The sequence below is a fragment of the Streptomyces chattanoogensis genome, assembly GCF_001294335.1.
GTDB lineage: Bacteria > Actinomycetota > Actinomycetes > Streptomycetales > Streptomycetaceae > Streptomyces > Streptomyces chattanoogensis.
Genome location: NZ_LGKG01000112.1, coordinates 1 through 115034, shown reverse-complemented (window position 1 = coordinate 115034; position 115034 = coordinate 1). Strand labels below are relative to the sequence as shown.

The following is a 115034-nucleotide window of genomic DNA, read 5'->3' as shown; positions in this document are numbered from 1 at the left end:
GTGCTCCGCCCCGACCCGGGCACCGCCGAACTCGTCCTGACCGAGCTGCACCCCGGAGTGACGGTCAGTCAAGTACGGGACGCCACCGGCTGGGACCTCAGGACGGCCGACCGGATCGGCGTCACCGCCCCGCCCACCGCCGCCGAACTCACCGCCCTGCGCGCTCTGAAGGAGGCCTTGTGACCCCGTCCATGACCCCACCCGCGGTCCAGCCCACCCAGGCCGACATCAGCCGCGAGATCGCCGCCCGCGAGGCCGCCGCCCACGCCCGCCCCGAGGGCGGCCCCGCCTCCGCGCACCCCGCGCGGAACTACCCGCCGTACCGCAGCAGCATCCACCGCCACCCCCGGCAGCCGCTGGTCGCCGTCGATGCGCTCGCCGACCCGGAGGCCGTCGAACTGACCGGCCCCGCCTTCGGCGTCACCGACCTCACCGACCTCGACGCCGACCTCACCCGGCAGCACCCGGGCGAGCCGCTCGGCGAACGCATCACCGTCAGCGGCCGCATCCTGGACCGCACCGGCCGCCCCGTACGCGGCCAGCTCGTCGAGATCTGGCAGGCCAACGCCGCGGGCCGCTACGCCCACCGGCGCGACCGGCACCCCGCCCCGCTCGACCCGAACTTCACCGGCGCCGGCCGGGCGCTGACCGACGACGACGGCCGCTACGCCTTCACCACCGTCAAGCCCGGCGCCTATCCCTGGCGCAACCACGGCAACGCCTGGCGCCCGGCCCATATCCACTTCTCGCTCTTCGGCTCCGCCTTCACCCAGCGTCTGATCACCCAGATGTACTTCCCCGGCGACCCGCTCCTCCCGTACGACCCGGTCCTGGCCTCGGTCACCGACCCCGCCGCCCGCGCCCGCCTGGTGGCCGCGTACGACCACGAACTGTCCCGCCCGGAACGGTCCCTGGGCTACCGCTGGGACATCGTCCTGGACGGCCCGTCCGCCACCTGGACCGAGGAAGGCCGCTGATGCCCCCCACCACCCCTCCCTCTGGGGCGCTCCCCGTGACCCCCTCCCAGACCATCGGCCCGTTCTTCGGGCACGCCCTGCCGTTCCCCGGTGGCGAGCGGATCGCGCCCGCCGGCCATCCGGACACCGTCACCGTGCACGGCCACGTACGGGACGGAGCCGGCGCACCGGTTCCGGACGCGCTGCTGGAGTTCTGGCAGGCGGACCCCGACGGCGGCCTGACGGGCGCGCCCGGTTCGCTGCGCCGGGACCCGGTCACCGGCGCGGTCATCGGCCGCAACGGCGTGGACTTCACCGGCTTCGGCCGCGTCCCCACCGACGCCGACGGCCGCTACGCCCTGCACACCCTGCCCGCCACCGCCCCTGCCGGGTGCCCCGGCGCCGCCCCTTACCTCGCCGTCTGCGTCTTCGCCCGCGGACTGCTCCACCACCTCTTCACCCGCGTTTACTTCCCCGAGCACGAGGCGGCCCACGCCGCCGATGCCCTGCTCTCCCGGCTCCCCGAGGACCGCGCGCGCACCCTCCTCGCCCGCCCCGACGGCCCCGCCCGCCACTACCGCTTCGACATCCATCTGCAGGGCGCCGAGGACGGCAGCCACGAGGAGACGGTCTTCCTTGCCTTCCGATGACCTGCCAGGGGCCGCAGCCACGCCCGTAACCGGGACCGCAACCGGGACCGCATCCGCAGCTCCGTACGGGGACGCCGACCTGGGCCTGCTGGCCCCCTCCTGGTCCGGCTCCGCGGTGGCCGCCCTCACCGGCGACGCCGCCTATCTGCGCGCCATGCTCGACGCCGAGGCCGCGCTCACCCGCGCCCAGGCCGCCCTCGGGCTCGCCCCCGGGACGGCGGCCGCGGCCGTCACCGCCGCGGCACACGGCCAGGACCCCCGCGACCTCGCGCTGCGGGCCCGCGCCGCCGGCAACCCCGTCGTCCCGCTCGTCACCGGCCTGACCGCCGCCGTCGCCGACCGGGACCCGGACGCCGCCCCCTACGTCCACCGGGGCGCCACCAGCCAGGACATCCTCGACACCGCCACCATGCTGGTCGCCGCCCGCGCCCTGGACACCGTCCGCGCCGACCTGGCCCGCACCGCCGACGCGCTGCGCCGTACCGCCGCCGGCCACCGCGACACCCCCATGGCCGGCCGCACCCTCACCCAGCACGCGGTGCCCACCACCTTCGGCCTCAAGGCCGCGGGCTGGCGCGCCCTCGTCCTCGACGCCCACGACCGGCTCACCGCCGTACGGACGGCGCTGCCCGTCCAGCTGGGCGGCGCGGCGGGCACCCTCGCGGCGTTCCACGCCCACGCCGAGGCCGACGGTCACCGGCCCGCGCCCGACCTCGGCACCCGGCTCCTCGCCGCCTACGCCGCCGAAACCGGCCTCGCCGAACCCGCCCTGCCCTGGCACACCCTGCGCACCCCCGTCGCCGACCTCGCGGGCGCCCTCGCCTTCACCGCGGGCGCGCTCGGCAAGATGGCGGCGGATGTGCTGACCCTCTCCCGCACCGAGACCGGCGAGCTCGCCGAGGGCAGCGGGGGAGGCTCCTCCGCGATGCCGCACAAGGCCAACCCGGTGCGCGCCACGCTGATCGCGGCCGCCGCCCGCCAGGTCCCGGCGCACGCCGCGGTGCTGTACGGGTCCCTGGCCGCCGAGGACGAGCGCCCGGCCGGCGCCTGGCACGCCGAATGGCAGCCGCTGCGCGCGGCCCTGCGTCTGGTGGGCGGCGCCGCGCGGGACGCCGCCGACCTGGCCGCCGGGCTGCGGATCCGCCCGCACCGTATGCGCCGGAACCTCGCCGCGACCCGCGGCCTGGTCGTCACCGAACGCCTCGCCGCGGCCCTCGCCCCCCTGATGGGCCGCGCCGCGGCCCGCCGCACCCTGGACGCGGCGGCCCGGCGCACCGCGGAAGAGGGCATCGAGCTGTCCGAAGCCCTCGGCCCCGTCCCCCTCCCCGAGGCCAGACTGCGCCAACTCCTCGACCCCGAAGGCTACTCGGGGTCAGCGGGCGCCCTCGTGGACCGCGCCCTGGCCCGCCGCCCCGAGCGCCACCCGCAGGAGCCCACCCCATGACCCGCCCACCCGCCGCCGTGCCCCTGCACCACACAGTCGACGGCCCCCAGGGCGCCGAGCCGCTGCTCCTGGGCCCCTCCCTCGGCACCCCCCTCGCCCTCTGGGAACCCCAACTCCCCACCCTCTCCCGGCAGTTCCGCGTCATCCGCTGGAACCTCCCCGGCCACGGCGGCGCCCCGGAACCGGGCCCCGCCCCCACCACCGTCCCCGGCCTGGCCCGCCGCGTCCTGCACCTCGCCGACACCCTCGGCATCGACCGCTTCGCCTACGCCGGAGTCTCCCTCGGCGGCGCCGTCGGCGCCTGGCTCGCCGCGTACCACCCCGATCGCCTCGTCTCCCTCGCCCTGATCTGCTCCTCGGCCTGCTTCGGGGCGCCGGGCGCCTGGCGCGAGCGGGCCGCACTCGTACGGGCGAAAGGCACCGGCCCGGTCGCCGACACCGCCGCCGCCCGCTGGTTCACCCCCGCCTTCGCCGGCTCCCCGCAGGCCACGGCCCTGGTCGACGCCCTGCGTCGCACGGTGACGCCTGCGGGCTATGCGGCCTGCTGCGCCGCCCTCGCCGCCTATGACCTGCGCGCCGAGCTGCCGCGCATCGCCGCCCCCACCCTCGTCATCGCGGGCCGCGAGGACCCCGCCACCCCGCCCGCGCACGCCCGCGAACTCGCCGACGGCATCCCCGGTGCGACCCTCCTCGAACTCCCCGGGGCCGCCCATCTCGCCGGCGCCGAACGCCCCGCCCCGGTCCTCGCGGCCCTCCTCGCCCACGCCACAGGCATCCCGGCCTTCGGGCACCTCGCGGAAGGAGCAGATCAGTGACGGGTTCCCGCCACGCCACGGTCGGCATCATCGGCGCCGGCCCCGCGGGCCTGCTGCTCGCCCGGCTCCTGCACCGGTCCGGCATCGACTGCGTCGTCCTGGAGCACCGCGACCGCGCCTATGCCGAGCGGCGGCAGCGCGCCGGCATCCTCGAACAGGGCACCGTCGATGTGCTGCGCGCCTGCGGGGCGGGGGAGCGGATGGACCGGGAAGGCCTGGTCCACGACGGCATCGAGCTCCGCTTCGACCGGCGCGCCCACCGCCTGGACCTGGCCGCGCTGACCGGCGGCCGCCGGGTGACGGTCTACGCCCAGACGGAGATCGTGAAGGACCTCATCGCCCTCCAGCTCCGCTCCGGCCCGCCGCTGCTGTTCGGCGCCCAGGCGCTCGCCGTCACGGACGCGGACACCGACAGACCCCGCATCCGCTACCTCCACAAAGGCCGTCACCACACCCTCACCTGCGATTACGTCATCGGCTGCGACGGCTTCCACGGCATCACCCGCAGCGCCGTCCCGGAACACGCACGCCGCACCTACGAACGCCGCTACCCCTACTCCTGGCTCGGCGTCCTCGCCCACGTCCCCCCGTCCTCCGACGAACTGGTCTACGCCCACTCCGCGCGCGGCTTCGCCCTCTTCAGCATGCGGACGCCCGCCGTCAGCCGCCTCTACCTCCAGGTCCCCAACGGCACCGACCCGGCGGACTGGCCCGACGACCGCATCTGGGACGAACTCGAGGCCCGCGCCGCCCTCGACGGCGCCCCGGACCGGAAACCGGCGCGCGGCCCGCTCACCGCGAAGGCCGTTCTCCCCATGCGGAGTTCGGTCACCGAGCCCATGCGTTACGGACGCATCCTGCTGGCCGGCGACGCCGCACATATCGTCCCGCCCACCGGCGCCAAGGGCCTCAACCTCGCCGTCGCCGATGTCACCGTCCTCGCCCGCGCCCTCGCCCACCTCCACCACACCGGCTCGACGGCCCTCCTCGACGCCTACTCCGCCACCTGCCTCCGCCGCGTCTGGCGCGCCGAACACTTCTCGTACGTCATGACCACCACCCTGCACACCGCCCCGGACCAGAGCCCGTTCGAGACCCGGCTCCAGATCTCCCAGCTCGACCGGATCGCCGCGTCCCGGCATGCCGCGGCCGAACTGGCGGAGAACTATGCGGGGTTGCCGTTGGAGTGAGGCGGGGGGGCGGTTGGTGTCCGCGGATGCCGTGGAAGGATGACGGCATGATCGATCACATTGCGCTACAGGTACGGGACTTAGCAGCCAGCGCGCTGTTCTACGACGCCGTCCTCGCCCCGCTGGGCGGCCGGCGGACCAAGACCTTCGGCAAGAACATCGGCTACGGGACAACAGGGCACAATCTCTGGCTGGTTCCCGCCACCGAGGACACCCCGGCGCGTGAACTGCACCTCGCCTTCACCGCCGCCGACCGCGCGGCCGTCGAGGCGTTCCACGCCGCCGCTGTCGCCGCGGGTGCCGAGTCCCTGCACGCCCCGCGGGTGTGGCCCGAGTACCACGCGTCCTACTACGGGGCCTTCGTCCGCGACCCCGACGGCAACAACATCGAGGCCGTCTGCCACACGCCGTAGGCCGGGCCCCGTCAGTCCCCGTGCCCCTCCCGGTACCGCACCAGCAGCATCGCCGCATCATCGTGCAGCGGCCCCTCGGCATGCTCGACCAGGTCCTCGCGCACCGCACGCAGCGCCGCCTCGGGGTCGGGGTCCTTCAGGAGGCCGGCGCGTGACTTCAGGGGATAGAAGCGGCCCGCCGCATCGCGGGCCTCGGAGACGCCGTCGGTGTAGAACAGCAGCTGGTCGCCGGGGGCGAACGGCACCGTGTGGGGCAGCGGCGCGTCGGAGCTGTGGCCGGTGAGGCCGAGGGGGAGGGCGCGGTCGGGCGGGGCGGCGTAGGTGACCGGGCCGGTGGGGCGGACGACGAGAGGGGCCGGGTGGCCGAAGTTGAGGAGGGTGGCGTACGGGCCGTCACCGACCTCGGCGAGCACGGCGGTGACGAAGCGTTCGCCGGCGAGGTGCCGGTTCAGCGCCCGTTCCAGCCGTACGCCCACCGCGGTCAGATCGGGCTCGTCGTGCGCCGCCTCGCGGAACGCGCCGAGCACCACCGCCGCGGTCTCCACCGCCTCCAGGCCCTTGCCCTGGACATCGCCGACGATCATCCGTACGCCACCGGGTGAGGTCACCACCTCGTACAGATCCCCGCCGATCCGGGCCTCGGCCACCGCCGAGGTGTAGGAGACCGCGATCCTCAGCGGGCCCGCGCCGCGCGGGACCGGCCGCAGCAGGACGCGCTGGGCGACCTCGGCGATCGACCGGACGCTGGCCAGTTCCGCCTCGCGGCGCTGGCGCATGACGGCCGCCACCACACCGGCCGCGGTGACCCCGGCGACCGTCAGCAGCGCGGTCAGCCCGCGCCGCCCCCCGATCAGATCGCTGTACAGGCCCAGCCCGGCGCAGAGGACGGCCGCCACCACCCCCACGAGGACGGTACGGCGCCAGCCGCCGACCAGCCCGGCGAACGCGGGCCCCAGGGAGACCAGCGGCAGCAGCCCGAGCGCGGGGCCCGCGGCGAGGTCCCCCGCGCAGACCGCGGCCATCACGGCGTACGGGAGCGCGAACAGCACCCGGGAGCCGGTGCGCTGCACAGGGTTGGACACGGCCAAGGGGTACTCCGGCGGGTCATCGCGAGTCATCACGACTCGTCACGAGGTCATCGGGGCGGGCCGCTACGGGGAGACCCGGGCGGGACCGCAGGGCGAACTGCTGGGGAAACCGCACCTGACCTGAGGATATGTGACATATACCGGACCGAAATACCTCGCATGCCGGTCTGTTACCAAATCGCCGTTGAGGGCCGTTCGCGCGGAGCCGATCGTGCGGCGGGGATCTTACGGACCCGTGACGCGCACCCCGCCGCGCCGGCCGCAACGCCCCGCCGCGCCTAGCGTGACCGGCATGCGTGTACTGGTCACCGGCGGCGCCGGATTCATCGGATCGCAGGTTGTCGCGGCACTGACGGCGCGCGGGCACGATCCCGTCGTCCTCGATGCGCTGCTCCCGTCGGCCCACCGCGAACCGCCCCCGCCGCGGCCGGGGGAACGGCGCATCGTCGCGGACGTCCGGGACCGCGCGGCCGTCGCCGCCGCGCTGCGGGGCGTGGACGCCGTCTGCCACCAGGCGGCCATGGTGGGCCTGGGCAAGGACTTCGCGGACGCGCCCGACTACGTCGGCTGCAACGACCTGGGGACGGCCGTGCTGCTGGCCGAGATGGCGGCGGCCGGGGTGGGCGCGCTGGTGCTCGCCGGGTCCATGGTGGTCTACGGGGAGGGGCACTACACCTGCCCCGCGCACGGGGTGGTGCGGCCGGGGCCGCGCGCGGTGGCGGACCTGGACGCCGGACGGTTCGCACCGCGCTGCCCCGCCTGCGGTGCGCCGCTGCGGCCGGGCCTGGTCGGCGAGGACGCGCCCGCCGATCCCCGCACCGTGTACGCGGCGACCAAGCTCGCCCAGGAACATCTGGCCGCCGCCTGGGCGCGCGCGACCGGCGGCCGGGCCATCTCGCTGCGCTACCACAACGTCTACGGGCCGGGGATGCCGCGCGACACCCCGTACGCCGGCGTCGCCTCGTTCTTCCGCTCGGCGCTGGCCCGCGGTCAGGCGCCCACCGTGTACGAGGACGGCGGCCAGCGGCGGGACTTCGTGCACGTACGGGATGTCGCGGCCGCCAACGTGGTGGCGCTGGAAGCCCTGTCCGGACGGGAGCCCGGCGTGCTGACCGCGTACAACACCGGCAGCGGGGAGCCGCACACCGTCGGGGAGATGGCGCGGGCGCTGGCCGCGGCGTGCGGCGGGCCGGAGCCGGTGGTGACGGGGGAGTACCGGCTGGGCGACGTCCGGCACATCACGGCGTCGTCGCGGCGGATCGCCGAGGAGCTCGGCTGGCGCGCGGAGACCGGATTCGCGGCGGGGATGGCGGAGTTCGCGCGGGAGGGAATGCGGGCGGGTGTGCGTGCGGCCCCGCCGGGCGCGGCCGCCTCCCCGCGCCCGGCCCCGGTGGACGTGGTGCTGCCCTGCCTCGACGAGGCCGCCGCACTGCCCTGGGTGCTGGCGCGCATCCCGGACGGCTGGCGCGCGATCGTGGTCGACAACGGCTCCACGGACGGCTCCGCCGCGCTCGCCCGGGACCTCGGGGCCACCGTCGTCCAGGAACCCCGCCGCGGTTTCGGCGCCGCCTGCCACGCCGGACTGCTCGCCGCCGACGCCGACATCGTCTGCTTCTGCGACTGCGACGCCTCCCTCGACCCTTCCCTGCTCGTCCCCTTCGTACAGGCCGTGCGGGACGGCGAACACGACCTGGTGCTGGGCCGCCGCCGCCCGCAACGTCGCGGCGCCTGGCCCCCGCACGCCCGGCTCGGCAACCTCGCGCTGACCCGGATGCTGCGCCGCCGCACCGGCCTGCACCTGCACGACCTGGGCCCGCTGCGCGCCGCCCGCCGCACGGACCTGCTCGGACTGCGCCTGGCCGACCGGCGCAGCGGCTATCCGCTCGAGATGGTCGTACGGGCCGCCGACGCGGGCTGGCGCATCGGGGAGCGCGAGGTGCCCTACCGTCCGCGCACCGGCCGCTCCAAGGTCACCGGCACCTGGCGCGGCACCTGGCACGCGGTGCGCGATATGCGCGCTGTGCTGCGGCAACCGCCGCCGACGGGCCGTACGGAGGCGGCCGGCGGGGGCCCAGGGGAGGCGGCGCGATGAACGGGCCCGCAGCCGGTCCGGGGCCCAGCGGTCCGACGGCCGTTCTGGTCATCGCCAAGGAGCCGGTGCCGGGCCGGGTCAAGACCCGGCTCACCCCGCCCTACACCCCCGCCGAGGCCGCCCAGTTGGCGTGGGCCGCGCTGTACGACACCCTTCAGGCCGTCCGCGCCATGCCGGCCCGGCGGCGGGTGGTGGTGCTCGACGGCCGTCCCGGGACCTGGCTCCCGGCGGGCTTCGAGGTCCGGTCCCAGTGCGCGGGCGGCCTCGACGAACGGCTGGCCGCCGCCTTCGCCGAGAGCGCGGGCCCGACCCTGCTCATCGGCATGGACACCCCTCAAGTCAGCCCCCAACTCCTCGCACCCGCCCTGGAGTTGCACGCCTGGCGGGACTGCGACGCCTGGTTCGGCCCGGCCGAGGACGGCGGCTTCTGGGCGCTGGGCCTGGCCGTCCCCGACCCCCGACTGCTCCGCGGCGTCCCGATGTCGACCCCGCACACCGGTGCCTCCCAGCGCGCCCGGCTGACCGCGGCCGGACTGCGGGTGCGGGACCTGCCGCCGCTGCGCGATGTCGACACGGCCGCCGACGCCGGCCGGGTCGCGGCCGCCGCGCCCGGTGGACGGTTCGCCGCCACCCTCGCCCGGCTGACACCGGCCGCCGGACGATGACCCGCGCCGCGAACCACCCCCTGACCTGGGGCGCCGACCCGTACGCCGATGCGCTGCGCAGCGGCCGCGGCCCGTTGTTCCTGCGCCGCCCGGACGGCTGGCTGCTGCCGCTGGAGGTCGAGCGCTGGTGCGCCGGAGCCGATGCCGCGGACAGGTCGGCGCTGCGCCGCTGCGAGGGCGCGGTCCTCGACATCGGCTGCGGCCCCGGCCGGCTCGTCGCCGCGCTCGCCGACCGGGGCCGCCGGGCGCTCGGCATCGATGTGAGCGAGGCCGCGGTGGCCCGTACGGCCGCGGCCGGCGGCACCGCCCTGTGCCGCTCGGTCTTCGATTCCCTGCCGGAAGAGGGGAGTTGGGACACGGCCCTGCTCCTCGACGGCAATATCGGCATCGGCGGCGACCCCCGCGCCCTGCTGCTCCGGACCGCCGAACTCGTCACCCCGAGCGGGCTGCTCATCGTCGAGACCATCGCTGCGGATGTCGACGAGCGGGTGCAGGTACGGGTCGAGGGGCGGGCCGCCGCGGGGTACGGCGGCAGCCGCGCGCGGAACGGGTCCGGCGCGCTGTTCCCCTGGGCCCGGGTGGGCACCCCCGCGCTGCTGCGCCATGCGGCGGCCACGGGCTGGGTGTCCGTCGAGCAGTGGTCCGTGCCCGGACCCCGGGACTACCGGCCGGAGGATGCCGAGCGCCGCTTCGTGGCCCTGCGCCGCCGCGCCCGTGCCGCCGTACCGCGCAGCCGGGGCGCCGCCGTACGGGCGAGCAGCAACACGGCCGACACCGCGAACAGGGCGGCCGTGAGCAGCAGCCAGCGGGAGAGGAAGACATCGCCCGGCAGCCCGGTGGCGGACGTGTAGTGCGCCGCCGAGGCGCCGCCCGGCGCGTCCGTCGAGCCCGCGATCAGCGGAAACCACACCAGCAGCAACAGCGCTGACAGGGCGGCGGGCACCCGGACGTACCCGGTCCACGCCCGGTGCCGCCCGGTGCCCGCGGTCGCCGCGCACACCGCCCGGTCCGCGAGCGAGTACAGCGGCAGCAGCACCAGATCGTGCAGCAGCGCCGCCCCGACGAACCACACCACGACCAGCGGCCACCGGTCCCCGGCCAGCAGCCGCAGCCCCGCGTAGCCGGTGAGCGCGAACGAGGCGAGCATCAGCACCAGATGCAGCGGCCCCTCGCCGTACCAGTGGCGCCGCCGGAGCCGCCCCGGCAGTGCCCTGAGCCGCCCCTTCATGACGGCCCCCCGAACGTCAGCCGGGACACCCACTTGGTGTTCAGCACCCCGGGCGCCGCCGGGACGATGATCCGCGCCGGATAGCCGTGGTCCGCGGACAGCTCCGCGCCGCCCACCCGCAGCGCGAGCAGCGAACGGCCGTCCCGCACCTGGTTGGCGCGCAGCGCCGCCCGGCGGAACGCGCCGTGCAGCTGGAGCGACTCGACCAGGACATCCGGCGGCCGCTCGCCCAGCCCCACCAGCGCCGCCAGATCCCGCAGCCGCACCCCGCTCCACGGCTGGTCGTCCGTCGACCAGCCCTCGACACAGGCGATCGGCAGCGCCGACTCGTGCTGCGGCAGCCGCAGCAGGTCGGCGCGGCTCAGCCGCACCGTGCGCCCGCCGCCCTCCACCGTCAGCCGCCAGTCGTCCCCGGTGTCCTGCGGCCGGATCCCCACGAATGCGGCGGTCTTGTTGATCTGAAAGCCGTTCGGGCCGCTCCCCGGGTCGGCCCCGCCGTGCGGCGCCAGCAGGGCCGTACGGCGCCACCACCCCCCGATGCTCTGCCCCGCCGTCGTCGCGAGCAGCAGCAGCGCACCGCCGCCCACCAGCCACAGCGCACCGCGCCGCGAGACCGTTGGCGGGGCGGGCTCCGGGGCGACCAGCCCGGTCCCGTCGGCGTCCGCCGCCGGCTCCGTACGCGCGCGCAGCGCCCGCACCGTGCGCGGAATGCGCAGCACCACATGCGCCACGAACGCGCCGATGAACACCCACGCCCCGTAGAAGTGCAGCGGATAGAACGACCCGGGGAAGAGATAGTCCAGCTGGATGTTGAGGATCCCGGTGAGGAACTCGAACAGCGCCCCGCCGACCAGCAGAAGCAGCGACAGCCGCTCCAGCGCATGGCCCACCGACCGGGCGGGCGGCAGCGCGAAGAGCTTCGGGATCACCGACCACAGCTTCGCCAGCAGGACGGGCACCAGCGTGATGCCCAGGGTCACATGCACCCCCTGCGTGACCCGGTAGAGCCAGTGCGGACCGGTCGGCCAGGCGAAGAGATAGAAGCCCAGCAGGCCCTTGCCGGGCGTCTGGTCGTTGACACCGCCGGCCAGATCCGGGTTGTACGCGGCGTACGACAGCATGCCGGTCACGAACAGCAGCGTGATACCGGCCAGCAGGACGACGCCGAGCAGCGCGGTCAGCCGGGGACCGCGCAGCGGACTGCGCCAGAACGACGGGGAGGCGGGGGCGGGGGGACGGTGAGCACGCATGAGGGGTCCTCGGCGGTTCGCGCGACGGGGGTCCGCCGCCGCGCTCCGACCGTAAGCCGCCGCACGGGTCTTTGAGCCGCTGCGACGCATGACGAAACCCTGACGGCGCTGCCGTCGCAGGGCCGCGGCGGTCCGCCCGCGCCCTAGCGTTCCGGTGTGACCACCCGAGTGACCACCCGTGTGCCGTCCGGCCGACGCGCCGCGCGCCGCGCCGATCTGCTGGCCGCCGCCCTCGGTGCCCTGCTCGTCGTGCTCGCCGCCGTCGTCGGCACCGTCATCCAGCACGCCAACGGCAGTCTGCGCGTCAACTGGCCCCCGCTGTACGCCTCATGGTCGCCCCACCTCGGCCCCGGCACCCCCGCCGCGCTCGCCGTCGCCGTCCTCGTCATCGCCTACGGACCCCCGCTGGCCGCCCGGCTGCCCTGGCGCGTCCTCGTCCTCGCCGGGTGGCTCGGGTCGATGGCCTGGACGTGGTCCCTGGCCCTGATCGACGGCTGGGGCACCGGCGTCGCCCGCCGGCTCACCACGGAATACGAGTATCTGACGGTGATCCGCCGCTTCGACCACCTCGGCCCGGCGCTGCGCGACTTCACCCATCACCTGCTTCTCCACCGCGGGCCGGACTCCTGGCCCGCCCATGTCGCCGGCCATCCGCCGGCCGCCGTCCTCACCTTCGTCGGCCTCGACCGCATCGGCCTGGGCGGCGGCGCCTGGGCCGGCACCTGGTGCATCACCCTGGGCACCTCCGCCACGGCCGCCGTCCTCGTCGCCCTGCGTGCCCTCGCCGACGAGACGACCGCCCGCCGGGCCGCGCCCTTCCTCGTGCTGGCCCCGGCCGCCGTCTGGGTCGGCACCTCCGCGGACGGCTACTTCGCCGCCGTCGCCGCCTGGGCCCTCGCCCTCCTGACGCTCGCCGCGACCCGCTCCGTGCGGGCCCCGTCGGCCGCCGCCCTGGCCGCGGGCCTCCTCTTCGGCCTCACCTGCTACCTCTCGTACGGCCTCACCCTCATGGCCCTCATCGCCGCCGCGGTCCTGCTGGTCAGCAGGACCGCCCGCCCGCTGCCCCTCGCCCTGGCCGGGGCGGCGGCCGTCGCGCTCGTCTTCACCCTCGCGGGATTCGACTGGTGGGAGGGCTACCGCCTGCTGGTGGAGCGCTACTACCAGGGCGCCGCGGCGGTTCGCCCGTACGCGTACTGGATCTGGGGCAACCTCGCCTGCACCGTACTGATCACCGGCCTCGCGTCCGTGGCCGGATTGCGGCGCGTCCTGGCCGCGGCGCCCCCGGCGCTGCGCCGGCTGCGCCACGGGCAGGCGGCGGCCGACGACCGCCTGGCCGCCGTCGTCCTGGCCGCCCTCGCCGCGCTCCTCGCCGCCGACCTCTCCGGTATGAGCAAGGCGGAGACCGAACGCATCTGGCTGCCGTTCGCCGTCTGGCTGCTGCCCGCCGCCGCCCTGCTGCCCGCCGCCCGGCATCGCCACTGGCTGGCCGCCCAGGCCGTCCTAGCCCTGCTCGTCAACCACCTTCTGTACACCGGATGGTGACGACCAGTCGGGGTAGCTGGACCAGGCGAACATCGAGCGGGCGGCCTTCACCCGGCCGGAGTGCAGGATCCGCAGCGGGCCGCGGTTGCAGGCGGGACAGTCGGCGCGGGCCAGCGGCGAGGCCACCCGGCGGCTGCCCACGAAGTAGTCGATCCGCCGCTGTCCGGCGAGATCGGTGGCGTGGCGGATTTCGTACTCCTGTTCCCACCCGTATCCGCAGTGCAGGCAGACGAACGCATACGCCTCGTGAACGGTCTCGGTGTCCCTGTCGTCCATGGTCACCACTGCCTTTCCCCGGCCCCGCGCAGCCTCACGCCGGGCGCGGATCCGTGCCGCATCTCTCCATTATTGCGCCGGGCGACGGCAAGCGCGGAATGCCTGTGGATACGGCTGTGACCAGCGGAAACGCCGTCACGGCGGGGCGGTGGGGTCAGCCGCGCACCCGGCCCAGGGCCTCGTACGCCGCCGCGACCAGCCCCGCGTTGCGGGGGTCGGCGTCGCCGGTCGCCCCGCTGCCGTATCTGTTCATGGCATACGCATAGGACAGGCCGTTCTCCGGATCCGCGAAGGCATGCGAACCGCCCGCGCCGCCGTGCCCGAACGCCCGGGGGTTGGGGCCCGCCCGGCCATGGTGATTGAGTATGAAACCCAGCCCCCAGCGCCGCTCCGTACCGGGCGGCGCCAGCGCATCGATCGCCAGATCCGGCTCATGGGGCAGGCTCTGGGGCTCGCGCATCGCCTCCAGCGTGGCGGGCCGCACCAGCCTCCCGGCCACGAGCGCCCCATAGACGGTGGCCAGGCCGTGCGCCGAGGCGTGCGCGTTGCCCGCCGGAATCTCGGCCGAGCGATAGGCGGCGCTGTTGACATCGCCGATGGGCACGTAGGTCAGCGCCAGCATGACCACGGCCAGCGGATGGTCGGACAGCGCCCGGAACGGCGGCCGGGGAAGGCCCGGGAACTGCTCGGCGAGCCGCGACTCGTCCAGCTGCCCGACCATCTCCGCACACCGCTCGTGCTCCTCCGCCGGCGTACCGATGAACACCCGCGCCCCCAGCGGCTCCGCGATCTCGCTGCGCAGGAACGCCCCGAGCGACTGCCCGCTGACCCGCCGGACCACCTCGCCCACCAGGTAGCCGAACGTCACCGCGTGATAGCCCTGCGCGGTGCCCGGCTCCCACCAGGGCGGCGCGGCGGCCAGCGCGGCACACACATGATCCCAGTCATAGGCATACCGGGCGGCCACCGGCTCCCGGGGCGCGATCACCCCCGCCCGGTGGCTCAGCAGCCAGCGCACGGGTATGTCCTGCTTTCCGGCCTGCGCAAATTCCGGCCAGTACCGCGCAACCGGCGCATCCAGCTCCAACTCGCCCCGGTCCACGAGGAGATGGGCGCACAGCGCCGTCATCCCCTTGGACGTCGAGTAGACGTTCACCAGCGTGTCGTGCTCCCAGGCCCGCGTCCGCCCCGCGTCCGCATGCCCGCCCCACAGGTCGACCACCGCCTCCCCGTCCACGGTCACCGTCACCGCCGCGCCCACGTCCCCGTACACCCGGAAATTCCGCGCGAAGGCCTCCCGCACCCCCTCGAAACCGGCCGCACAGTGCCCGTGCACCGCGACTTCCCCCACCGCTGTCATCGGGCCTCTCCCTCGCGTCGTACGGCCGCGCCGTCCGGTCCGTCCCGTACGGGATGATCCGTCCGGCCGATGCCCGTGGCAACTATGCGGCCCGTACGGCTCAGCTCGGCGTGTCCGGACCGCACCGGTGACAAGGTGCGGCCGTTTATCCCATTCGTTCGAGTCTCCGGTCGCACGGAGCGGGCCCTCGGGCGAGCCTGGAACCGTTCGGCACCCACAGGACGGCCCCGACAGCGAAAGCACAGCGAAAGGCCCCGACAGTGAACAGCGCGGCACAGGCGTCACAGACGGAACACCCGGAACACCCGGACGAGGTCCTGGTGGAGGTCGTCGGATGCGCGACGCATGACGCGCATGCGGTCTTCAGCGCGTTGCGTGAGTCCTTTGTCTCCGACCGGTCCGCGAACGATGTGCCGAAGGAGGTGAACGGCGCGACCGCCACCGTGTGGACCGTCACCGTCGATGTCAGCGAACTGCGCGCCGAGGCCGCGCCACGGCCGCTGAGCGCACCCGTGACGGTCGATCTCCAGGGCGGGTACTGGGCGGTCGACCGCCTCCGCAAGGCGCTGGCGCACGCGTTCTCGGTGCGGGTCGTGGGGACGGCCGCCGGTGACCAGGAGAAGGAGGTCCAGCTGCGGCTGGAGACCCTCTGACGGACCGCCGGCACGGCACACGCAGGACAGCTGGCCGGCAGGTCAGCGCGGACCGGAAAGGCGCGAACGAGTGGAGACCAGCAATCCGCCGGCGGGCAGCGGCGACGTACCGCGGTCGGCGGTGACCGGCGCGCGTTCCGAGGTGATCCTCCGCGTCAACGGGACGACGTACACGCTGGCCGTGGACCACCGGAGCACCCTCCTGGACGTGCTGCGCGAGCGCCTCGACCTCATCGGCGCCAAGAAGGGCTGCGACCACGGGCAGTGCGGTGCCTGCACGGTGCTCGTCGACGGGTGGCGTGCCAACAGCTGTCTGCTGCTGGCGGTGGCGCAGGACGGACGGCATGTGACCACCGTCGAGGGCCTCTCCGACGGACAGCGGCTGCATCCGCTGCAGGAAGCGTTCGTCGAGCGGGACGCTTTGCAGTGCGGCTACTGCACCCCCGGGCAGATCTGTTCGGCCCTCGGGGTGCTCCGGGAGGCCGCGGACGGCCACCCGTCCCACGTCACGCCGTACGACGCGGACCCCGGCGGCACGGTGGACCTCACCGCCGACGAGATCCGCGAGCGGATGAGCGGCAACCTGTGCCGGTGCGGCGCCTATCCCCGCATCGTCGAGGCGGTCGCCGACGCCGGGGACCGGATCAGGGACGGCCGGCCCGGCGACACGGGGGCGGGCTCGTGAAACAGTTCGGGTATGTGCGGGCCGGGAGCGTGGCCGAGGCCGTACGGATCGCGGGCGAGGAGCCCGATGCGCGGTTCCTCGGCGGCGGCACCAACCTCGTCGATCTGATGAAACTCGGCGTGGCGACGCCGCGGCTGCTCGTCGACGTCAGCCGGCTGCCGCTCGACCGGATCGAGGAGCTGCCGGACGGCGGGCTGCGGATCGGGGCGACGGTCCGCAACAGCGTTCTCGCCGCGGACCCGGCGGTACGCGACCGCTATCCGGTGCTCTCGCAGGCGCTGCTGTCCGGTGCCTCCGGGCAGCTGAGGAACACCGCGACCACCGGCGGAAACCTTCTCCAGCGGACCCGCTGCGCCTACTTCCAGGACGCCGCCAAGCCCTGCAACAAGCGCGCACCGGGCACCGGCTGCCCGGCCCGGGAGGGGGCGCACCGCGATCTCGCCGTACTGGGACACTCCGAGCACTGCGTCGCCACCCAGCCGTCGGACATGGCGGTCGCCCTCGCCGCGCTGGACGCCACCGTTCACCTGCACGGCCCCGACGGCGAACGCAGCGTGCCGGCGACCGACTTCCACCGGCTGCCCGGGGACCGGCCGGAGCAGGACACGGAGATCCGGCGCGGCGAACTGATCACCGCCGTCGAGCTCCCGCCGGCCCGCCCCGGCGGGAACTCGCGCTACCGCAAGGCCCGCGACCGCGCCTCGTTCGCCTTCGCGCTGGTCTCGGTGGCCGCCGTGCTCGACGTACACGAGGGAGCCGTCCGGCATGCCGCGCTGGCCTACGGCGGGCTCGCGCACCGGCCGTGGCGGGCCCGCGCGGCCGAAGCGGTGCTGCACGGCGCGTCCGCCACCGAGGACACCTTCGCCCGCGCCGCCGACGCCGAACTCGCCGCCGCCCGCCCCCTGCGCGAGAACGGCTTCAAGGTCGCCCTGGCCCGGAATCTGACGGTCGGTGTGCTGGCCGGGCTCGCCGGTTCCGCGGCCCGTGCGTGACGAAAGGACCCCACCCCCATGCCCCCCGCCCCGCACCCCCTCAGCGCACCGCTCCTCCGGCGGGAAGGCCGGGAGAAGGTCACCGGCGCCGCCCGCTACGCCGCCGAGCACACCCCGCCCGGCTGCGCCTACGCCTGGCCGGTCCCCGCGATCGTCGCGCGCGGCCGGATCACCGCCGTGGACACCGCCGACGCGCTGGCGCTGCCCGGCGTGCTCGCGGTGCTGACGCATGAGAACGCGCCCCGCCTCGCCGCCCTCGAGGACCCGACCCTGGCCGTGCTCCAGAACGACCGGGTGCCGCACCGCGGCTGGTATGTCGCGCTCGCCGTCGCCGACAGCCTCGAGACCGCCCGCGCGGCGGCGGAAGCGGTCCGGGTCGCGTACGACACCGCCGGATACGACGTACGGCTGACCGCCGGCCACCCGGGCCTGTACACCCCCGAGGAGGTCAACGGCGGCTACCCGGCCGTCCGCGAACGCGGCGACTTCGACGCGGCGTTCGCCGCCGCACCCGTCACCGTCGACGCCACGTACACCGTGCCCCCGCTGCACAACCACCCCATGGAACCGCACGCCTCCACCGCCCGCTGGTACGACGGTCACCTCACCGTCCATGACACCAGCCAGGGCTCCACCCGGGTGCGCGACGACCTCGCGGCCCTGTTCACGCTCGGCAAGGACGAGGTCACGGTCGTCTCCGAGCACGTGGGCGGCGGCTTCGGCTGCAAGGGGACACCCCGCCCGCAGGTCGTCCTCGCCGCGATGGCCGCCCGGTTCACCGGCCGCCCGGTCAAGCTGGTCCTGCCGCGCCGTCAGATGGCCGCGGTCGTCGGCCACCGCGCGCCGACGCTCCAGCGCGTACGGCTGGGAGCGGGCACCGACGGCCTCATCACCGCACTGGCCCACGAAGTCGCCACCCACACCTCCACGATCACCGAATTCACCGAACAGGCCGCCGTCCCGGCCCGCATCATGTACCGCTCACCCCACAGCCGCACCACACACCGCGTCGTCCCGCTCGACATCCCCACCCCGTCCTGGATGCGCGCCCCGGGCGAGGCACCCGGCATGTACGCCCTGGAGTCCGCCGTCGACGAACTCGCCGTGGCGCTCGGCAGGGACCCCGTGGAACTGCGGATCCGCAATGAACCGGAGACCGAACCGGACAGCGGCCGCAGCTTCAGCAGCCGGCATCTGACCGCCTGCCTGCAGGCAGGCGCGGAGCGGTTCGGCTGGCTGCCCAGGGATCCGCGGCCCGCCCTCCGCCGTGAGGGAGACCTGCTGCTCGGTACGGGCGTCGCCGCTTCCACCTACCCCGTCTACCTCGCGCCCGCCACCGCCGAGGCGCACGCCGCCGCCGACGGCAGCTACCGCATCCGCATCAACGCCACCGACATCGGCACCGGCGCCCGCACCGTCCTCGCCCAGGTGGCCGCCGCCGCGCTCGGCGCCCCCGAAGACCGGGTCCGCATCGAGATCGGCGACAGCGATCTGCCGCCCGCAGTCCTGGCCGGCGGCTCCATGGGCACCGGCTCCTGGGGCTGGGCCGTCCACAAGGCCGCCACCGCACTGGTGGCGCGGCTGCGCGCACACCAGGGGCCGCTCCCGGCCCAGGGCATCGGCACCACCGCCGACACCGGGCAGGAGACGGCCGCGCCGAGCCCCTACTCCCGGCACGCCTTCGGCGCCCAGTTCGCCGAGGTGCAGGTCGACACCGTCACCGGAGAGGTACGGGTGCGCCGGCTGCTGGGTGTGTTCGCGGCCGGCCGGATCCTCAATTCCCGCACCGCACGCTCCCAGTTCATCGGCGGCATGACCATGGGCCTGGGCATGGCCCTGACGGAGGGCAGCGGACTGGACCCCGCCTTCGGCGACTTCACCGAATGCGACCTGGCCTCCTACCACGTACCGGCCTCGGCCGACGTCCCCGCCGTCGAGGCCCACTGGCTCGACGAGGACGATCCGCACCTCAACCCGATGGGCAGCAAGGGCATCGGCGAGATCGGCATCGTCGGCACCGCGGCCGCCGTCGCCAACGCGGTGTGGCATGCCACCGGCGTCCGGCTGCGCGACCTTCCCCTCACCCCGGACAAGGTCCTGCCGCGCTTGCCGGTACGCCCCCACTGACCAGCCACTGCCGGCCCGCCACGGCCGGTCCGTCACAGCCGACCCGTCAGTTTCCGCCATCCGGCGTCCCGCTCCCGTCAGCGGGTGACCGCGCCGGTTACGATCGCGGCATGGCAACGGCTCGGTCGTTCCCCCGCACGGTGCGGGACCGCGGTGCAGCGGTTCCGTTCCCGCTGCTGTGGCTGACGCTGTTGCTGCTGTTCAGCGTGGCTCTTGCGCATGGCGCGAGTTCGGAGAACGCGGAGAGCGCGCACGGGCTTCCGGTGGGGATCACGGCGGTCGACGAGTCCGGTCACCACGCCGGTCACGAGGCCGTTCACCCGGCAGGTCACGAGGCCGCCCACCACGCCGACGGCAACCATCGTGCACACCCTGCACACCCCGCACATCCCGCGCACCCGGCCCCCTCGCACTCCCATGAGCTCTGCCTCTCGGGGCAGCCGCAGCCGGGCCCCGTGCTGACTCTGCCCGGTCCCACACCGCCGGCCGCGGTTCCGGTGCCTGCACCGGTGCAGGCACCGTCCGGGGCGGTCGCGGGTACGCCGGCCCTGCCGCCGTTGCGCAGCACCATGGGCTCCGTCGTTCAACAGGTGTAGATCTCTGCCCTTTTCCGGGGGAGGGCGTCCGGCTTTCCCGCCTGGTTCCCGCCCGCTCCCGGCCTGCTCCCCGCCTGGTTCCCGCCTGTTCCGGCCTCTGCCTGCCGCCGTGCGCCGTACCCGAGCGGTCCGGCCCACGAGATCAGCGACCTTTTCCGCGCACACCGAATGAGAGCGACCCATGCACTCTCTCCCCACTCGGAGCACCCCTGTGTCCGCACCTCCGACCCCGACCCCGGCCCCGCCCGCCCCCCTGCCCACCCCGGCCGTGACCGGAGGCCGGTCCGACCGCCGGGGCTCCGGTATGCCCGGCCTCGTCGGCAACACCCCCGTCCTGCACATCTCCGAGCCGCTCACCCCGCCCGGCCGCGGCTTCTGGGCGAAACTGGAGGGCCGTAACCCGGGCGGCATCAAGGACCGGCCGGGCCTGCACATGGTCGAGCGCGCCCGCGCCCGGGGCGACCTGCCGTCCGGCGGGCGGATCATCGAATCCACCAGCGGAACCCTCGGACTGGGCCTCGCGCTCGCCGGCATGGTGCACGGGCATCCCGTCACCCTGGTCACCGACCCCGGCCTGGAACCCTCGATGACCCGGCTGCTGACCGCGTACGGGGCAGGCATCGACGTCGTACCGGAAGCGCACCCCAGTGGCGGCTGGCAGCAGGCGCGCCGCGACCGGGTGGACCGGCTGCTGGCGGAGCACCCCGGCTCCTGGTGCCCGGACCAGTACAACAACCCCGACAACACCGCCGCCTACCTGCCCCTGGCCCTCGAACTCGCCGGCCAGCTCCGCCATATCGACATCCTGGTGTGCAGCGTCGGCACCGGCGGGCACTCCGCCGGGGTGTCCCGGGTGCTGCGCCAGCTCTACCCGGAGCTGCGGCTCGTCGGCGTCGACACCATCGGCTCGACAATCTTCGGACAGCCCGCCCGGCCCCGGCTGATGCGCGGCCTCGGCTCCAGCATCTATCCGCGCAATGTCGCCTACGACCAGTTCAGCGAGGTGCACTGGGTCGCGCCGGGCGAAGCGGTGTGGACCTGCCGCCGGCTGGCGGCCTCGCACTACGCCACCGGCGGCTGGAGCGTGGGCGCGGTCGCGCTGGTGGCGGGCTGGCTCGCCCGTACGGAACCGGCCGGTACCCGTATCGCGGCGGTCTTCCCGGACGGTCCGCAGCGCTACCTGGAGACCGTGTACGACGACGAGTACTGCGCGGCCCACGGGCTCCTCGACGCCCCGCCCGCGGACGCGCCGGAGACCGTACGGCGCCTCGACGAGAAGGAGGTCACCGCCTGGAGCCGGTGCGCCCGCGTCGTCGACCCGCTCACCCTGCGGGGCGCCACCGCACAGGAGGCGGTCCGATGAAGGGCACCCTCGCACAGCTGCGCTCCTACGAACGCAGCGTCCAGCTCCTGATGGTGAATCAGTTCACCATCAACCTCGGCTTCTACATGCTGATGCCGTATCTGGCCGCGCATCTGTCCGGGACGCTCGGCCTGGCCGGATGGCTGGTCGGACTCGTGCTCGGCGTACGGAACTTCAGCCAGCAGGGCATGTTCCTGGTCGGCGGGACCCTGGCCGACCGGTTCGGCTACAAGCCGCTGATCGTCACCGGCTGCGTGCTGCGGACGGCTGGATTCGCCACGCTCGGCCTGGTGGACTCGCTGCCCGCCCTGCTGGCCGCGTCGGCCGCGACCGGGCTGGCCGGTGCACTGTTCAATCCGGCGGTCCGCGCCTATCTGGCCGCCGACGCGGGGGAGCGCAGACTGGAGGCGTTCGCCCTCTTCAACGTCTTCTACCAGGCGGGCATTCTGCTCGGCCCGCTGGTGGGCATGGTGCTGACCGGCGTCGACTTCCGCATCACCTGCCTTGTGGCGGCCGGCATCTTCGCCGTCCTGAGCATCGTGCAGATCCGGGCCCTGCCCGCCCGTCGGGGCGACGGCGCCCGGGGCGGAACGGACGGGGTCGGGGTCGGCCGCCGCGAAGGCGTTCTCTCCCAATGGCGCCAGATCCTCACCAACCGACCCTTCCTCCTCTTCTCCACCGCCATGATCGGCTCCTACGTCCTGTCCTTCCAGGTCTACCTGGCCCTGCCGCTCGAGGTGAAGCGGCTGGGCGGCGAGGGGCGGCCCGGCACGGCGGCGGTGGCGATGCTCTTCGCCGTATCGGGCCTGAGCACCATCCTCTGGCAGACCAAGGTGACCGCCTGGTGCAAGGCCCGCCTGACGGCCGGCCGGGCCCTGGCCCGGGGGTTGCTGACGATGGGGCTGGCGTTCGTCCCGGTCCTGGCGGCCGGGGCGCTGCCGGTCCCGCAGGACGGGCCGGGCCGCTGGGCACTGGCGGCACTGCCACCGGCGCTCGCCGCACTGCTGCTCGCGCTGGGCACGATGATCGCCTACCCCTTCGAGATGGACACCATCGTCCGCCTCTCGGGCAACCGCCTCGTCGCCACCCACTACGGCCTCTACAACACCATCTGCGGAATCGGCATCACCCTGGGCAACCTCCTCACCGGCGCCGCCCTGGACACCTCCCGCACCGCCGGCCTCCCCGCCCTGCCCTGGCTCGTCCTGGCACTCCTCGGCCTGGCCTGCAGCACCGCCCTGTACGGGCTGCACCGCACGGGGCGCCTCAGCGCGACCGCGAGCCCGGCCCCGGTGCCCGGCTGAGCGCGGCGGTGGCCGCTCCCGCGGGGGCGGCCACCGCCGGTCTGCTGCTGCGTCCGGCCTTCAGGAGCGTTCTGCAAGCTCTTAGGCGCTCAGATGCGCTTCAGTTCCTTGGCCATGACGGCATATAGCGGCGAGTCGTCTGATGGCTTTGCTTCGCCCACCTTGTTGTAATGCCAACGCTCGTACAAGGATTGGACTTTTTGGTGGGCGGACTCCACCTGGAGAGTTACGACATCAGCTTCGGCCGATTCGAGCAGTGCGTCATGAATCTGCTTTGCCCGACCGGTCCCGCGCCACTGAGGAACCACCATCAACTGTGACAACGCGAAGACTGATCCCCTGGTATTGGCTGGCCGTTGGTGCCCCTTCCACCATCCACCCGGCTTGAGCATGGAACCGTATGCGCACCCGACAGGGCCGCCCTCTTCCCAACCCGATACACACTGCCAGTTCTCACGTGAGGACCACAGGTCGACGAAATACGAGAAGCGTTCGCGCGAATGAAAAGGGTTCGGATCATTCGCGTATGCCTCGTCGTGGATGTCGAGGAGCAGCGACCTGACGTTTCGTGCATCGGCATGGGTGTAGCGCTTCAGATCCAATGGCTGGATTCCTCGATCCACTCGACGACTTCGGGACTCTTTGAGCCTGAGGCTACGATCACCTTCCGTGTCGCGGCCTGAGTGTTAGCGATTCTCCTTGAACCTGAAGAGGGCGGCAGTAATGCATGAGCCTGCCTGCCTGTCGCACAGGCCAGCTCCAGGTCCCCTTGTCTGGCCTGGGCCAGCGACAGGTGTGCTGTGTACAGAGCCCTGTTGCGGGCCATGCCATCAGGGATGGCGGCGAGTGTGCGATGCAGGCAGTACTCTGCCCGTCCGTGATCACCCAGTGCCGACCATGCGAACGAGGACAGGGCGTCCATCTCGCTGGCGTCGAAGAACTTGATCCACTCTGGCCCTGGCGCGTCGGCGCTACGGGCGAAGGAGCGCTCCGCGTCATTGAGTGCTCGCAGAGCTTCTGAGCGATGCCGGAGGCGCGCAAGTCCAATGGCGTTCCGAATGTGCCCGAAAGACGCATACAACGGGTCTCTCCGGGCGGCGGAGGAGCGCTTCATCACCTCTGCTCCGGCGACGGCTTCGGCGTAGTTCTCACGCTGGCCGGACGTGAGGATCAGGTGGTTCCAGATGAGGAACATCGTCTCGCTGTCGCGGGACAAGCTGGCGAAGGTCAGGGCTTTGTCGAGATGAGTGCGTGCCCGCTGCGGAGAGCGTGCGTCGATGGCTGCGAAAGCCGCAGAGCTGATGACTTCGGCGGCGAGTTGATGAAGCATGTTTCGCACGCGAGTTGAGCACGACGACACGGCAAGGGTGGACTGAATTCGGGAAGCCAGTTCCGCCGCGACGTTTTCCACCTTCCGCGATCCTCCTACGGCTTGTTCCTTTCGGAGGATTGCCACGTAGTCCTGATGGAATCGCCGGACATCGTTGGTGCCAAGGCGCCCATGGGTGGGTGTGTACGGAGCGGCTATGGCCAGCGCTGTACCGCTTGCGGCGGTGAGGAGCGCACGTCGATGCACGGGATCTTCCTCCGGTGGTGCGATGCGCTTCTTGCGAGGCACAAACCCTAGGTCTTCGGCGCCGGCATCGAGAACCTTCTCCAGGCACAGCCTGATGCGGTCCTGCGGCCACTTCGTCTTGCCCCGCAGCCATCGCCGGATGTCAGCGTCGGTGACGTTGCCCGGCTTGCCTGTCAGGAGCTCGATCTCTGCATTGATCTGACGTGCTAACTCGGCTTGAGAGAAGCCCAATTCGGCGATCCGTGCTGCGAGCTTGCGATTCCCCTGCGTCATGCTCTCACGGTAACGACGTGCGATCGCCCAGTCACAGAACAAGGTAAAAATCACCGGGGTCGTGCGAGGGGAGATGGGGACCTTTCACCTGTCGGCTGTGCCGTGCCGGCCGTTGACTAGGCATCACCACATCAATGGCCGACGGTGCAGAAGCTCGTCAGGCAGCGCGTGTTCGTGCCTGACGGCAAGCACCCCCGCGACGGGCGAACGTCCGGGGGCATGGCCACCAACCCCACGGAGGTTGACGACAGTGCCCAAAACTACAGCGAGACTTCTCTTGCCGCTGCTGCGGCTGCTGTTTCCCACGCGGGGCCGCCACCGATCGGCCGGCGCGCTGCCTGCTGCGTGGTGTGAGGGGGCGCTGACGCTCACGCCTCCCCGCGGGCCCGTCCGGCATTCAGGGCTGCTGTGTGGTGAGGACTCGGCCTTGATCCGCCCGTACGTGCTCACGTCTGAGGAGTGGCGGGAGCGTCGCTTGCAGCGGGGGCGACGGCGGGCGCTGTGGCTGGCGGTGCATGGCATCGACGCCGGGCCGCGCTGGATTCACGGTGTGGAGGTGATGGGCTGATGCCCCGCAACTGTCGTCCCGTTCACCTGCCGGATCCCGTTCCGGTGCCTGAACCTGAGCCGGTACCCGGGTGCGACGTGTGCGCGGCACTGGCCCGCCAGCGTGACGCGGCGCGTTCGGTCGGAGACAAGGCGAGGGTGATCGACTGCAACATCGAGATCCGTCGCCACCCCCACGCGAAGGCGGCGCGCCGATGACCGCGGGCGCATGGTTGCGGTGGTGCGACCGGGTTGGGGAAGCGTGGAACCGGCATGTCAGGCATCGGGAGTTGTACCGCCAGCTTGATCTCGTGCGGGCGGAACTCACGGCCCGTGCCGCGTGGGTGGACCAGCTGTCCGATGAGGAGATCGCGGAGATGCTGCGTGGTCTGACCGTGTGCATCGATGCCGTGCTGGAGAGGGGCAGTGATGCCCCGGAGCGCACGGAGGGTAGGTCATGAGGGCGCGGGACGGGTTCCTGGAGTGGACGCTTCGGGCCGATCCGAAGGTGGGGCTCAGACACGTGGGGAAGTGCATGATCTGCTGGGAGTCCTGTGTCGATACCCGCTCCGCCGACAAGGCCCGGGACTGGTGCCTCAAGCACGTGGGCGCCACCGGTCACACCGGCTTCCAGGTGTCGGCGTTCGAGTTCTTCGACGCCATCCTCACCGATCACCCGTCGGTGAACGGCACTCCGCCGACGTAGGGAGCCAGGGCGGGGCCACTCGGCTCTGGGGTGGGGTAGGCCCGTGCGCGTTGTGGCTCGCAGGGGGCGAGCCGCGACTGAAGCGTTGCATCGCGATGACAGCGGCCCCTGCCGGCGTTCGGCCGGTGGGGGCCGTTGCGGTGCCCGGGCCGCTCACACCGTCAGCGGCACCGGGTGGATCTCGTCCGCCTTGTGGCCGGCACGCTCGTGCACACGCTGTACGGCCTCGGCCGACGGGGCCTCGGACAGGCAGAAGACCTCACCGGACTCGGGGTCCGCCCAGGCCCGGGTGAAGTGGACGTTTTCCTGGCTCTCGATCGCGAGGTCAGCCTTGTGTGCCTCCTTGAGCTGATCGGCCGTGATCCCTTTCATGCCGTGATGGACGTCCATGAATTGCGGCATCTGACTCACCTCTCCAGCTCGCGGACCTCCGGCTGCCGGATCTCCGGCCGCCGGATCTCTGGATTCCGGATGAATACGCCTCTTCCCTCATGGTCCATCCATTTGCCTCGCATCGCTGCACCAGCGCGCCTGGACAAGCGTGGCATCCGCACGCAACCGCCGATTCTCGATAAACGTGCAGGTCATCATCGGTGTCGGTGTCGGTGTCGGTGTCGATTCCTGGGCCGGCGGGACTCGGGCCGTGCCCGGCGCTGCGGAGGTGTCGCTGTGTTCGGCGACGGCGTCCCGGCCGGCCGCTTCTGAAGATCCTCCATGGTTGACGACGGTCCGGCGACAGCCTCCGTCACGGCCACAGTCGACATCTGACCTGCACCGTGCCGTCCTCCGTGCCGTTCCCCGCCGTATGGTGCCCGTTCATCCGCCCTTCCGGTACCGCGCCAGGCGGCCGTCCCCGCGGGAGGGGCCGCCATGTCCCCGCCCCGACCAGCGAGTTCGTTGTGCGTACGGTGATATGTCACACGTGGGACACCCCCCCTTCCCCACCACTCGATCCTCTTGGAACACTCTGCTGAGTCCCGTGACCGCACAACCCCTCACACGCTGACCCCAGCGTTGCCCCACGTCCGCGAACTCCCCCACAGACCAAGAGGGTCCTGAACTCATGCCTGAACTCAACCGACGGCGTTTCCTCCAGATAGCCGGAGCCACGGCGGGTGCCTCCGCCCTGGCCGGCAGCATTGCCCGGGCCGCGGCCATTCCCGCCCGGCGTCGTACCGGCTCCATCAAGGACATCGAGCACATCGTCGTCCTGATGCAGGAAAACCGTTCCTTCGACCACTACTTCGGCACGATGAAGGGTGTCCGCGGCTTCGGTGACCCGCGTCCCGTCACCCTGCCGAACGGCAAGCCGGTGTGGAACCAGCCCGACGGCGGCAAGGAAGTGCTGCCGTTCCACCCGGACGCCGAGGACCTCGGCATGCAGTTCATCGCGGGCCTCGACCACGACTGGGCCGGGGGCCACAAGGCGTTCAACAACGGCAAGTACGACCAGTGGGTGCCGGCCAAGTCCGAGCGGACGATGGCCTATCTGACCAGGCAGGACATTCCGTTCCACTACGCGCTCGCCGACGCGTTCACTGTCTGTGACGACTACCACTGTTCGTTCATGGGCGCCACCGACCCCAACCGCTACTACATGCTGTCGGGCCATGTCGGCAACGACGGCAAGGGCGGCGGCCCGGTCCTCGGCAACGCCGAGCTCGGGTACGACTGGACGACCTACGCCGAGCGCCTGGAGCAGGGCGGGGTGTCCTGGAAGGTGTACCAGGACATCGGCGACGGGCTGGACGCGAACGGCAAGTGGGGCTGGATCGAGGACGCCTACCGCGGCAACTACGGCGACAACTCCCTGCTGTTTTTCAATAAATACCGCAACGCCAAGCCCGGTGACCCGCTGTACGACAAGGCGCGTACGGGAACCAACGCCAAGGCGGGCGACGGCTACTTCGACGTGCTCAAGGCCGATGTGAAGGCGGGCAAGCTCCCGCAGATCTCCTGGATCGCCGCGCCGGAGGCCTTCTCCGAGCACCCGAACTGGCCGGTCAACTACGGTGCCTGGTACATCTCCCAGGTGCTGGACGCGCTCACGTCCAACCCCGACGTGTGGAGCAAGACGGCCCTGTTCATCACGTACGACGAGAACGACGGCTACTTCGACCACATCGTCCCGCCGTACGTCCCGGCCGACGCGAACCAGGGCAAGTCCACCGTCGACACCAGCCTCGACTACTTCCCCGGTGACGCCAGCTACTCCGCCGGCCACTACGGCATGGGTCAGCGCGTCCCGATGATCGTGGTCTCGCCGTGGAGCACCGGCGGCTACGTCTGCTCCGAGGTGCTCGACCACACCTCGATCCTCCAGTTCATGGAGAAGCGGTTCGGGGTCAAGGAGTCGAACATCTCGCCCTGGCGGCGGGCCGTCGCGGGCGACCTGACCTCCGCCTTCGACTTCAGCGGCAAGGACACCGACCCGGCGAAGCTCCCGGACACCGCCGGCTACCAGCCGCCGGACCACGAGCGCCACCCCGACTACGTCCCGCACGCCCCCGCCAACCCGGCCCTGCCCAAGCAGGAGTCCGGCTCCCGGCCCACCCGCCCCCTGCCGTACGCGCCCCTGGTGGACGGCTCCGCCGACCCGGCGGCCGGGAAGTTCACGCTCACCTTCAGCGGTGGCGACGCGGCCGGTGCGTGCTTCCACGTCCGGTCCGCCAACCGCACCGACGGCCCCTGGACGTACACCACGGAGGCCGGCAAGACGATCTCCGACACCTGGAACTCCGCGTACTCCAAGGACGTTTACGACCTTTCGGTGTTCGGTCCGAACGGCTTCCTGCGGGTCTTCAAGGGCCCTGGCAAGACCGTCGGCCCCGAGGTGACCGCCCGCCATGACGGGACCACCGGAAACCTCACCCTGACCATGAAGAACCCGGGCAAGACCGACTGCCACCTGAAGGTCGTCAGCGCCTACGGCGGCGCGAGCGAGACCTTCACGGTGCGCGCCGGTGCCACCGTCAAGCACACGGTGGACCTGCGGGCGAGCAAGCGCTGGTACGACCTGTCGGTGACCTCCGACGGGGACGCTTCCTTCCTGCGCCGGTTCGCCGGGCACGTCGAGAACGGCCAGGTGGGTGTGAGCGACCCGGCGATCATCACCGGCTGAGCCAACCGTCACTGGCAGGCAGGGGGCCTGCGTCCCGGACCGGACGTAGGCCCCCTGCCCGTACTGCCTCAGGACCCGGCGCCCGGCAGCCCGTCCCGCGCCGTCCGCGCCGCCGCGACCAGGTTCTCCAGCGCCGCCCGCACCTCCGGCCAGCCGCGGGTCTTCAGACCGCAGTCCGGGTTGACCCACAGCCGCTCGGCAGGAATCGCCTCAAGTCCCTTGTGGAGCAGGGCAGTTGCCTCGTCGACGGACGGGACGCGCGGGGAGTGGATGTCGTAGACGCCCGGCCCCACCTCGCGCGGATAGCCGGCCGTGGCGAGCTCCCCGGCGACCTGCATATGGGAGCGGGCGGCCTCCAGGCTGATGACATCGGCGTCGAGGTCGTCGATGGCCTGGAGGATGTCGCCGAACTCCGCGTAGCACATATGCGTATGGATCTGGGTGTCCGGGCGGACCCCGCCGGTGGTGAGGCGGAAGGCCTCAGTGGCCCAGGCCAGGTACGCGGCGTGACCGTCGGCGCGCAGCGGGAGCGTCTCGCGCAGCGCCGGCTCGTCGACCTGGATGACCGAGGTGCCCGCCGACTCCAGGTCGGCCACCTCGTCCCGCAGCGCGAGCGCCACCTGGCGGGCGGTCTCGGCGAGCGGCTGGTCGTCGCGGACGAAGGACCAGGCGAGCATGGTGACCGGGCCGGTGAGCATGCCCTTGACCGGGCGGTCGGTGAGCGACTGGGCGTAGGCCGTCCAGCGCACCGTCATCGGCTCGGGGCGGGAGATGTCCCCGGCCAGGACCGGCGGACGGACATACCGGGTGCCGTACGACTGGACCCAGCCGTGCTGAGTGGCCAGATAGCCGGTCAGCCGCTCGGCGAAGTACTGGACCATGTCGTTGCGTTCCGGCTCGCCGTGCACCAGGACGTCGATCCCGGCCTTCTCCTGGAAGGCGAGCACCTCGCGGATCTCGGCCGCGATCCGCTCCTCGTACGCCGCGGCGCCGATCCGCCCGGCGCGCAGATCGGCGCGGGCCGTGCGCAGTTCGGCGGTCTGCGGGAAGGAGCCGATGGTCGTCGTCGGCAGCAGCGGCAGCCCGAGGTGGGCGCGCTGGGCGGCGGCCCGTTCGGCGTACGGCTGAGCGCGGCGGCCGTCGGCGTCGGTGACGGCCGCCGCGCGGGCGCGTACCGCAGGGTCGTGGGTGAGCGCCGAACCGGACCGGGACGCCAGGTCGGCGCGGTTCGCGGCGAGCCGGCCGGCGATGACGGCCGTGCCCTGGGACAGACCGCGCGCCAGGGTGACGATTTCGTCGGTCTTCTGGCGGGCGAAGGCCAGCCAGCGGACGATCCCGGGATCGAGGTCGCGCTCGGCGGCGGCGTCCAGCGGGACATGGAGCAGGGAGCAGGACGACGCGACATCGACGTGGTCCGCCAGGCCGAGGAGCGTTCCCAGGGTGGCCAGCGACTTCTCCAGGTCGTTGAGCCAGACGTTGCGGCCGTTGACGACGCCGGCGACCAGACGTTTGCCGGGCAGTCCGCCGGCCGCCGCGAGATCGCCGAGGTTGGCGGCCGCGGCGCCGGTGAAGTCCAGCGCCAGCCCGTCGACGGGCGCCTTGGCCAGCACCGGCAGCGCCTCGCCCAGCCGGTCGAAGTACGAGGCGACCAGCAGCTTCGGGCGGTCGGTGAGGGTCCCCAGATCGCGGTAGGCGCGGGCGGCGGCGTTCAGTTCGGCGGGGGAGCGGTCCTGGACGAGGGCGGGCTCGTCCAGCTGCACCCACGCGGCCCCGGCCGCCCGGAGATCGGCCAGCACCTCGGCGTACACCGGCAGCAGCCGGTCGAGCAGCGTCAGCGGGTCGAAGTCCGCGGCCGCACCGGGGGCGGGCTTCGACAGCAGCAGATAGGTCACCGGCCCGACCAGGACCGGGCGGGCGCGGAGCCCGAGCTCCAGCGCTTCGGTCAGCTCCGCGACCTGCTTGCTCGAATCCGCGGCGAAGACGGTGTCCGGCCCCAGCTCCGGCACCAGATAGTGGTAGTTGGTGTCGAACCACTTGGTCATCTCCAGCGGCGCCACGTCCTGGGTGCCGCGCGCCATCGCGAAGTAGCCGTCCAGCCCGTCGGTGGCCACCGAGGCCCGGTGCCGGGGCGGGATCGCGCCGACCATCACGCTGGTGTCCAGCACATGGTCGTAGTACGAGAAATCGCCGGTCGGCACCTCGTCGATGCCGGCCGCGGCGAGCTGCTGCCAGTTGCCGCGGCGCAGCTCGGCGGCGGTGCGGCGGAGGGCATTCGCGCCGACCCGGCCCTTCCAGTAGCCCTCGATGGCTTTCTTCAGTTCACGGTGCGGTCCCTGCCGGGGGTAGCCGTGCACGGTGGCCCGTACCGCGGTGGCGGCGGAATTGCTGGTCACGGAGCCGGGATTGCTGTTCACGGAGCCGGAATTGCTGGTCACGGAGCTCTCCTTCGCGAGCGTGTCTCCTACGACCCCGGCGACGGGGGAGGACGCGAAGGGATGACCGACCGGGCGGACCGCCGGGCGTGATCGCGCCGCCGTGCCGCCTGCCGTGTCCGCCGACCCGCCCTCGAGGTCACCGAGATCACCCCGTACACCGGTCGCACGGGGGCAGTGGCAGGTCTTCGGACTCGCGGGCACGTCTGCCGGACTCTTCCGGCGGACACCTACTGGCCGTCGCTTCCCGGACCCGTCGGGTCCAGTGCGTATGACGGCGGTCGTTCCCGCTCACCGCTGCGGGGCAGTCCCGGATTTCCACCGGGTTCCCTCTTACGACGCCGTGTCTGCTCAACGGGGAGGTGCCGGGCTGTAGCGGCGGAGCCGTGTAAGCCCGGTGCCGCTGCCGGACAGCCCCGCGCAGCGGCACCGCCCGCCGCAGGCGCAACCGTGGGAAAGCCGGACGCGTCGGCCCAGGCAAAGCGCAGCGGACGGGCTAACTCAGAGGGCGGACCGGTTACGCCACTGCGACCAGGACTCCTGCCAGACCTCGAGCCCGTTGCCGACGTCGGTCTTGTTCGGGTTGCTGGTGCCCTTGACCTCGACGGTGGAGCCGATGGTGAGGAAGTCGTAGACCTTCTTGGCGTCGCTGGTGGTCATCCCGAAGCAGCCGTGGCTGGTGTTGGCGACGCCGAGCTGCTTGTTCCACGGTGCGGAGTGCAGGAAGGTGCCCGACGCGGTGAGGTGGGTGACCCACTGGGAGTCCAGCATCCACTCCTTGCCGTGGCCGATGGTGGAGGAGTCCATCGTCTCCGCCGCGTTCTTGCTGCGTACGGTGTGGACGCCGCCACGGGTCGGGTCCTGGGGGGACCCGGCGGAGCCGGTGACGCTGCCGATGTTCTTGCCGTTCTCGTACATGGTCAGGGTGTGCGAGGGCACGTCGATGACGGCCTTGTGGTCGGCGCCTATGGTGAAGCCGTAGTTGTAGTCCCGGGCGAACCAGCCGCCGGTGTCCCCGGAGTCGATCCCGGACAGTGCGCCCTTGACGGAGACCTTGGTGCCGGCCGGCCAGTAGTCCTTGGGCCGCCAGTCGATCCGGTCCTTGCCGGACCAGTCCTTGACCCAGCCCCAGGCGCCCTGGACGTGCGGCTGTGTGGTGACCTTCAGCGCCTTCTCGATCTCGGCGCGCCGGTCCTTGGCTATCGGGTGGTCGAAGAGGATCGAGACGGGCATTCCGGTGCCCACGGTCTGGCCGTTGCCGGGGGTGTTGGTGAGCTTGTTGACCTTGTCGGCCTGCTCGGTGGTGAAGACCGAGGTGGCGGCGGATTCCTTGCCGCCGTCCGACTTCGCCTTGGTCTTCACGGTGTAGGTGGTCTTCGGGCGGACCTTCCCGGCCGACTTCCATGACGTGCCGTCAGAGGTCAGTTGGCCCTCGACCTTGGCGCCCTGGTCGTCCTTGACCTCGACCGAGGTGAGCTTGCCGCCGTCGGCCCGTACGGATATCGGCGCGCCGAGCTTGGCCTGCTTGCTGCCCGCGGCCGGTGTGACGGTGACCTTGGCCGCGGGGCCGTCCGCCTTCGACGAGGCGGTGCCCGTCCCCCCGCACGCGGTCAGCACGGTGGCCGTGGCGATCAGGGCGGGCAGGAACCGGGCGGGGTGGCGACGGGGTGCGGCGTGCACGGAGGTCCTCCAAACAGACAGTTGACAGCGGGGAACCCGCCGCATCTACAGAGGGTTTGTCTGTTTCGGAGGTTGTCTGGACGAACGGAGATTTATGACACGGTTCGGTATCGGAGCCGCGGGTGGGCGACCGCGGCCTCAGGGGGACGGTGACGTCCCGCCGCTGCCGGGTGACTCGCTGGTGGTGCCGGGCCCTTCGGTGGTGGGGCCGGACTGTTCGGTGGACCCGGTGGCGGGGCCGGACGGCTCGGACGGCCGTTCGGTGGTGCCGGGCTGCTCGGTGGACCCTCCGGTGGTGGTGCCGGGCTGTGAGGGCGGCTCTCCGGTGGTGGTGCCGGGCGGCTCCGTGGACCCTCCGGTGGTGGAGCCGGACGGTCCGGTGCCGGTCCCGCCGGACGTGGGCGGAGTGCCGGAGGGCCCGGTGGAGCTCACATCGGGCGGGGGCGTTTCCCGGTACGGCGGGGGGAGGGACGACGGGGGCCCGCTGGGGGTCTCGTCGGGCGGGGGAGTCGGGATGTCCTTGGCGGGGCCGTCGGCGCCCTCGGGGCGTGCGAACCACTCGCCCGTCTTCGGGTCGCGCAGGACGAACTCCGGGACCTCCTTCTTCGCGGGCAGGACGACCACCGCGTCGGAGGGCTGGTATCCCGGCCACGTCCGGCCGCGCGTGTGCCCCCCCTTCTCCAGTTCCTTCGGTTCCATAAGGGGGTTCCCGCACTTGCAGCGCATCCGCGGCACTCCGTGCGCGTCGATCAGGACGGCGGTGCCGGCCTGCAGCACCGACTGGAACTCGTAGAGCCTGCCGTCCTTGTAGCCGTGGTTGGTGACCCGGGTGTCGTAGCCCAGCCGCACGGGGGTCAGCGACCTCAGGTAGGACGGCAGCGCGTTCGGCGCCTGGCCCAGGGCGCCGGCGACCGCCCGGTTCTTCGCGGGGTCGCTCCGCAGATACCCGATCTGCCTGTCGACGTCACAGCTCGCGCTCTTCCTGGCGCCGCCGTAGAGGCCGGGCGTCGAGCCGTGGAAGGCGCTTGTCGTGCCGGCGGACTTCCTGGGCGTGGCGGACGGGGAGGGGGTGGACTCGTCCGCCGTCGACTCGGTGACCGGGTTCCGGCCGGCCGCCGCGGCCGGTTCGGCGAACACCTCGGCGGTGCCGGAGCCGCCCGGGCGGGTGAGGAGGAGGGTCACGATCACGGCCACGACCACGGCGCCCGCGATGATCGCGACCCGCCATGCGGACCGCCACCAGGGCTCGCCGCCCCGCGCTCCGCCGCCTCCCGGACCCCCGGGGCCTCCGGGGCCGCCGGGCGGCCCGGGCGGTCCCGGGCGGCTGGGCTTCCGCTGCCGTCGCCACGGCCGGGTGCGCTCCTGGGTGGGCTCGTGCGGGGGACCGGAGAGCGGGCCCGTCGGCGGCCCGGTCGGGCGACTGCCCGGAGGTGGTGGAGATGCCACGGGTCCCTCCTGTGGCGCGAAATAAGCCATTCGGCCGTTCGGATTTGCCCTGTTTGTCGACTCCTCTACCATTGTGTGCCGCTATCTGGCGCTGTCTGCAAGCGGGGCGGAATCCGGCGTGCTTACGTGGTGCGGGCAGAGGTGACACACCGATTGTTCCCCTGCGTCCCGCCCTGCTAGGAGGCAACAGATGCCACGCCCCGCGTCCGCCGCTCCTCCGGGCCCGGTAGGTGCTCCGGGCGTACCTCCCGCCGTACGGGCCTGGGCGCAAGCGCTCGGTACGGCCCTGTCGGGCATCGTCACCATGATCGCCGTCGCCGCGCTCGGGCTGTGGGCGGCCGGTGCGACGGACCTGCCCGGCGGGGCGTTCCCCTCGGTGGTCGCGGCGGCCGTGGTGATCGCCGCGGGCGGCACGGTCGGCCTGTCCGGCGAAGCCGGGATCATCGCACAGGGGGCCGCCGCTCTCGACGCGGTACCGCTGTCGGTCACCCTGGCCGGTGCGCTGGTGGTCGCGGCCTTCTTCCTGCTCCCGCTGCGCCACCGCGCGGTGGCCGGCACCCAGGAGCTGCTCGGCCGGATCGCCCGCACGACGGTGTGCTGGCTGGTGCTTCTGCTGCTCGTCGCGCTGGCCGCCCGGCACGACTTCCGGATCTCGGTGGGCAATGACCTCGTCGACGAGCTCGGCGCCGAGTTCGGCACCACGCCCACCGTCGGCTTCCACGCCGATCTGGGCGCGACCCTCGGCTTCGGGCTGCTGTGGGTGCTGGCGTTGCTCGTCCTGACCTTCCTCGTCTCCCGCCGGGCGCCGCTCTCCTCCCGGCTGCTGCACTTCCAGGATTCCGTCCGGCCGCCCGCCTTCGCGATGCTGTGCATCCTGCTGGCCTACGTGGCGATCGGGCTGGTTGCCGGCATCGTCGAGCTGATCACGGGGGAACACCCGGCCGATACCTTTGCGGTGCTCTGTCTCGGGCTGCCGAACCTGGCCTGGATGGCGCTGGGCATCGGCATCGGCGGCGCCTGGACGGGCCATGTCGACAAGGCCATCGGGCTGCCCATGCCGCAGGTGCTCGACGACATCCTGCGCACCGGCCACGGACCACGCACCCTCGACCTGGGCGCGATCGCCGAGCACGACGGCCGCGCCTGGCTGCTGGTGGCGGTGGCGGTCGTGGTGCTGTCGGCCGCCGCCTTCCTCGCGGCGGTGCGCTCCCCGGCGCGGCTGCCGGCCTGGCGGCCCGCCGTCGAGCTGGCCGTGGCGCTGGCGCTCACCCTGCTCGTCGTCGGACTGCTCACCCGGATCTACGCCCACTACGGGCTCTCCCTGATCGGCGTCGGCGATCTCGGCGGCAACCTGGGCGGCGAGGTCGTCCTGCAGCCGCAACTCCTGCGGCTGGTGGGGGTGGGCGCGGCATGGGGGCTGGTCACCGGGTATCTGGGCAGCCTGCTGGGACGGCGGGTGCGGCATCCGGGGGAGGTGGGGGAGAGAAGGCAGGCAAGCCGTCAGCGGCCCAGGAACATCGGTGTGGCCCAGCTCGGTGGTGGCGGGGGGACGGACGTCGGCGGTGGCGGGGGAGTAGTGGCACGTGCGGGCCCGGCGTCCGTGCTCACCTGCGTTTTCCGGTGCCCGCGGTGGGGCGGCTGCGTGTCCTCTGCCGCTCTTCGGCCCGCCGCCCGCAGCGCCGCGACGAACCCCCGGCAGGTGTCGTAACGCTGCTCGGGCGACTTGGCCAGCGCGCGGGCCAGCACCGGGTCGACGTCCGGCGGCAGATCCGGGCGCCGTTCGGTCAGGGCGGGCGGGGAGTCGTACTGATGCGCCCAGAGCAGGGCCATCACATCGTCGCGGCGGAACGGCGGTGCCCCGGTCAGCATCTCGCACAGCACACAGCCCAGGCTGTAGAGATCGCAGCGGCCGTCCACCGGGCGGCCCGAGATCTGCTCGGGCGCCATGTAGTCCACCGTGCCGATGAACTGGCCGCGGCCGGTGAAGCCGGTCAGGGACATCGACCGCTTCGTCAGCCCGAAGTCGGTCAGATAGGCGTGCTCGGGGTGGTCGCTGTCGGTGCCCTCGGCGATCAGGATGTTGCCGGGGGTGACGTCCCGGTGCACCAGGTCGTGCTCGTGGGCGGCATCCAGCGCGGAGGCCACCTGGAGGGCGATCCGGCAGGCGGTCTCCAGCGGCAGCGGCCCCTCCTGCTCGAGCAGCGCCCGCAGATCCTGTCCCGGGACGTAGCACATGGCGATGTAGAGCACGCCGTCGTCGGCCTCCCCGGCGTCGAAGACCGGCACGATGTGCGGATGGTTGATAGCCGCGGCCGCCTTCGACTCGTGCACGAAGCGCTGGCGGTAGGTCTCGTTGCGGACGTGCTCGGGGGCCATCAGTTTGAGCGCCACGGTGCGGGGGAGCTTCAGGTCCTCCGCCTTGTAGACGATCGCCATACCGCCGCGGCCGATCTCGTCCCCGAGGACGTAGCAGGCCACCCGGCGGCCGCGCATCCCCGAGGTCCCGGGCGCGGTCGAAGGCACCCCGGACGCCGGCTCCCCGGTGTTCACCCCGCGTCACCCCCCGAGGCGCCGGCCGCGCACCGCGTCACCGCCGGCCGCCGAGGCCCCGTACGACCCGTACGGCGCGGTCGGAGGCGGCGCGGACGCCGGGGGATCCGGGGTCTCGCCCTCCCGGCTCCGCGTCGAGGGCCCCGCCGTCACCGCATAGGTCTCCAGCGACACCCCGTCGCAGTAGCACCACCGCTCGTGCCGGGCGTCGTACAGCCACACCGCCTCGCCGTCCATCACCACCCCCACCCGCATGCCGCGCGTCCGCTGCCCGAACGCCTCGCCGTCCAGCCGCCCCGCGACCAGCTCCTCGACCAGCCGGCGGTAGCGGACCAGCTCGCTCTCGACCCCGCCCAGCAGCGGCCGGGGGTCCGTGGTCCGGGTGGGCGGCGCGGCGGCGGCGGGCGGGCCGTGCGGGATCGACAGCAGCAGCCGGCCGTCCACCCAGGCCGACCAGCCGTTGTGGCACAGTGCCAGCGCCCAGTCGCCCAGCCGGTCGATGACCTGGACGGGGAGCAGCGGGTCCAGCGGCACCGTGGGCCGGGCGGCGTCCGGCGCGGACCAGGCCGGCATGCCGTCCGGGGGGACCACGTGGCTGGGCTGGAATTCGGGCGTGGTCATGGGCAGCTCCTTGACGCTACTTGCGCATGATCTCGGGCTCATGCCGCCGCAGCAGCCGGGTGACCAGGAAGCCGAAGAGGGCGGACAGCACGATCAGCAGGCCCATGTCGAGCAGCCAGACCACCGGCCGGTGCTGGAAGAGCGGGTCCGCGGTGACGTCCCCCGGCACGATCCGGTGCAGGTCGACCGTCCCGGCCATCGCGGCGAGCGCCCATCTCGACGGCACCAGCCACGACAGCTGTTCCAGCCCCGCCACGCCGTGCAGCTTCAGCTGCACTCCGCAGAAGACGACCTGCACGATCGCGAGGAGGACCAGCAGCGGCATGGTGACCTCCTCCTTGCGCACCAGGGCGGACACGAAGAGGCCGAGCATCATCGCCGTGAACGCCAACAGCGCCACGGCGAGCGTGATTTCGGCAAGGGAAGGTACCAACAGCCCTTTGCCGCCTGGCGAGTTGACATCGACGCCGAACAGTCCGACCGTGGTCAGCACCACAGCCTGTACCACCGTTACAGTACCCAGCACCAGCACCTTGGACATCACATACGCCGAGCGGGACAGGCCGACGGCTCTCTCCCGCTGATAGATCGTCCGTTCCTTGACCAGCTCGCGTACGGCATTGGCGGCGCCGGTCAGGACCGCTCCGACGCACAGGATCAGCAGCGTCTGGGGCGCCGTGTCCCGGGTGAGGGCGCTTCCGGCCAGCGCGCGTGTCATCGCCCCCATGACGAAGGGCAGCGCGACCATGACGATCAGGAAGGTACGGTCCGCGCTCAGCGCCGCCGCATACCGCTGCACCAGCGTGCGCAACTGCCCGCCCCAGCTCTGCGCCTTGGGCGCGGCCACGGAGCCCCGCGGGGCCTCGGGGGCCTGCCGCGGCTGCCGGGAGTCCGCGGAGATGCAGCGCCGGTGCAGCGGCGAGGCGCGGTACTGCCCCGCCCAGTCCCGCGCGATGTCCGTCTCGAAGGCCTCGAACGCCTCGGGCCACTGCGCGAACCCGAAGAACGCCAGCGCCTCGTCGGGCGGCCCGTAGTACGCGATCTTCCCGCCGGGCGCGAGGACCAGCAGCCGGTCGCAGACGTCCAGGCTCAGCACGCTGTGCGTGACGACGATGACCGTGCGGCCGTCGTCGGCCAGGCCGCGCAGGGTATGCATCACCGAGCGGTCCATCCCGGGGTCGAGCCCGGAGGTCGGCTCGTCGAGGAAGAGCAGCGACGGTTTGGTCAGCAGCTCGAGCGCCACGTTCACCCTCTTGCGCTGGCCGCCCGAGAGGCTGTGGATGGCCTGCCCGGCCCGCTCGGTGAGCCCCAGTTCACGGATGACCTCGTCCACCCGGGCCTGCCGTTCGGCCTTCGCGGTGTCCTCCGGGAAGCGCAGCCGGGCGGCGTAGCCGAGGGCCCGGCGCACGGTCAGCTGGGTGTGCAGGATGTCGTCCTGCGGTACGAGTCCGATGCGCCGGCGCAGCTCGGCGTAGTCGCGGTAGAGGTCCCGTCCGTCGTAGAGCACCGTGCCCTCGTCGGCGGGCCGCAGCCCGGTCAGCGCGTTGAGCAGCGTCGACTTGCCGGCTCCGCTCGGTCCGACCACCGCCAGCAGCGACTTCTCGCCGACGGGGAAGGACACATGGTCGAGCAGCGTCCGGCGGCCCCTGTCGACCGTGACGGCCAGGTCCTGGACGTCCAGTGAGACCTCACCGGTGTCGATGAACTCCTGCAGTTCCTCTCCGACGAGCACGAAGGCGCTGTGGCCGATGCCGATGATGTCGCCGGGGATGACCAGGGCGCGGGTGACCGGCTGGCCGTTGAGGTAGGTGCCGTTGTGGCTGCCCAGGTCGGCGATCTCGTAGCCGTCCGGTCCGGCCCGCAGTTCGGCGTGCCGGCGGGAGACGGCGAGATCGTCGACGACCAGGTCGTTGTCGGGTGCCCTGCCGATCCGGGTGGTCCTGGCGGCGGGCAGCGGCCGCACCGCACTGGGCCGCCGGAAAGTGTGGGTGCCGGAGGGGTGCGGCACCGATGAGGGCCGGCCGGATTCCTGCCGGGGCCCCGGCGTGCCGCTGAGCACCGCGCACGGCCCGTCGGCCGGGCTGCCGAACCGGATCACGCTGCCCGGCCCGACATCGCAGTGGTCCACCCGCCGCCCGTCGGTGTACGTCCCGTTGGTGCTGTGCGCGTCCTCGATCATCCAGTGGCCGTCGGTCGTCCGCAGCACCGCGTGATGCCAGGAGACCCGGGCGTCGGTGAGGACGACTTCACTGGCGGGGTCACGGCCCACGTGGTACGTCCGGTGCGGATCCATCACCACCGAGCCGCCGTCGGCCTCGACAAGGAGTTCCGGCGCGGTGGCATCCGGGCGCTTGGCCATATCTGGAGTTTACGGCGACGGGCCGGGCCCTGCCTCTTCACGGAGGCCGGCACGGCGCACAAAACGCCAGGTCAGGGCCAGTGTGTGTGCCAGGTCGGGGCCAGTGTGCGCCCCACGTACCGCCGTGCCGGTCCGCAATACCGACGGGCGTGACCCCCGGTTACTCGCGAGAAATACCCCAGGTCAACTATGGTGAACGCCCGATCGACTCGCCTGCAATTTCAAAGGAAATACCGGAATTTGCCCGGCCGATCGAAGGAAGTCCTGTCGAACCAGGACACAATGCGCAGCAGAAGCAGGGCTACGCAGTAGAAGCAGGGCTACGTGGTGTCGGCAACACCGCTCACCGTCGGCTTTGTAGGACCAGGCCGGTCCCGTCATGCCATCCGGACATGCCGGAGCCGGTTCCCTTCTTATTCACCTACCTCGTGAAGGCAAGGCAGAGATGGCACGATCCTCCCGACATTCCTCCCCGCAGTTCCCCGGACAGCGCACGCATCCCGTCGACGAGGTGCTCCCCGTCGGCAAACTCGCGCTCTACGGTTTCCAGCACGTCCTCGCCTTCTATGCCGCGGCCGTCATCGTCCCCATACTCGTCGGCAATGCCCTGGGCCTGACCCATGAGCAGCTCGTCTACCTGATCAACGCGGACCTGCTGACCTGCGGTATCGCCTCGATCATCCAGGCCTTCGGCATCTGGAAGATCGGCGCCCGGCTGCCGCTCGTCCAGGGTGTCACCTTCACCGCGGTCTCCCCGATGATCGCTATCGGCCTGGGTGCGGGCGGCGGTGTCGCCGGACTGCTCGTCGTCTACGGCGCGGTCATCACCGCGGGTATCGCGACCTTCCTGTTCGCGCCGTTCTTCAGCAAATTGGTGAAGTATTTCCCGCCGGTCGTCATCGGCACGATCCTCACCATCATCGGCCTCACCCTCATACCCCAGGGACTCCAGGACGCGGCCGGCGGCGCCCAGTTGGCCGGGCATCCCGAATTCGGTTCCGCGAAGAATCTCGGATACGCCCTGGGCACCCTGCTGTTCATCCTGGCCGTGGTCCGCGTCGGAAAGCCGTATCTGAGCAGCCTGGCTGTTCTGCTCGGACTGGTCGGCGGCACGGCGGTTGCCTGGGCCTTCGGCGATGTCGACTTCAGCGCGGTGGGCAATGCCGACTGGTTCGGCGTCAGCACCCCCTTCCATTACGGAATGCCGAAGTTCGAGCTGTTCCCCATCATCGCCATGGCCGTCGTCATGCTGATCACGATGGTGGAAACCACCGGAGATGTGTACGCGATCGGGGAAATCACCCGGAAAAGGGTCGACAACACCACCGTCGCCAACGCCCTGCGCGCCGACGGTGTGGCCACCGTGCTCGGCGGAGTCTTCAACTCCTTCCCGTACGTGGCGTTCGCCGAGAACATCGGCCTGGTGCGGATGTCCAGGGTGATGAGCCGCTTCGTGGTGGTCGCGGCCGGTCTCTTCATGATCGCCCTGGGGCTGCTGCCGAAGGTCGGCAGCGTGGTCGCCGTGATTCCGCACCCGGTGCTCGGCGGCGCCGCCATCTCGATGTTCGGCATGGTCGCCACCGTCGGCATCCAGATCCTGGGCAAGGTGGATCTGCGCGAGGAGCGCAACGCCCTGATCCTGGCCGTCAGCCTCGGTGCCGGGCTGCTGCCCTCCGCGGTCGCGCCGTTCTTCGACCGGATGCCCGACGATGTGAAGGCGATCCTCGACAGCGGGATCACCCTGGGCGGTCTGACCGCCATCCTGCTCAATCTGTTCTTCAACGTCCTCACCCGCCGCAGGACGATGGAGATCGACTGGGACGACATCGAGGACGACGGGCCGACGGATCCGGCGGGCCCGCCGCTGGGCGCCGCCGCGCACTGAGCCGCACCGCCGGACGCGGGCCGCTCCGCCCGCCCGTGTCCGGCGCCTCACCCGCGCCGGCGCCCCGCCGGGGCACCGCTTCGCTCAGTGCGTCACCGAGTGGAACGGCGGCGCCTCACCGGCCTCGCCGATCAGCTCCCAGAAGTGGTCGACCAGCCGGCGCAGATACGCCGAACGCTCGGCCGCCACCTCCTTGAGCCGCGCGTCGTCGTTACGGGCCACCACATGCCCCATGTAGCGCTCGGCGAACTCCGCGAACTCCCCGTGCATCGTGCGCAGCGCATCGCTGACCCGGGTCTTGTTCAGCGTGGTGATCTCCATGACCGGAGAGACATGCGTCTTCCAGCGCCCGTCGATCGCGGCCCGCAGATGTCCGGCCAGCTCGTCGACCCGGCCCATCACGCCGATCAGCTTCCGCAGCGACAGCCCCAGGGCATCCACCAGCGCCTTGGTCTGGCGGTAGTCACCGGTCCAGCGCTGCTCCGACTCGGCCAGCCGGTAGGTGTGCGGGTCCATGCCGATCAGCTGCGCCAGCCGCTCCGTGCCCAGCTGACGGGCCATCCGGTGCTCGGCCAGCGTCCGCGGCTCGACGCCCATCAGGACCGTGGGGGCGCACCACAGGACATCGGCCAGCGCGAAGAGCTGCGACTCGGTCGGCACTTGGGAGCCGTACTCCCAGGCCTCGATCGTCTCGGGCCGGGCAGGCGCGCCGCACGCCGTCATGGACTGGGCGACCTGAGCGGTGGTCAGGCCCACCCGGGCCCGCGCCGAACGGGCCTCTTGGGGGGAAAACGGAGTGCTGTACACGTACGGGACACCTCGCTGCACCCGGCGGAGCGGTGGGGTGCTTGGGAGCGGGAGATGGAGGAACATCCAGGGGCGGGCAGATTAACAGATCGTTCGGACGTACGAATCTCCAGATCCCCTTCGAAACGAAGGCGCCGGGTCGGTTGGCCGGGAGTACGGGCGGGTGAGGCGGGAATTGGTCCTTATCGTCCGATATCGCTTATCAACTTGCTTACCGTGTATAGCCGATGCTCTGGTGCGTACGGGGCAGTAGCACTCATTGAGACCGGTGTGACGATGGGCCGTAATGAGAGCGTTACGTGGATGACGGGGCGGCGTCACAGTGATCGCCGAGGCTGGCGTTGCCGTAAGGCCCGCCACGCGGCATCCTTTGGCACAACTGAAATCCGGTCCTCCCCCACAATCCGATCAGGATGGGACCCTTCATATGCGATCACTGCTGGAATGCGTCCGCGCATTTCCTGGCCCCACGGCCACTGGCTCCCTGGCCCTGCGTTCCGACGAGGCGGGCCGATCCGCGGAGAGACAGTCGCTGCCGGTGCTCGCGAAAGCTGTACTTGTCATGCATCTGGCAAGTGCGGCGTCGCTGTCCGGCGCTCTCCCCTCATGACGCCCGCGCCACCGCGCGCGCTCCGGTAACCGCCCGGGTGCTTCCCCACATCCCCCGGCGGCCCGTCATGGCCGCGGCGCACCCGGCGTTGTCGACGCCGTCGCGCCCCATGCCGCCCCGGTCCGGACCGCCGCTCACCGCGCGCCCGGACCCGCTGCGGCATGCCTCGTCGTACGAAAGGACCCCACAAGGTGCTCACTTCGCACCCCACAGGCTCTCAGGGCACTCCCACCGCCCTGCTGGGCACTGAGGACGACCCCGACACCCATACCCGCACCCCTGATGTCACTGACGCCGTACCGGCCCGCCCCGGCGGACACGTCCTGGTCGTCGGCACCCCGGGACCACGGCTGGAGCGGCTCACCCGCACCCTGCGCGCCACCGGACACGACGTCAGCCAGGCCCCGCCCGGTGAGGTCAACCGCCGCGTCGGGCAGGCGGCCCCGGACGCCATCGTCGCCCTCGACGAACGGCACGAGCGGGCCGAAGGGGGTGAACACGCCGCCCCGCACCCCGGACTCGACGTCATCCGCGAGGTCCGCACCGTCCCCGCCGGCCAGGCGCTGCCGCTCCTGATGGTCACCGCGGGCACCGAGCCCGCCGGCGTCGCGCACCTGCTGCGCCAGGGCGCCGACGACTGCATACCCGAGGCCTCCGACCCGGTCGAACTCTCCGCCCGGATCGAGGCCAAACTGCGCCGCGTGCCCGTCCCGGTGGAGAACCTCCTCCAGGACCCGCGCACCGGCCTCTACTCCCACCCGCACTTCCATGACGAGCTCGACCGCGAACTCCAGCGCCCCGCGGCCGGCCGGCGCGGCGGTGTCCTCGCCGTCGTCGCCGTCGCCGAGACGGTTGCCCTGGAGACCCGCCTCGGCCCCCGGGTGCGCCGCGAGGTCGCCGAGCGGCTGGCCGGTGTCGCCGAGCGCGTGGGCAGCTTCTGCGACCGGCTCGGCTGGAACGACGACGGCCATCTGCTGATGCTGCTGCCCGGCGTCGACGAGGAGACCGCCCGGCACGGTCTGGAGAAGTTCGCCACCACCGTGGCCGGCACCCGCTTCATCGTCGCCGACGAGAACGTCCGCCTCACCCCCGCGATCGGCTATCTCCCGCTGGCCGAGTGCGTCACCGGCACCCAGGCCCTGGAAAAGGCCCGCGACGCGGCCAACGAAGCGCTCCGTCACCGGGACCTGCGCCCGGTCCGCTACGCCCCCTGGATGCGGCCCGCGCCCCACCGCCACCGGCGCCGCCCGATCGGCTCCCTCATCCGCCCCGCCCTCGCCTCGCTCTCGCCGGTACTGGCGTTACTGCTCGGCATCGGCGTCCCGTTCGCGCTCTACCGGCAGACCTACGAACTGGGCTGGGACCTGGGCTCGTCGATGTACTGGGTGGTGGTGGCAGGCCTGGTCCTGTCCGCCCTGCTCATCGTCCTGGAATGCCTCTACTCGCTCGACTCCACCGCCCGGCCCGAGAAACCCGGCGCCCCCTACCCGCCCGCCAGCGCCGTCATCGCCGCCTACCTGCCCAACGAGGCCGCGACCATCGTCGACACCGTCGAGTCGTTCCTCGGCCTCGACTACCCGGGCGAGCTCGAGATCGTCCTCGCGTACAACACCCCGCACCCGCTGCCCGTCGAGGACACCCTCCGCGAGATGGCCGCCCGCGATCCGCGCCTGGTGCTGCTCCCGGTCGCCGGTTCCACCTCCAAGGCGCAGAACATCAACGCCGCGGTCACCCGGATCCGCGGCGAGTTCGTCGGCATCTTCGACGCCGACCACCACCCGGCCCCGACCGCCTTCCAGCACGCCTGGCACTGGCTGTCCAACGGCTATGACGTCGTCCAGGGACACTGCGTCATCCGCAACGGCGACAGCTCCCGCGTCGCCCGGCTGGTGGCCGTCGAATTCGAGGCGATCTACGCGGTCAGCCACCCCGGCCGCACCCGGCTGTACGGCTTCGGTGTCTTCGGCGGCTCCAACGGCTTCTGGCGCACCGATCTGCTCGCCCGCACCCGGATGCACGGCTCGATGCTCACCGAGGACATCGACTCCACCCTGCGCGCCCTCAACGAAGGTGCCCGCTTCGCCGTCGACCGCACCCTCATCTCCCGCGAACTGGCCCCCACCACCCTCAAGGCCCTGTGGAACCAGCGCTCCCGCTGGGCCCAGGGCTGGCTCCAGGTCTCGCTCAAGCACCTGTGGCACGGTCTGCGGTCGCCCGTCTTCACGGCCCGTCAGAAACTCGGTCTGCTGGTCCTGCTCGGCTGGCGCGAAGTGCAGCCCTGGCTCACCCTCCAGATCCTGCCGATCCTGCTCTACTCGGCCTGGCGCACCGGCGGCTTCGACCGGCTCGACTGGGCGGTGCCGGTCTGCGTCCTGGCGATGGCGCTCACCCTGGCGGCCGGACCGATCCAGGCACTCTTCGCCTGGCGCCTGGCCGTCCCCGAACTGCGCACCCGCAGGCCCTGGTTCTGGTCGTACTTCTTCGTCTCCACCTTCTTCTACAGCCACTTCAAGAACATGGTGGCCCGGCAGGCCCATCTGAAGGAGGCGCTCGGCGACCGGCAGTGGCGGGTCACCCCTCGCGCCGCGGTGAAGGCGGTGGCCCGCCGATGAGCACCGGAGCCGCACCGGCCGGCAGCCGGGCCGGCGTCATCGACGGCTTCCGCGGGCTCGCCGCGCTGAGCACCGTCGCCTTCCACGTCTGGCAGCAGTACTTCCGCTACGACGCCCAGGGCAGCCATCCACCGGTCGGCAACCCGGTACTGAACGGCGTCCTCTCCCTGGAGGTCATCGACCTGTTCTTCGTGCTGTCCGCGTATCTGCTGACGCTGTCGTACGCGCGGGCCGCCATCGACGGGCGCTCGACGAAGCCCGCCCGGCTGTTCCTCTTCCGGCGTGCGATCCGGATCCTGCCGCTGTACGTCCTGGCGGTCCTGGTCGTGTGGGCGACGCGCAACCCCACCCTGCCGGGCAACTGGCGGGACCTGGTGGAACATCTCACCTTCACCCACGTCTTCGACCAGCAGCGGATCTTCTACACCCTCGGTCCTACGTGGTCGCTGTCGCTGGAGGTGCTGTTCTACCTCGTACTGGTGGCGCTGGGGCCGCTCGCGGTACGTGTCTGCCGGCTGCTGCGGCAGCGGCGCAGCCGGGTGGCGGTGTGCGCGGCGGGGTGTGCGGTCCTGTTCGTCGTGCCGCTCGTGTGGATCGCCGTGGCGCACTACGTGGTCGGGGTGCCGCACACGGACTGGGTGGTGTACTTCGGCCCGCAGGCCCGGTTCGGCGGCTTCGCGGCGGGGATGGGACTGGCCGTGGCGACGGCCGCACTCGGTGAGCGGGGGCGGCTCGGCCCGCGTACCGCGCTGCCGCTGGCCGGGCTCGCGCTGGCCGGGCTGTTCGCGCTCTCCCTGCACTCCGGCCCGGAGAACTTCACCTTCACCTTCTACCACCCGATCGCGTCGGCCCTGTGGGTGATGCTGATCTTCAGCACCCTCCATGTCCGTCAACAGAGCTTCTGGCAGGGCTTGTTGACGTCACGCTGGCTGACCGCCGTCGGGCTGGTCAGCTACAGCATGTTCATCTGGCACGAGCCGGTGATGCTCCAGCTGCACAACGCGGGGCTCCTGCCCACCGGCCAGGCGGGTTTCCCGCTCGCCCTGCTGATCGTGTTCGTGGCGGCGGTACCCGCGGCCACCGCCAGCTACTGGCTCATCGAGTACCCGTCCAGTCTGCTGGGCCGCCTCAAGGACAGCCGCGGGCGGCCGCGGGAGTTCTATCCGGAACCGGCGCGGTGACGGTGCGTCGGACCGGGTAACCGCCAAGGCCGAGGTGCGGCGCCGGGGGCCACCCTGCCGCCGCACCTCGGCCTTGGCCGTGGCGACCGCCTTCCAGGGAGGGGCGCGCAGGGGGCGTCACGGAGCACGCGGCGGGGTCATAAGCCCCTCTTTTCGCATATCAAAGCGGCCTTATGAGGGTAAATCAGGTCTCTTGTGGGCTGCGGGCGGGTGCTTCGAGGGGGCCGCGGAACGGGGATTCCGGTTGCTCCACATGTGGTGGCGGGCTTGCCACGCACAGTAGTCGCACGCATATGCGGAATCGGCGATTCGGTGCGGGGATCGTTTCCGGACGCCCTTCGGCCGACGGGCCGTTGCAGGTCGCAGCGTCCCGCCACACGATCGGGACCGTCCCTGCATCCCCAGCGATCGGCCGTTGCGCCGGCCGCTCGGCATGCCTGTTTCATCCGCTTCCTGCCCCAGGAGGATCCCGTGAACGACCGCATGAGTCTCGGCCCGGATGCCGCACGGCAGCTTGCGACCACCACCAAGACCAGCCCCCAGATGCGCGGCATCACCCCGCGCTATCTGCTGCGTGCGCTGCCCTGGGTGGACGTCGAATCCGGCGTCTTCCGCGTCAACCGCCGCCGCACCTACGTCCTCGGCGACGACCGCATCAGCACCCACACCGACAACGGATCGCCGCGCATCATCCCGGGCGACCTGCGCGAACTTCCGTATCTGCGGGAGGCCGACGACGCACTGCTCGCCGAACTCGCCGCGGCCTTCACCGAGGTCACCTTCGAGTCCGGACAGATGCTGGCCCAGGACGGCGATGCGCACGACACGCTGTGGGTCCTCGTCCAGGGCCGCGCCGAGAAGCGGGTCAGCGGCCGCTACGGCGAGGACGCGGTCCTCGAGGTGATCGGCGACGGCCAGTTCTTCGACCTCGACGCCTGGACCCGCGCCGAGCCCATGCCGTACCGGGTCAAGGCGCTCACCCCCGGCTCCGCGCTGTGCGTCGAACGCAGCGTGCTCGCCGGACTGTGTGACCGCGACGCGGCCGTCCGCGGCGCGCTGGACGCCTACCTCGCCGCGGACGGGGTGATGCCGGGCACCGAGGTGCCGGTCGACCTCAAGGCCGGCCACGACGGCGAACCCGACCTTCCCGGGACCTTCGTCGACTACGAGGACACGCCCCGCGAGTACCACATGACCCTCGCCCAGACCGTGCTGCGCGTGCACACCCGGGTCTCCGACCTCTACAACGGGCCCATCGACCAGACCCGCGCCCAGTCCAACCTCACCGTCCACGCGCTGCGCGAGCGCCAGGAGGCCTCGCTGCTCAACCACCCGGAATTCGGCCTCTTCCACAACGTCGCGCCGGGCCAGCGGGTACAGGCGCGCACCGGCTCGCCGACCCCCGACGACCTCGACGAGCTGCTGTCCCGGGTCTGGAAGCACCCCGGCTACTTCCTCGCGCACCCCCGGGCCATCGCCGCGTTCGGCCGGGAATGTACCCGCCGGGGTGTGCCCCCGGTGATCGACACCCGGTTCGGCAGCCCGCTGCTGAGCTGGCGCGGAGTGCCGCTGCTGCCCTCGGACAAGGTGCGGTTCTCCGGAGGCGCCGGCGTCGGCACCACCGAGATCCTGCTGATGCGCGTGGGCGAGGCGGAGCAGGGCGTGGTGGGTCTGCGTCCCGCGAAGGTCAACGACGAGGTCGAACCCGGGCTGTCGATGCGGAACATGGGCGTCGACCAGAAGGGCATCACGTCGTACCTGATGACGGCGTACTTCAACGCCGCGGTGCTGGTGGAGGACGCGATGGCCGTGCTCCAGAACGTCGAGGTGTCCAACTACCATGACTACTCCTGACGTGATGGGGGGCCTGCAGTCCCCGACGGGGCTGAGCGCGCCGGGCGGCGCGGTGCCGATGAGCGGCGCCGTGCCGACCGCCACGGCCCTGCCGGCGGAAGCGGCGGTCCTGCCGGCCGCGACCGCCGCACCGCCGCTCCCTCAGGCCACGGCCGGCCGGCCCGCCGCGTTCTCACCGGAGTTGGTACGCGGGGACTTCCCGATCCTGCACCGCACCGTGAACGGGCATCCGCTGGTGTGGCTCGACAACGGGGCCACGACCCAGAAGCCCCGTCAGGTGATCGAGGCGGTGGCCGGCTTCTACGGCGCGGCCAACTCCAACATCCACCGCGGTGCGCACACCATGGCCCGGGAGGCCACCGAGGCGTACGAAGGGGGCAGGGCGGCGGTCGCCCGGTTTCTGGGGGCGCCGTCCCCGGAAAACATCGTCTTCGTCCGCGGCACCACCGAGGCGGTCAACCTCGTCGCGCAGACCTGGGGGCGGGCCAACCTCGGCCCCGGTGACGACATCCTGGTGCCGGTGCTGGAGCACCACTCCAACATCGTCCCCTGGCAGCTGATCGCCAAGGAGACCCGGGCCCGGGTGGTACCCGTACCGCTGGAGCCGGACGGCCGGATCGACCTCGACGCCTACGCCGATCTGCTCTCCATGCGGACCCAGCTGGTCGCGGTCAGCCAGGCGTCGAATGTGCTCGGCACGGTCCCGCCGGTGAAGGAGATGACCGCACTCGCGCACCGCTACGGGGCGAAGGTGCTGGTCGACGGGGCGCAGGCGGTGGCGCACTTCCCCGTGGACGTGCAGGACCTGGACGCCGACTTCTACGCGTTCTCCGGTCACAAGCTGTTCGCCCCCACGGGCATCGGCGCCCTGTACGTGAAGCCGGAGGTCCTGGCGGGCATGGCGCCGTGGCAGGGCGGCGGCAACATGATCGAGTCGGTGGACTTCGGCCGTACCACCTTCGCCCCCGTGCCGCACCTCATGGAGGCCGGCACCGGGCACATCTCCGGGGTGGTCGGCATGCTGGCCGCCCTGAACTGGCTGACGTCCTTCGACCGGGACGCCATCGCCGCGTACGAGACCTCGCTGATGGCCTACGCACAGCAGGCCCTGGCCACGGTCCCGGGGCTCGAGGTGCTCGGTTCCGCACCCGACCGGATCGCCGTACTCACCTTCACCCTGGCCGGGCACGACCCGGCGGAGATCGCCGACTGGCTGGACCGCGACGGTATCGCCGTCCGCGCGGGCCACCACTGTGCCCAGCCGGCCCTGGCCCACTACGGACTGGAGAGCGCGGCGCGCGCCTCGCTCGCGCTCTACAACACATCGCAGGAGGTGGACCAGCTGGTGGCGTCGCTGCAGCGGTTGCAGCAGGCCGCCTGATGCCGGCGGAACGGCAAAGAGTGCGCGTCCTTCCCCTGGTGGAGGACGCGCACTCGTCCTGAACGGGCGTGGGGAATCGCGCGGGGGAACGGCCGGTGGTGCGGGCGACTCCCGTCGGCCCTGCTTCCTCGTCCCCGACGCGCTCGGCGTCCTGGAGAACGTCGAGGTCACCCGCCCGGGTGCGGGGCCGCGGCAGTCTCCCGCTGCCGGCGGGTGATCACGAACGAAGGAGATTCCGTGTCCCTGCCGTCTCGTATCGCCGCACCGGCGAGCCGGGGCGGTGGCAGCCGCCCGCCGGGCGGTCCCACGGGGCTCGGGACGTCGGGCCTGCGGGTGTGGTCCGGCCGGACCCGGGACGGCCCCCGGCAGCTCGCGCCCCGCCTGGCGGTCGCCTGCGCCGCGGTGGACCCGGCGCATCTGGTCATCCGCTACGCATCCGAGCTGGAGGCTGTTTCCTGGCGGGTCTGTGGGCCTGGCTCGGCAGGGCGGCGCCCCGGTCTCGGTCCGGGGCGCGGCCGTCACCGGGGCAGGCCGCCGGCCGGCCCGTGCCGAGGACGTGTCGTACATGCATGCGATACCTCGGCGTGGTGAGTATCGGATGTATCCGGCACAAGGTACATATGAGGCATGGCCCGAAATTCCGGCCGCTTTCCGTGGCCGTCTTCGGGGCGCTGGTTCACCGGTCGGCGCCCGGGCCGCGGCAACCGGCGGGAGCGGCGTGACAGCCCGCCGCGGCCATCAGCGGGGCGTCTGCGTGTGCTGCCGGGCGTCCGCAGCGTCGCCGGTCAGATGTTCGCCCTGCAGATCCTGGTCGTGCTGCTGCTGGTCGTGGCCGCGGTGGTCACGCTGCTGCTCCAGTCCCGGACCGACAGGTTCCAGGGCGCGCGCGACCGTTCGCTGGCCGCGGCCGAGGCCTTTGCGCACAGCCCCGGCCTGGTCGGCGTCATGCGCGGCGCGCACCCCAGCAAGGTGCTCCAGCCGCTGACCGAGGACGCCCGCAAGAAGGGCGGAGTCGACTTCATCGTCGTCATGAACCGCGACGGCATCCGCTTCACCCACCCCAAGCCCGAAGAGATCGGGAAGCATTTCGTCGGCACCATCAAGCCCTCGCTGGCCGGCCGCACCACCCTCGAGAGCGTCACCGGCCCGCTCGGCCGCGAGGTGCAGGCCGTCGTCCCGGTCATGGATGCGAAGGGCAAGGTCGTGGGCATGGTGTCGGCCGGCCTGAAGGTCCGCCGCGTCAGCAGCGCGATCGACCGGCAGCTGCCGGTCGTGCTCGGCGCCGGGGCCGCCGCCCTCGCCCTGGCCACGGTCGGCTCGGCGCTGGCGAGCACTCGGCTGCGCCGCCAGACCCACGGGCTCGGCCCGGCGGAGATGACCCGCATGTACGAGCACCACGATGCGGTGCTGCATGCGGTGCGCGAGGGCGTGGTCATCGTCGACGCGGACCGGCGCGTCGTGCTGGCGAACGACGAGGCGCGCCAGCTCCTCGCCCTGCCGACGGACGTGGAGGGACGCCGCGTCGACGACCTCGGACTCGGTCCCCGCACGGTCGAGCTGCTGGGCTCCGGGCGCGTCGCCACCGACGAGGTGCTCCCCGTGGGGGACCGGCTGCTGGCGGTGAACAACCGGCCCACGGACCGCAGCGGCGGCCCGCCCGGGAGCGTGGCCACCCTGCGGGATTCCACCGAGCTGCTCGCCCTCGCGGGGAAGGCCGAGTCCGCCCAGAGCCGGCTGCGGCTGCTGTACGACGCCAGCATGACCATCGGCACCACCCTCGATGTGCAGCGCACCGCCGAGGAGCTGACCCAGGTCGCCGCGACGTGGTTCGCCGACTATGTCACCGTCGACCTCGCCGAGCCCGTGCTGAGCGGTGAGGAGCCGCCGGCGGGGTCGTACCGCGAGGCGCCGGAACTGCGCCGGGTGGCGCTCGCCGGTATCAGCGACGACCACCCCCTGCACCCGGCGGGCGAGCTCCACCGCTACCCCGCGGTCACCCCGATGGCCAGGGGCTTTGTCACCGGCCAGTCCGTGCTGGTCAGCGATCTGCGGGCCGCCGACGACTGGCGGGCCCAGGACGAACGCGTCCGGATGGTCGTGAACCACGGGTGCCGGTCGCTCATCACCGTTCCCCTCCAGGCGCGCGGCGTCCTCCTGGGCGTCGCCAACTTCTGGCGCACCAAGGACCGGCCCCGCTTCGAGGAGGGCGACCTCTCGCTCGCCGAGGAGATGGCGGCCCGCGCGGCCGTCTGCATCGACAACGCGCGCCGTTTCACCCGTGAGCACGCCATGGCCGTCACCCTGCAGCACAGCCTGCTGCCCCGCGGCCTGCCCGAACAGAACGCCCTCGACATCGCCCACCGCTATCTGCCCGCGCAGACCGGGGTGGGCGGCGACTGGTTCGATGTCATCCCGCTGCCCGGCGCCCGGGTCGCCCTGGTGATCGGCGACGTGGTCGGGCACGGTCTGCACGCCGCCGCCACGATGGGCCGCCTGCGCACCGCGGTGCAGAACTTCTCCACCCTCGACCTGCCTCCCCACGAGCTCCTCAGCCACCTGGACGAGCTGGTCAACCGCATCGACCAGGAGGCGCTCGCGGCGAACCAGGAGGCCGTGATCGCGGGCGCCACCTGCCTGTACGCGATCTACGACCCCTCCTACGGCGTGTGCAGTCTGTCCCGCGCCGGCCACCTCCTGCCGGCGCTGGTCCACCCCGACGGCACCGTGCAGTTCCCCGAGCTACCGGCCGGTCCGCCGCTCGGCCTCGGCGGTCTGCCCTTCGAGGTGGTGGATCTGCGGATGCCCGAGGGCAGCAGCCTCGTCCTGTACACCGACGGCCTCGTCGAGGACCGCACCCGGGACATCGACAGCGGGCTGCGGACCCTCGCCACCACGCTGGCGCATGCCGGCCGGACGCCTCAGCAGACCTGCGAGGCGGTGCTGCACGCCCTGCTCCCGGACCGCCAGCGCGACGACATCGCGCTGCTCGTGGCCCGCACCCGCCTCCTGGACCCGGGCAGGATCGCCGACTGGGAGGTCCCCTCCGACCCCGCCGCCGTGGCCGACGCGCGTGCGGACCTCGCCCGCCAGCTCACCCGGTGGGACCTGGAGGAAGAGGCCTTCACCACCGAGCTCATCCTCAGCGAACTGATCACCAACGCCATCCGCCACGCCACCGGCCCGATCCGCGTCCGGCTGCTGTACGACCGCACCCTGATCTGCGAGGTCTCCGACACCAGCAGCACCTCCCCGCATCTGCGCTACGCCGCCGACGAGGACGAGGGCGGACGTGGCCTCTTCCTCGTCTCCCAGCTCGCCCAGCGCTGGGGCACCCGCTACACACCCGAAGGCAAGATCATCTGGGCGGAGCAGGCCCTCGGCCGCTCGCTTCTGTGAGCGCCGGCCCGGCGAGCCGGCACACGACGGCGAAGCCGTCCTCGGTGCCCGGCCAGTGCGCGCGCACCGCCTCGATGCCGGCCCGCCGCACCACGCCGCGCAGGACGAAGGCGACGACGATGGCGTCATCCGCGTAGCCGATGACCGGCAGGAAGTCGGGAATCAGGTCGACCGGGCTCGCCAGATAGATCATCAGCAGCGCGAGCCGTAGGCGAACGCCGCGCGGCAGGGAGCCGTCGGCGGCCAGCCGTCCGAACAGCCGCAGCAGATCGGGCAGCAGCCGCACCGCCTCGCCGAGCAGGGCGCCCTTGGGGCGGATCAGCAGCAGGGCGAGGAGCAGGGCCAGCCAGACGGCGGCCAGGCTCACGCCGAGCCCGATCAGGATGTCCCACCACATCGGAGCTGCTCTCCTGTCCCGCGATGCTCAACTCCATGGAACTACGGGGACGCAGTGTCCGACCAGCTCATCGCCGGCCGCCCGGTGCGGTGACCCTGAGGCGGGCCCGGCTCTCCGGGCCCGCCGTCCGGGTCAGACCGTCTCCGGTATCTGCTGGGTGATGCAGTGGACGCCGCCCCCGCCCCACGCGAGCGTGGTGGCGGGGACGCCGACGATCTGTTTGGCGGGGAAGAGGGACTGGATGACGGCGAGCGCCGCGGTGTCGGATGCCGGGATGTCCGCCGTGGGGACCACGACCCCGGTGGCCGTGGGGTAGTAGTTGGTGTAGCTGAAGGTGATCACCTCGTCCGTGCCCACGGTGAACTTGGGCAGGTGGTTCATCTCCGTCAGGGTGAAGCTGCGGCCCCGGGCGTCCGTACTGGCCTCCAGCACGCTCTTGTTCTCGCTCAGGCGCGCGTGGTTGGGGTCGCCGGTGTCGGACGGCAGGTTGATCAGGAGGTGCGCCGGACCTGCGTAGGCGGCGACCAGATCGACATGCCCGTTGGTGACCTCGTCCCCGTACATCCCGTACGGCAGCCAGATCATCTTGGTCGCCTGGTAGGCGTCGAGCAGCACGGCCTCGATCTGGGCCTTGGTCATGTCCGGGTTGCGGTTGGGGTTGAGGAGACACTCCTCGGTGCCGATGATCGTGCCCTGGCCGTCCTGGAGGAGCGCACCGCCCTCGAAGATCATGCCGACGGGCAGCCGGGGCACCTTCAGGTAGTCGCAGACACCCGTGGGGAGGTTGTCGTCCTTGTCGTACGGGAACTTGTTGCCCCAGCCGTTGAACCCGAAGTCGAGGCCGAGCAGCTTCCGTCCGCCGGGGTCGACGCCGAATACAGGGCCGTTGTCGCGCGGCCAGCAGTCGTTGATCGGGTACTCGATCACGCCGACCGTCGGACCGACCTTCTGGCGTACGAAGGCGGCCATGCCCGTGTTGGCCACCATGGTGACCGGCTCGAACCGGGCGATGGCGCGGGCCACGGCGGCGACCTCGTCCTGGACGGCGTGGAGTTTCTGGCCCCAGTTGTCGGCGGCGTCCCACGGGAAGGCCATGATGCAGCCCGCGTGCGGCGCCCATTCCCCGGGCACGGTGTAGGGGGTGCCGTCGTAGGTGGCGGCGTCGGCGCGCCCGGCGCCGGCGAACGCGGCCGTGGCGGCCGCCATCGCGGAGGCGGTCATGAAGCCCCGCCTGCTGAGCCGCAGGCTGCGGGTCGGTCGGGATGCGTCCATCGGGATCTCCTTACCTGACGCTGCGTTACTCGGGCTGGGATGCGGCCGCCGCCGCGGTACGTTCGGGGGCGCCTTCCGGGGCGGCGGCCCGGATCTTCTCCTGGGGCCGACGGGCCATCAGATAGGCCGCGCCGGCGCCCAGGACGACGGCGACGCCCAGCGGTGCGGCCCAGATCTGGTACCAGGGCGCGCCGGGCGGCGCGAGCACCGCACGCGGCCAGCAGACGTTGGTGACCTCGAAGCCGGTCCAGGCCACGGCGATGACGTTGAGCACCGTGCCCTTGCGGCCCTGCCGGATATGACCGCCGGGCACCCAGGTGCCGCGCAGCCGTGCGACCAGGGCAGCGGCGGCGACCAGGAAGAACGGCACGAAGGTGGCCGCGGTGCCGAAGGCGATCAGCGAGCCGATCGCGGTGGCGTTCATACCGAGCAGCAGCGCCCCACCGGACACGAGCGTCGAGGCGATCAGACCGCCGATGGGTGCCTGGCGCCCGTTGACCTTGCGCACCTGCCGGGAGAACGGGAAGACGTCGTCGCGGGCGAGTGAGTACAGGCCGCGGGCGGCACCGCCCTGGGAGGCCATCGCGCAGGCGAGGAAGCTGACCAGGACGACGAGGACGAACGGCTTGTCGGACCAGGAGCCGAACGAGGTGACCACGGCCGTGGTGACCGGGTCGATGTCCTTGCCCGCCACGGCGGTTGCCGTGTCGGGGTAGGAGACGGCGACGGCCACCGCATTGAGGATGACCACGGCGCCGACGGACAGCAGCGCCCACCACATGGCCCGGGGCACCTGGCGGCCGGCGTCCTTGGTCTCCTCGGCGGTCGACACACAGGCGTCGAAGCCGATGAAGGCCCATCCCGCCACGGCCAGCACGGTCAGGAAGGCCAGCGGTACGGAGCCGCCGGACAGCGCCTCGGCACCGAAGGTGTGCGTGAACAGCGAGAACGGGTGCTTGCGGAAGAACAGCAGCAGGGACAGTCCGACGAGCACCGAGGCGATCGCCTCGCCCGCGATCCCCGCCGAGACGAACCACTTCAGGAAGCCGATGCCGTACGCGTTGACCAGCGCGCAGAGCAGCACGATCGCCATCGAGACGGCGACCATCGCGCCGGGCGACGGCGTCACCCCGATGAGCGCGAACACCCAGGGCGAGGCCAGATAGGCCACGGTGGTGTTGCCGAACATCACGGCGAACTGCCAGACCCAGCCGCTCAGCCACCCGAACGACGGACCGATGAGCCGGCGGCCCCACTGGTAGGGGCCGCCGGCCAGCGGCCACTGGGACGTCAGCTCGGAGTAGACGTTGACCACCAGGCACTGGCCGGCCAGGACGACGGGCAGCGCCCAGACCCAGGCGGGTCCGGCGATCATCGTGCCGATCATGGAGACCGCGTACAGCGCGACCACCGGGGAGACCACGGCGAAGCCCATGGAGATGTTCCCCAGGACGTTCAGGCTGCGGCGGAGTTCTTGTGTGTAGCCCAGTGACGCCAGGCGGACGGCATCGCCGTCGGGTCCGTGGGGTCCGTCGGATCTGCCGACGGCGTCGGCGGGAGAGGGGGGCGGGGGCAGGGGCATGGCGTACCTCGCCTCGGTGGTTCGGAGTAAAACTAACTTTGTTAGGCAGCGAAGCTAAGGCCGTCCGCCCGGTCTGTGAAGCCGTTGCCGGTGAGTAACCTTGAAAAGCCAGGAATTCGAGGGGAAGCGAGTGGTGCCGTGGGCCGCCCACATCAGACATTGCTGAGCAGGACGGCCATAGCGCGCGCGGCACTCGAGCTGATCGACGACCGCGGCTACGAAGCGCTCACCATGCGGGCGCTGGCCGACCGGCTGGGCGTGCGCGGCGCTTCGCTGTACCACCACATCGGCTCGAAGGACGACGTCCTGGACCTCGTCAGCGAACTGCTCGACGCCGAGATCGACCACACCCCGCTGCGCAGCGCACCCTGGCGCGAGGGCATCGCCGCCTATGCGCGCGGCTACCGGCGCGTCTTCCAGCGCCACCCCAACGCCATCGCGCTGGTCGCCCGCCGCGGTGTGCACACCGAGGGCGCGCTCAGCGAGTACGACACCCTGCTCGCCACCTTGATCCGCGCGGGCTGCACCCCCGCACTGGCCGCCGAGACCGCCGCCGCCCTCGACTTCCTCGTGATCGGATCGGCCCTGGAAACCTACGCGGCGGGCTTTTCCCGGCCGCCGTCCGAGTACCGCCCCGACTACCCCGCGCTGGCCGACTCCCTCGAAGCCGCCGCACGGGTGGACCCGGCCCCGACGGCACTCGACGACCGCGGCTTCGAACTGGGTCTGCGCATGATCCTCGGCGGCCTCGCGCATCAGCTGAAGACCGCACCCGACGAGTGACCGGGCCTGCCGGGCCGCGGGCAGGTCACGAAAGGGCCCCGGCCTCAGCGGCCGGGGCCCTCTTCCTCGTGCGGCCGGTCTACGCCTTGCGGAGCCGGTCGACGATGCCCTCGATGTCCTGCCTGGCCCGGTCGGGGCGGACCCAGTGTCCGCCGCCGTCCTCGTACGCTTCGTAGTGGATGCCGGCGCCGTCGAGCGCGCCCTTGAACTCCCGCTGGCCGCGCAGCACTTCGGTCTCGTTGCCCCAGCCGAACGGGTCGGTCGGGTCGGGACTGGTACCGGCGACCAGGAAGACCCGCTTGTCGCGGTAGGTCTCCAGGTGCTCCATCGGGTTGTCGGCGCTGACCTTGGCCTCGTCCCACGGCTCACCGTAGATGGTGCCGCCGGCCAGGTCCTTGGCCGCGGAGGACAGGTTGGCCCAGTGGGCGACCGCGCCCAGGTCGCCGCGCAGGCTGGGCGGCCCGGAGTGGGCGCTCACCGAGGCGAAGCGGTCGGGGTACTTGGCGGCGTACTTCAGCGCGCCGAAGCCGCCCATCGAGAACCCGCCGACGGCGCGGCCCTCCTGCTCGGCGTACGTCCGGAAGTTCGCCTCGATCCACGGGATCAACTGGTCGATGTGGAAGGTCTCCCAGTTCCGGGGGCCGACGTTGGAGCTGACCGGGTTGGAGTACCAGCCCGCGGCTCCGCCGTCGGGCATCACGACGATGAGCGGCTGGCCGGCGGTGTAGGCGCGGATGCCGCCTTCCATCGTCCGGTCCCAGGACCTGAAGTCCTCGGCACCACCGTGGAACAGGTAGAGGACCGGGTACGTGCGTCCGCTGGTGTGGTAGTCGTCCGGGAGCAGGACGTTGACGGCCGGTCCGATGTCCCAGCCGATGGCGTCGGTCTGGAACCGGTAGTACCACATGCGGGGATCGTCCTCGTTGTGCTCCTTGACGCGCAGTCCGGAGCCGTCCTCGGCCGCACCGGCCGACGACGCCCCCGCGAGGATGCTCGCGCCGCCGAGAGCCGTGGCCGCGGCGATTCCGCCGACGGCTTTCAAGATGCTTCTGCGGGTGGGGCGGTGCTCGCTCAACATGACCTCCTGGTCGGGAAGTGGCAGGAACGGTTGGCCGGCACATCCGCAGGAGGCGGGCGGGGAGCCGGCCGAGGTGCCCCGCGCCCGGTGCCTTGCCTCTCTCGTGGTCTCCTTGGCTTGCCGGCCGTGTCGGTGGGTGTCGGTGGGTGTCGAGGCTGTCTTGCCAACCATCGCGGGAGGCGCTGAAATGCCCATGAAATCTCGATGATGCCGATGGCAGCGTGGGGGAGCGGAGGCTTCGGGGTGGACGGGGGAGATTTTCATGGGCTGCGGATCGCGGTGCTCGGGCCGGTGCGGGCCTGGCGGGACGGGACTCCGGTGGACCTCGGACCGGCCCGGCGGCAGGCGGTGCTGGCCGCGCTGATGCTGCGCAGGGGCACACCGGTCAGTCATGAGCAGCTGCTCGTCGACGTGTGGGGCGGCCGGCCTCCGAACTCCGGGCGCCGCGTACTGCCGAGCTACGTCTACCCGTTGCGCAAGGCGTTCGACGCGCAAGGCGTCGGACCGGCAGGGTCGTTGATCCGCAGCGGCGGGGGCGGGTACCGCTTCGCCGGCGACGGGGTGCGGCTCGATGTGGCGGAGCTGGCCGAGCGTGCCGGTCAGGCGCGGCGCGCGAGGGAATCCGGTGATCCGGCGACCGCGGGGGACCGGTTTTCCGAGGCGCTCGCCCTGTTCCGGGGCGAGCCGCTGGCCGGGCTCCCGGGACCGTTCGCACAGGGCGAGCGGGGGCGGCTGGCGCAGCAGCAGCGCACGCTTCAGCAGGAACGGCTCGAATGCCTGGTTCTGCTCGGCCGGTCCGCCGAGGCCCTGGACGACCTCGTCGCGCTGTCGGCCGCCGATCCGTACGACGAGTCGCTGGCCGCGCTGCGGATGCGCGCCCTCTACGGCAGCGGACACCAGGTGGCGGCGCTGAGCGCCTATCAGGACATGCGCGCACGGCTGCGCGACGAGCTCGGGGTCGAGCCCGGCGGGGAACTGCGCAGGGTGCACCAGGAGGTGCTGCGCCGGGACGACGAGCAGCTCCTCGGCCCGGCGGCGGCGCGCTCCGCCCCGTCCCCGCCCCCGCCCGCGCGACCGCCCCGGCCCTGCCGCGCGGTCGACGAACTGCCGGGCGACACCGGCCGCCTCATCGGGCGGGAGCGCGAACTGGCACTGCTGACCGCGCCCCCGCCGCCCGGATCCGTGGCGGTCGTGGCGGTCGACGGCACCGCCGGGGTCGGCAAGACCGCACTCGTCGTCCGCGCGGCCGGTGTGCTGCGCGCCCACCACCCGGACGGCTGCCTCTTCGTGGACCTGCGCACGCACAGCACGGGACGGCGCGGACAGCGCCTGACGCCCCAGCGCGTGCTGCGGCGGCTGCTGCGCTCGCTCGGCGCAGCCGACAGCGAGGTGCCCGACGACCTCGACGAACTCACCGCCGCATGGCGGGCCGCGACCAGCTCACTGCGGCTGCTCCTGGTGCTGGACGATGTGCTGAGCGCGCAGCAGATACGGCCGCTGCTGCCCGCCGGACCGGGCAGCACGGTGATGGTGGCCGGCCGCCGGCGGCTGGCCGGACTGGACGCCGACCGACGCGTCACCCTGGAGCCCCTGGAGACCGGCGACGGACTGTCCCTGCTCCGGCACATCGTGGGCGAGGAGCGCGCGGACCGGGAGCCGGCGGCGACGCGCGAGCTGGTCCAGCTGTGCGACGGGCTGCCGCTGGCGCTGCGCATCGCCGGGGCGCGGCTGCAGACCCGCCCCGCCTGGACGCTGGCGTACCTGGTGGAGCGCATGGCGGGCGACGATCGCCGGCTGCGCGAGCTGAGCGCCGGGGACCGCAGCGTGGAGACGGCCTTCCGGCTGTCGTACGACCAGCTCACGCCGGAGCAGCAGCTCGGCTTCCGCGCCCTCGGCCTGTCGCCGACCGTCGAGTTCGACCCGCTGACACCGGCGGCGATGCTGGGCCGGCCGCCCGGCGATGCCGAGCAGATCCTGGAGAGCCTGGTCGACGCGAGCCTGGTGCAGCAGCCCCGTCCGGGCCGCTACCGGCTGCACGATCTGGTCCGGGTGCACGCGCGGCGGCTCGCCCAGGCCGTACCCGCCGAAGCCGGCCCGGTCCGCACCGCCGCGCTCCGCCTCTATCTGGACGCGGGCCGGATCGCCAGCGACTGGGGCCCGGACGGTTTCCCCACCGGGCCGCGGTCCGGTGCGGCGCCGTTCGCGGACTGGAAGGACGCCGACGCCTGGCTGGACGCGGCAGGCCCGGAGCTCGCCGATGTCGTCGGCCACGCCGCGGCGCTCGGCGAAGCCGACCACGCGTGCTGGATCGCCGAGGCCCTGAGCGACTACCTCATCCGCCGGGGCCGGTACCACGAGTGCCGTACGGCCCTGGAGACCGCGCTCGGGCATGCGGACGAGGCCGGGGACCGGCGGATGGCCACCGCACTGCGCTGCTGCATGGGCATCACCGACATCTACCAGGGCCGCTACCTCCAGGGACACGCCTGGTTCACCGAGGCGCTCCACCTCGGCCGCCGCCGCGCGGACCGGCGCGACGAGGCCCGGGCCCTGACCGGGCTGGCCGCCGCCGAACTGGCCCTGGGCCGGGCCGAGCAGGCGGTCGCCCATCTCGCCGCCGCGCTGGAACCGGCCCAGCGGCTCGGCGACAACTGGCTCGCCGCGATGGGGCTCTGCCTGCTCGGCGGCGTCCACCACGCCCAGGGACGCGGCGAGGAGGCGCTGGGCTGCTACGCCGACGCCCTCGCCCACGCCGAGAAGAACGGCCGGCCGCGCATGATCAGCACGGCCCTGTGCTCCGCCGCCGACGTCCATCTCGACCTCGGCCACTACGGCGAGGCCAAGACCCTCTTCCGCCACGCGGCCGACCTGGCGCAGCGGGCCGGGGACGTCCTCCTGCACGCGATCATCCTGACCCGGCTGGGCACGGCGGAGCACGGCGCGGGAAACCTGGGCGCCGCCGCAGACCTCCACCACCAGGCCCTCTCCCGGCACCAGACGTTGTCCCCCCTCGCCGAACCCAACCGCGACCGGCTGGAGATGGACATCCGTTACCGCCTGGGCAGCACCTACTCCGCGGCCGGCCGCGTCGACGAGGCACGGGAACAGTTCCGCACCGCGCTGGCCCTGCCCGGAGCCGGCGAGCACCCCAAGGAGCGCGCGCTGGCGATCGAGGGACTCGAACACTGCCAGGACCGCCCGGCTGCCGATCCGTCGGCACGCGTCCGGGCGGCGGATTCCCGGCGCCCGGACGCGTGAGCCGCTCAGCTCACGTGCAGGGTGAGGGCGGCGGTGTGGAGCCTGCCCGCGGTCCGGAACTGCAGGAACAGCCGCCAGTTACCGGGCTTGGCCAGCTCGGCGTGGAACGGCAGGCGGGGCCCGCCGTGGCCGCCGTCCACCTTGTTCTCCGGGTGAAGGTGGGCGAAGGCCTGGTCGCCTTCGTGGAAGGCGGTCAGGTGGGCGTAGGTGTCGAGGTACGGCTGGAGGCCGGTGACCGGCTTGCCGTCCTTGCCGACGGTGACGGTGAGGGGGTGGGCCATGCCCGCCATCAGCTCGCCCTTCACCGTGACGGTGTAGCCGTCGACCGTGGTGGTCGCGGCCGCTTTCGGTACGGCGGTGGTGGCTGCCGGGCCGGGGACGGTGACGCTGCGGCTGAGCACGAAGTCCCGGCCCTTGCCCGCACCGGTCTCCGGGGTGAACTGGGCGAACACCCGCCAGGAGCCGGGCCGCAGCGCGTCGAGGGCGGAGGTCCAGGTGCCGTCGCCGGCCATGGTGGGGTGGAGGTGCTGGAAGCCGGTCAGATCGGACCGGATGGCGTAGAAGTGCAGGCGCTTGGTCTGCTCGAGGGCGAAGCCGGTGACCGGCTTGCCGCCGGGGCCGGTGATGGTGAACCGGTAGTCGGTCCGCTTGCCGGACGGCAGCGTGGTGGCGTCCGAGGCCATCCGGTAGCCGTCCTTCTCGGCGACCAGGCCGTCCCCGGTGCTCATTTTCATGCCGGGCATGGACGAGTCGTGGTGCCCGGCGCCGGCCGTGGGTGCCGAGGCGGAGGGCTTGTCCGCGCCCGGCGTCGCGGAGCCGGGCGAGGAGTCGGCGCCGCACGCGGTCAGTGCCAGCGCCAGGGCACTGCCGACGGAGACGGCGGTGAGGGTGCGGCGACGCGAGGACATGCGGGAAACGAGGGACATCAGGAGAGTCTTTCGAGGTGAGCACACCGCTGTCGGGCGGTACGCGGGTGAGCAGGACGCCGGACCGGCCCAGGAGCGATCCCGGGGCCGACGGTCCTGTCACGTCCGCGCGACGCCCACGCGCAGCAGCACTCCCCGCCCTTCACCGGGCGGCCCCCGCCATCGCGTCACCACGGCCGCAAGCCGTCGGCCGAGAGGCTCCCACGCCGCACATGCGACAACGGCCAGGGCGCCTGCTGCGGGCGGTACCGGCGACGGGTGCGCGGGGGTGGAGACGCACAGCGTGCCGTCCGTGCCGGCCGGGCCCAGGTACGGGGCCGCGTGCGGGCTGCCGGCGAAGTGGCCTGCCGACGGAGCGTCCGCATGCACACTCATCGCGGCGGGCGCCTGCGTCATCGGAGGGGAACCGGCCGTCGTCCCGTGGCATCCGCCGGCAGCCGCAGCCGGCGAACCGTGCATCAGGAACAGCCCGGCAACGACGGCGCACACCGCGAGCAACCGGGCCGTCAGCGGCCTGCTCGATGTCGCGGTGCGGTGCATGGCGGGTGTCCCTCTCCGGCTTTCCGTTCGTCCCGTACGGCGGCTCGTCCGGTACGGGTGGCGAAGTGCGCCACGGCGAGCATACCCCCTCCCGGTATTCCTGAGGTCGGGGGGAGGGGCGATGGGAGACGAGGGTCAGCGCTCGCCCTTCCCGTCGCGGGCGGCGCCCAGCAGCCGGCGCAGCTCCTCGGCCTCGCCCGGCTCCATGTGCTCGACGAAGGCGGCCAGGGCCGCCACACGGTTCCGGCTACCGGCCAGCGCCTCGCCCACCAGCCCCGCCACATACGTCTCCCGGCCGGCGGTCGCGCCGTAACGGAAGGCCCGTCCGTCGCGCTCCTTGGACAGCCAGCCCTTGCGGTACAGGTTCTCGGTGACCGTGTGCACCGTGTTGTACGCGGGCTCGGGGGCGCGCTCGAGGCGCTCCAGCACCTCGCGCACCCGCAGCGGCTCGCCCGCCTCCCACACCGCATCCATGATCGCGGCCTCCAGGTCGCCGAACTGCGGCATGAGCCCTCCCTCTGGCCTCTCGGTGCGGCACCGCAATCCTAAGCGGCCTAGGAATTCGAGGGGCGGCGGTTCACCACGGGGCTACCGCGCCCCGAAGCGCGCGGTGGCGAGCACCGTCCCGTCGGCGGCGATGAGGCGCACTCCGGAGAGCTGGGACGGGTCGACGGAGGACGGGGCACCCCAGTAGCCGTAGCCGCCGTGCAGGGTGAAGGCGCCGATGCGCACGGACGTGCCGTCCTTGCGTACCAGCACACAGGATGCCTTGCCGCCGTAGGCGATTCCGGCGTCCGCGAGGTCGACGGACATGTACACCCAGGCCGGCGGCCCGGGATGGACGTAGATCTCACCGACCGGGCCCCGCTCGTGCCCGACCCCGGCCAGCTGCGCATGCAGCATGCCGGCCCCCGCCTCGACGGGACGGGACGGGGCGGCCGCCTCATTGCTCAGGACCGTGCCGACGGCCCAGCCGCCGAACCCGAAGGCCAGCGCGAGGGTGGCCGCGGCGGCCGCGACCCGCAGCCGGACACGGCTGCGGAAGCCTCTGCGGGGGAGGGACCCCCGGCCGCGCAGACGACCGCGGTCGTCCTGCGCCGCCGCATGCTGCAGCCGCCGCGCCACCCGGGTCTCGAACCCGGCCGGCGGCTCGCTGCCCGGCAGCAGACCCAGCAGTCCGTCGCCGACGAGGGTCAGCTGCTCGACGTACTCCCGGCAGTCCGCGCAACGGTCCAGATGCCGCACCGCCTCGGCCCGCTGACGGCCCGGGAGCACGCCCAGCGCCAGCTCGGCGCCGATCTCCCGCAGCTGTTCGCAGATCACGTCGTTATCCATGGTCGCCTCGCTTCGGAGACGTGAGCGTGGACCGCAGTTTCCCCATCGCGGTCCTGATCCGCGTCTTGGCCGTGCCCAGCGGGATCTGCTCCATGGTGGCGATCTGCTGGGCCGTCATCCCGTAGATGCCCGCCATCACCAGAGCCCGGCCCTGTTCGCGCGGCAGCCGCGCCACGGCGGCACGCAGGGCCGACGACGCCTCGTCGGCCAGGGCCAGCTGTTCGGGGGTGTCGGTCACGACGTCGAGGAGTGTGTCGAGATCTTCGGGGGCCACCGGCTGCGGCCGGCGCGCGCGGACGACATCGATGGCGAGGTTGTGCGCGATGGCCGTCAGCCACGTCGTCACCGATCCGCGCCTCGAGTCGTACATCTGCGCATGCCGCCACGCACGCTCGAACGTCTGCTGCGCGACATCCTCGGCGAGCTGGGGATCGCCGAGCACGGCGAGGGCGACGCCGAAGACCGTGTGCTGGAACCTCCGCACGAAGGTGGCCGCGAGCTCGGGATCACCCGTCGCCAGCCCGGCCAGCAGTGCCTCGTCCGGGAGACGGCCGACCGGGAACCGGAACCTCTGCATACCCGGATATACGGTCCGCCCCGGCCTGCGGATTGCCTGGCGGCCACGGAAGATCACCCTCACATTTTCTCCCGCTTTCGCCGCCGTATCCATGGGCCGGGGCGGCTCGGCCCCCGCGCCGCGCCGGAGGACCTCCTGCGGCGCCGTCATCTGCCCGCGGGCACCTTGGGGCGGACCGGAGCCGAGGGGACAAGCGTCGGCCGGGTGACGTACCAGGCGAAGAAGGCGGCCAGGAACAGGGCCTCGGCGACGAGGGACAGCATTCCGTACGGGGGGTCCCAGTCCGTTTCGTGGTAGCCGGGCAGTCCGACGGTGCGCGACAGGGCGAAGCCGAGAATCATGCCGCCGCTGACCAGCGCGCCGAGCCACCATGCCGCTGCGGAGTTCCGCAGCACCAGCCCGGCGGCAGCGAGGAGAAGCGCCACGCTGCCGATGATGAACAGGATTCCTATGTACAACGTCTCCTCAAGGTGCTCGGGGGCGATCACGAGGTGGACAACGGCACTGAGCAGGGCGCAGCAGGCGCCGATCCCTGCCAGCGACACGGCAGCGGAACGGGAAGACATCAGACCTCCTCACCGGGAATGTTCGGCGGTGTGCCCCGGGCCCGTTCGGCAGCTTCAATCGGGTATACGGGACGAGCCGGCAAATGGTTCATGATCGGCGACGGGGTGCCGGACGCGGGGCCCCACGGGTGCCGGGAAAAAGGGTTGGCGCCGTGGAGCGGGGCTGTTCTACGCTCGGCGACGTTCCGGATGGCGGCTTGCGGCCGCCGTCCCCAGCCGTGGAGAAACCGGGAGGTGAGTACTGATGACTGTCGTTGCCACGGGCGTTGCCCGCATCCAGAAGATCATCAATTTCACCTCTGTGGTCTCCGGCTGACTCCACACCTTTTCTCTCTCCCGCGCGTTGAGCGCGGAGCCGGGACCGCTTCATCCTGAAGGGTCATCCCGTTGTTCGACCTCGATCTTTCCGCTGCGCATCCGCTGACCGCCTATGGCTGGGACGACGGGTTCGCGGAGAGCTTCACCCCCTTCGCCGGGCGGGGGTTCGTGCCCGGCCGCGTCGTCCGCGTCGACCGCGGGCGGGTGGATGCCGTCGTGCCCGACGGCGACGGCATCCGTACCGTTCTGGCGGACACCGCACTCGTGGCGACCAGTGACCCGATGCGGGTGCCGTGCACCGGCGACTGGGCCGTGATCGACCTGGCGAACGGGCGCACCGGCGGCCATGTCGACGGCGTCGTAAGGGCGTTGCTGCCGCGCCGTACGGCGTTCTTGCGGTCCGCCTCGTCCAAGCGGTCCGAAGGGCAGATCCTCGCCGCGAACGTCGATCACGCAGTGATCGCGGTGTCGCTCGCGGATGCGCTCGACCTGGGGCGCATCGAGCGGTTCGTGTCGCTCGCCTGGGAGAGCGGCGCACAGCCCCTGGTGGCGCTGACCAAGGCCGATCTGGTCCCGGATCCGGCCGGGCTGGCGCATCTGGTCGCCGATGCGGAGACCGTGGCTCCCGGGGTGCAGGTGCTGGCGGTCAGTGCGGAGGCCGGGGAGGGCGTCGACGTGCTGGGCGCGGTGCTGGCCGGGGGGACGTCGGCGTTGCTGGGGCAGTCCGGGGCGGGGAAGTCCACGCTGGCCAACGCCCTGGTGGGGGAGGACGTCCAGGACGTCCAGGCCATTCGCGACCGGGACGGCAAGGGGCGGCACACCACCACCACGCGGGATCTGCTGGCGCTGCCCGCTGGCGGGGTGCTGATCGACACACCCGGGCTGCGGGGCGTCGGGATGTGGGACGCGGAGGCCGGGCTGGCGCGGACCTTCTCCGATGTGGAGACGCTGGCCGGGGACTGCCGCTTTCATGACTGCGCCCATGAGACGGAGCCGGGGTGCGCGGTGCTGGAGGCCGTCGCGAGCGGGCAGCTGGCCGAGCGCCGGCTGGAGAGCTACCGCAAGCTGCAGCGCGAGAACCTGCACATCGTGGCGAAGACGGACGCCCGGCTGCGGGCGGAGCTCCGGCGGGACTGGAAGCAGAAGCAGGCGCTGGGGCGCCACATGATGGAACGGAAGAGGGGGACGGGGAGGTAGCGGCGGGCCTGCCGGGGGCGCGCCCCCGGCAGGCTCCCAGCGCCGTGTCCGGATCCCGCCAGTGACGGGGCTGCGGGCGGCGCACACTGGGCCCGTGAGGAACGACGTGATGGATGACGGGGCCCGGTACGAGGCGGTGTCCAGCCGGGATGCGCGGTTCGACGGGGAGTTCTTCTTCGCGGTGGTGACGACCGGTATCTACTGCCGGCCGAGCTGTCCCGCGGTCACTCCCAAGCGGGTGAACGTGCGGTTCTTCCCCACGGCCGCCGCCGCCCAGACCGCCGGCTTCCGGGCCTGCCGCCGGTGCCGGCCGGACGCCGTGCCGGGTTCCGCCGAGTGGAACGTACGGGCCGATCTGGTCGGCCGCGCCATGCGCTTCATCGCGGACGGGGTGGTCGACCGGGAGGGCGTCGGCGGGCTGGCGCGGCGGCTGGGGTACAGCCCGCGCCAGGTGCAGCGGCAGCTGACCGCGGAGCTCGGCGCGGGCCCGGTGGCGCTGGCGCGGGCCCGCCGGGCGCACACCGCACGGGTGCTGCTGCAGACCACCCCGCTGCCGGTCACCGAGCTGGCGTTCGCGGCCGGGTTCGCCAGCATCCGGCAGTTCAACGACACCATGCGGGAGATCTACGCCGCCACGCCCAGCGAGCTGAGGGCCGCGGCGGGCCGGGGCACGGCACGCAACGCGGCCGGCGGAATCCCGCTGCGGCTGGCCTACCGGGGCCCCTGCGCCGAGGCCGAGATGTTCGACTTCCTGCAGGTACGGGCGGTGCCCGGCGTCGAGGAGATCCGGGGTACCCGCGGCGCCCGCACCTATCGCCGTACGCTGCGGCTCGCCTACGGCACCGCGATCGCCGAGGTCGACGAGTGCGGCGGCGCACGGTCGCGGCGCATCTCGCCCGCGGGGCTGGTGTGCCCGGCCGACCGGGGCACGGACGGCGGCTGGCTCGAGTGCCGGCTGCGGCTGAGCGATCCCCGGGATCTGGCCACGGCCGTCCAGCGGCTGCGCCGGCTGTTCGACCTGGATGCGGATCCGTACGCCGTCGCGGAGCGGCTGGGCGCCGATCCGCTGCTCGGCCCTCTGGTCGCGGAGCGCCCGGGGCTGCGCTCGCCCGGCGCCGCCGATCCCGAGGAACTGGCCGTACGGACGGTGCTCGGCGGGCCGCCGGGGCGCGCCGCGGAGCTGGTCCGGGCCTACGGGAAGCCGCTGGACACGGCGGACGGCGGGCTCACCCATCTCTTCCCGGCGCCCGCGGAGCTCACCGGCGCCGACGTCCCGGCCCCGGTACGGGCGCTGTGCACGGCCCTCGCCGACGGGACGCTGCTGCTGGACGCGGGCGCGGACCGGGCCGCCGCCGAGCGGACGCTGGCCGCCCTCCCCGGCGTCGGGCCCCGGGCGGCGGCGTACATCCGGATGCGGGGGATGGGCGACCCGGATGTGGGGGCCGCGTTGGGGCCGGCCGGGGCGGCGGATGCCTGGCGGCCCTGGGGAGCGTATGCGCTGCACCATCTGTGGCGGGCCGGGATACGGACGGACGGGGACGCGCTGCGGGAGCCGGGGGACCCGGGGGCGGTCCCTGCGCTCAGCCCGCCATCACCACCCCCGCCCACGCCCCCACGACCAGCAGACAGGCGAACAGCTCGACCAGCACGCTCAGGCCGATGACCCGCATGACCGTACGGGTGGAGGCCCAGGCGTCGCCGTGGCTGCCGAGCCGGATGCGCTCGAGGACGTAGAGACCGCCGACGGCGCCGAGCGGGCCGCCGATCACGGGGACGACGAAGAATCCGACGATGCCCGTGGTCCCCGCCAGGAAGAGGGTGCGGTAGGGCGCGCCGGCATCACGGAGACTGCGGGCCGGGAGCAGCCATTTGAGGGCCTGGTTGAGGAGCAGGAGGACGGTGGCGGCGATCAGCAGCGTCCAGGCGGCGCCGGTCCGCTCGGTCATCGCCCACCACAGCACACCGGCCCAGACGATCGGCGGCCCGGGAATGCCCGGAATCAGCACTCCGAGCAGACCGAACAGCATGACCAGGCCGACCGCGACCAGCTGCCACACGCTCATGTGACGGCTCTCCCGCCGGGGGGACCCCCGTCCAGCGGTAGCCGGGGGACCTCGGCCGGGGGGACCCCCGTGCTGCGCTCTGTCATGGCCCAAGCCTGCCGGACCGGGCCGGGACGCGCCCTCCGGCGGACGGCGCCGGCCGGGCGGGAACGCCTCTGCGCGCCCTGTTTCCGCGGCACCCCTCCAGGGACAATACGGGCCATGACCGATCTGGGGGCACGGCGCGGCCATGAGGACGAGTGGTGGCGGCGGTTGTACGGCGAGGCAGGGGCGGGCGGCGGTGCGGTGCGGGACGCCGGGGCGTCCGGGGCCGCGGACACCCTCGACGACCGGGTGGCCTCGGCGCTGCGTGCGGTGGGCCCGGCCGGGACGCGCGCCTCAGGCCCAAGACCGCCGGCCCCGAGCCCGCCGGCCCCACGGGGGGAGCCCGCCCCGCCCGCCGCCCCCTCCCTGTACGTACCGCCCGGCCAGGACCCGGTCGCCCTCCCCGCCGCCGACCCCGCCGCCCTCGACGCCCTGGTCCCCGACACCGAACTGGACGGCGCCGCCTACGGCTCGCTCACCCTCCGCGCCGCCTCGCTCCGCGGCGACCTGGCCCGCTACCAGGGCGAACCCCGCCGCGACGCCCTGCTCACCGCCCGCTTCGGCACCGGCCGGGACACCCTGATCCTGGCCGCCGTGGCGACCGGCCGGCCCGGCGCCGAGGACTCCCGGCGCGCCGCCCGCGACGCCTGCGCCTGGATCGGCGCGGCGGTCGGCCGCAGCTGCACCCGATTGGCCGAGGACATCCGTACGGACCGTCGCGACGCCCTCCGGTCCGGACTGCAGCGGCTCACCGACCACAGCTACGGCAGGCTGCGCGCCCGTGCGACGGAGCGGGGCACCGCACCCGAGGAGTACACGGCCGCCCTCCGCTGCCTGCTGCTGCCCGCCGACCCCGAATGCCGTACCCGGGTGTTCTTCGGCACCGGCGACGGCGGCCTCTTCCGGTTGCACGACGGCTCCTGGCAGGACCTCGAGCCCGCCGCGCCAAACGGCGGGTTCCTCTTCCGGCCGGCCGCCGCCCGCGCCGGGGACACCCTCCTGCTGTGCAGTACGGGCCTGGCGGAACCGCTGCGCGAGGACGCCGGGTTCGCCGCCCGGCTGGCCGCCGAGTGGGGCGCCGGACCACCCGGTCTCGTCGCCTTTCTGTCCGCCGCCCAGTCACGCAGCACGGGCCATGCGGGGGACCGGACGGCCGTGGGGGTGTGGCAGTCCTGGCCGGGCGGGTAGGCGGGCCGAGAACCACCTGAGGCGCAGCACCGTCGGGAGGAGCCCCACCCATGCCCAGACAGACCGTCGCCGAGCAGTTCGTGGACATTCTGGCGCGGGCGGGGGTGCGGCGGCTGTACGGAGTCGTCGGTGACAGTCTCAACCCCGTCGTGGACGCCATCCGCCGGCACTCCGCGATCGACTGGATCCAGGTCCGGCACGAGGAGGCGGCCGCCTTCGCCGCCGGGGCGGAAGCGCAGCTCACCGGCAAGCTGGCGGCCTGCGCCGGCTCCTGCGGTCCCGGGAACCTGCACCTGATCAACGGCCTCTTCGACGCCCACCGCTCCATGGCCCCGGTGCTCGCCCTCGCCTCCCACATCCCGTCCAGCGAGATCGGCACCACCTACTTCCAGGAGACCCACCCCGACCGGCTGTTCACCGAATGCAGTCATTACAGCGAGCTGATCTCCCACCCCCGGCAGATGCCCCGGGTGCTCCAGACGGCGATCCAGCACGCCATCGGGCGGAGCGGGGTCTCGGTCGTCTCCCTCCCCGGCGACATCGCCGCCGAGCCGGCCCCGGAGCGCGCCGTCGAGCACGCCCTGGTCACCGCGCGCCCCTCCGTACGCCCCGGGGACACCGAGATCGACACGCTGGCCCGGATGATCGACGAGGCCGGCAAGGTCACGCTGTTCTGCGGCAGCGGCACGGCGGGCGCCCATGCCGAGGTGATGGAGTTCGCCGAGCGGGTGAAGTCGCCGGTCGGGCATGCGCTGCGCGGCAAGGAGTGGATCCAGTACGACAACCCGTACGACGTCGGCATGAGCGGGCTGCTCGGCTACGGCGCCGCCTACGAGGCCACCCACGAGTGCGATCTGCTGATCCTGCTCGGCACGGACTTCCCGTACAACGCCTTCCTGCCCGACGACGTCATGATCGTCCAGGTCGATGTCCGGCCCGAACACCTGGGGCGCCGCACCAAGCTCGACCTGGCCGTCTGGGGCGACGTCCGCGAGACGCTGCGCTGTCTGATCCCCAAGGTGCAGCGAAAGACCGACCGCAAGTTCCTGGACCGGATGCTCAAAAGGCATGCCGATGCGCTGGAAGGCGTGGTCAAGGCGTACACGCGCAAGGTGGAGAAACACACCCCGATCCACCCCGAGTTCGTCGCCTCCGTCCTGGACGAGGAGGCGGCCGACGACGCGGTCTTCACCGTCGACACCGGCATGTGCAACGTCTGGGCCGCCCGCTATCTCAGCCCCAACGGCCGCCGCCGGGTGATCGGTTCGTTCAGTCACGGCTCGATGGCGAACGCGCTGCCGCAGGCCATCGGCGCACAGTTCCTCGACCGCCGGCGGCAGGTCGTCTCGATGTCGGGCGACGGCGGATTCGCCATGCTGATGGGCGACTTCCTCACCCTGGTCCAGTACGACCTGCCGGTGAAGATCGTCCTTTTCGACAACTCCTCCCTGGGCATGGTGGAGCTGGAGATGCTGGTCTCCGGCCTGCCTTCCTACGGCACCACCAACCGCAATCCGGACTTCGCGGCCCTCGCCCGCGCGGCTGGCGCCCACGGCGTGCGGGTCGAGAAGCCCAAACAGCTGCGCGGCGCCCTGCGCGACGCCTTCCGGCACAACGGCCCGGCACTGGTGGACGTCGTCACCGACCCCAACGCCCTGTCGATCCCGCCGAAGATCAGCGCGGAGATGGTGTCCGGCTTCGCGCTGTCGGCCGGGAAGATCGTGCTGGAGGGCGGGGTCGGCCGGATGCTCCAGATGGCCCGCTCCAATCTGCGGAACATCCCCAGGATGTAGGCCACGCGGTGCTCTAGGTGTGCTGTTCGGAGAGGTTGGTGATGCGGCTGGCTGGGGTGTGGCCGCTGATTCCGGTGTGGGGTCGGTGGTAGTTGTACCAGTCCAGCCAGTCGGGGAAGGCTGCTTGTCGTTCGGCGTCTGAGGTGTAGGGCTGGTGGTAGGCCCATTCGTCGAGCAGGGTGCGGTGGAAGCGTTCGACCTTGCCGTTGGTCTGTGGGCGCCAGGGCCGTGTCCAGCGCGGTTGGATGCCCAGGTCGTGGCAGGTCTGACGCCAGGTGTTCTTGCTGTAGGCCCAGGCGTTGTCGGTCAGTACGCGTTCGACGGTGACGCCTTGGGCGGCGAACCAGGCCGTGGCCCGTGTGAGGAAGCCCGCGCAGGTGTCTGCCTTCTCGTCGGGCAGGTCTTCGGTGTAGGCCAGGCGAGAGTGGTCATCGAGTGCGGTGTGCAGGTAGGCGTATCCCATGCCGTTGCGATTCTTGCGTCCGCAGGCCCGGCCGAGGGCTTTGTGGCCGCCGCCGTCGGGGATGCGGCCGAGTTTCTTCACGTCGATGTGGACCAGTTCGCCGGGCCGGGCGCGTTCGTATCGGCGGACGGGCTCACCGGTGGCCCGGTCTACTGCGGCCAGCGGCGGCATGCCGTGGCGCTGGAGGATGCGGTGGGCGGTGGAGGCTGCGATGCCGGTGCGGGCGGCCAGCCGCAGCGGGCCGATGCGGTGCTCGCGTCGCATGCGCACGACCTTGTCTTCCACTGCTGTGGACGTGCGGTGAGGCTGGTGGTGGGGCCTGCTGGAGCGGTCGTTCATGCCCGCGTGGCCGTGCAGCCGGTAGCGGCCGGCCCAGCGTGCAGCTGTCGTGTGACTGACCTGGAACCGTTCCGCGGCCCGGCGCAACGGCCAGCCCTCGTCGACGACGCACCGCCAGACGCAGCCTGCCGGTCGGTGTCAGCGGGGCGTTACGGTGGATCACGAGGGCCTCCTGCACTCGGCGGTAGATGTCGCAATCCCCACCGAGCCAGAAGGCCCTCACCTCGTTCAAGCACCCAGCACGCGTGTCACCAACGTGCCCGGACAGCACATCTAGGCCGTCGGCGGTCGCTGCGGCCGCAGCCGGAGGGTCAGGATCTGGAACGGGCGGAGCTCCACCGTCACATCGGACGTGGGACCTCCCGCCTCCTCCCGCAGCGGGCGCTCCAGCAGATCGGTGACGGTGGCCCGTTCGACCGGGAACCCCGGGGAGAGCGTGCCGGTGGCCCGGCCGCCCCGGGACTCGTACAGCCGGACCACCACATCGCCGCTGTGGTCCTCGGCGAGCTTGACCGACTCCACGGTGATCGCCGGGTGGTCGACGCGGACCAGCGGCGGGACGGCCGGCGCGGTGGCGGGCCGCAGCGGGAGGTTGAGCGCCAGGCCCTCGGCCACGGCGTCGCCGACCCCGGCGCCCGGCAGCAGCGCGTAGGTGAAACGGTGCGAGCCCTGGTCGGTCTCCGGATCCGGGCTGTGCGGGGCGCGCAGCAGGGTCAGCCGTACGGTCGTGCCCAGGCCCTCCGCATGCGGTGTACGGGTCACGTCATGGCCGTAGGTGGAGTCATTGAGCAGCGCGACGCCATAGCCCGGCTCGGCGACCCGCAGCCAGCGGTGCGCGGGGATCTCGAAACGGGCCGCGTCCCAGCTGGTGTTGGTGTGGGTGGGGCGGTGCACATGCCCGAACTGCACCTCGGACGTGGACCGTTCGGCGTGCACGTCCAGCGGGAAGGCGGCCTTGAGGACCTTCTCCGACTCATGCCAGTCGATGTCCGTGGTGATGTCGAGGCGGCGGGCGCCCGCGCGCAGGGTCAGATCCTGGGCGATCCGGGACCCGGCGCCGAATGCCCTGGTCACCCGCACGGTGGCGGTCAGCGGCCCGTCCGTCACCAGGGCGACGGACTCGGCCGCGGTCAGATCGGTGTGCCGGTGGCGGTAGTGCCGGTCGAGGTCCCAGGCGTCGTACTGGGTGGGGTGGTCCGGGTGCAGCTGGAGCAGATTGCCGCGGGCGCCGGGGGCCAGGACCTCACGTCCGGCGTGCAGATCGCGGACGGATGCCAGCAGGCCGTCGGTGCCGATGCGGACGCGGAGCAGGCCGTTGTCGAGGACGACGGCGCCCTCGGCGTCGGTGCCCGACCGTACGGGCGCGGGCGAGGGCGTGGGGGAGTGCGGGCCGGGCGGGCGGAGCGTCGCCGAGCCCAGCGCGGGCACATGGACGGGGACGGGGGTCCGGGACTCGTCCGGCAGCTCGACGATCTCGTCCCGGTCGTAGGGCGAGGCATTGAACACCGTCGGCACCGCGGCCGCCCCGGCCCCCGGTTCGCCCAGCGCCCCGATCGCGCCCTCGATGATCTCCGTGAGCTCCGCCTCCACCGCCGCGTACGCCGCCCGCGCCTCCCGGTGCACCCAGGCGATGGACGAGCCCGGCAGGATGTCGTGGAACTGGTGCAGCAGAACGGTCTTCCACAGCCGGTCCAGGTCCTCGTACGGATACCCGTACGCCGCACCCCCGGCCGTCCGCACCGCCGCCGTGGCCGCCCACAGCTCCGCCTCCCGCAGGAGGTGTTCGCTGCGCCGGTTGCCTTGCTTGGTCTTCGCCTGCGAGGTGTACGTACCGCGGTGGAACTCGAGGTACAGCTCGCCCGACCAGACCGGCGCCGCCGCCCCGTACTCCTCGTGGGCCGCCTCGAAGAACCGGGCCGGCGGTTCGATCCCGACGCGCGGCGAGCCCTCCAGATCGCGCAGCCGGCGCGCCCGCTCCAGCATCTCGCGGGTCGGGCCGCCCCCGCCGTCGCCCCAGCCGAACGGGACCAGGGAGCGGGTGGCCCGTCCCTTCTCCGCGAAGTTCCGCTCCGCATGGGCGAGTTCGCGGCCGTGCAGCTGGGAGTTGTAGGTGTCCACGGGCGGGAAGTGGGTGAAGACACGGGTGCCGTCGATGCCCTCCCACCAGAAGGTGTGGTGCGGCATCTTGTCCGTCTGGTTCCACGACAGCTTCTGGGTCAGGAACCACTTCGCCCCCGCCAGCCGCGCCAGCTGCGGAAAGGCGGCGGTGTAGCCGAAGGAGTCCGGCAGCCAGATCTCCTCGGTCTCCACCCCCAGCTCGTCGAGGAAGAAGCGCTTGCCGTGCACCAGCTGCCGGGCCAGCGCCTCGCCCCCGGGCATATTGGCGTCCGATTCCACCCACATGGAGCCCACGGGCGCCCAGTTCCCGTCCCGTACGGCCTTCTTGATGCGCTCCCAGATGTGCGGCTGGTGGTCCCGCACCCAGGCGTACTGCTGCGCCTGCGAGCAGGCGAACACCAACTCGGGGTATTCGGTGGCCAGTTGCGTGACGTTGGCGAAGGTGCGGGACGCCTTGCGGACGGTCTCGCGCAGCGGCCACAGCCAGGCGGAGTCGATATGGGCGTGCCCGGCGGCCGAGACGCGGTGGGCGCCGGCGGCGGCCGGGCTGCTCAGTACGCCGGCGAGCGCGGCCCGGCCCGCGGCGGCGGTACCCGCGACATCGTGCAGATCCAGCGCGTCCAGCATGTCCTCCAGCGCCCGCAGGATCTCGTGCCGGCGCGGGCGGTCGGCGGGCAGCTCGTACATCAGCTCCGACAGCACCTCGATGTCGAGCACCAGATGCCAGACGGTTTCGTCGAGGACGGCGAGGTCGGCGGCGGCGAAGCGGTACAGGGGGCGGTGGGGCGCGGTGCGGATGTCGCCGAGGTCGGTGGGGCGGAAGTCCCGCAGCACGGCAGGGTTGGCGGCGGCCTCCAGAAGGAGCCGTACCCGCTCGCCGCCCTGCGCCGGGGCGGCGACGGGGACGTGGCGGTTGCGCGGATGGATGCCCTTGAGCGGTACCCCGTCGCCGTCATGGACCAGCCCCTCCGCCTGGAAGCCGGGCCCGTCACCGCTGAACCCGGGGTCGATGACGGCCTCCACCCGCCGGCCCGCCCATTCCCCGGGCACCTCGCCCGTGAGCCGGAACCAGCTCGTCGACCACGGCGGCCCCCAGACGTCGCCCGCCGAGAACGGCTCGTACGTGGCCCGCAGGGCCTCCTCGACCGGCACGGGTTCACCCGGCGCATGCCATACCGCCAACTCCAGCGGCGCCCGCGCCGCATACTGCGCGGGCCGGATGAACTGCCCCAGCGCCCGTTCCAGACGCCCCTCCACCAGCAGTCGGTCGTCGTGCACGGCGGCTCCTCTCGGGAAGGTGTCCGGGTCCGGTCCGTATGCGGTCCGTGCGGTTACCGGAGGCATACCCACCGGAGAACGGGGCTCCGCACGGCGTCGTGAGGCATCAACCGAAGCATGGCGCCTGGCCGGATGGGCATGCATGAGCGTGAGGCTGTTCGAGGGAGCGCCGATCGTTGGTCCGGGGGCGGGGGAGAGCATGCGTCAGCCTGTGCGGCGCGAGGAACGGAACAGACGGCAGGACATGAGCGAGGGGAGCCGGGGCGGGGGGACCGTCGCGCGGGCGCCGGGGGTGCTCAGACGGCGGGTGCGGCATGCGGATCTGCGGGCGGTCGGCGAGGTGCGCCGGGAGCTGCGGCAGCTGCTCAGCCACTGGGCCAAGCTGCGGAACGGCGAGGCCGCCGAGGTCGCCGAGGTCGCGACGCTGCTCACCAGCGAGCTGGTCACCAATGCGCTGGTGCATGCGGAGGGCGGCGCCGTGGTCACCGCCATAGCCGGCGACCGGTTACGCATAGAGGTGAGGGACTTTGTCTCCGGGCTCCCCGAGCCCAAGGCACCGACCGCCGACGGGACATCCGGCCGGGGTCTGATGCTGGTCCGCTCCTTAGCGGACAGGTGGGGCATACGGTCCCACGGGGTCGGCAAATGCGTGTGGTTCGAGCTGGGTGGCGGACCGGCCTGAGCCGGTATCGGGGGTGTGGGGTCGGCGCGGTCCGCCACAGCTCAGGCGAAGCGTTGCTCGATCGCTGCCAGTTTCTCCTCCAGGGAGTCCAGACGGGGGAGCGTCTGGGTGTCGTCCTCGGCGGTCAGGTCCACGGTCCGCAGCGGTTCGGCCGCGACGGCGGTGGCTCCGGGGTCAGTGCCGGTCACGGCCTTGAGGGCCGGGCGGTAACGCACCGACGAATCTGATGGGGGCAACGGCTCCGGAAGTTCGCCGGATATGGCGGAATCCCGGTCGGCCAGATCCGCCGGCGCCGCGGTGGCCTGGGTGACGGTCAGTCGGCCGCCGGCCCTGCCGATGCCCCATGAACGGTGCTGCCGGTTGAGGGCCCGCAGCCGTGCCCGGTCGAGCTTGACCTGCTCGCGCCGGCGCCGTCGGCGCTGTTCCCGCTGGCGGCGGTCCTCCCGTACCTCCTCGACCGCCTCGTCCAGCGTCCGTACGCCCTCCAGCAGCATCAGCGACCAGGCCGCGAAGGTCTCGCGGGGCGCCCGCAGCCAGCGCACGATCCGGATCTGCGGCAGCGGACGGGGCACCAGCCCCTGTTCGCGCAGTGCCGCCCGGCGGGTCTGTTTGAGCGCCCGGTCGAAGAGGACCGCGGCGGACAACGACATACCGGCGAAGAACTGCGGTGCGCCCGCGTGGTCCAGGCCGCGCGGCGCATGCACCCAGTTGAACCAGGCCGCGGCCCCCGCGAAGGTCCACACGAGTATCCGGGAGCCGAGCGCCGCGTCGCCGTGGCTGGCCTCGCGGACCGCCAGTACGGAGCAGAACATCGCGGCGCCGTCGAGCCCGAACGGCACCAGATACTCCCAGCCCCCGTACAGGCCGAGGTTCTGCTCGCCGAAGCCGACCAGGCCGTGGAAGGACAGTGCGGCGGCGACCGCCGCACAGCAGAACAGCAACAGATAGGAGGCCGAGGCGAACACCGCCTCTTTGCGGCGACGGCGTTCCTCGTTGCGCTCCCATGAGTCGTCGGCGGACCGGTCGGCCGTGCGTTTGCCACGCAGGACCACTGTCAAGACCGCCATGCCTGCGGCGAGCACCAATGTCACTGGAACAAGCCAATTAAGCGATATGTCGGTCATTCTCATTCTGAATTCCTCACCTTGAGTACCTCGCATACGCGTTTCGCGAGGCATCTTGGCGGAATCCACCCCTCCCCCAGAGGGTTTCCGGGTAAGAGAACGCCAAGGGGGTGCCGGGAGCGGCAGATGGGGGACCGGGGATCGAACTCCCTGGTCAGCAAGGGGAGTTACGTTCGAATGAGATGACCCGTTCGGGTGGTGTGGGGGTCAGGTGGTTGCGGTGAGGCGGGTGATGCGGTCCGCGTCGCAGGTGCGGGGACAGGTGACGCAGGTGTCCTCGGGGCGCAGGGTGTAGAACATGCAGCAGCTCGCGCGGTCACGGGTGGGCAGCGGCTCGCCGTCCGGGCCGGTCAGCGTGCGGAATGCGGCACTGCCGACGTACGGGGCGGTGGCTCCCGGCAGCAGCCGCTCCAGCTCGGCCACCGCCCGAGGCTCCTCGCCCAGCAGATGCCCGAGGTACCACAGGCCCTCGACGACCTCGTCGGTCGCCATCCCCCACAGTGCCCGCGGGCCGCGCCGCAGCCGGCCGCGGAAGCCGCGCAGGACCGGCTCCAGATGCCCGGCCACCGCCGCCCGTACCTCGGCGCGCAGCGCCTCCTCGTCGGCGACGACCCGGGCGCCGGGCAGCTCCGCCGCCGGATCACCGGGAAGGCATGCGAACGAGCGCACCCGTACCGCCATCCGGCCCAGCTCCCGCTGGAAGGCGACGTCCTGTACGGGCAGATACGGCACCCGGCGGTCCAGGAACCAGGGGATGGTGATCAGCAGACAGGCGGGCCAGGCGTAGCGGTGCAGTGCGAAGCTCGCGACGACGTCGGGGCGGGCGCGCTGTCCGTAATCCCGGATGATCTGCGCTTCGTCCCAGGCGAGAAACGTGTCCAGGGTCTCACCGCCGGCCGCGAGACCGGCCGCGCACACCCAGCCGTCGCCGCTCGGGGGCACCGTGTCCCACTCGGTCACCTGCAGGCCGGGGAACACCTCGGAAAGCCGGGCATACGCAGCGGCAACGGGCTGCGCGAGCGGCGGGGCGACGGGGGCAGAAGTCATGCGGAGACCACCGAATCGCGATCGTTAGCAGGTAAGCCTTACCTTATCGGAAGACTCTACCCGGACCGCCGAGGTGGGAACCGGCGCCGCGGGCGCCTATGGTGCTCGGAGTCGTCAGAAGGAATCGCCATGGAGCAGGGCACAGCGGAATACGAGCTGGGCGCACGCGCGTGGGCGCCCGCGCACGCCGGTTCCGCCGTGCCCCGGCAGCCGTCGGCACCGGAGTCGGTGCCGCGGCCGGCCGTGCCCCGCCAGCCGGGCCGGCCGCAGCGCCACTCCGTACGCGGCCAGGTGCTGGCCGCGCTGCGCGAGGCGCTGGTCGCCGGGGAGCTGGCCCCGGGCGAGGTCTACTCCGCACCCGCCCTCGCCGAGCGCTACGGCGTCTCGGCGACCCCGGTGCGCGAGGCCATGCAGCAGCTCGCGGGCGAGGGCGCCGTCGAGGTCGTCCCCAACCGCGGCTTCCGGGTCTGCGAACACAGCTCCCGCGATCTGGCCGAACTGGCCGAGGTGCGCGCCATGCTGGAGATTCCCGCGATCATCCGGCTGGCCAGGGCGCTGGCGCCGGAGCGCTGGGAGGAGCTGCGCCCGCTCGCCGACGCGGGGCTGACCGCCGCCGCACACGGCGACCGCGTCGGCTACGCGGAGGCGGACCGCGCCTTCCACCACGCGCTGATCTCGCTCACCGGGAACCGCCGGCTGACCCAGGTCACCGACGACCTGCTGCGCGACACCCAGTGGCCGGCCGGCGGCTCGCGGCTGCGGACCGCCGATCTGCTGGCGGACGCCTCCGAGCACACCGCCCTGCTGGACGCGCTGATCGCCGGGGAGTGCACGGTCGCCGAGCGCATCGCCCGCGAGCATCTGTCGGCCACCCGGCATCCGCACTGACGCCCGGCCCCCGCCGCGGCGCCCGTACGGAGCGGGCCGGCTTCCGGCTCAGCCGGGAAGCAGCTTCTCCAGCGGCAGCGCCGCGGCATCGGCGGCGGGCCGGGAGAGATACAGATCGGCGTGGTAGAAGCCGTCGGCCTCCTTGCCGACGGCGGACAGCCCGCGGCGGTCCAGCGCCTTGAACACCTCGCGCCGCTCCTCGCCGTCGGCGAACCGGCGCTGGCGGAAGGTCCGCGTGGTGAGCTTCTGGGTCACCAGCCCGGCGCGGTCCAGCAGCGCGACGACGCCGTCGTACGACACCGTACGGAGCACGAACGCCGCGATCCAGGGCGGCGAGGTGACGCAGTCCAGGAGCCGGGCGAAGGTCCGCTCGGTGATGTAGCCGACGCCGCCGGTGACGGTGATCAGGTCGATGCCGGCCAGTGCCTGACGCAACTCGGCGCTGGGGTCGGCAAGTTCGAGGTTGTCGGAGAAGCCGCGGTGGAGCAGCCCGGCCGACTGGGCGTAGGCGACCGCGTGTTCCGCGGCGTCGAGACCGATCACCCGGGCGGCGCCGGGGCGTCGCCGCTTGGCGAAGAACTTGCGGTCTTCCGCGGCGAGCCGGTCCGGCGCCGGAGCCCCCGGGACGTGCCCGGTGTAGCGGCTGTAGAGGTCGGTGAGGGACAGCCGGTGGTTGAGCAGGGCGGCGTTGACGCCGTATGAGCAGCACAGGTCGACGACCCCGAGCGGCGGGCGGTCGCTCCGGCGGCGCTGCAACACCTCGCTCACGGCGCGGAACACGGCCTGGCCGTGGTGCGGAATCTGGTAGTCCAGTGGGCCCAGTGTGGTGAAATACCGATGCGGATCAGGGCAGTTGTATATCGCCTCGAAATCCGCCTTGCCCCAATCGGTTCCGGCGGATGTGTTGGTCACTCCTGCTGCCACGATTGGCCTCCTGAAAGGCTCTGCCAAAGGGAGCTGGTCCCGGAACAGCATTCAGGCCCAGCCGCCGCGTCGCACTGCGACTTGCGGCCATTTCGGGGCGCGTGGGACGGGGCCGCGGCACCTGGGTCCGAGCCTCGCACAAGGGAACGACCGCCGCACCCCGGCCGATCCGCCGCGGTCGGCGCACATTTTCGGCCAATCGGGTGAGGGAGTTGCATGGCTGACGGCGGGGGGTTGACGGGGCGGGCCGGTCCCCGGTGTCCGACCGGCGAGCCCCGTCCGTACGTGACGTAGCACGTCCTGCGTCCTACGTTGCCCCGGCCGTGCTACGTGGCCGCCGGATGCGGCGAGAGATGCTCGGCGAGCCAGGTGGGCACCCCGCCCATGAGACGGAACAGCCGGGCGGCCTCGGCGCGCAGCCGGGGCGCGTCCTCCTCGGGGACGGCATCGGCCAGCGCCGCCAGCGCGGGCGCCGTACCGACCAGGAAGCCCAGCTCCTCCCGGATCCGCAGCGACTCGGCGAAGCCGTGCCTGGCCTCCGCCAACTCCCCGTCGCGCAGGGCGAGTCCGGCCAGATGGCGCCAGGTGAAGGACAGCAGCAGCGTGTCGCCCTGGGCGGTGGCGCCGGCGTGCGCGCGGCGGTAGGCGGCGCGTGCCGAGTCCGGGCTGTCGGCGATGTGCTCGGCCATCAGCCCGCGGCGGAAGTCCAGCAGCGGACGCCCGGCCGCGGCGGGAGCCAGCAGCGCCGCGGCCCGGCCGAGCGCCGAGCGCGCCTCGTCGGCCCGGTCCCGGACGCCCAACACCGTTGCCGTGTACGCCAGATGACCGCGTTCACAGGCCGCGCCGCCCCGCTCGTCGTCGTCGCCGGCCAGCGCCTCGGCGGCGCGCAGCGCGTCCTCGGCCGCGGCCCACCCGGTGGCGGTGAACATGCAGCGCTCGACGAGCAGCGCGGCGCGGCGCAGCGCGGCGGCGGCGTCACGGGCCGCGTGCGGCTCCAGGAGGGCGGCCGCGTCGTCCCAGCAGCCGCGGGAGCGCAGCCGCCACACCGCGCGGTCGAGGGGGTCGTCGTCCATGCCCTGTCTGGCGGCCGGCACCGGAGGTGCCGGGGTCGGTACCGATGGGGATTCACATGCCGGTTCTGTTGATCCGGGTGCCGATTCGGCCGGCCTGGTTTCCGATTCCGCGGACGTAACGGAATCCGCGGATTCCGCGGATCCTGACATGGCGGTATCCGCCACATTGCCCTCCCCGAGCGCGCCATTGAGCGGGAAACTGGATGCAGTGGGCGAATCTCAGCACGAATTCCGTGGTGCGGCCAAGGGGGTGGGTGAATGATTTCACAATCGCCGGGAGGGCGTCCGGGGCCGGTACAGCGGCCCTGATCGGCGGCGCCGTGGTGCCGCGCGGCCGCCGTGCGCGGTAACGGGGTGGCACGGGATGCGCCCGTTCGGGGTACCCCGAACGGCGTACCCGATGCGTTCACCCGAAGAGCGGCCCGCGGCGCCGGGCCGCCCCGGAAACACGCGGATCCCGCCGCTCGGCGACGGGATCCGAAGGCCGGGACCCAAGGGCCCGGCGGGTCAGCTCATCCGCAGTGCCAGGAAGAAGTCGAGCTTGTCCTCGAGCCGGGACAGATCGCGGCCGGTCAGCTGCTCGATCCGGCCGACCCGGTAGCGCAGCGTGTTCACATGCAGATGGAGGCGGGTGGCGCAGCGGGTCCACGAGCCGTCGCAGTCCAGGAACGCCTCCAGCGTGGGGATCAGCTCGGCGCGGTGCCGGCGGTCGTAGTCGCGCAGCGGGTCCAGGAGACGGGCGGTGAAGGCGCGGCGGACGTCGTCGGGGACGAACGGCAGCAGCAGGACGTGCGAGGCCAGCTCCTCGTGCCCGGCGGCGCAGACCCGGCCGGGGCGGGCGGCGGCCACCCGGCGGGCGTGCCGGGCCTCCTCCAGGGCGCCGCGCAGGCCCTCGGCGGAATGCACCGAGGCGCTGACGCCGACGGTGAGCCGGCCGTCGTCCGACAGGCCCCGGCCGAGCGGTTCCCGGACGACGGCGAGCAGATCGTCGGCGTGCAGCCCGGCGGCCGCGCTCTCCCCGGCCTCGTCCATTGTGGCGGGCAGCGGCACCAGCGCCACCGCCTCGTCGCCGGTGTGCGCCACCGCGATCCGGTCCGACGGTTCGGGCCCGAACGTCCCGGGGTCGACCAGCACCTCCTCCAGCAGCGCCTGGGCCACCGGCCCGCCGGGCAGGTCGCCGTTCTCCCACTCGACCCGGGCCACCACGATCTGCCAGTGCGGCGCGGTGCCCAGGCCCGGCAGCAGCACCGGGGCCGCCACCCGCAGCCGGGCCGCGATCTCGGCGGGCGGGGCGCCGGTCTGGACGAGCTCCAGCACCTCCTGGGCGAGCCGCCGGCGCACCGTACGGGCGGCGTCCCGCCGGTCCCGTTCGACGGCGATCAGCTGGGTGACGCCGTTGAGCAGATCCAGCCGCTCCTCCGACCAGTCGCCGGCGTCCGCCTCGACCGCCAGCAGCCAGTCCGAGAGCACCGTTTCGCGCAGGTCACGGCCGTCGGCGCGGATCGGGAAGAGCGAGTACGTCGCACCGCCGAGAGTGACCCGATGCGGTCCCCGGCGGCCGCTGCGGGAAGCCGCCAGATGCTCGCCGGCGAGCCGGGCACCGACCTCGGCGGGCAGCTCCGGGCCGGAGTCCGCCAGCGTCGAGCCGGCGATCTGGCGGCCGGTGGGGGAGAGCACCCAGGCTCGCAGATCGAGGTCCGATCCCAGCAGGTCCAGGACCACCTCCGGGCCTCCGCCCGCGGGGCCGGAGGTCATCAGGCGCCGGTGGCGGTCCACCACGGCGGCCAGGTCACCGGCCCGCTCGCTGGAGACCTGGCGGACGACGTACTCGGTGATGGAGGCGAACGACACGTCCTCGACGACCGAGAACAGCGGCAGCCGGTGCCGCGTACAGGCCTGTACGAGATCGTCGGGGACGGCGCCGAGCTCCGCCTCGCCGGCCGCCAGACCGGCCACCCCGGCGGAGGCCAGGATCCGTACGAACCGTTCGGAGTCCTCCGGCTCACGGCGCCAGGCGAGGCCCGTCAGGACCAGTTCGCCGCCGGAGAGATATCTGCTGGGGTCGCGGAGGTCGGTGGTCATCACACCCCGTACCGTTCGGTCCAGCTCGTCCTCGCCTCCGAGCAGCCGGAGGCCCAGAGTGTCGGTGTCCAGGAGTGCGCGGAGCCGCATGACCTTGCCCGCCGTTCTTTGCTGTCTTGTGTGGCCGGTGGAATGCCGCGAGGTTTCAGATCCTCGTCTTTCGTTCGAATCTACAAGACGGTGGGCCTGGCCAGCCAACCGCTTCATGGTTTCGGTGACTGCACCGGGTGGGTGCAAGGCGCGTTCACTAACTCCAACCGCGTTAACAAGACGTGAACGAGCTCCATGGCGACGAGGGCGGAGGCCCTCACCATTCTCGCCGTGAGCAGCGGATGACCCGATTTCGTAGAAGAGGCCACCCATGGACTTCCTTCGCCCCGCCAGCTGGGAGGAGGCGCTCGCCGCTAAGGCCGAGCACCCCACCGCTGTGCCCATCGCGGGCGGCACGGACGTGATGGTCGAGATCAACTTCGACCACCGCCGCCCCGAGTACCTGCTCGACCTGAACCGTATCGGTGACCTGAGCGAGTGGGAGGTCGGGGAGAAGACCGTACGGCTGGGCGCCTCCGTTCCCTACACCAAGATCATGGAGAACCTGCGGCGCGAGATCCCGGGCCTGGCGCTGGCGTCGCACACCGTCGCCTCCCCGCAGATCCGCAACCGCGGCGGCGTCGGCGGCAACCTGGGCTGCGCCTCCCCGGCCGGCGACGCGCACCCCGCGCTGCTCGCCTCCGGCTGCGAGGTCGAGGTCGAGTCCGCCGCGCGCGGCGTCCGCATGATCCCGATCGACGAGTTCTACCTCGGCGTCAAGCGCAACGCCCTGGAGCCCGACGAGCTGATCCGCTCGGTGGTTCTGCCCAAGGCCGACGGCCCGCAGCAGTTCTCCAAGGTCGGCACCCGTAACGCCATGGTCATCGCGGTCTGCGCGTTCGGTATCGCGCTGCACCCCGAAACGCGCACGGTCCGCACCGGCATCGGCTCGGCCGCGCCCACCCCGATCCGCGCCAAGGAGGCCGAGGAGTTCCTCGCCGCGGCGCTGGACGAGGGCGGCTTCTGGGAGTCCGGTGCCCCGATCCCGCCGTCCGTCGCCAAGCAGTTCGCGCAGCTCGCCTCCGGCGCCTGCAACCCCATCGACGATGTGCGCGGCAGCGCCAAGTACCGCCGCCACGCGGTCGGGATCATGGCGCGCCGCACCCTCGGCTGGACCTGGGAGTCCTACCGCGGCAACGAGAGGAGCGCACAGTGCGCGTGACATTCACCGTCAACGGCCGCAAGCAGGAGGCCGACGATGTCTGGGAAGGCGAGAGCCTGCTGTACGTCCTCCGCGAGCGGATGGGCCTGCCGGGTTCGAAGAACGCCTGTGAGCAGGGCGAATGCGGTTCCTGCACGGTACGCCTGGACGGTGTGCCGGTCTGTTCCTGCCTGGTCGCCGCCGGCCAGGTCGAGGGCCGCGAGGTGGTGACCGTCGAGGGTCTGGCGGACTTCGCCAAGCAGCGGGCCGAGAAGAGCGGCTGCGCGAGCGGCGCCTGCGGTACGAGCCTCCAGGAAGCCCAGCAGTGGCAGTCCAAGCCGGCCGACTCGCAGACCGGCGAGAACACCGACCTCTCCCCGATCCAGCAGGCGTTCATCGACGCCGGCGCGGTCCAGTGCGGATTCTGCACCCCGGGTCTGCTGGTCGCCGCCGACGAGCTGCTCGAGCGCAACGACTCCCCGTCGGACGCCGACATCCGCGAGGCGCTGTCGGGCAACCTGTGCCGCTGCACGGGCTACGAGAAGATCCTCGACGCGGTCCGGCTGGCGGCCGCCCGCGGCGAGAACCAGACCGCCGGACAGGGGGCCTGATCGCCATGGCTGGTGCCACCCGTACACCCACCAACCTCACCCAGGGCGGCAAGACCGACGCCGGGATCGGTGCCTCCACGCTCCGCCCCGACGGCACCCTCAAGGTGACCGGCGAGTTCGCCTACTCCTCGGACATGTGGCACGAGGACATGCTGTGGGGCTTCACGCTCCGCTCCACGACCGCGCATGCCGAGATCGTCTCCATCGACACCTCCGAGGCGCTGAAGACCTCCGGCGTCTACGCGGTCCTCACCTACGACGACCTGCCCACCGACGTGAAGAACTACGGCCTGGAGATCCAGGACACGCCGGTTCTCGCGCACGGCAAGGTCCGCCACCACGGTGAGCCGGTGGCGCTGGTCGCCGCCGACCACCCGGAGACCGCGCGCCGCGCCGCCGCCAAGATCAAGATCGAGTACCGGGAACTCCCCGTCATCACCGACGAGGCCTCCGCACTCGCCGAGGACGCGATCCTGGTCCACGAGGGCCGCGACGACCACCACATCGGCCACGTCCCGCACCCCAACATCGTCCACCGCCAGCCGATCATCCGCGGCAACGCCGACGAGGCCGCCAAGAAGGCCGATGTCATCGTCTCCGGCGAGTACGTCTTCGGCATGCAGGACCAGGCCTTCCTCGGCCCGGAGTCCGGCCTCGCGGTGCCCGGCGAGGACGGCGGCGTCGACCTCTACGTCGCCACCCAGTGGCTGCACTCGGACCTCAAGCAGATCGCCCCGGTCCTCGGCCTGCCCGAGGAGAAGGTCCGCATGACGCTCTCCGGCGTCGGCGGTGCCTTCGGCGGCCGCGAGGACATCTCGATGCAGATCCACGCCTGCCTCCTGGCGCTGCGCACCAACAAGCCCGTCAAGATCGTCTACAACCGGTTCGAGTCGTTCTTCGGGCACGTCCACCGCCACCCGGCGAAGCTCTGGTACGAGCACGGCGCCACCAAGGACGGCAAGCTCACGCACATGAAGTGCCGGATCGTGCTGGACGGCGGCGCCTACGCCTCCGCCTCCCCGGCCGTCGTCGGCAACGCCTCCTCCCTGTCCGTCGGCCCGTACGTCGTCGACGACGTCGAGATCGAGGCCATCGCGCTCTACTCCAACAACCCGCCCTGCGGCGCCATGCGCGGCTTCGGCGCGGTCCAGGCGTGCTTCGCCTACGAGGCGCAGATGGACAAGCTCGCCAAGAAGCTGGGCCTGGACCCGGTCGCGTTCCGGCAGCTCAACGCCATGGAACAGGGCACGATCATGCCCACCGGCCAGCCCGTCGACTCGCCCGCCCCGGTCGCCGAACTGCTCCGCCGCATCAAGGCGATGCCGCTTCCCCCGGAGCAGCAGTGGCTGGCGGCCGGTGAGGGCGCCGACGTCCGCGCGCTGCCCGGCGGACTGTCCAACACCACCCACGGCGAGGGCGTGGTCCGCGGCATCGGCTACGCCGTCGGCATCAAGAACGTCGGCTTCTCCGAGGGCTTCGACGACTACTCCACCGCCCGGGTGCGCATGGAGGTCATCGGCGGCGTGCCGGTCGCCACCGTCCACACCGCGATGGCGGAGGTCGGCCAGGGCGGTATCACCGTCCACGCCCAGATCGCCCGCACCGAGCTCGGCGTCGAGCAGGTCACCATCCACCCCGCCGACACCCAGGTCGGCTCGGCCGGCTCGACGTCCGCCTCCCGGCAGACGTACATGACCGGCGGCGCGGTGAAGAACACCTGCGAGGCCGTGCGCGAGAAGGTCCTGGAGAGGGGCCGCGTCAAGTTCGGCACGTACCACCCCGCGTGGGCCACCGCCGAACTGCTGCTGGAGGGCGGCAAGGTCGTCACCGACGGCGGCGAGGTCCTCGCGGACATCGCGGACGTCCTGGAGGGCGAGGCGGTCGACCTGGAGCTGGAGTTCCGGCACCGGCCCACCGAGCCGTTCGACCTGAAGACCGGCCAGGGCTTCGGCCACGTCCAGTACTCCTTCGCCGCGCACCGCGCGGTCGTGGAGGTGGACACCGAGCTCGGCCTGGTGAAGGTCATCGAGCTGGCCGTCGCCCAGGACGTCGGCAAGGCGCTCAACCCGCTGTCCGTCGTCGGCCAGATCCAGGGTGGCACCACCCAGGGCCTGGGCGTGGCGGTCATGGAGGAGATCATCGTCGACCCGAAGACCGCGAAGGTGCGCAACCCCTCCTTCACGGACTACCTGATCCCCACGATTCTCGACACCCCGACCATCCCGGTCGATGTGCTCGAACTCGCCGACCCGAACGCGCCGTACGGTCTGCGCGGTCTCGGCGAGGCCCCGACCCTGTCGTCCACTCCGGCCGTCCTCGCGGCGATCCGGAACGCGACCGGGCTGGAGCTCAACAAGACGCCGGTGCGCCCCGAGCACCTCACCGGCACCTGAGCCGTCCGGGGGCCCAGCCCCCGGACACCGGTTCCGGGCGGTGCGCGCCTAGGGGTGTCCCTGTCCGTCCTCCTCCGCGCACCGCCCGGTTCCACCCCGCACCACCCGCACCACCTGCTCCACCCCGCACCACGCAGTCGCTGCCTGGCACCCCCCGGCCGGGTCAGTACCAACGTTCGTCTCGGGCCGTCCCCCGGGTCGTGCAGCCGAAGTTCCATCCCAAATCTCGCACTTGATGCGGGTGTCCCATTGAACCTTGGGAGTCAGGCACCATGACCCAGCAGTCCACTGAGCCACAGACGGTGGCGGAAGACGCGGGCACCGGCTCACGCCAGCCCGCCGGCCGCTCTTGGCTCGACCGGTATTTCCACATCTCCGACAGAGGATCGACGATCGGCCGCGAGGTGCGTGGCGGCGTCACCACCTTCATGGCGATGGTGTACATCGTCCTCCTGAACCCGGTGATTCTCACCAGCGCCCAGGACATCACCAAGGCCCACCTCGACGCGGGCCAGGTGACCACCGCGACCGCACTGGCCGCAGCCGTCACCACCATCGCCATGGGCTTCCTCGGCAACGTCCCCCTCGCACTGGCTGCGGGTCTCAGCGTTTCCGCCGTGATGGCCTTCCAGGTCGCCCCCACCATGACCTGGGACAACGCCTGGGCGATGTGCGTCATCTACGGCGCCGTGATCGTCCTGCTCGTCGTCACCGGCCTGCGCGAACTGATCATGAACGCCATCCCGTTGCCCCTCAAGCACGCGATCACCATGGGCATCGGTCTGTTCGTCTGCCTCATCGGCCTCGTCCAGGCGGGCTTCGTCACCTCCATGCCCGGCCCGGGCGGCATGTCCGGCGCCAAGCCGATCCAGCTCGGCACCGCCGACATGCTCACCGGCTGGCCCGTCTTCTGCTTCTGCGTCACGGTCCTGCTGATCTTCCTGCTCCAGATCCGCAAGGTCCCCGGCGCCATCCTCATCGGCATCATCGGCGGCACGGTCCTCGCCGCGGTCGTCCACCAGCTGGCCGGCCTGACTCCCAAGGACTGGGGCGGCACCAACGCCCCGGTGCTCTCCGGCTCCTTCGTCTCCACCCCTGACTTCGGACTGCTCGGCCATGTGTCCTTCAGCGGCCTGGGCAACGTCGGCGGCATCACCATCGGCGTCATCGTCTTCACCCTCGTCCTGGCGGGCTTCTTCGACGCCATGGGCACCATCATCGGCATCGGCCAGCAGGCCGGCCTCGCCGACAAGGACGGCAAGATGCCCGGGCTGAACAAGGCCCTGGCCATCGACGGCGCCGGCGGCGTCATCGGCGGTCTCGCCGGAGCCTCCGGCCAGACCGTGTTCGTCGAGTCCACCGCGGGCGTCGGCGACGGGGCGCGCACCGGCTTCGCCAGCGTCATCACCGGCACCGGCTTCGCCCTGTGCCTCTTCTTCACCCCGCTGGCGCAGGTCATCCCGACGCAGGTCGCGGCGGGCGCCCTGGTGGTGATCGGCTCGATGATGCTGACCAATGCCAAGCACATCAACTGGGACGACCCGGCGACCTCCATCCCGGTGTTCCTGACGACCGTGCTGATGCCGTTCACCTACTCCATCACCGCCGGTATCGCCGCCGGCTGCATCGCCTACGTCGCCATCAAGGCCGTCCAGGGCAAGTGGCGTGAGCCCGGCTGGCTGATGTGGGTGCTCTCCGCGGTGTTCCTGGCGTACTTCGCGCTCAGCCCGATCGAGCACTTCCTGGGCGTGCATCACTGATCCGCCCCTCCACCCATCCGTAATCCGTAAGGAGACCGACATGCTGGACATCGCCGAAGAACTGCACCGGTGGGTCGAGCAGGGACGCGATTTCGCGGTGGCCACCGTCGTGGCCACCAATGGCAGCGCGCCCCGCCAGCCCGGTGCCGCTCTCGCCGTCGACACCGACGGCACGGCGATCGGGTCGGTCTCCGGCGGATGCGTGGAGGGAGCGGTCTACGAGCTGTGCCAGGAGGCGCTGGAGACCGGCGAGCCGGTTCTCGAGCGCTTCGGCTACAGCGACGAGGATGCTTTCGCCGTGGGTCTGACCTGCGGCGGAATCATCGACATCCTCGTCACCCCGGTACGGACGAGCGGCCGTGGACCCGCCGCCGACAGCGGATCCGCCGGCACCCCGGTGGACAGCACTGCCGAGACGCTCGCCGCCGCGCTGGCCGCCGCCGCCCGTGGGGAGGCGGCGGCGGTCGCGCGGATCATCCAGGGCCCGGCCGAACTCGTCGGCCGCGCCCTGCTCGTCCGCCCCGACGGCACCCACACCGGCACCCTGGGCGGCCACCCGGCCCTCGACCGTACGGCGGTCGAGGAGACCCGCGCCCTGCTGGACGTGGGACGTACGACGACCCTCGAGATCGGCGAAGACGGTTCGCAGTGCGGCCAACCGGTCATCCTCCTCGTCGAATCCTCCGTCCCCGCCCCCCGCATGATCGTCTTCGGTGCCATCGACTTCGCCTCCGCGCTCGTCCGCGTCGGAAAGTTCCTCAATTACCACGTCACCGTCTGCGACGCCCGGCCCGTCTTCGCCACCCGCACCCGTTTCCCGGAGGCCGACGAGATCGTCGTCGACTGGCCGCACCGCTACCTCGACTCCCAGGAGCTCGACTCCCGTACGGTCCTCTGCGTCCTCACCCACGACGCCAAGTTCGACGTCCCCCTGCTGGAGCGGGCGCTCACACTCCCCGTCGCCTACGTCGGCGCCATGGGTTCGCGCCGCACCCATCTCGACCGCCAGCAGCGCCTGCGCGACGTGGGCCTGACCGAGCTCGAACTCAACCGGCTGCGCTCGCCCATCGGCCTCGACCTCGGCGCCCGCACCCCCGAGGAGACCGCCCTGTCCATCGCCGCCGAAATCGTCGCCAACCGCCGCGGCGGCACCGGCGTCCCGCTGACCGGCGCCCACACACCCATCCACCACGACGCGGCGGCCCGGCCGGTGGGACGTATCGGCTCCGTGGCCTGAGGCCGGCGCCCGGCACGGGACGGCCCCCGGCGGGCCCGCCGTCCGGGAGCCGTACGGCCCCGGACAGCGGGCCGTTACGGCCGCCGGAAATACGGATGCCGTTGCCGGGCCCACGGGTTAGCGTCCCCCGGTGACCACGACCGCCACCGCCGCCGCAGCCGCCGTCCGAGACATCCCGGAGAGCCATCTCGACCGGGCCCTCGACCTCACCTATCTCGCCCACCACCTCGCCCCCGCGGCCGAGACCCGCGCGTACCACCGGGCCCTGCTCGCACGGTGCACCAGAGTCGGGGCGTACGAGGGGGACCAGCTGGTCGGCCTGGTTGCCGCACACCCCCACACCCTCTCCCTCCCCGGCGGCGAACTCCCCTGCGCGGGCCTCGACTTCGTCTCGGTCGCGCCCACCCACCGGCGGCGCGGCCTGCTGACCGCGATGATGGCGGAACTCTGGCGCCGCTGCGCCGCCGCCGGACAGCCGCTGGCCGGCCTCTGGGCCTCCGAGAGCGCCATCTACGGCCGCTACGGCTTCGCGCCCGCCACCGAGGCGGACCGCGTGGAAATCGACGCCACCGTCCCGCTCGACCTCCGCATCGCCCCCGATCCCCGCCCGCTGCGCCTGATCGACCCCGCCGACGCGCCCGCCCTGCTCGACCCGCTGTACGAGGCCAGCCGCACGCGCCGGGCCGGGCGGTTCCGCCGTGACGAGCGATGGTGGCGGACCTCGGTGCTGGCGCTGGACGCCCCCGAGGACCACCCCGAGGGCTTCGGCGCACCCCGGGTGGTGGTGCTCGGCGCCCCCGGTGAGACCCCCGGCGGCTACGCCGTCTACCGCACCCGCGGCTTCCAGGAGGGCAGCGGCGCGCCCGGTGCGGTCCTGGTGAGGGAACTGGAGGCGGACGACGCACCGGCCGCCGCCGCGCTGTGGTCCTACCTCACCGGCATCGACCTGACGACGACCGTCCGGGCCGGCGCCCGCCCGGCCGACGACCCCCTGCTCCGCCTGGCCGCCGACCGCGACCGGGTACGCATCACCGGCACCGTCCCCTGCCTCTGGCTCCGCCTGGTCGACGTCCCCGCCGCCCTCACCGCCCGCTCCTGGGCGGCCCCCGTCGACCTCGTCCTCGACCTGCAGGACGCCGAACTCCCCGCCAACGCGGGCCGCCTGCACCTGACCGCCGACCCCGACGGCGCCACCTGCGCACCCACCACCGCCACCCCCGACATCACCCTGGACGCACGGGAACTGGCCGCCTGCTACCTGGGCGGCACCCGACTGCGCGACCTCGTACGCGACGGACTCGTCACCGAACACACCCCCGGCGCGGCCCGCCGCCTGGACGCGGCCCTGGAGACGGAGTGGCTGCCGTTCACCGGGGATGACCACTGAGCGAGGCGGGGGCGGCGGTCCGGGGATGCGGTGGTCTATGGGAAGACGTTTCCGGTGCAGCCCGGGAAGATGTTTCCGGTGCAGCCCGGGAATACGGCCCTGGCCCCCCGGGGAATCGGGAACACGGTCCTCGTCCCGCCCGGGAATCGGGAATACGGTCCCGGTCCCGCCGCGTTGTGGCCTGCAAGGGGCGCTTGCATCCCCTAGGGGATCTGTTCGAACATCCCCTAGGGGTCCGGGATCCTGGCCGGTGATACACAAGACGCTGCCCAAGGGCAGACCGGGAACCGGCCGGGACGGGGGGGAAGTCGTGGAACTCAGACAGGTGCGGTACTTCGTCATGGTCGCGCAGGAGCTGCACTTCGGGCGGGCGGCGGACCGTCTGCACATCGTGCAGTCGGCGGTGAGCCAGCAAATCCGGCGACTGGAGCGGGAGTTGAAGGCCGACCTGTTCGACCGGTCGGCGCGCCAGGTGCGGCTGACGCCCGTCGGTGAACGGTTCCTGCCCGAGGCGCGGGCGCTGCTCGCCGCCGAGGAACGGGCCCGCGCGGTCGTCAGGGATCTGGCCGTCAACCGGGCGGGCGTCCTGCGCGTGGGGACGACAACGGGTCTGGGCGACCACCTGGACCGGGTGCTGGATGCGCTGGCCGGGCTCGTCCCGGAGATCGGCGTGGAGCTGGTCGCGGCCCCCGCCCGGGAGCGCCTCGAGCGGGTCGCGGCCGGTGAGCTGGACGCGGCGTTCGTACGGGGTGATGCGGACGACGGCGTTCACCCCCGTACCGTCAACGCGAGGGGAGCCGGCCGGGAGGCCCTGAGCTTTGTGCCGCTGTGGCAGGACCCGCTGGTGGCAGCCGTCCCCGCCCGTCACCCGCTCGCCTCCTCACCCGGCACCATCGCGCTCGCCGACCTCGCGGACGTCCCCCTGGTCCTGACCGAACGCCGCAACAACCGCCCCCTGGTCGACCTGGTCGTCACCGCCTGCCACAACGCCGGCTTCGAGCCCGTACCGGGCCCCCGCCCCGGCACCCTGGACAACAACCTGACCGCCATCGGCGCCTGCGGCCCGACCGAAGCCCTCTGGACCGTCGTCTACGCCGCCCATGCCCGTCGGCTGAACACCCCTCGGGTGGCCTTCCTCCCGTTCCGCAACCCGGGCATGGAACTCACCACCCACCTCGCCGTCCAGCGAACGGATCCGCCGGCGGGGATCGATCTGCTGCTCCGGGCCTGCGCTGCGCCGGTCGAGAGCGGTGCTCTGTAACGTGATGGCTGATCCGGTCGGCGAACCGTGATCCGGTCGGCGAACCCTGATCCGCGGAGAGACCCCTGATCTCGGCTGCGCTGTCTCATGGGTGCTGCGGCCTGCGTCGGTGGAAACAACCACGGCACCGGACCCGACTGCCGTACTCGGATACGCGGCTCGGGACGGCGTACGGGCTGGGGCGGATGCAGGTACGAGGTGTGGCGAAGCAACGGCTCCCCGACGGGGGCCGTTGCCCTGTTGCGGTGTGCGAAATGTTCAACCGAGGCTGAGGACCATCACGTCGTGGAGGGCTGCGCCCTCCCAGGGACGGGTCTCACCTACCTTTCGGTAGCCCAACGACTGGTAAATCGCTTGAGCTGCCGCGGCGTCCGGATGCACGTTGAGCAGTACGCGCTCTTCCTTTTCTCCCGCCAGCAGAGCCTCATGCATGCGTCGACCAACCCCGAGTCGCCGCCAGGGCGCCCGTACTGCGAACTCCATGAGCCCGAAAGTGCGGTGCCCGTCCTCCCGACTTACGTCGGCCGGGACAGGAGTGACCAGGTGCCCCCACCAACCGGTTGCGGGACTGAGCGGATAGCCGTACGCAATGCCCACCGGTTCACCGCCGGCAGTACGGGCCAGGACGGCGCGGAAAGGTGGCTTTGCGAACCTGCGAGCGGAAGCGACGGAAGTTCTTCTCTATCGATTCCGGGGTCTCCTCGTATGGTTCCTCAGCGAACACTTGTGTGTAGAAGAGCCTGAAGGCGGACTCGGCCCGTGCGGCAGCCGGGCCGTCCAAGGGCTCAACGATGATCGCCTCTGACGTGGTCATGAGTGGCCTCCCCGCATCGATTCTTGAATTCGCTCCGAGGCGTCGCGTGCCGCGGTGGTTTCGATAGCGCTGATGCTCTTCCGAAAAGCCCGGATGCGGTCGGTGAGACGATCGGAGGAGATCTCTCCGCACGATTCGAGTACGCCCGCCATATCGGCGCACGCCTCCTCCACCTCCCCGCGTCAAGAAGGGCACTGGCCAGCTTGGACCTGTACCACGCCGTATTGCGGGCATAGCCGCCCCCGATACCCTCCACAGTGGCGCGTAGAAATGGCACTGCGCGCCGAGGTTTTCCTGCCCTCGCGTACATATCTGCTGTGGCGTAGTCGATTTCTACGGGTCCGGCGAACCGCGCCCAATGGGGAATCTCCTCGCTCGCAGCAACGACTGAAGGTCACGGCCGATCTTGGCTGTATAGACGGAGTCTTTCAGTGTCCGCGTGAGGCGCAGTTCCAGTTGCTTCGCGCGAGCCTTGGCGGTGATTCCTCCGGAACGATGGTCAACCGCGTAGAGGTCGGCCAGGCGGGCGCGAAGCGCCGCTACGTCACTCGCACCGGCACGCGGGCCGTGTCGGTCAGGGAGAATGGCCGCTGCCGCGACCGCCCCCGTACCGGCGACGAACGCTCGACGTTTCACTTCTGCATCGTCACCGATCTGCTGCACAGTTGCACGCCTGTGTAGGGGGACATCGAACCCCATCTCGATCAGTGGAAGACCGAACATCGCTTCCAGGACGCACTGTTGTCCGCCATCGTTCGGCCGCCGCGCTACCGGCCGAACGGTACGAGGACGCCGCGACGCTCGCGCCTTCCCGTGCTCCTGTCCGGCAGCCGGGGCTGCTGCGTGGAGAGGACTCGGCCCTGGTGCGCCCGTACATCCTCACCTCCGAGGAATGGCGGGAGCGCCGGGCCCAGCGCGGTCGGCGACGGGCGCTGTGGCTGGCCGTGCACGGGTACGACGCGGGGCCGCGCTGGATTCACGGGGTGGAGGTGATGGGGTGATGCCTCGCAACTGTCGCCCCGTTCACCTGCCGGACCGCGTGCCGGTGCCCGAGTCTGAGCCGGTAGCCGGGTGCGACGTGTGCGCCGCCCTGGTCCGCCAGCGTGAGGCGGCGCGTGCCGTCGGAGACAAGTCGACCCTGATCGACCGCAACATCGAGCTTCGCCGCCATCCCCACGCGAAGGCGGTCCGCGCATGAGAGCGGGGGCATGGTCGAGGTGGTGCGACCAGGTGGAGGAGGCGTGGAATCGGCATGTCAGGCATCGGGAGTTGTACCGGCAGCTTGATGTCGTGCGGGCGGAACTCAAGGCTCGTACCGCGTGGGTGGCTGAGCTGACCGAGGAGGATCTCGCGGAGGCGCTGCGTGGTCTGAGCGAGCGCATCGATGCTGTGCGGGAGGCGGGCGGCGATGCTGCGGAGTGTCCGGACGGCACGCCGTGAGGGGGCGGGACAGGTTCCTGGAGTGGACGCTTCGGGCCGATCCGAAGCTGGGTCTCAGGCACGTGGGGAAATGCCTGATCTGCTGGGAGTCCTGCGTCGATACCCCCTTCGCAGAAAAGGCCCGGGACTGGTGCCTCAAGCATGTGGGCGTCACCGGTCACACCGGCTTCCAGTTGTCGGCGTTCGAGTTCTTCGATGCCATCCTCACTGACCACCCGTCGGTGAACGACACTCCGCCGACGTAGGCAGTTAGGCAGCGAGGGCGGGCTACTCGACTCTGGGTTGGTCTCGCTTCTGCTGCGACCTGACAGACAGAGATGTGAGGCACGGTTCGACCCGCCGGCAGGGGGTCTCGATGAGTTCGGTCTGGAAGTCGTCGGGCAACGCCTTGAGCCGGATCAGGCGGTGATCGAGTGCCGGGTCGCCGAGCCGCGTTCACCGACGAGCGGCCAGCACTGCCGCGAGGCCCTCTTGCAGATCTTTGACGAAATACTCGGGAACCTCCAGCGACGGGAAATGTCCCCCGCTTTCCGGCGACCCCCATCGGACGATCTGTCGGTACCGCTCCTGCGCCCAGGGGAGCGGGCACTTCTCGACGTCGCGGGGATACATGGTGATTGCCGACGGGACGTCGACCCGGAGTTCGGGGTCCAGCGAGTTGTGGCTTTCGTAGTAAATGCGGGCCGACGATGCGCCGGTCCGCGTCAGCCAATACAGGGTGACGTTGTCAAGAATTCTGTCTCTGGACATCGTCTCGAACGGACTGTCTTCGGTGTCCGACCACTCGGCGAACTTGTCGAGGATCCAGGCAAGGAGCCCGACCGGTGAGTCGACGAGCGAGTAGCCGATGGTCTGCGGCCGGGTCGCCTGCTGCTTCGCGTACGCCGCGCGGTGGCGCCAGAAATCGCGGGTTTCCTCGGTCCACTTGCGCTCGACCGCCGTCAGCCCGTCCGTGGTCAACCCGGGCGGCCCCTCCGCGAAGGTGGTGTGGATACCGAGAACGTGCGCCGGGAACCTGCCGCCGAGAACCGTGGTGATATTGCCTCCCCAGTCGCCGCCGTGGGCTACGAACTTGCTGTAGCCGAGCCTGCCCATCAGCTCCACCCATGCGGCCGCGATCTTTTCGGTTCCCCACCCGGTGGTGGCCGGTTTGTCGCTGTAACCAAAGCCCGGTAGCGACGGGACCACGACATGGAAGGCCGGCGCGTCCGCGTCTTTCGGATCTGTCAGCTCGTCCACTACGTCGATGAACCGGGCGATGCTGTCCGGCCAGCCGTGCGTCAAGATCAGAGGAGTGGCATCCGCGCGCGCGGACCGGCGGTGCAGGAAGTGGATTCCCAGATCATCAATGGTCGTGCGGAACTGGCCGATCCGGTTGAGGCGCTCTTCGAACGACCGCCAGTTGTACCCGGTGCGCCAGTAGTTCACGACATCGACGAGGTCGGCGAGCGGAACGCCCTGTTCCCATCGGCGAGGGCCGGGCGCGGCGCGATGGACCGTCTCGGCCTCCGGCAGCCGCGCCGCGGCCAGTCGCGCGCGCAGATCGTCGAGGTCGGCGTCGGTCGCGTGGGCTTCACATACTTGTACGTCGCTGGCTGGACGGGGCATGAGGCCTCCTGGCCATCGTGGAACCGGCTAAGACGGTTCTAGCAGTTCTCCGGACCATGCCACAACCGGCTAAGGTGGTTCCATGCGTGCTGGATTCCCTGACTTCCGCCTCGGCAACGTGCTGGCGACCAGCTTCACGGGGACTCTGTCGGAGCGTCATGGCACCGCCGTGGAGCGCATTCCCACGCCGCAGCGACTCGTCGACTGGCTGGCGGTGAGCGGCCTCACCGTGGACTCCTGCACCACTGCCCAGCTCGACCTCGCTCGGGAACTGAGGGAGTCGGTTCACGCCGCCGCGACAGCGGCCGCGACCCAGGACGCTCTCCCCGCCTCCGCTGTCCAAGTCATCAATGACTGCAGCGCTCAGGGCCGGGCCGCGGCCATCCTGACGCCCGAGGGCAAGCGGCAATGGCGGCTCAGCTCGGCTTCCCGCGTGGAAGACGCCCTCGGCGTGATCGCCGCCGACGCGATCAGCATCATCGCGGGCGAACGCGACGGAAAACTGGCCTTGTGTGCATCGCCGACCTGCCGAGCCGCCTTCTTCGACACCAGCCAAAGTCGCACCCGCAAATGGTGCGACATGAACACGTGCGGGAATCGTCAGAAGAAAGCGCGCTTCAATGCCAACCAGCGCAAAAACGCCGGACTCCCGTTGTAGTGAGCCTTGTGCGGGGAAATCAGGACCCACAGCGAGGAAGGCACTCGCGACTTCCCCCCCACTTCCTCGCCACTTCCTCGCCAAGTCCGACTCGATGCTCTTGAGTTCGTGACACGACCACCGACCCATCTCCCTTCGTGATCGCTGTGTGCACGAACCGCTTCTTGGTCACGTGGCCTCCACGCGATGGACTGATCCCACACCGGTGAGCCACCCGGGACCCCGGAAGACCGGGACCGGAAACACCTCAATGGCCGCCACTGACAAGGGAGTTCCGTCATGCCGACAGTCACCGTCCTGCAGGCGCCGCGCAGCGTCGAGCTGAAGCGGGAGCTGGTCAAGCAGATCACCGATGCGTTTGTGGACGCGTACAAGATTCCGGCCGAGACCGTGACGGTCTGGATTCAGGAGACCCCGGCCGACAGCTGGGGTTCGGCGGGGAAGCTGACCCTCGACAAGTAGCCGGGACCGGGCGGGGGCGGCCCACGCCGGTGCCCCCGCCCGTCCGGTGCCCCGCGCGACGCGCCGTAGTGACGGCCCACGTGCGCAACCACGGCCCCACGCCCCGCAACCACCGCCCGCGCCCCGCCGACACGAAAGCCCCGGTTCACCCGCCGGCGTCATCGGCAAGTGTCAGACTCCCCATTTCAGACGAGGTTGCTCTGGAGAGCGGCTGGACAGAGGAGTGAGATGCGGACACCGATGACGATTGCGGACTTCCTCGACCGGGCCGAGCTGGGTTTCGGCGCCAGTCCGGGGTTGGTGGACGAGCCGCATCAGCCCGGCCCGCCGGTGCCCGAGTCGACGTACGGACGGTTCGGCGAGCGGGTTCGTGCCTGGCAGGCGGGTTTTGACGCGCTCGGCGTCGGGGAGGGGGAGCGGGTGGCGGTGGTCAGCCACAACTCCGCGCGGCTGCTGGAGCTGCTGTTCGCGGTGCCGATGAGCGGCCGGATCTGTGTACCGGTGAACTTCCGTCTCAAGCCCGAAGAGGTCGAGTACCTGGTGCGGCAGAGCGGGTCCTCGGTTCTGCTCGTCGACCCGGAGCTGGACGGTGCGCTCTCCGGCGTCAAGGCGCGGCACCGGTTCGTGCTCGGCGAGCAGACCGAAACCGAGCTGATGCGGTTCGGCGTCGAGCCGCGCCCGTGGTCGCACCCGGACGAGGACGCCACCGCGACGATCAACTACACGTCGGGTACCACCGCCCGGCCCAAGGGCGTGCAGCTGACCCACCGCAACATCTGGGTCGACGCGCTGACCTTCGGTCTGCACACCCGCGTATGGGAGCGCGACGTCTACCTGCACACCCTGCCGATGTTCCACTGCAACGGCTGGGGAATGCCGTATGTGATGGCCGGACTCGGCGTCAAACAGGTGGTGCTGCGCAAGGTCGACGGCGCGGAGATCCTGCGGCGGGTCGATGAGCACGGCGTCACGCTCATGTGCGGTGCGCCGGCTGTCTGGAACGCGGTGCTCGACGCGGCGGCCACCTGGGAGGGCGAGATCCCCGGGCGCGACCGCGTACGGATCGTCTGCGCCGGTGCCCCGCCGCCGAGCAGGATGATCCGGCGGATGGGGGAGGAACTGGGCTGGGAGTTCACGCAGATCTACGGCCTGACCGAGACGTCACCGCTCCTCACCTTCAACCGGAGCCGGCCCGGCGACGCGGAACTGCCCCCCGAGGAGCGGGCGCGCAAGCTGTCTCGCGCGGGTCTGCCCGCACTCGGCGTCAAGCTGCGGATCTCCGAGTCCGGCGAGGTCCTGGCCCGGTCGAACGTGGTGCTCGAGGGGTACTGGGACAAGCCGGAGGAGACGTCGGAGGCTCTGGAGGACGGCTGGTTCCACACCGGCGACGGCGGCACCCTCGATGACACCGACGGCCATCTGACGATCTCGGACCGGAAGAAGGACGTGATCATCACCGGCGGCGAGAACGTGTCGTCGATCGAGGTGGAGGACACGATCTTCAGTCACCCGGCGGTCGCCGAGGTCGCCGTCATCGGTGTGCCGCACGAGAAGTGGGGCGAGACGATCAAGGCCCTCGTGGTCCTCGCCGAGGGCGCGACGGCGGCGGAGTCCGACATCATCGCCCACTGCAAGCAGCGGATGGCCGGTTACAAGGCGCCCACATCCGTCGAGTTCCGCGATGCCATCCCCCGTACCGCCACCGGCAAAATCCAGAAGTTCAAGCTCCGTCAGCCGTATTGGTCGGGCCTGGAGCGGGGGGTCAACTGACCCGGTGAGGGGTGCTTGGGGGCTGATCCACTTCTTGTGGCCCGGTCACAGAGCGTCAGGGTGATCAGTCCCCGAGAAGTTGTGGTCGAGCCCGAGCCGTCTGGGCGATGACCTGGATCGGTATGCCCCTGCCGTACAGGTGGTGTACGGCGGTGTGGCGCTCGCGGCGCTGTATGGCGCGCAGTCCCTCCACCGGGCTGACACCCGTTGCGCCGTTGCGTCGGTGTCCGGCTCGGTGAGGGCGTCGGCCGTTGTCTCATCGGTGGGCTCGGCCAGGCACTTTCGGTGTTCGGTGAGATCGTGCCGCAGGCCGGGCAGGTCGCCTCCCGGGTCACCGTCCGCGCGGCGAAGGCCAGCGCGGTATCCTCCGCCACGACCTCCTCGGCCACCACAGATGCCAGATGGCCGAAGGCCGTCGAGAACACGCTGCACTCACTCGAACGACCATCCTTCCACCTGCCTGTGGCAGCCCGTCACAGGGCCGCAAGAAGGTCAGCCTCCGACGTCCTTCCCCTCAACCGTCTGCTTGATCCGATCGACCTGAAGCCTCGCGAAATCGTCGTAGGGCTCGCCTTCGGGAAGGCCCTTACTCGCCACCCGGACCAGGGTCCCGCCGAGGCGCATAAAGATCTCGGTGTTCCGCCCGGTGAACGCCTCGGTCTCGTCCGTGTCCGCCGAGACTTTCAGCGGTTTCGCCCCGGCGCCGGCACTACGGTGCTCCTTTGCCGCCAGGCCCTTCATGGCGGCCTTCGCGTCGTTCGGCGTCCGGAAGGCATAGAGGGTGAAGACGACCTGCCCGTCACCCCCCTGCGTGATGTGCGACGAGCCCAGGGCTACGAAGCCACCGCACTTCGTCCCCGTGTCGGCCTGACAGGTCTTGAGGGACACGACCGGTTCGTCCATGTCGACGCCGAATCCCTCCCAGCCTTGAGGAGCGCTCTCCGTGTCCACCAAGGCCCTGCGCACCTGGTCCGACGTGAGCACGACGGGCGCCTTCGACTGTTCGCCGCCGGCTTTGGCCCCCGCCCCGGCACCGCTACCGGTGCTCCCACCGCTACCGTTGCTCCCACTGCCGGCGCCGCTGTTGCCTCCGCACGCCGTGAGCGCCGCCGCCAGCGCGGCTCCCACCGCGATCCCCCGTGCCACTCTGAACACCGTCAACCCCTTCGCTGACCAGATCATTTGGCATGCACCCAACCGCATGGACATGTCGACTGCCAAATCCTCCGACGGGGGGCGAGCGTGACCGGGGCCTCGGGGGTGGCTCTCTTCCGGATCATCCTCCACCACGACCTCCTCGACCACCACAGATGCCAGATGGCCGAAGACCGTCGAGAACACGCTGCACTCGCTCGAACGACCATCCTTCACCCGCCCGGATGCGTGACGGCCGGCAGGCTTGATCTTCGCGCCCCGCGCATCAGGCCCCGCTGGGGCGCTTCTACGGCATCGACGGGCGCAGCCTGTTTGGTCACCGCTCGGGCAGCGGCGGCCCGGTCGTGGTCTTCCTGCCCGGTGCCGGCTTGATCGGCCTGGATCACCCGGTCCGGCTGGTCCGGCTGGTCCGGCTGACCCGCCGGGGCGGTCCGACGGTGAGCTGCCCCGCTCAGCGCCGTAGCAGCCGCTTCTGCACCGATTCCAGCGGCCCGTGCGCAAACCGCCGCAGCCACAGGCTCGCCCCCGTCACCAGCACCAGGCAGATCACCGCCCACAGACCGATGGGCCACCAGGGGCCGTTGTCCGCCCAGCGGGATGCCAGGCCGAGGCCGATGCCGTAGCAGGCCAGCATGGCGAGCACGTTCTGCAGTACGTAGCAGGACAGGGCCGTACGGCCGACGGAGGCCAGGGCGGAGGTCACGGCGGACGCCGACGGACCGGGGTGGCGGAGGCGGTCCATCGCCATGCCGATGAGGCCGAGGTAGCCGATCGCCAGGACCGGCGCCGCCCCGTACCGGTCCAGGAAGAAGAAGTCCGGACCGCCCAGCAGGGCAAGGAAGTTGAGGGGAAGACCGAGCCCCAGGCCCCACCCGGCCAGCCGGCGCCGGATGCGCCGCCCTGCCGCATCGTTCTGAAAGGCCCCGGCCCGGAAGAGCCGTACGCCGAGGAGGAACATGAACACCAACAGCCCGAAGGAGAAGACCGGTTCCGCGCGCAGCACCACGGCGTGCGACAGCCGGAAGGCGACCTGCTCCCCGTAACCCCCCTCGGCGTACAGCGCCACGGCATCGGCGTCGGGGGCGCCCCCGGCCCCGCCCCCGGTCCCGCCGCCCGAGGCGACCAGCAGGGCGGCCGTGAGCAGCGTCATCGCCGCCACGTGGAGGCCGCCCATGACGATCCATGTCACGCGCTGGGCCCGCGCGGAACGGGTGAGCAGCCAGGCCACCAGCAATGCGACCACCGCGTACCCCATCAGCACGTCCCAGGCGAAGACGAGGACGAAGTGCACGGTCCCCTCGGCGAAGAGGAACAGCGCCCGCCACTTGTACCGGCCCGGCCACGGCAGCCCGCGCCGGGCGGCCGACCGGAACTGGATGGCCAGCCCGACTCCGAAGAGAAGCGTCAGCATCGACAGGAACTTGCCGTTCGCGAGGAACCGGAAGGCCGTCTCCGTCGCTCCGGCCAGGGATGACGAGCCGCCTCCCGCCGACGTTGCGGCGTTCCCGCCGAGGACGCCCCACTCGGCGCCCGGTCCGGCGAAGATCCAGACGTTGCTCATCAACGTCCCGAGAATCGCCACCCCGCGCAGCACGTCCAGCAGCGGCAAGCGCGCCCGCACCCCGTCGTCTGCGCCCTCGACGGCTCCCTCCGCCGCCCGTATCCCCACTTGCCCGGCCACCCCGACTCCCGCCCGTGATCCTCGCTTTCCCCCATGCTCGGGGCGCTCAGGGCCGGATTCCTCGTCCCCGGCGACGAATGCCCGCTACATCCTTCGATGCAGTACGGACGCACCGGGTGAGACGTTCGAGGTGTGCCTGCGGGGTTACGCCCCGGTCGTCAGGCGTCGTCAGGCGTCGTCCACGAGGCGCGGCGGGGCTGCCTGCCTCCAGGAGTCCACGACGATGTCCCGCAGTTCGTCGATGTCCTCCAGCGCGGCAAGCCGTACCCGCACCCAGTGGGAGCCGGCTTCGTGCGGCGGTACCCAGAACTTCTGCGGTTCCGCCGCGATCAGCTCCCCTCGCTCGTGGATGGGGCATCGCACGGCGAACGACGTCTCATCGTCGGGAAGCGTGAGGAACATCTTCCCGGCGACCCGGAACGTGGGCATCTCCCAGGCTTCCTTCTCCACCGTCTCCGGGAGGGAGAGGGCGATCCGGCGGACGTCATCGGAATCGGTCATGGGCACACGGTACGACGTCGGTCTTACGCCGACACGCCCTGGAAGAATCCCAGCACGGCCTGTGCGCCGCGCGGGGACGTGAAGAGTTCCAGGATGCGGGCGGACTGCTCCGCCGCCGCGGCACCGCGCTCGAACATCGCGCTCTCGTAGGCGCGGAGGGCGGCGGCCGCGTCGTCGGGGTGCGCGGCGAGCGCGAGGGCGAGTTCGGCGCCGTCGACCATGGCCACGTTGGCGCCCTGTCCGGCGGGCGGCATCAGATGGGCGGCGTCGCCGAGGAGCGTGACGCCGGGGGTGGCGGGCCAGGTCAGGCCGACGGGCAGCGTGGTGATCGGGCGGGGCACGAAGGTGTCGTCGCATGCCTGGATGAGGGCGGTGAACTGGGGAGCCCAGTCGGCGAACAGGTCCGTCAGCGCCGTACGGGCCCGAGCGGGGTCCTCGAACGGGATGCCGCAGGTGCTGAGCCAGTCCTCCGGCGTGTGGTGGAACGACAGGTAGATGCGCACCCGGCCGTCGCCGTTGCGCTGGGCCGACAGGGACCGGTCCGGACCGTAGGCCCAGTAGTTGCCGCGTCCGACCATGGCGGCGAGGTCGGGATGGGTGCGGTCGATGTCGGGGATCCCGCATTCGACGAGGTTGTTGCCGATGTGGTGGGGCCGGGCGTCGGTCAGCAGCGGACGGACCCGGGAGCGGGCGCCGTCCGCGCCGACGAGCAGATCGCAGTCGGCGGTGGTGCCGTCGGCGAAGTGCAGCCGGTGTCCGCCCTCGGGCAGGGCGACGGCGGTCCGGAATGCCTTCCCCCATACGACGGTTCCCTCGGGGAGGGAGTCGAGGAGGACCTCGCGCAGGTCGGCGCGGTCGACCTCGGGGCGGTCCAGCGGGGCGTCGTCGGGGGTGTCCTCCTGGAGCAGCACGGTGCCGGTGTGGTCGAGCAGGCGCATGTCCTGGCCCTCGGGGCGCGCTATGGCAATGAATTCGGCCTCCAGGCCGGCCGCCTGCAGGGCGCGCTGACCGCCGTCCGTATGCAGGTCGAGCATGCCGCCCTGGGGGCGTGCGGTGCGGGAGCTCTCGCGTTCGTAGACGACGGCGTCGATGCCGTGGACGTGCAGGACGCGGGCGAGGGTCAGGCCGCCGGGGCCGGCTCCGACGATGGCGATGCGAGGGGTCATGAGACTCCGCCTTCTCTTGGGCAAGTCGGATACGAGTCCGACACGGGTCCGATACGGTGTATCTATCAATACACTGTATCGGCATCGCGTGTCGCGGCGTATTCTTTTCTCCGACGTCACAGAACGGCTCACGGAACGACGTCGCAGAACGGTGAAAGACGAGGCGCGATGACGGCGGGACGACCAGACGACGGCACCGGAGAGCCCACCCCTCTCATCTGGGAACGGCCCGAGCCGCCCCGCCGGCCGGCCCCCAGCCCCCTCAGCAGGGACCGCATCGTCCACGCCGCGGTCGAACTCGCCGACGCCGACGGGCTCGAGGCCGTATCGCTGCGCAAGGTCGCCGCCGCGCTGGACGCGGGACCGATGCGGCTGTACCGCTATCTGTCCACCAAGGAGGAGCTGCTCGACCTCATGGTGGACGCCGTCTATAGCGAGATCCCCGCGCCCGATCCGGCCGGCGGTGACTGGCGCGACGCCCTGCGCTCCTTCGCCCGCGACACCCGGCGGGCCGCCCTCCGGCACGAGTGGTTCGCCGATCTGCTCGGCGGGCGGCCGCACTTGGGCCCCCATGCGCTGGCCCACCTCGAAGCGGCGCTGGCCACGGTGCACGGCGCGCCCGGCTTTGATGACATCGACGCGGTGCTGCCGGCCGTCTACTCGGTGCAGGCGTATCTCATCGGGGCGATCCGCCAGGAGATCGCCGAACTGCGCGCCGAACGCACCACCGGCATGAACGAGCGCCAGTGGCAGGCCGCCACCGGCCCCTACCTCGAACGGATGCTGGCCACGGGCCGTTACCCCACCCTCGCCAAGGCCGTCCGGGACGCCACCCACCCCGACCCGGACACCGCCTTCGACGCCGGTCTCGACCACGTGCTGAACGGAATCGCCGCCTGCAACCCGGAGAAGTGACCCCGGCCCGGGCCATGCTGTACGCCCTGCCGGTCGCCCAAATCCCCTGGACGGACCGGCTGTCCGGAACCCTCGGTACCGCCCGCCGGGCGCAAGGGTAGGCGCGCCAGAGGCCGTCAGGGCACGCTGGGTGCCAGTGTGTGGACGGTGGCGCCGAGTACCGTGAGGAGAACCCCCGATGAGCAGCAGCCGGCAGAAGACCGCAGCGAAGAAGGACGACGCAGAGGAGCAGGACGGACTCTCGCAGGACGGACTCTCGGAGGACGGACTCTCGTACGCGAGCGGGACCGCCGAACGGCCCCTGCTCGGCCATACCATCGGCGAGGATCTCGTCCGCGCCATCGCCCGCTTCGGCGAACGTGAGGCGCTCGTCGAGGTGGCGACCGGCCGCCGCTGGACCTACCGGGAACTGGGCCGCGCGGTCGACGAGGTGGCCCTCGGACTGCTCGGCAAGGGCGTCGGCAAGGGCGACCGGGTCGGCATCTGGTCGCCCAACTGCGCCGAATGGGTACTCGTCCAGTACGCCACCGCCAAGATCGGCGCCATCCTCGTCAACGTCAACCCGGCATACCGTGTCCATGAGCTGGCGTACGTCCTGCGCCAGGCGGGCATCGGCGTCCTGGTCTCCGCGATCGAGCACAGGACCAGCGACTACCGCCGGATGGCCGAGCAGGTACGGGCCGACTGCCCCGCGCTGCGCGACGTCGTCTACATCGGCGACCCGACGTCATGGGGCGGACTGCTGGCCGGCGGCGCCGGCGTCCCGCACACCCGCCTCGCCGACTGCGCGCAGCACCTGACCGCCGACGACCCGGTCAACATCCAGTACACCTCCGGCACCACCGGCTTCCCCAAGGGCGCCACTCTCTCCCACCACAACATCCTCAACAACGGCTTCTGGGTGGGCGAGACGATCGGCTACACCGAGCACGACCGGGTGTGCCTGCCGGTGCCCTTCTACCATTGCTTCGGCATGGTGATGGGCAACCTGGGCGCCACCTCGCACGGCGCCTGCATCGTCATCCCGGCCCCCGCCTTCGACGCCGCCGCCACGCTCCAGGCAGTGCAGGACGAACGCTGCACCTCCCTCTACGGCGTCCCCACCATGTTCATCGCCGAACTCCATCACCCCGACTTCGCCTCGTACGACCTCTCCTCGCTCCGTACCGGCATCATGGCGGGCTCGCCGTGCCCGGAGGAGGTGATGAAGCGGGTGGTCTCCGAGATGCATATGGCCGAGGTGTCCATCTGTTACGGCATGACCGAGACGTCGCCGGTCTCCACCCAGACGCGCCGCGACGACGACCTGGAACACCGCACCGCAACCGTCGGCCGGGTGCTGCCGCATATCGAGGTCAAGGTCGTCGACCCGGTGAGCGGGGTGACCGTACCGCGCGGCACCCCGGGCGAACTGTGCACCCGCGGCTACAGCGTGATGCTCGGCTACTGGGAGGACGCGGAACGCACCGCCGAGGTCATCGACGCCGCTCGCTGGATGCACACCGGCGATCTGGCGGTGATGAACGACGACGGGTACGTACGGATCGTCGGCCGCATCAAGGACATGATCATCCGCGGCGGTGAGAACGTCTACCCGCGCGAGATCGAGGAGTTCCTCCACTCCCATCCCAAGATCGCCGACGTCCAGGTCGTCGGCGTCCCGGACGAGAAGTACGGCGAGGAGATCGCGGCCTGTGTCATCCTCCGCGATCCCGGAGCACCGCTCACCCGCGACGAGTTGGACCGGTACTGCCGCTCCCGGCTCGCGCACTACAAGGTGCCGCGCTACCTCGAGATCGTGGACGAGTTCCCGATGACGGTCAGCGGGAAGGTCCGGAAGGTGGAGCTGCGGGAGCGGCTGGCGAAGGAGCTGGGGGCGGTGCGGTAGCCGGGCGGCAGAGGGCTGCGGGTGCGCCGTTGGCGGGGATGTCCTCGTCCAGGAGCCCCACCCAGGCCGGCCGCCACCGGGGCGCGCGGGAGGCCATCTCGCGCGCCAGGGTCTCCGGCCGGGCCTCGTGGGTGCCGTAGCGGGCACCCCACCAGCCAGGCAGGTGGTCGTGGGCGCGGTCGACGGTGACCTCGTCGGCCGTGATCTGCACCCGTACGTACATCCAGCGGCCGGACGAGGCGTCCGCGTCGGCCTGCCGCAGCTCACCCAGCAGCGCGGACACCTCGGCGCCGAGCCGTCTGCCCTGCTCGTCGTGGAAACCGTCGGCGCCGTACGGGTTGGCGCTGTCGGCGCCGTCGGAAAAGGCCGCGGTGAGGAGGCAACCGCCGTCCGGCTGGGGGTGGTTGGCGCGCAGCCAGGCCACCAGGCGTGCCAGGGCGGGGCTCTCGGCGGGCGCTGTGCGGGGCAGTTCGACGGTCGCGCGCATCGCTACCGCGATCACCGCCGCGTACTGTTCCGGCAGGTCGCACGGCACCCGCCGGCCGGCGGGCTCCCCGCGGCCGGCCGGCAGCTGCGGCCGGGGCACGGTACGCGCGGCGGCCGCCTGACCCTCCGCCGTCCCCCTGCGCCGCATCTCCTCCGCGTCGGCGCCGTCCTCCGCCAGCGCAGCGAGGACCGTCCGCACCTCGGAGTCGTCGGCCGGGACGATCGCGGTCAGCCCGTCCTCGCGCAGCTCGTCGGGATAGGGGGCACGGCCCCAGGCACCGTCCGCCCACCAGTAGACGAAGCCGAGCACCTCGTTGCGGATCAGCGTGATCAGCCATTCCCACGGGAGCCAGTCCGGTCCGCCGGCCAGCAGATCGACCGGCGGCGTCAGCCCGATGCCCTCGCTGTAGTCGTTGTCGATCCCGTGGAGCACCGCCCGTCCGCCCTCGACCCAGGTCAGCGACCAGTAGCCGTTGCCGATGTCCTCGGAGTGCAGGCCGGCCTCGTCCACCCGGTAGGTGTGGACGGGCAGCGGACCCTCGGCGGCCCAGGCGGCGAGGGCGGCACCGTGGGACCACAGCACTTCGGGAGGCGGCGGCGCCGCGTTCGGTACGTACCCCAGGTCCACCGGGGCCGGGCCGCCGCCCTCCGCCACCGCCGAGAGGAGGGCGGGGAGCTGGGGCGGCCAGAGGGGTTCGGTGGCGGCGGCCAGTTCGGCCGGGGTCCACCAGCGGCCGTCGAGGATCCTGTCGTCGGCATGCGCGCCGGCCACACCGTCGGCCACCTCGCGGCGCGGGCCCTGGGCGAGGTAGATGTGCTCGTGCTGGCGTACGGGCACGAGGGGGGTCCCCCCTGCTCGAGCGCCGCCGAGAGCTTGGGGGAGGGTGAAGTCGTGTTCCCAGGTGCAGAGCAAGGGGCCCGGCTCCAGGTCGGTCCAGCCGGTTTCCTCGCGCAGCTCCCGCAGCGCGCCCTCGCGCGGCGTCTCGCCGGGGGCCAGGCCTCCGCCGGGCAGTGCCCAGTGGACGCCGACCTCCTCGTTGTCGTAACGGAAGAGAAAGATTGCGCCGTCGGGATCGAGCACGGCAACGCGGGCCGCCTGGCGGGCTATACGCATGCGCACACCCTAATCGGGTCGCTGAGCTGGCTTGTTTCGTTCGTACGAGATCCGTACGGGAGGCGTGTCCCCTTAGGGTGCGGTCGGCGCGATCATGACAGGATCCGGCCACGGGCAGGCCTCATCGCGCCAATGCCCCCACCCACCTCTCACCCTCCGAAGAAACGGAACTCCATGACACCTATTGCTCGTTGGGCAACCACAGCGGCTGCCGTGGTTGCTTCACTGGGGGCCTTCGCCGCCCCCGCCTCCGCCGTCGGTCCCGACCAGTACGGCGGCTACGACACCGAGGTGTACACCGCGGGCTGCCAGAGCGGGGCCGGCCATGTGGTGGACCGTCACAGGCCCGCGGACCACCTGGCCATCGACGCCGGCAACGCCGCCGCCTTCTACCGCTGCAAGCCGACCGCCGGCGGCGCCATGGAGCAGCAGGAGCGCGTGCACTGCGCCCCCGGCGCCTCCTTCGACTGGACGCGCGGTCTGTGCGGCCCGGCGCGTACGGTGCCCGAGATGGGCACCAAGCTGACCGCGGGGCGCGCCGAGCTGTCCTCGCCGTCCGTGTCGGCCGCGAAGGTCACAGGGCTCAACGCCACCCTGGTCCGGGACCGTGACAACGGCCCCCAGGACGCCATCTGGAACGCGACCATCACCTTCAAGGACGGCGCGGGCAAGGTCCTGTGCGTGGCCAGGACGGACACCGCGGGCCGGGCGTCCTGTGACGCGGAGCGTCCGCAGTCCGCCGTCGGCGCGGTGCTGGGCGGCTACACCGCCGAGTACGCCGGCAACGGCAGTGTGAACGGCAAGTTCAACACGGTGGCCCCCGCCACCGCACGGGGTGCCGTGCTGTAGCCCCCGTCCTCGGCGCGCCGGTGCCGGGCCCTGCATCCCCCGGCGCGCCGAGGCAGGCGCCGGTCAGCGCCTGCTTTCCCCCGGCCAGTCCAGGAGGAGGCGCTGAGCGCGCGGCAGCGACGCCACGATCAGGTCGTAGGAGTCCTCGATCATGTCGAGCACCAGCCGGTCGGGGAGGTCGCCGTCCAGCGAAACGGTGTTCCAGTGCCGCTTGTTGAGGTGATAGCCGGGCACCACCTCCGGGTGCGCCGCACGCAGCCGCTCGGCCAGCTCCGGATCGCATTTGAGACTGACCGTGAGCGGGGCGGCCTCCAGCGTCGTCAGCGCGAAGATCTTGCCGCCGACCTTGAAGGTCGACACGTCCGGGTGCCGGGGGAACGGGAATTCCTCGGTGGCGCCGTTGAAGCCCAGGCAGACTGCGCGGAGCGCTTTCGCGTCGATCATCTCCCCATTGTCTCCGGTGGTCTCCGGGGCGTGGCGGGGCGCCGCATGCACACCCGCGGCCAGCGGTCCAGGCCATGCCGCGCCTCCGCGGCGCGGATGTCGCGCAGCCCGGGGGTGAGTTCGTCCTCGGCGAGGACCCGGAAGCCGAGCCGCTCGTAGTACGGCGCGTTCCACGGCACCTCGGCGAAGGTGGTCAGGGTCAGCGCCGCCGCCTGTGGCCAGTCCTTCTCGGCCCGGTCGATCAGGGCCCGGCCGATTCCGCGGCGGGCGTGGTCCGGATGTACGGAGACCTGCTCGATGTGCAGGCAGTTGTCGACCGGTTCCCACATCAGGTAGCCGACCGGCCGCTCCGGCGCACCGCCGTCTCCCCGCTCCCCGTATGCGGCCAGCAGCCGGCGCGCCGCTCGGTAGCGCGTCAGCTCCGCCGGCGACGGCGGTTCGTCATCCGCGATCGCCGCCATGCCGAGGGCGCGGAAGGGCTCCCCGGCGGCCCGCTCGATATCGCGCAGCAGGGGCAGTTCGGCTGCGTCCGGCAGGGAGATGTTCACCCGGTCACCGGCCCGTCGCGCCGTATTTGATCAGCTCGTCGGCGGGGTCGTTGACCGGCTGCGGGGTGCCGGTGAGGTCCATCACGAACAGCGGGAGGTGGAGTGCGTCGGCGCGGGCACGGGCGTCTCGGGCATAGCCGGCCAGCGAGAAGAAGACGGCGATGGCCGAGTCGTTGAGGCCGTTGAGCCAGACGCATTCGATCTCGCGAAGTCTGGTGGACCGGGTCGAAGGGTCCACCTGGGCCACCACCCCGGTACCCCGCAGGTCCACGCCCGCGGCGGCGCGTTCCTGGGTGCGGACGACGTCCGTGAAGCCCAGCCACTTCAGATACTGCGCGGCGGCGGTGACGCAGTCGCGGGCCGTGCGGATGGTGACGGGGCGGAACGCGGGCCGCAGCACGGCGGGGCGCGGGCCGGGCGCCGCCGGCTCCCGGGCTGCGGGCGGGCCGGAATCGGGCACGCCGGGCGGCGCGGCGGGCGCGGCAACCACCGGGATCCGGACGACCGTGCCGCAGACGCACCCGGACTCCGGCGCCGGCCACTGGTCCTGCCGCCCGCAGGCCTCGCACCGGACCTCTACCCAGGAGGCCTGCCAGGTGCGGTGGAGTATCTCGACGGGCACCCCGCCGCGCAGCACGGGCATGGTCAGCGGCGCGCCGCAGGCGCACGGGAAGGTCGGCGGGGTGAAGGCGTTCTCGCGGCGGCACGTAGGGCACCGCACCGGCACGCTGTCGGCCATATGAGCTCCTGGCACTTGCTGGGTACGGCAGCAGGACGGTGCTGCCGCTACGGCCCATCGTCCCTCCAAAACCGGGTGCCGGGGGCCGAAATACGCCGAGAGCCGCAGGCGGGGGCGGGATGTGCCCGGGAGCGGGGCACGCACGAAGGGCCCGGAATTCCGTGACCGTACGGAATTCCGGGCCCTCGTGGGTGGTTCCCGCCCGGTGATACGAGAGATGGGCGCGACGGGACATCGCACCACCGGACGGAGTCTGGGCCCACAGGACGAGCTGTGGGCCGGAGGCAGGAGGCGGGCTCCGCGGCGGGGGAGCGGCTCGCCCTTCCCTACGGGGCGAGCACTGCCACCGCACTGGATTCCCCCCGGCGCCGCGGAGCACCGCACTGCCTCTCCGTACCGGCCGACCACCCCTCAACGGGCCGGCCGGTACGGATGCGCAAGGAAACTGACCTCCCGTCAGTCCTCACGCAGCTCGCGGACCCGCGCCTCGACGCGCTTGCCGTAGTCCTGGTCGGCCGCGTGGAAGTGGGCGAGGTTCTTCTCGATCACATCGTCGCGGCTGACCTGGGAGAGACCGCCGGCGATGTTGTCCACCAGGCGCTTCTTCTCGTCCTCGGACATCAGGCGGTAGAGCTCACCGGCCTGGAAGAAGTCGTCGTCCTTGGTGTGCGCCGGGGCCTCGTGCGTGCCGGTGTAGCCGGAGATCGCCAGCGGGGCGGAGAGCGCCTCGTTCGTCTGCACCGGGCCGTCGTACGAGTTGGGCTCGTAGTTCTTGGCGTGGCGGCCGTAGGCGTTGGCGGCCATGTAGCCGTCCCGGCCGTAGTTGTCGGCCTTGGTCGCCTTGGGGGCGTTCACCGGCAGCTGGGTGTGGTTGACGCCCAGGCGGTAGCGGTGCGCGTCCGCGTAGGCGAACAGCCGGCCCTGGAGCATCTTGTCCGGGGACGGGCCGATGCCGGGCACGAAGTTGTTCGGCGAGAACGCGGACTGCTCGACCTCGGCGAAGACGTTGTCCGGGTTGCGGTCCAGGACCAGGCGGCCGACGCGCTGCAGCGGGTAGTCCGCGTGCGGCCAGACCTTGGTCAGGTCGAACGGGTTGAAGCGGTAGTTCGCCGCCTCGGCCGCCGGCATGATCTGCACATACAGGGTCCAGGAGGGGTAGACGCCCCGCTCGATGGACTGCAGCAGGTCGGTCTGGTGGCTGTTGGGGTCCTTGCCCGCCAGCTCGGCGCCCTGCTCGCTGCTCAGGCAGCGGATGCCCTGGTTGGTCTTGAAGTGGTACTTGACGAAGAAGGCCTCGCCCTCGGCGTTCGTCCACTGGTAGGTGTGCGAGCCGTAGCCGTTCATGTGGCGGTACGAGGCCGGGATGCCGCGGTCGCCCATGAGCCAGGTGATCTGGTGGGTGGCCTCGGGGGCGTACGCCCAGAAGTCCCAGACGTTGTCCGGCTCCTGCTTGCCCGTGAAGGGGTCGCGCTTCTGGGAGTGGATGAAGTCGGGGAACTTCAGCGGGTCCTTGATGAAGAACACCGGGGTGTTGTTGCCGACGAGGTCGTAGTTGCCCTCTTCGGTGTAGAACTTCAGGGCGAAGCCGCGCGGGTCACGGGCCGCGTCGGGGCCGCCCAGGTTGTCGGCGACGGTCGAGAAGCGCAGGAACGTCTCGGTGCGCTTGCCGACGGTGTTCAGGAAGTCGGCGCGGGTGTAGGCCGTGACGTCGTCGGTCACCTCGAAGTAGCCGTACGCGCCGGAGCCACGGGCGTGCACGACGCGCTCCGGGATGCGCTCGCGGTTGAACCGCGCGAGCTTCTCCAGCAGGTGCTGGTCCTGGAGGATGATCGGGCCGCCGACGCCGGCGGTGGCGGAGTTCTGGTTGTCGGCGACCGGGGCGCCGGACTCGGTCGTCAGCGTGGGCTTCGACATGGTGACCTTCCGTACGAGAGCGCGGAATTGCCTTCCGCATGTCGGAGCGTAGGAACTGCTCCGACCAAACGTCAACACTTTGTTGAAACAAAGCGGGGTGGGTTCCGGGCGACGACCGCGCCTGGGCGCGACAGGACAGGTGTCGGCGCGGCCGCCGCCCGGAAACTTGGGGTGCAGGACCTGAGAACGAGCGGTCCCGCTGCCGTCTCAGCCTTCGATGCTGTGGCCGGAGAGGCGCTCGACGCCGCGCAGGAGGGCGGAGTGGTCGAGGCTGCCGTCGCCCTGGGCGCGCAGGGAGGCGA

General features: G+C 71.9%; 95 protein-coding genes, 4 pseudogenes and 1 riboswitch (1 of these 100 running past the window's edge). Of the genes and pseudogenes, 54 read left to right on the top strand and 45 right to left on the bottom strand.

Annotated features, from left to right (window positions below; translation table 11 throughout):
* From ADL29_RS40965 to ADL29_RS13300, 7 genes are all read left to right on the top strand, one after another.
* Window positions 1–183 carry the end of a CoA-transferase subunit beta gene (locus ADL29_RS40965; protein WP_078970986.1) on the top strand. The gene continues 543 nt to the left of window position 1, outside the view, so only the last 183 of its 726 coding nucleotides appear in the window; its start codon lies beyond the left edge, outside the window; it ends in the stop codon at window positions 181–183.
* 8 nt (window positions 184–191) lie between these two features.
* Entirely contained in the window at window positions 192–977 is a 786-nt protein-coding gene (gene pcaH / locus ADL29_RS13325; protein ID WP_053924011.1) for a protocatechuate 3,4-dioxygenase subunit beta, read from the top strand.
* The gene (gene pcaG, locus ADL29_RS13320; RefSeq protein ID WP_053923873.1) at window positions 977–1606 is read left to right on the top strand and encodes a protocatechuate 3,4-dioxygenase subunit alpha; all 630 of its coding nucleotides are present in this window, start codon (window positions 977–979) and stop codon (window positions 1604–1606) included. The genes pcaH and pcaG overlap by 1 nt, the downstream gene beginning before the upstream one ends.
* Window positions 1607–1685: 79 nt before the next feature.
* Window positions 1686–3050, top strand: a complete 1365-nt coding sequence (pcaB, locus tag ADL29_RS13315) for a 3-carboxy-cis,cis-muconate cycloisomerase (protein ID WP_078970985.1) — start codon at window positions 1686–1688, stop codon at window positions 3048–3050.
* Window positions 3047–3865, top strand: a complete 819-nt coding sequence (locus ADL29_RS13310; RefSeq protein ID WP_053923872.1) for an alpha/beta fold hydrolase — start codon at window positions 3047–3049, stop codon at window positions 3863–3865. The genes pcaB and ADL29_RS13310 overlap by 4 nt, the downstream gene beginning before the upstream one ends.
* Entirely contained in the window at window positions 3862–5055 is a 1194-nt protein-coding gene (locus tag ADL29_RS13305) for a 4-hydroxybenzoate 3-monooxygenase (protein WP_053923871.1), read from the top strand. Before ADL29_RS13310 ends, ADL29_RS13305 begins: the two co-directional genes overlap by 4 nt.
* A 47-nt stretch (window positions 5056–5102) precedes the next feature.
* Entirely contained in the window at window positions 5103–5468 is a 366-nt protein-coding gene (locus ADL29_RS13300; protein ID WP_053923870.1) for a VOC family protein, read from the top strand.
* A gap of 11 nt (window positions 5469–5479) precedes the next feature.
* Here ADL29_RS13300 and ADL29_RS13295 read toward each other — a convergent pair whose 3' ends face one another.
* Window positions 5480–6490 (bottom strand): PP2C family protein-serine/threonine phosphatase, encoded by a 1011-nt coding sequence (locus tag ADL29_RS13295; protein WP_053924009.1) that lies wholly within the window; start codon window positions 6488–6490, stop codon window positions 5480–5482.
* 358 nt (window positions 6491–6848) lie between these two features.
* On the opposite strand from ADL29_RS13295, the pseudogene ADL29_RS45205 reads away from it, so the two are divergent.
* The 4 genes and pseudogenes from ADL29_RS45205 to ADL29_RS46280 form a co-directional block, all read left to right on the top strand.
* Window positions 6849–7922 (top strand): annotated as a pseudogene (locus ADL29_RS45205) (NAD-dependent epimerase/dehydratase family protein); the annotation flags it as partial.
* Window positions 7899–8648 carry a glycosyltransferase family 2 protein gene (locus ADL29_RS45200; RefSeq protein WP_425424237.1) on the top strand — a complete coding sequence of 250 codons (750 nt, stop codon included), beginning with the start codon at window positions 7899–7901 and terminating at the stop codon, window positions 8646–8648. The pseudogene ADL29_RS45205 and the gene ADL29_RS45200, both read left to right, overlap by 24 nt.
* Window positions 8645–9313, top strand: a complete 669-nt coding sequence (locus ADL29_RS13285) for a TIGR04282 family arsenosugar biosynthesis glycosyltransferase (RefSeq protein WP_053923869.1) — start codon at window positions 8645–8647, stop codon at window positions 9311–9313. Before ADL29_RS45200 ends, ADL29_RS13285 begins: the two co-directional genes overlap by 4 nt.
* Complete coding sequence (locus ADL29_RS46280) at window positions 9310–10164, top strand: class I SAM-dependent methyltransferase (RefSeq protein ID WP_053923868.1); 855 nt, start codon at window positions 9310–9312, stop codon at window positions 10162–10164. Before ADL29_RS13285 ends, ADL29_RS46280 begins: the two co-directional genes overlap by 4 nt.
* A 373-nt stretch (window positions 10165–10537) precedes the next feature.
* Here the strand turns inward: ADL29_RS46280 and ADL29_RS13275 are convergent, their stop codons facing one another.
* Complete coding sequence (locus ADL29_RS13275; protein ID WP_053923867.1) at window positions 10538–11791, bottom strand: molybdopterin-dependent oxidoreductase; 1254 nt, start codon at window positions 11789–11791, stop codon at window positions 10538–10540.
* Window positions 11792–11947: 156 nt separating this feature from the next.
* On the opposite strand from ADL29_RS13275, the gene ADL29_RS13270 reads away from it, so the two are divergent.
* A complete protein-coding gene (locus ADL29_RS13270; RefSeq protein WP_053923866.1) occupies window positions 11948–13333 on the top strand; it encodes a hypothetical protein in 1386 nt (461 codons plus the stop codon).
* On the opposite strand, the gene ADL29_RS13265 is transcribed toward ADL29_RS13270, so the two are convergent.
* Window positions 13292–13609, bottom strand: a complete 318-nt coding sequence (locus ADL29_RS13265; RefSeq protein ID WP_157878489.1) for a hypothetical protein — start codon at window positions 13607–13609, stop codon at window positions 13292–13294. The two genes, ADL29_RS13270 and ADL29_RS13265, sit on opposite strands and share 42 nt — an antisense overlap.
* Window positions 13610–13763: 154 nt before the next feature.
* On the bottom strand, window positions 13764–14969 hold the full coding sequence (locus ADL29_RS13260; RefSeq protein ID WP_053923865.1) for a serine hydrolase domain-containing protein: 1206 nt from the start codon (window positions 14967–14969) through the stop codon (window positions 13764–13766).
* A gap of 260 nt (window positions 14970–15229) precedes the next feature.
* Between ADL29_RS13260 and ADL29_RS13255 the strand changes: the two genes are divergently transcribed.
* From ADL29_RS13255 to ADL29_RS13225, 7 genes are all read left to right on the top strand, one after another.
* Window positions 15230–15622: a hypothetical protein gene (locus ADL29_RS13255; RefSeq protein ID WP_053923864.1), complete on the top strand. Its 393-nt coding sequence runs from the start codon at window positions 15230–15232 to the stop codon at window positions 15620–15622.
* Window positions 15623–15743: 121 nt separating this feature from the next.
* On the top strand, window positions 15744–16307 hold the full coding sequence (locus ADL29_RS13250) for a (2Fe-2S)-binding protein (RefSeq protein ID WP_245689389.1): 564 nt from the start codon (window positions 15744–15746) through the stop codon (window positions 16305–16307).
* Complete coding sequence (locus ADL29_RS13245; RefSeq protein WP_053923862.1) at window positions 16304–17299, top strand: FAD binding domain-containing protein; 996 nt, start codon at window positions 16304–16306, stop codon at window positions 17297–17299. Before ADL29_RS13250 ends, ADL29_RS13245 begins: the two co-directional genes overlap by 4 nt.
* An 18-nt stretch (window positions 17300–17317) precedes the next feature.
* Window positions 17318–19426: a xanthine dehydrogenase family protein molybdopterin-binding subunit gene (locus tag ADL29_RS13240; RefSeq protein WP_053923861.1), complete on the top strand. Its 2109-nt coding sequence runs from the start codon at window positions 17318–17320 to the stop codon at window positions 19424–19426.
* 110 nt (window positions 19427–19536) lie between these two features.
* Window positions 19537–20022: a hypothetical protein gene (locus ADL29_RS13235; protein ID WP_053923860.1), complete on the top strand. Its 486-nt coding sequence runs from the start codon at window positions 19537–19539 to the stop codon at window positions 20020–20022.
* Between the two features lie 304 nt (window positions 20023–20326).
* On the top strand, window positions 20327–21385 hold the full coding sequence (locus tag ADL29_RS13230) for a PLP-dependent cysteine synthase family protein (RefSeq protein WP_211274315.1): 1059 nt from the start codon (window positions 20327–20329) through the stop codon (window positions 21383–21385).
* Window positions 21382–22689, top strand: a complete 1308-nt coding sequence (locus ADL29_RS13225) for an MFS transporter (RefSeq protein WP_053923859.1) — start codon at window positions 21382–21384, stop codon at window positions 22687–22689. Before ADL29_RS13230 ends, ADL29_RS13225 begins: the two co-directional genes overlap by 4 nt.
* Window positions 22690–22778: 89 nt before the next feature.
* On the opposite strand, the gene ADL29_RS40950 is transcribed toward ADL29_RS13225, so the two are convergent.
* The gene (locus tag ADL29_RS40950) at window positions 22779–23291 is read right to left on the bottom strand and encodes a GNAT family N-acetyltransferase (RefSeq protein ID WP_078970960.1); all 513 of its coding nucleotides are present in this window, start codon (window positions 23289–23291) and stop codon (window positions 22779–22781) included.
* Complete coding sequence (locus ADL29_RS45190) at window positions 23282–24538, bottom strand: NsdA family TPR-like regulatory protein (protein ID WP_245689376.1); 1257 nt, start codon at window positions 24536–24538, stop codon at window positions 23282–23284. Before ADL29_RS45190 ends, ADL29_RS40950 begins: the two co-directional genes overlap by 10 nt.
* 761 nt (window positions 24539–25299) lie before the next feature.
* Here ADL29_RS45190 and ADL29_RS13215 point away from each other — a divergent pair.
* Complete coding sequence (locus tag ADL29_RS13215; RefSeq protein WP_053923857.1) at window positions 25300–25545, top strand: hypothetical protein; 246 nt, start codon at window positions 25300–25302, stop codon at window positions 25543–25545.
* Window positions 25542–25790 (top strand): DUF7848 domain-containing protein, encoded by a 249-nt coding sequence (locus ADL29_RS13210; RefSeq protein ID WP_053923856.1) that lies wholly within the window; start codon window positions 25542–25544, stop codon window positions 25788–25790. Before ADL29_RS13215 ends, ADL29_RS13210 begins: the two co-directional genes overlap by 4 nt.
* 153 nt (window positions 25791–25943) lie before the next feature.
* On the opposite strand, the gene ADL29_RS13205 is transcribed toward ADL29_RS13210, so the two are convergent.
* Window positions 25944–26192, bottom strand: coding sequence for an SCO4226 family nickel-binding protein (locus tag ADL29_RS13205; protein ID WP_053923855.1), 249 nt, complete (start codon window positions 26190–26192; stop codon window positions 25944–25946).
* 661 nt (window positions 26193–26853) lie between these two features.
* Here ADL29_RS13205 and ADL29_RS13200 point away from each other — a divergent pair.
* Window positions 26854–28911 (top strand): phosphocholine-specific phospholipase C, encoded by a 2058-nt coding sequence (locus tag ADL29_RS13200; protein WP_053923854.1) that lies wholly within the window; start codon window positions 26854–26856, stop codon window positions 28909–28911.
* Window positions 28912–28979: 68 nt separating this feature from the next.
* On the opposite strand, the gene metE is transcribed toward ADL29_RS13200, so the two are convergent.
* The 3 genes from metE to ADL29_RS43465 all read right to left on the bottom strand — a co-directional run bounded on the left by metE (window position 28980) and on the right by ADL29_RS43465 (window position 34469).
* Window positions 28980–31304, bottom strand: a complete 2325-nt coding sequence (gene metE / locus ADL29_RS13195) for a 5-methyltetrahydropteroyltriglutamate--homocysteine S-methyltransferase (protein WP_053924007.1) — start codon at window positions 31302–31304, stop codon at window positions 28980–28982.
* 219 nt (window positions 31305–31523) lie between these two features.
* Window positions 31524–31699: riboswitch (cobalamin riboswitch) on the bottom strand.
* A 145-nt stretch (window positions 31700–31844) separates the two neighbouring features.
* Window positions 31845–33023 (bottom strand): L,D-transpeptidase, encoded by a 1179-nt coding sequence (locus ADL29_RS13190; protein ID WP_245689374.1) that lies wholly within the window; start codon window positions 33021–33023, stop codon window positions 31845–31847.
* Window positions 33024–33161: 138 nt separating this feature from the next.
* The gene (locus tag ADL29_RS43465) at window positions 33162–34469 is read right to left on the bottom strand and encodes a DUF6777 domain-containing protein (RefSeq protein WP_157878488.1); all 1308 of its coding nucleotides are present in this window, start codon (window positions 34467–34469) and stop codon (window positions 33162–33164) included.
* Between the two features lie 190 nt (window positions 34470–34659).
* Between ADL29_RS43465 and ADL29_RS13180 the strand changes: the two are divergent.
* A pseudogene (locus ADL29_RS13180) lies at window positions 34660–35862 on the top strand (streptophobe family protein); the annotation flags it as partial.
* A 107-nt stretch (window positions 35863–35969) separates the two neighbouring features.
* Here the strand turns inward: ADL29_RS13180 and ADL29_RS13175 are convergent.
* The 3 genes from ADL29_RS13175 to ADL29_RS13165 all read right to left on the bottom strand — a co-directional run bounded on the left by ADL29_RS13175 (window position 35970) and on the right by ADL29_RS13165 (window position 39999).
* Entirely contained in the window at window positions 35970–36962 is a 993-nt protein-coding gene (locus ADL29_RS13175; RefSeq protein ID WP_053923853.1) for a serine/threonine-protein kinase, read from the bottom strand.
* Window positions 36963–37025: 63 nt separating this feature from the next.
* Window positions 37026–37640: a hypothetical protein gene (locus tag ADL29_RS13170; protein WP_245689373.1), complete on the bottom strand. Its 615-nt coding sequence runs from the start codon at window positions 37638–37640 to the stop codon at window positions 37026–37028.
* A gap of 16 nt (window positions 37641–37656) precedes the next feature.
* Entirely contained in the window at window positions 37657–39999 is a 2343-nt protein-coding gene (locus ADL29_RS13165) for an FHA domain-containing protein (RefSeq protein ID WP_053923852.1), read from the bottom strand.
* A 445-nt stretch (window positions 40000–40444) separates the two neighbouring features.
* Here ADL29_RS13165 and ADL29_RS13160 point away from each other — a divergent pair, with 445 nt between their 5' ends.
* Entirely contained in the window at window positions 40445–41884 is a 1440-nt protein-coding gene (locus ADL29_RS13160) for a nucleobase:cation symporter-2 family protein (protein WP_053923851.1), read from the top strand.
* Window positions 41885–41968: 84 nt separating this feature from the next.
* On the opposite strand, the gene ADL29_RS13155 is transcribed toward ADL29_RS13160, so the two are convergent.
* Entirely contained in the window at window positions 41969–42607 is a 639-nt protein-coding gene (locus ADL29_RS13155; RefSeq protein ID WP_053924005.1) for a hypothetical protein, read from the bottom strand.
* Between the two features lie 885 nt (window positions 42608–43492).
* Here ADL29_RS13155 and ADL29_RS13150 point away from each other — a divergent pair.
* The 5 genes from ADL29_RS13150 to ADL29_RS13130 all read left to right on the top strand — a co-directional run bounded on the left by ADL29_RS13150 (window position 43493) and on the right by ADL29_RS13130 (window position 53725).
* Window positions 43493–45913, top strand: a complete 2421-nt coding sequence (locus ADL29_RS13150; protein ID WP_053923850.1) for a glycosyltransferase — start codon at window positions 43493–43495, stop codon at window positions 45911–45913.
* Window positions 45910–47094, top strand: a complete 1185-nt coding sequence (locus ADL29_RS13145; RefSeq protein ID WP_169795225.1) for an acyltransferase family protein — start codon at window positions 45910–45912, stop codon at window positions 47092–47094. Before ADL29_RS13150 ends, ADL29_RS13145 begins: the two co-directional genes overlap by 4 nt.
* Window positions 47095–47565: 471 nt before the next feature.
* Complete coding sequence (locus ADL29_RS13140) at window positions 47566–48948, top strand: family 2B encapsulin nanocompartment shell protein (RefSeq protein ID WP_078970955.1); 1383 nt, start codon at window positions 47566–47568, stop codon at window positions 48946–48948.
* Window positions 48935–50329 carry a cysteine desulfurase gene (locus ADL29_RS13135; protein ID WP_053923848.1) on the top strand — a complete coding sequence of 465 codons (1395 nt, stop codon included), beginning with the start codon at window positions 48935–48937 and terminating at the stop codon, window positions 50327–50329. The genes ADL29_RS13140 and ADL29_RS13135 overlap by 14 nt, the downstream gene beginning before the upstream one ends.
* Window positions 50330–51118: 789 nt before the next feature.
* A complete protein-coding gene (locus tag ADL29_RS13130; RefSeq protein ID WP_053924003.1) occupies window positions 51119–53725 on the top strand; it encodes a SpoIIE family protein phosphatase in 2607 nt (868 codons plus the stop codon).
* Here ADL29_RS13130 and ADL29_RS13125 read toward each other — a convergent pair.
* The 3 genes from ADL29_RS13125 to ADL29_RS13115 form a co-directional block, all read right to left on the bottom strand.
* The gene (locus ADL29_RS13125; protein ID WP_053923847.1) at window positions 53685–54122 is read right to left on the bottom strand and encodes a YkvA family protein; all 438 of its coding nucleotides are present in this window, start codon (window positions 54120–54122) and stop codon (window positions 53685–53687) included. The genes ADL29_RS13130 and ADL29_RS13125 overlap by 41 nt on opposite strands.
* Window positions 54123–54254: 132 nt before the next feature.
* The gene (locus tag ADL29_RS13120) at window positions 54255–55394 is read right to left on the bottom strand and encodes an agmatine deiminase family protein (protein ID WP_078970953.1); all 1140 of its coding nucleotides are present in this window, start codon (window positions 55392–55394) and stop codon (window positions 54255–54257) included.
* A gap of 25 nt (window positions 55395–55419) precedes the next feature.
* Window positions 55420–56976 carry an APC family permease gene (locus ADL29_RS13115; protein ID WP_053923846.1) on the bottom strand — a complete coding sequence of 519 codons (1557 nt, stop codon included), beginning with the start codon at window positions 56974–56976 and terminating at the stop codon, window positions 55420–55422.
* 159 nt (window positions 56977–57135) lie between these two features.
* Between ADL29_RS13115 and ADL29_RS13110 the strand changes: the two genes are divergently transcribed.
* Window positions 57136–57759 (top strand): TetR/AcrR family transcriptional regulator, encoded by a 624-nt coding sequence (locus ADL29_RS13110; protein ID WP_245689369.1) that lies wholly within the window; start codon window positions 57136–57138, stop codon window positions 57757–57759.
* Window positions 57760–57838: 79 nt separating this feature from the next.
* Here the strand turns inward: ADL29_RS13110 and ADL29_RS13105 are convergent, their stop codons facing one another.
* Window positions 57839–58837, bottom strand: a complete 999-nt coding sequence (locus ADL29_RS13105; RefSeq protein WP_053923844.1) for an alpha/beta hydrolase — start codon at window positions 58835–58837, stop codon at window positions 57839–57841.
* Between the two features lie 213 nt (window positions 58838–59050).
* Here ADL29_RS13105 and ADL29_RS13100 point away from each other — a divergent pair, with 213 nt between their 5' ends.
* Complete coding sequence (locus tag ADL29_RS13100) at window positions 59051–62095, top strand: AfsR/SARP family transcriptional regulator (RefSeq protein ID WP_078970982.1); 3045 nt, start codon at window positions 59051–59053, stop codon at window positions 62093–62095.
* Window positions 62096–62100: 5 nt separating this feature from the next.
* On the opposite strand, the gene ADL29_RS13095 is transcribed toward ADL29_RS13100, so the two are convergent.
* The 6 genes from ADL29_RS13095 to ADL29_RS13075 form a co-directional block, all read right to left on the bottom strand.
* A complete protein-coding gene (locus ADL29_RS13095) occupies window positions 62101–63021 on the bottom strand; it encodes a hypothetical protein (RefSeq protein WP_053923843.1) in 921 nt (306 codons plus the stop codon).
* A gap of 99 nt (window positions 63022–63120) precedes the next feature.
* Window positions 63121–63561, bottom strand: coding sequence for a hypothetical protein (locus ADL29_RS43460; RefSeq protein ID WP_157878487.1), 441 nt, complete (start codon window positions 63559–63561; stop codon window positions 63121–63123).
* Window positions 63562–63696: 135 nt separating this feature from the next.
* A complete protein-coding gene (locus ADL29_RS13090; protein ID WP_053923842.1) occupies window positions 63697–64068 on the bottom strand; it encodes a BlaI/MecI/CopY family transcriptional regulator in 372 nt (123 codons plus the stop codon).
* A gap of 81 nt (window positions 64069–64149) precedes the next feature.
* Window positions 64150–64896, bottom strand: a complete 747-nt coding sequence (locus tag ADL29_RS13085) for a zf-HC2 domain-containing protein (protein WP_053923841.1) — start codon at window positions 64894–64896, stop codon at window positions 64150–64152.
* Window positions 64889–65473, bottom strand: a complete 585-nt coding sequence (locus ADL29_RS13080) for an RNA polymerase sigma factor (RefSeq protein ID WP_053923840.1) — start codon at window positions 65471–65473, stop codon at window positions 64889–64891. Before ADL29_RS13080 ends, ADL29_RS13085 begins: the two co-directional genes overlap by 8 nt.
* A 146-nt stretch (window positions 65474–65619) precedes the next feature.
* On the bottom strand, window positions 65620–66039 hold the full coding sequence (locus ADL29_RS13075) for a hypothetical protein (RefSeq protein WP_157878486.1): 420 nt from the start codon (window positions 66037–66039) through the stop codon (window positions 65620–65622).
* A 387-nt stretch (window positions 66040–66426) separates the two neighbouring features.
* Between ADL29_RS13075 and rsgA the strand changes: the two genes are divergently transcribed.
* On the top strand, window positions 66427–67554 hold the full coding sequence (gene rsgA / locus ADL29_RS13070) for a ribosome small subunit-dependent GTPase A (RefSeq protein WP_053923838.1): 1128 nt from the start codon (window positions 66427–66429) through the stop codon (window positions 67552–67554).
* A gap of 109 nt (window positions 67555–67663) precedes the next feature.
* Complete coding sequence (locus tag ADL29_RS13065) at window positions 67664–69217, top strand: DNA-3-methyladenine glycosylase 2 family protein (RefSeq protein WP_169795230.1); 1554 nt, start codon at window positions 67664–67666, stop codon at window positions 69215–69217.
* Here the strand turns inward: ADL29_RS13065 and ADL29_RS13060 are convergent.
* Window positions 69135–69617 (bottom strand): DUF456 domain-containing protein, encoded by a 483-nt coding sequence (locus ADL29_RS13060; protein WP_053923837.1) that lies wholly within the window; start codon window positions 69615–69617, stop codon window positions 69135–69137. The two genes, ADL29_RS13065 and ADL29_RS13060, sit on opposite strands and share 83 nt — an antisense overlap.
* A 201-nt stretch (window positions 69618–69818) precedes the next feature.
* Between ADL29_RS13060 and ADL29_RS13055 the strand changes: the two genes are divergently transcribed.
* Window positions 69819–70889 (top strand): protein phosphatase 2C domain-containing protein, encoded by a 1071-nt coding sequence (locus ADL29_RS13055; RefSeq protein ID WP_053923836.1) that lies wholly within the window; start codon window positions 69819–69821, stop codon window positions 70887–70889.
* 50 nt (window positions 70890–70939) lie between these two features.
* A complete protein-coding gene (locus ADL29_RS13050) occupies window positions 70940–72682 on the top strand; it encodes a pyruvate dehydrogenase (RefSeq protein WP_053923835.1) in 1743 nt (580 codons plus the stop codon).
* Between the two features lie 13 nt (window positions 72683–72695).
* Here ADL29_RS13050 and ADL29_RS13045 read toward each other — a convergent pair.
* Both ADL29_RS13045 and ADL29_RS13040 read right to left on the bottom strand, forming a co-directional pair.
* A pseudogene (locus ADL29_RS13045) lies at window positions 72696–73647 on the bottom strand (IS481 family transposase).
* A 110-nt stretch (window positions 73648–73757) separates the two neighbouring features.
* The gene (locus ADL29_RS13040; RefSeq protein WP_053923834.1) at window positions 73758–76880 is read right to left on the bottom strand and encodes an alpha-mannosidase; all 3123 of its coding nucleotides are present in this window, start codon (window positions 76878–76880) and stop codon (window positions 73758–73760) included.
* 244 nt (window positions 76881–77124) lie between these two features.
* On the opposite strand from ADL29_RS13040, the gene ADL29_RS13035 reads away from it, so the two are divergent.
* Window positions 77125–77562, top strand: a complete 438-nt coding sequence (locus ADL29_RS13035) for an ATP-binding protein (protein ID WP_046930653.1) — start codon at window positions 77125–77127, stop codon at window positions 77560–77562.
* Window positions 77563–77603: 41 nt separating this feature from the next.
* On the opposite strand, the gene ADL29_RS13030 is transcribed toward ADL29_RS13035, so the two are convergent.
* Both ADL29_RS13030 and ADL29_RS13025 read right to left on the bottom strand, forming a co-directional pair.
* Window positions 77604–78692: a DUF2637 domain-containing protein gene (locus ADL29_RS13030; protein WP_046925367.1), complete on the bottom strand. Its 1089-nt coding sequence runs from the start codon at window positions 78690–78692 to the stop codon at window positions 77604–77606.
* Between the two features lie 201 nt (window positions 78693–78893).
* Entirely contained in the window at window positions 78894–79733 is an 840-nt protein-coding gene (locus ADL29_RS13025) for a (2Fe-2S)-binding protein (protein ID WP_053923833.1), read from the bottom strand.
* 129 nt (window positions 79734–79862) lie between these two features.
* On the opposite strand from ADL29_RS13025, the gene ADL29_RS13020 reads away from it, so the two are divergent.
* Window positions 79863–80621 carry a GntR family transcriptional regulator gene (locus ADL29_RS13020; RefSeq protein WP_053923832.1) on the top strand — a complete coding sequence of 253 codons (759 nt, stop codon included), beginning with the start codon at window positions 79863–79865 and terminating at the stop codon, window positions 80619–80621.
* Between the two features lie 48 nt (window positions 80622–80669).
* On the opposite strand, the gene ADL29_RS13015 is transcribed toward ADL29_RS13020, so the two are convergent.
* From ADL29_RS13015 to ADL29_RS13005, 3 genes are all read right to left on the bottom strand, one after another.
* A complete protein-coding gene (locus ADL29_RS13015; protein ID WP_245689367.1) occupies window positions 80670–81545 on the bottom strand; it encodes a hypothetical protein in 876 nt (291 codons plus the stop codon).
* A 326-nt stretch (window positions 81546–81871) separates the two neighbouring features.
* A complete protein-coding gene (locus tag ADL29_RS13010; protein ID WP_053923830.1) occupies window positions 81872–82618 on the bottom strand; it encodes a hypothetical protein in 747 nt (248 codons plus the stop codon).
* Between the two features lie 507 nt (window positions 82619–83125).
* Window positions 83126–84790 carry a PucR family transcriptional regulator gene (locus ADL29_RS13005; protein ID WP_053923829.1) on the bottom strand — a complete coding sequence of 555 codons (1665 nt, stop codon included), beginning with the start codon at window positions 84788–84790 and terminating at the stop codon, window positions 83126–83128.
* Between the two features lie 271 nt (window positions 84791–85061).
* Between ADL29_RS13005 and ADL29_RS13000 the strand changes: the two genes are divergently transcribed.
* The 7 genes from ADL29_RS13000 to ADL29_RS12970 all read left to right on the top strand — a co-directional run bounded on the left by ADL29_RS13000 (window position 85062) and on the right by ADL29_RS12970 (window position 94580).
* The gene (locus ADL29_RS13000; protein ID WP_053923828.1) at window positions 85062–85952 is read left to right on the top strand and encodes an FAD binding domain-containing protein; all 891 of its coding nucleotides are present in this window, start codon (window positions 85062–85064) and stop codon (window positions 85950–85952) included.
* A complete protein-coding gene (locus ADL29_RS12995; RefSeq protein ID WP_053923827.1) occupies window positions 85943–86542 on the top strand; it encodes a (2Fe-2S)-binding protein in 600 nt (199 codons plus the stop codon). Before ADL29_RS13000 ends, ADL29_RS12995 begins: the two co-directional genes overlap by 10 nt.
* A gap of 5 nt (window positions 86543–86547) precedes the next feature.
* Window positions 86548–88935 carry a xanthine dehydrogenase family protein molybdopterin-binding subunit gene (locus ADL29_RS12990; RefSeq protein ID WP_053923826.1) on the top strand — a complete coding sequence of 796 codons (2388 nt, stop codon included), beginning with the start codon at window positions 86548–86550 and terminating at the stop codon, window positions 88933–88935.
* A gap of 272 nt (window positions 88936–89207) precedes the next feature.
* On the top strand, window positions 89208–90695 hold the full coding sequence (locus ADL29_RS12985) for an NCS2 family permease (protein WP_053923825.1): 1488 nt from the start codon (window positions 89208–89210) through the stop codon (window positions 90693–90695).
* 40 nt (window positions 90696–90735) lie between these two features.
* The gene (locus ADL29_RS12980; protein WP_053923824.1) at window positions 90736–91932 is read left to right on the top strand and encodes an XdhC family protein; all 1197 of its coding nucleotides are present in this window, start codon (window positions 90736–90738) and stop codon (window positions 91930–91932) included.
* A 130-nt stretch (window positions 91933–92062) separates the two neighbouring features.
* Window positions 92063–93319: a GNAT family N-acetyltransferase gene (locus ADL29_RS12975; RefSeq protein WP_053923823.1), complete on the top strand. Its 1257-nt coding sequence runs from the start codon at window positions 92063–92065 to the stop codon at window positions 93317–93319.
* A gap of 310 nt (window positions 93320–93629) precedes the next feature.
* On the top strand, window positions 93630–94580 hold the full coding sequence (locus tag ADL29_RS12970; RefSeq protein ID WP_053924001.1) for a LysR family transcriptional regulator: 951 nt from the start codon (window positions 93630–93632) through the stop codon (window positions 94578–94580).
* 258 nt (window positions 94581–94838) lie between these two features.
* On the opposite strand, the gene ADL29_RS46275 is transcribed toward ADL29_RS12970, so the two are convergent.
* Both ADL29_RS46275 and ADL29_RS46270 read right to left on the bottom strand, forming a co-directional pair.
* Complete coding sequence (locus tag ADL29_RS46275) at window positions 94839–95177, bottom strand: GNAT family N-acetyltransferase (protein WP_342671159.1); 339 nt, start codon at window positions 95175–95177, stop codon at window positions 94839–94841.
* Between the two features lie 4 nt (window positions 95178–95181).
* On the bottom strand, window positions 95182–95394 hold the full coding sequence (locus ADL29_RS46270; protein WP_342671158.1) for a hypothetical protein: 213 nt from the start codon (window positions 95392–95394) through the stop codon (window positions 95182–95184).
* Between the two features lie 270 nt (window positions 95395–95664).
* Here ADL29_RS46270 and ADL29_RS43455 point away from each other — a divergent pair, with 270 nt between their 5' ends.
* The 4 genes from ADL29_RS43455 to ADL29_RS12940 all read left to right on the top strand — a co-directional run bounded on the left by ADL29_RS43455 (window position 95665) and on the right by ADL29_RS12940 (window position 97079).
* Complete coding sequence (locus ADL29_RS43455) at window positions 95665–96075, top strand: hypothetical protein (protein WP_157878485.1); 411 nt, start codon at window positions 95665–95667, stop codon at window positions 96073–96075.
* Between the two features lie 182 nt (window positions 96076–96257).
* Window positions 96258–96395 (top strand): hypothetical protein, encoded by a 138-nt coding sequence (locus ADL29_RS44080; RefSeq protein WP_169795224.1) that lies wholly within the window; start codon window positions 96258–96260, stop codon window positions 96393–96395.
* Window positions 96396–96624: 229 nt separating this feature from the next.
* Window positions 96625–96834 carry a hypothetical protein gene (locus ADL29_RS12945; RefSeq protein WP_053923819.1) on the top strand — a complete coding sequence of 70 codons (210 nt, stop codon included), beginning with the start codon at window positions 96625–96627 and terminating at the stop codon, window positions 96832–96834.
* Complete coding sequence (locus ADL29_RS12940) at window positions 96813–97079, top strand: DUF7848 domain-containing protein (RefSeq protein WP_470622950.1); 267 nt, start codon at window positions 96813–96815, stop codon at window positions 97077–97079. Before ADL29_RS12945 ends, ADL29_RS12940 begins: the two co-directional genes overlap by 22 nt.
* Window positions 97080–97269: 190 nt before the next feature.
* Here ADL29_RS12940 and ADL29_RS12935 read toward each other — a convergent pair whose 3' ends face one another.
* Window positions 97270–98442: an epoxide hydrolase family protein gene (locus ADL29_RS12935; protein WP_053923817.1), complete on the bottom strand. Its 1173-nt coding sequence runs from the start codon at window positions 98440–98442 to the stop codon at window positions 97270–97272.
* A gap of 82 nt (window positions 98443–98524) precedes the next feature.
* Between ADL29_RS12935 and ADL29_RS12930 the strand changes: the two genes are divergently transcribed.
* From ADL29_RS12930 to ADL29_RS12920, 3 genes are all read left to right on the top strand, one after another.
* Complete coding sequence (locus ADL29_RS12930) at window positions 98525–99100, top strand: CGNR zinc finger domain-containing protein (RefSeq protein ID WP_053923816.1); 576 nt, start codon at window positions 98525–98527, stop codon at window positions 99098–99100.
* 279 nt (window positions 99101–99379) lie between these two features.
* Window positions 99380–99562, top strand: coding sequence for a 4-oxalocrotonate tautomerase DmpI (gene dmpI / locus ADL29_RS12925; protein ID WP_053923815.1), 183 nt, complete (start codon window positions 99380–99382; stop codon window positions 99560–99562).
* Between the two features lie 228 nt (window positions 99563–99790).
* A complete protein-coding gene (locus ADL29_RS12920) occupies window positions 99791–101332 on the top strand; it encodes an AMP-binding protein (protein WP_053923814.1) in 1542 nt (513 codons plus the stop codon).
* A 492-nt stretch (window positions 101333–101824) separates the two neighbouring features.
* On the opposite strand, the gene ADL29_RS12915 is transcribed toward ADL29_RS12920, so the two are convergent.
* From ADL29_RS12915 to ADL29_RS12900, 4 genes are all read right to left on the bottom strand, one after another.
* Entirely contained in the window at window positions 101825–102673 is an 849-nt protein-coding gene (locus ADL29_RS12915; RefSeq protein ID WP_053923813.1) for a hypothetical protein, read from the bottom strand.
* Window positions 102674–102938: 265 nt separating this feature from the next.
* Entirely contained in the window at window positions 102939–104168 is a 1230-nt protein-coding gene (locus tag ADL29_RS12910) for a DUF418 domain-containing protein (RefSeq protein ID WP_107094957.1), read from the bottom strand.
* Between the two features lie 168 nt (window positions 104169–104336).
* Window positions 104337–104669 (bottom strand): MmcQ/YjbR family DNA-binding protein, encoded by a 333-nt coding sequence (locus ADL29_RS12905; protein ID WP_046925343.1) that lies wholly within the window; start codon window positions 104667–104669, stop codon window positions 104337–104339.
* A 23-nt stretch (window positions 104670–104692) separates the two neighbouring features.
* Window positions 104693–105835, bottom strand: a complete 1143-nt coding sequence (locus ADL29_RS12900) for an FAD-dependent oxidoreductase (RefSeq protein ID WP_053923812.1) — start codon at window positions 105833–105835, stop codon at window positions 104693–104695.
* Window positions 105836–106003: 168 nt separating this feature from the next.
* Here ADL29_RS12900 and ADL29_RS12895 point away from each other — a divergent pair, with 168 nt between their 5' ends.
* Together ADL29_RS12895 and ADL29_RS12890 are read left to right on the top strand one after the other, a co-directional pair.
* Window positions 106004–106750, top strand: a complete 747-nt coding sequence (locus tag ADL29_RS12895) for a TetR/AcrR family transcriptional regulator (protein WP_053923811.1) — start codon at window positions 106004–106006, stop codon at window positions 106748–106750.
* Window positions 106751–106928: 178 nt separating this feature from the next.
* Window positions 106929–108638: an AMP-binding protein gene (locus tag ADL29_RS12890; RefSeq protein WP_078970950.1), complete on the top strand. Its 1710-nt coding sequence runs from the start codon at window positions 106929–106931 to the stop codon at window positions 108636–108638.
* On the opposite strand, the gene ADL29_RS44530 is transcribed toward ADL29_RS12890, so the two are convergent.
* Entirely contained in the window at window positions 108571–110238 is a 1668-nt protein-coding gene (locus ADL29_RS44530) for an NUDIX hydrolase (RefSeq protein ID WP_107094956.1), read from the bottom strand. The two genes, ADL29_RS12890 and ADL29_RS44530, sit on opposite strands and share 68 nt — an antisense overlap.
* A 213-nt stretch (window positions 110239–110451) precedes the next feature.
* Between ADL29_RS44530 and ADL29_RS12880 the strand changes: the two genes are divergently transcribed.
* Window positions 110452–111087: a hypothetical protein gene (locus tag ADL29_RS12880; protein ID WP_245689365.1), complete on the top strand. Its 636-nt coding sequence runs from the start codon at window positions 110452–110454 to the stop codon at window positions 111085–111087.
* A 63-nt stretch (window positions 111088–111150) separates the two neighbouring features.
* On the opposite strand, the gene ADL29_RS12875 is transcribed toward ADL29_RS12880, so the two are convergent.
* The 5 genes and pseudogenes from ADL29_RS12875 to ADL29_RS45175 form a co-directional block, all read right to left on the bottom strand.
* On the bottom strand, window positions 111151–111531 hold the full coding sequence (locus ADL29_RS12875; protein ID WP_046925339.1) for an MmcQ/YjbR family DNA-binding protein: 381 nt from the start codon (window positions 111529–111531) through the stop codon (window positions 111151–111153).
* On the bottom strand, window positions 111528–112079 hold the full coding sequence (locus ADL29_RS12870; RefSeq protein WP_053923809.1) for a GNAT family N-acetyltransferase: 552 nt from the start codon (window positions 112077–112079) through the stop codon (window positions 111528–111530). Before ADL29_RS12870 ends, ADL29_RS12875 begins: the two co-directional genes overlap by 4 nt.
* Window positions 112080–112083: 4 nt before the next feature.
* A complete protein-coding gene (locus ADL29_RS12865) occupies window positions 112084–112818 on the bottom strand; it encodes a hypothetical protein (RefSeq protein ID WP_053923808.1) in 735 nt (244 codons plus the stop codon).
* A gap of 456 nt (window positions 112819–113274) precedes the next feature.
* Window positions 113275–114732, bottom strand: coding sequence for a catalase (locus ADL29_RS12860; protein WP_046925336.1), 1458 nt, complete (start codon window positions 114730–114732; stop codon window positions 113275–113277).
* A 207-nt stretch (window positions 114733–114939) separates the two neighbouring features.
* A pseudogene (locus ADL29_RS45175) lies at window positions 114940–115034 on the bottom strand (2-hydroxy-3-oxopropionate reductase); the annotation flags it as partial.

What these genes read in the sequence shown, in the direction of transcription:
- ADL29_RS12865 (WP_053923808.1), bottom strand. Translation starts at nt 112,818, where the DNA reads ATGGCCGACAGCGTGCCGGTGCGGTGCCCTACGTGCCGCCGCGAGAAC.
- ADL29_RS13100 (WP_078970982.1), top strand. Translation starts at nt 59,051, where the DNA reads ATGGCAGCGTGGGGGAGCGGAGGCTTCGGGGTGGACGGGGGAGATTTT.
- ADL29_RS13000 (WP_053923828.1), top strand. Translation starts at nt 85,062, where the DNA reads ATGGACTTCCTTCGCCCCGCCAGCTGGGAGGAGGCGCTCGCCGCTAAG.
- ADL29_RS12980 (WP_053923824.1), top strand. Translation starts at nt 90,736, where the DNA reads ATGCTGGACATCGCCGAAGAACTGCACCGGTGGGTCGAGCAGGGACGC.
- ADL29_RS12930 (WP_053923816.1), top strand. Translation starts at nt 98,525, where the DNA reads ATGCGTGCTGGATTCCCTGACTTCCGCCTCGGCAACGTGCTGGCGACC.
- ADL29_RS12890 (WP_078970950.1), top strand. Translation starts at nt 106,929, where the DNA reads ATGAGCAGCAGCCGGCAGAAGACCGCAGCGAAGAAGGACGACGCAGAG.
- ADL29_RS46270 (WP_342671158.1), bottom strand. Translation starts at nt 95,394, where the DNA reads ATGACCACGTCAGAGGCGATCATCGTTGAGCCCTTGGACGGCCCGGCT.
- ADL29_RS13225 (WP_053923859.1), top strand. Translation starts at nt 21,382, where the DNA reads ATGAAGGGCACCCTCGCACAGCTGCGCTCCTACGAACGCAGCGTCCAG.
- ADL29_RS13085 (WP_053923841.1), bottom strand. Translation starts at nt 64,896, where the DNA reads ATGGATAACGACGTGATCTGCGAACAGCTGCGGGAGATCGGCGCCGAG.
- ADL29_RS13170 (WP_245689373.1), bottom strand. Translation starts at nt 37,640, where the DNA reads ATGACCACGCCCGAATTCCAGCCCAGCCACGTGGTCCCCCCGGACGGC.
- ADL29_RS13105 (WP_053923844.1), bottom strand. Translation starts at nt 58,837, where the DNA reads ATGTTGAGCGAGCACCGCCCCACCCGCAGAAGCATCTTGAAAGCCGTC.
- ADL29_RS12990 (WP_053923826.1), top strand. Translation starts at nt 86,548, where the DNA reads ATGGCTGGTGCCACCCGTACACCCACCAACCTCACCCAGGGCGGCAAG.
- ADL29_RS13020 (WP_053923832.1), top strand. Translation starts at nt 79,863, where the DNA reads ATGGAGCAGGGCACAGCGGAATACGAGCTGGGCGCACGCGCGTGGGCG.
- ADL29_RS13200 (WP_053923854.1), top strand. Translation starts at nt 26,854, where the DNA reads ATGCCTGAACTCAACCGACGGCGTTTCCTCCAGATAGCCGGAGCCACG.
- ADL29_RS13090 (WP_053923842.1), bottom strand. Translation starts at nt 64,068, where the DNA reads ATGCCGCAGTTCGGCGACCTGGAGGCCGCGATCATGGATGCGGTGTGG.
- ADL29_RS13300 (WP_053923870.1), top strand. Translation starts at nt 5,103, where the DNA reads ATGATCGATCACATTGCGCTACAGGTACGGGACTTAGCAGCCAGCGCG.
- ADL29_RS13035 (WP_046930653.1), top strand. Translation starts at nt 77,125, where the DNA reads ATGAGCGAGGGGAGCCGGGGCGGGGGGACCGTCGCGCGGGCGCCGGGG.
- ADL29_RS46280 (WP_053923868.1), top strand. Translation starts at nt 9,310, where the DNA reads ATGACCCGCGCCGCGAACCACCCCCTGACCTGGGGCGCCGACCCGTAC.
- ADL29_RS13065 (WP_169795230.1), top strand. Translation starts at nt 67,664, where the DNA reads ATGGATGACGGGGCCCGGTACGAGGCGGTGTCCAGCCGGGATGCGCGG.
- ADL29_RS13010 (WP_053923830.1), bottom strand. Translation starts at nt 82,618, where the DNA reads ATGGACGACGACCCCCTCGACCGCGCGGTGTGGCGGCTGCGCTCCCGC.
- ADL29_RS45190 (WP_245689376.1), bottom strand. Translation starts at nt 24,538, where the DNA reads ATGACGCAGGGGAATCGCAAGCTCGCAGCACGGATCGCCGAATTGGGC.
- ADL29_RS13080 (WP_053923840.1), bottom strand. Translation starts at nt 65,473, where the DNA reads ATGCAGAGGTTCCGGTTCCCGGTCGGCCGTCTCCCGGACGAGGCACTG.
- ADL29_RS13025 (WP_053923833.1), bottom strand. Translation starts at nt 79,733, where the DNA reads ATGACTTCTGCCCCCGTCGCCCCGCCGCTCGCGCAGCCCGTTGCCGCT.
- ADL29_RS13235 (WP_053923860.1), top strand. Translation starts at nt 19,537, where the DNA reads ATGGCAACGGCTCGGTCGTTCCCCCGCACGGTGCGGGACCGCGGTGCA.
- ADL29_RS43460 (WP_157878487.1), bottom strand. Translation starts at nt 63,561, where the DNA reads ATGCACCGCACCGCGACATCGAGCAGGCCGCTGACGGCCCGGTTGCTC.
- ADL29_RS12985 (WP_053923825.1), top strand. Translation starts at nt 89,208, where the DNA reads ATGACCCAGCAGTCCACTGAGCCACAGACGGTGGCGGAAGACGCGGGC.
- ADL29_RS12905 (WP_046925343.1), bottom strand. Translation starts at nt 104,669, where the DNA reads ATGACCGATTCCGATGACGTCCGCCGGATCGCCCTCTCCCTCCCGGAG.
- pcaG (WP_053923873.1), top strand. Translation starts at nt 977, where the DNA reads ATGCCCCCCACCACCCCTCCCTCTGGGGCGCTCCCCGTGACCCCCTCC.
- ADL29_RS12860 (WP_046925336.1), bottom strand. Translation starts at nt 114,732, where the DNA reads ATGTCGAAGCCCACGCTGACGACCGAGTCCGGCGCCCCGGTCGCCGAC.
- ADL29_RS13175 (WP_053923853.1), bottom strand. Translation starts at nt 36,962, where the DNA reads ATGCGCGGCCGCCGGGTGGCCTGCTACGTCCTCGGGGACGAGATCGGC.
- ADL29_RS13075 (WP_157878486.1), bottom strand. Translation starts at nt 66,039, where the DNA reads ATGTCTTCCCGTTCCGCTGCCGTGTCGCTGGCAGGGATCGGCGCCTGC.
- pcaH (WP_053924011.1), top strand. Translation starts at nt 192, where the DNA reads ATGACCCCACCCGCGGTCCAGCCCACCCAGGCCGACATCAGCCGCGAG.
- ADL29_RS13030 (WP_046925367.1), bottom strand. Translation starts at nt 78,692, where the DNA reads ATGAGAATGACCGACATATCGCTTAATTGGCTTGTTCCAGTGACATTG.
- ADL29_RS13240 (WP_053923861.1), top strand. Translation starts at nt 17,318, where the DNA reads ATGCCCCCCGCCCCGCACCCCCTCAGCGCACCGCTCCTCCGGCGGGAA.
- ADL29_RS12875 (WP_046925339.1), bottom strand. Translation starts at nt 111,531, where the DNA reads ATGATCGACGCGAAAGCGCTCCGCGCAGTCTGCCTGGGCTTCAACGGC.
- dmpI (WP_053923815.1), top strand. Translation starts at nt 99,380, where the DNA reads ATGCCGACAGTCACCGTCCTGCAGGCGCCGCGCAGCGTCGAGCTGAAG.
- ADL29_RS13155 (WP_053924005.1), bottom strand. Translation starts at nt 42,607, where the DNA reads ATGACGGCGTGCGGCGCGCCTGCCCGGCCCGAGACGATCGAGGCCTGG.
- ADL29_RS13215 (WP_053923857.1), top strand. Translation starts at nt 25,300, where the DNA reads ATGACCGCGGGCGCATGGTTGCGGTGGTGCGACCGGGTTGGGGAAGCG.
- ADL29_RS13125 (WP_053923847.1), bottom strand. Translation starts at nt 54,122, where the DNA reads ATGTGGTGGGACATCCTGATCGGGCTCGGCGTGAGCCTGGCCGCCGTC.
- ADL29_RS13265 (WP_157878489.1), bottom strand. Translation starts at nt 13,609, where the DNA reads ATGGACGACAGGGACACCGAGACCGTTCACGAGGCGTATGCGTTCGTC.
- ADL29_RS13145 (WP_169795225.1), top strand. Translation starts at nt 45,910, where the DNA reads ATGAGCACCGGAGCCGCACCGGCCGGCAGCCGGGCCGGCGTCATCGAC.
- ADL29_RS12920 (WP_053923814.1), top strand. Translation starts at nt 99,791, where the DNA reads ATGCGGACACCGATGACGATTGCGGACTTCCTCGACCGGGCCGAGCTG.
- ADL29_RS13260 (WP_053923865.1), bottom strand. Translation starts at nt 14,969, where the DNA reads ATGACAGCGGTGGGGGAAGTCGCGGTGCACGGGCACTGTGCGGCCGGT.
- ADL29_RS12935 (WP_053923817.1), bottom strand. Translation starts at nt 98,442, where the DNA reads ATGCCCCGTCCAGCCAGCGACGTACAAGTATGTGAAGCCCACGCGACC.
- ADL29_RS13115 (WP_053923846.1), bottom strand. Translation starts at nt 56,976, where the DNA reads ATGCCCCTGCCCCCGCCCCCCTCTCCCGCCGACGCCGTCGGCAGATCC.
- ADL29_RS13295 (WP_053924009.1), bottom strand. Translation starts at nt 6,490, where the DNA reads ATGGCCGCGGTCTGCGCGGGGGACCTCGCCGCGGGCCCCGCGCTCGGG.
- ADL29_RS13310 (WP_053923872.1), top strand. Translation starts at nt 3,047, where the DNA reads ATGACCCGCCCACCCGCCGCCGTGCCCCTGCACCACACAGTCGACGGC.
- ADL29_RS13120 (WP_078970953.1), bottom strand. Translation starts at nt 55,394, where the DNA reads ATGGACGCATCCCGACCGACCCGCAGCCTGCGGCTCAGCAGGCGGGGC.
- ADL29_RS43455 (WP_157878485.1), top strand. Translation starts at nt 95,665, where the DNA reads ATGGCACTGCGCGCCGAGGTTTTCCTGCCCTCGCGTACATATCTGCTG.
- ADL29_RS13130 (WP_053924003.1), top strand. Translation starts at nt 51,119, where the DNA reads ATGTTCGCCCTGCAGATCCTGGTCGTGCTGCTGCTGGTCGTGGCCGCG.
- ADL29_RS13275 (WP_053923867.1), bottom strand. Translation starts at nt 11,791, where the DNA reads ATGCGTGCTCACCGTCCCCCCGCCCCCGCCTCCCCGTCGTTCTGGCGC.
- ADL29_RS13160 (WP_053923851.1), top strand. Translation starts at nt 40,445, where the DNA reads ATGGCACGATCCTCCCGACATTCCTCCCCGCAGTTCCCCGGACAGCGC.
- ADL29_RS13060 (WP_053923837.1), bottom strand. Translation starts at nt 69,617, where the DNA reads ATGAGCGTGTGGCAGCTGGTCGCGGTCGGCCTGGTCATGCTGTTCGGT.
- ADL29_RS13005 (WP_053923829.1), bottom strand. Translation starts at nt 84,790, where the DNA reads ATGCGGCTCCGCGCACTCCTGGACACCGACACTCTGGGCCTCCGGCTG.
- ADL29_RS13055 (WP_053923836.1), top strand. Translation starts at nt 69,819, where the DNA reads ATGACCGATCTGGGGGCACGGCGCGGCCATGAGGACGAGTGGTGGCGG.
- ADL29_RS13230 (WP_211274315.1), top strand. Translation starts at nt 20,327, where the DNA reads ATGCCCGGCCTCGTCGGCAACACCCCCGTCCTGCACATCTCCGAGCCG.
- ADL29_RS13135 (WP_053923848.1), top strand. Translation starts at nt 48,935, where the DNA reads ATGACTACTCCTGACGTGATGGGGGGCCTGCAGTCCCCGACGGGGCTG.
- ADL29_RS44530 (WP_107094956.1), bottom strand. Translation starts at nt 110,238, where the DNA reads ATGCGTATAGCCCGCCAGGCGGCCCGCGTTGCCGTGCTCGATCCCGAC.
- ADL29_RS13095 (WP_053923843.1), bottom strand. Translation starts at nt 63,021, where the DNA reads ATGTCCCTCGTTTCCCGCATGTCCTCGCGTCGCCGCACCCTCACCGCC.
- ADL29_RS13165 (WP_053923852.1), bottom strand. Translation starts at nt 39,999, where the DNA reads ATGGCCAAGCGCCCGGATGCCACCGCGCCGGAACTCCTTGTCGAGGCC.
- ADL29_RS12900 (WP_053923812.1), bottom strand. Translation starts at nt 105,835, where the DNA reads ATGACCCCTCGCATCGCCATCGTCGGAGCCGGCCCCGGCGGCCTGACC.
- ADL29_RS13210 (WP_053923856.1), top strand. Translation starts at nt 25,542, where the DNA reads ATGAGGGCGCGGGACGGGTTCCTGGAGTGGACGCTTCGGGCCGATCCG.
- ADL29_RS13050 (WP_053923835.1), top strand. Translation starts at nt 70,940, where the DNA reads ATGCCCAGACAGACCGTCGCCGAGCAGTTCGTGGACATTCTGGCGCGG.
- ADL29_RS13285 (WP_053923869.1), top strand. Translation starts at nt 8,645, where the DNA reads ATGAACGGGCCCGCAGCCGGTCCGGGGCCCAGCGGTCCGACGGCCGTT.
- ADL29_RS13205 (WP_053923855.1), bottom strand. Translation starts at nt 26,192, where the DNA reads ATGCCGCAATTCATGGACGTCCATCACGGCATGAAAGGGATCACGGCC.
- ADL29_RS12895 (WP_053923811.1), top strand. Translation starts at nt 106,004, where the DNA reads ATGACGGCGGGACGACCAGACGACGGCACCGGAGAGCCCACCCCTCTC.